General features: G+C 40.6%; 113 protein-coding genes, 1 tRNA gene and 2 pseudogenes (1 of these 116 cut by a window edge). 40 read left to right on the top strand and 76 right to left on the bottom strand.

Going from position 1 to position 115,343, the window contains the following annotated elements:
- The 7 genes in view from HMPREF1019_RS00595 to HMPREF1019_RS00565 are tightly spaced (at most 10 nt apart) and all read right to left on the bottom strand, a layout consistent with a single transcriptional unit that may run on beyond the window.
- Positions 1–1,632 carry the 5' portion of a proline--tRNA ligase gene (locus HMPREF1019_RS00595; RefSeq protein ID WP_009293732.1) on the bottom strand. The gene continues 69 nt to the left of window position 1, outside the view, so the window shows 1,632 of its 1,701 coding nt (coding positions 1–1,632); the start codon lies at positions 1,630–1,632; the stop codon falls past the left edge of the window.
- Entirely contained in the window at positions 1,622–2,905 is a 1,284-nt protein-coding gene (hemA, locus tag HMPREF1019_RS00590) for a glutamyl-tRNA reductase (RefSeq protein WP_009293731.1), read from the bottom strand. Before hemA ends, HMPREF1019_RS00595 begins: the two co-directional genes overlap by 11 nt.
- Positions 2,905–3,798 carry a polyprenyl synthetase family protein gene (locus tag HMPREF1019_RS00585; protein WP_009293730.1) on the bottom strand — a complete coding sequence of 298 codons (894 nt, stop codon included), beginning with the start codon at positions 3,796–3,798 and terminating at the stop codon, positions 2,905–2,907. The genes hemA and HMPREF1019_RS00585 overlap by 1 nt, the downstream gene beginning before the upstream one ends.
- Positions 3,799–3,808: 10 nt before the next feature.
- Positions 3,809–4,240, bottom strand: a complete 432-nt coding sequence (locus HMPREF1019_RS00580; RefSeq protein ID WP_009293728.1) for a hypothetical protein — start codon at positions 4,238–4,240, stop codon at positions 3,809–3,811.
- Positions 4,233–4,487 carry a DUF2018 family protein gene (locus tag HMPREF1019_RS00575; protein ID WP_009293726.1) on the bottom strand — a complete coding sequence of 85 codons (255 nt, stop codon included), beginning with the start codon at positions 4,485–4,487 and terminating at the stop codon, positions 4,233–4,235. The genes HMPREF1019_RS00580 and HMPREF1019_RS00575 overlap by 8 nt, the downstream gene beginning before the upstream one ends.
- On the bottom strand, positions 4,484–5,158 hold the full coding sequence (locus HMPREF1019_RS00570) for an HAD family hydrolase (RefSeq protein ID WP_009293724.1): 675 nt from the start codon (positions 5,156–5,158) through the stop codon (positions 4,484–4,486). The genes HMPREF1019_RS00575 and HMPREF1019_RS00570 overlap by 4 nt, the downstream gene beginning before the upstream one ends.
- Entirely contained in the window at positions 5,155–5,487 is a 333-nt protein-coding gene (locus HMPREF1019_RS00565) for a hypothetical protein (RefSeq protein ID WP_009293722.1), read from the bottom strand. The genes HMPREF1019_RS00570 and HMPREF1019_RS00565 overlap by 4 nt, the downstream gene beginning before the upstream one ends.
- A gap of 106 nt (positions 5,488–5,593) precedes the next feature.
- Between HMPREF1019_RS00565 and HMPREF1019_RS00560 the strand changes: the two genes are divergently transcribed.
- A complete protein-coding gene (locus HMPREF1019_RS00560; protein WP_009293720.1) occupies positions 5,594–6,865 on the top strand; it encodes an O-acetylhomoserine aminocarboxypropyltransferase/cysteine synthase family protein in 1,272 nt (423 codons plus the stop codon).
- 38 nt (positions 6,866–6,903) lie between these two features.
- Here HMPREF1019_RS00560 and HMPREF1019_RS00555 read toward each other — a convergent pair whose 3' ends face one another.
- The 6 genes from HMPREF1019_RS00555 to HMPREF1019_RS00530 all read right to left on the bottom strand — a co-directional run bounded on the left by HMPREF1019_RS00555 (position 6,904) and on the right by HMPREF1019_RS00530 (position 12,932).
- Entirely contained in the window at positions 6,904–7,095 is a 192-nt protein-coding gene (locus HMPREF1019_RS00555) for a hypothetical protein (RefSeq protein ID WP_187364898.1), read from the bottom strand.
- Positions 7,096–7,584: 489 nt separating this feature from the next.
- Positions 7,585–9,027, bottom strand: coding sequence for a potassium/proton antiporter (locus tag HMPREF1019_RS00550; RefSeq protein ID WP_009293716.1), 1,443 nt, complete (start codon positions 9,025–9,027; stop codon positions 7,585–7,587).
- Between the two features lie 20 nt (positions 9,028–9,047).
- Positions 9,048–9,485, bottom strand: a complete 438-nt coding sequence (locus HMPREF1019_RS00545) for a pyridoxal-5'-phosphate-dependent protein (RefSeq protein ID WP_009293714.1) — start codon at positions 9,483–9,485, stop codon at positions 9,048–9,050.
- Between the two features lie 27 nt (positions 9,486–9,512).
- Complete coding sequence (locus tag HMPREF1019_RS00540) at positions 9,513–10,754, bottom strand: ArsS family sensor histidine kinase (RefSeq protein ID WP_009293712.1); 1,242 nt, start codon at positions 10,752–10,754, stop codon at positions 9,513–9,515.
- Positions 10,754–11,431, bottom strand: a complete 678-nt coding sequence (locus HMPREF1019_RS00535; RefSeq protein ID WP_002940190.1) for a response regulator transcription factor — start codon at positions 11,429–11,431, stop codon at positions 10,754–10,756. The genes HMPREF1019_RS00540 and HMPREF1019_RS00535 overlap by 1 nt, the downstream gene beginning before the upstream one ends.
- Before the next feature lie 97 nt (positions 11,432–11,528).
- A complete protein-coding gene (locus tag HMPREF1019_RS00530) occupies positions 11,529–12,932 on the bottom strand; it encodes a Do family serine endopeptidase (RefSeq protein ID WP_009293709.1) in 1,404 nt (467 codons plus the stop codon).
- 155 nt (positions 12,933–13,087) lie between these two features.
- Between HMPREF1019_RS00530 and HMPREF1019_RS00525 the strand changes: the two genes are divergently transcribed.
- The 3 genes from HMPREF1019_RS00525 to HMPREF1019_RS00515 are packed head-to-tail and all read left to right on the top strand — an operon-like array spanning position 13,088 to position 15,991.
- Positions 13,088–13,984 (top strand): DnaJ family protein, encoded by an 897-nt coding sequence (locus HMPREF1019_RS00525; protein ID WP_009293707.1) that lies wholly within the window; start codon positions 13,088–13,090, stop codon positions 13,982–13,984.
- 3 nt (positions 13,985–13,987) lie between these two features.
- Complete coding sequence (locus HMPREF1019_RS00520) at positions 13,988–14,362, top strand: heat shock protein transcriptional repressor HspR (RefSeq protein ID WP_009293705.1); 375 nt, start codon at positions 13,988–13,990, stop codon at positions 14,360–14,362.
- Positions 14,363–14,365: 3 nt separating this feature from the next.
- Complete coding sequence (locus HMPREF1019_RS00515; RefSeq protein WP_009293703.1) at positions 14,366–15,991, top strand: cation:proton antiporter; 1,626 nt, start codon at positions 14,366–14,368, stop codon at positions 15,989–15,991.
- Positions 15,992–16,256: 265 nt separating this feature from the next.
- Here the strand turns inward: HMPREF1019_RS00515 and HMPREF1019_RS00510 are convergent, their stop codons facing one another.
- From HMPREF1019_RS00510 to secA, 3 genes and pseudogenes are all read right to left on the bottom strand, one after another.
- The gene (locus HMPREF1019_RS00510; protein ID WP_009293701.1) at positions 16,257–17,456 is read right to left on the bottom strand and encodes an ABC transporter permease; all 1,200 of its coding nucleotides are present in this window, start codon (positions 17,454–17,456) and stop codon (positions 16,257–16,259) included.
- 51 nt (positions 17,457–17,507) lie between these two features.
- Positions 17,508–17,609 (bottom strand): annotated as a pseudogene (locus HMPREF1019_RS10610) (SEC-C metal-binding domain-containing protein); the annotation flags it as partial.
- Positions 17,610–17,717: 108 nt separating this feature from the next.
- A pseudogene (gene secA, locus HMPREF1019_RS00505) lies at positions 17,718–20,114 on the bottom strand (preprotein translocase subunit SecA); the annotation flags it as partial.
- Positions 20,115–20,211: 97 nt separating this feature from the next.
- Between secA and lolA the strand changes: the two are divergent.
- Positions 20,212–20,724 (top strand): LolA-like outer membrane lipoprotein chaperone, encoded by a 513-nt coding sequence (lolA, locus tag HMPREF1019_RS00500; RefSeq protein WP_009293698.1) that lies wholly within the window; start codon positions 20,212–20,214, stop codon positions 20,722–20,724.
- 27 nt (positions 20,725–20,751) lie between these two features.
- Here lolA and HMPREF1019_RS00495 read toward each other — a convergent pair whose 3' ends face one another.
- Genes HMPREF1019_RS00495 through HMPREF1019_RS00470 form a run of 6 tightly spaced genes read right to left on the bottom strand, consistent with a single transcriptional unit; the run spans position 20,752 to position 26,413 of the window.
- Positions 20,752–21,291 carry a hypothetical protein gene (locus HMPREF1019_RS00495; RefSeq protein ID WP_009293697.1) on the bottom strand — a complete coding sequence of 180 codons (540 nt, stop codon included), beginning with the start codon at positions 21,289–21,291 and terminating at the stop codon, positions 20,752–20,754.
- On the bottom strand, positions 21,288–22,607 hold the full coding sequence (locus HMPREF1019_RS00490; protein ID WP_009293696.1) for an ATP-dependent DNA helicase: 1,320 nt from the start codon (positions 22,605–22,607) through the stop codon (positions 21,288–21,290). The genes HMPREF1019_RS00495 and HMPREF1019_RS00490 overlap by 4 nt, the downstream gene beginning before the upstream one ends.
- A complete protein-coding gene (locus HMPREF1019_RS00485) occupies positions 22,608–24,623 on the bottom strand; it encodes a bifunctional C40 family peptidase/M15 family metallopeptidase (protein WP_009293695.1) in 2,016 nt (671 codons plus the stop codon).
- Positions 24,620–25,114 carry a hypothetical protein gene (locus HMPREF1019_RS00480; protein ID WP_009293694.1) on the bottom strand — a complete coding sequence of 165 codons (495 nt, stop codon included), beginning with the start codon at positions 25,112–25,114 and terminating at the stop codon, positions 24,620–24,622. Before HMPREF1019_RS00480 ends, HMPREF1019_RS00485 begins: the two co-directional genes overlap by 4 nt.
- Complete coding sequence (locus tag HMPREF1019_RS00475; RefSeq protein ID WP_009293693.1) at positions 25,107–25,550, bottom strand: DUF523 domain-containing protein; 444 nt, start codon at positions 25,548–25,550, stop codon at positions 25,107–25,109. Before HMPREF1019_RS00475 ends, HMPREF1019_RS00480 begins: the two co-directional genes overlap by 8 nt.
- Positions 25,547–26,413 (bottom strand): D-amino acid aminotransferase, encoded by an 867-nt coding sequence (locus tag HMPREF1019_RS00470; protein WP_009293692.1) that lies wholly within the window; start codon positions 26,411–26,413, stop codon positions 25,547–25,549. Before HMPREF1019_RS00470 ends, HMPREF1019_RS00475 begins: the two co-directional genes overlap by 4 nt.
- 104 nt (positions 26,414–26,517) lie before the next feature.
- Between HMPREF1019_RS00470 and HMPREF1019_RS00465 the strand changes: the two genes are divergently transcribed.
- Positions 26,518–27,024: a hypothetical protein gene (locus tag HMPREF1019_RS00465; protein ID WP_009293691.1), complete on the top strand. Its 507-nt coding sequence runs from the start codon at positions 26,518–26,520 to the stop codon at positions 27,022–27,024.
- On the opposite strand, the gene HMPREF1019_RS00460 is transcribed toward HMPREF1019_RS00465, so the two are convergent.
- From HMPREF1019_RS00460 to rsmH, 3 genes are read right to left on the bottom strand one after another with little or no spacing between them, the layout of a single operon-like run.
- Positions 27,003–28,952, bottom strand: a complete 1,950-nt coding sequence (locus tag HMPREF1019_RS00460) for an FUSC family protein (RefSeq protein WP_009293690.1) — start codon at positions 28,950–28,952, stop codon at positions 27,003–27,005. The genes HMPREF1019_RS00465 and HMPREF1019_RS00460 overlap by 22 nt on opposite strands.
- Complete coding sequence (locus HMPREF1019_RS00455) at positions 28,943–29,236, bottom strand: hypothetical protein (RefSeq protein WP_002940285.1); 294 nt, start codon at positions 29,234–29,236, stop codon at positions 28,943–28,945. The genes HMPREF1019_RS00460 and HMPREF1019_RS00455 overlap by 10 nt, the downstream gene beginning before the upstream one ends.
- Positions 29,237–29,238: 2 nt before the next feature.
- Positions 29,239–30,162, bottom strand: a complete 924-nt coding sequence (gene rsmH / locus HMPREF1019_RS00450) for a 16S rRNA (cytosine(1402)-N(4))-methyltransferase RsmH (RefSeq protein ID WP_009293689.1) — start codon at positions 30,160–30,162, stop codon at positions 29,239–29,241.
- Positions 30,163–30,288: 126 nt separating this feature from the next.
- On the opposite strand from rsmH, the gene HMPREF1019_RS00445 reads away from it, so the two are divergent.
- The 4 genes from HMPREF1019_RS00445 to ftsZ all read left to right on the top strand — a co-directional run bounded on the left by HMPREF1019_RS00445 (position 30,289) and on the right by ftsZ (position 35,051).
- The gene (locus tag HMPREF1019_RS00445) at positions 30,289–30,876 is read left to right on the top strand and encodes a class II aldolase and adducin N-terminal domain-containing protein (RefSeq protein WP_002940326.1); all 588 of its coding nucleotides are present in this window, start codon (positions 30,289–30,291) and stop codon (positions 30,874–30,876) included.
- Positions 30,877–31,015: 139 nt separating this feature from the next.
- Positions 31,016–32,473: a peptidylprolyl isomerase gene (locus tag HMPREF1019_RS00440; protein WP_009293688.1), complete on the top strand. Its 1,458-nt coding sequence runs from the start codon at positions 31,016–31,018 to the stop codon at positions 32,471–32,473.
- Between the two features lie 5 nt (positions 32,474–32,478).
- Complete coding sequence (ftsA, locus tag HMPREF1019_RS00435; protein ID WP_009293687.1) at positions 32,479–33,897, top strand: cell division protein FtsA; 1,419 nt, start codon at positions 32,479–32,481, stop codon at positions 33,895–33,897.
- A gap of 14 nt (positions 33,898–33,911) precedes the next feature.
- Positions 33,912–35,051, top strand: a complete 1,140-nt coding sequence (gene ftsZ, locus HMPREF1019_RS00430) for a cell division protein FtsZ (protein ID WP_002940156.1) — start codon at positions 33,912–33,914, stop codon at positions 35,049–35,051.
- A gap of 287 nt (positions 35,052–35,338) precedes the next feature.
- On the opposite strand, the gene HMPREF1019_RS00425 is transcribed toward ftsZ, so the two are convergent.
- The 17 genes from HMPREF1019_RS00425 to rpmH form a co-directional block, all read right to left on the bottom strand.
- Positions 35,339–35,635, bottom strand: coding sequence for a metal-sulfur cluster assembly factor (locus HMPREF1019_RS00425; protein WP_009293686.1), 297 nt, complete (start codon positions 35,633–35,635; stop codon positions 35,339–35,341).
- A 3-nt stretch (positions 35,636–35,638) separates the two neighbouring features.
- Entirely contained in the window at positions 35,639–36,829 is a 1,191-nt protein-coding gene (locus HMPREF1019_RS00420) for a hypothetical protein (protein WP_009293685.1), read from the bottom strand.
- A gap of 1 nt (position 36,830) precedes the next feature.
- Positions 36,831–37,169 carry a hypothetical protein gene (locus HMPREF1019_RS00415; protein ID WP_009293684.1) on the bottom strand — a complete coding sequence of 113 codons (339 nt, stop codon included), beginning with the start codon at positions 37,167–37,169 and terminating at the stop codon, positions 36,831–36,833.
- 73 nt (positions 37,170–37,242) lie between these two features.
- Positions 37,243–38,283 carry a peptide-methionine (R)-S-oxide reductase MsrB gene (gene msrB / locus HMPREF1019_RS00410; RefSeq protein WP_009293683.1) on the bottom strand — a complete coding sequence of 347 codons (1,041 nt, stop codon included), beginning with the start codon at positions 38,281–38,283 and terminating at the stop codon, positions 37,243–37,245.
- A gap of 77 nt (positions 38,284–38,360) precedes the next feature.
- Positions 38,361–39,893: a bifunctional phosphoribosylaminoimidazolecarboxamide formyltransferase/IMP cyclohydrolase gene (purH, locus tag HMPREF1019_RS00405; RefSeq protein ID WP_009293682.1), complete on the bottom strand. Its 1,533-nt coding sequence runs from the start codon at positions 39,891–39,893 to the stop codon at positions 38,361–38,363.
- A 30-nt stretch (positions 39,894–39,923) separates the two neighbouring features.
- On the bottom strand, positions 39,924–40,490 hold the full coding sequence (locus HMPREF1019_RS00400; RefSeq protein WP_009293681.1) for a hypothetical protein: 567 nt from the start codon (positions 40,488–40,490) through the stop codon (positions 39,924–39,926).
- Complete coding sequence (locus HMPREF1019_RS00395) at positions 40,491–41,222, bottom strand: TerB family tellurite resistance protein (protein ID WP_009293680.1); 732 nt, start codon at positions 41,220–41,222, stop codon at positions 40,491–40,493.
- Between the two features lies 1 nt (position 41,223).
- Complete coding sequence (locus tag HMPREF1019_RS00390; RefSeq protein ID WP_009293679.1) at positions 41,224–42,273, bottom strand: SDH family Clp fold serine proteinase; 1,050 nt, start codon at positions 42,271–42,273, stop codon at positions 41,224–41,226.
- A 3-nt stretch (positions 42,274–42,276) separates the two neighbouring features.
- Entirely contained in the window at positions 42,277–44,466 is a 2,190-nt protein-coding gene (gene purL, locus HMPREF1019_RS00385; RefSeq protein WP_009293678.1) for a phosphoribosylformylglycinamidine synthase subunit PurL, read from the bottom strand.
- 56 nt (positions 44,467–44,522) lie between these two features.
- A complete protein-coding gene (locus tag HMPREF1019_RS00380) occupies positions 44,523–45,242 on the bottom strand; it encodes a hypothetical protein (protein WP_009293677.1) in 720 nt (239 codons plus the stop codon).
- Positions 45,243–45,314: 72 nt separating this feature from the next.
- Positions 45,315–45,896 (bottom strand): NAD(P)H-dependent oxidoreductase, encoded by a 582-nt coding sequence (locus HMPREF1019_RS00375; protein ID WP_009293676.1) that lies wholly within the window; start codon positions 45,894–45,896, stop codon positions 45,315–45,317.
- A gap of 41 nt (positions 45,897–45,937) precedes the next feature.
- On the bottom strand, positions 45,938–47,263 hold the full coding sequence (mnmE, locus tag HMPREF1019_RS00370) for a tRNA uridine-5-carboxymethylaminomethyl(34) synthesis GTPase MnmE (protein ID WP_009293675.1): 1,326 nt from the start codon (positions 47,261–47,263) through the stop codon (positions 45,938–45,940).
- Positions 47,260–48,351 (bottom strand): Jag N-terminal domain-containing protein, encoded by a 1,092-nt coding sequence (locus HMPREF1019_RS00365; RefSeq protein WP_009293674.1) that lies wholly within the window; start codon positions 48,349–48,351, stop codon positions 47,260–47,262. Before HMPREF1019_RS00365 ends, mnmE begins: the two co-directional genes overlap by 4 nt.
- A complete protein-coding gene (yidC, locus tag HMPREF1019_RS00360) occupies positions 48,348–49,904 on the bottom strand; it encodes a membrane protein insertase YidC (protein WP_009293673.1) in 1,557 nt (518 codons plus the stop codon). The genes HMPREF1019_RS00365 and yidC overlap by 4 nt, the downstream gene beginning before the upstream one ends.
- A complete protein-coding gene (yidD, locus tag HMPREF1019_RS00355; protein WP_009293672.1) occupies positions 49,905–50,246 on the bottom strand; it encodes a membrane protein insertion efficiency factor YidD in 342 nt (113 codons plus the stop codon).
- Positions 50,243–50,578 carry a ribonuclease P protein component gene (rnpA, locus tag HMPREF1019_RS09780; RefSeq protein ID WP_080658384.1) on the bottom strand — a complete coding sequence of 112 codons (336 nt, stop codon included), beginning with the start codon at positions 50,576–50,578 and terminating at the stop codon, positions 50,243–50,245. Before rnpA ends, yidD begins: the two co-directional genes overlap by 4 nt.
- On the bottom strand, positions 50,566–50,700 hold the full coding sequence (gene rpmH, locus HMPREF1019_RS00350; protein ID WP_002940373.1) for a 50S ribosomal protein L34: 135 nt from the start codon (positions 50,698–50,700) through the stop codon (positions 50,566–50,568). Before rpmH ends, rnpA begins: the two co-directional genes overlap by 13 nt.
- Before the next feature lie 285 nt (positions 50,701–50,985).
- Between rpmH and HMPREF1019_RS00345 the strand changes: the two genes are divergently transcribed.
- Both HMPREF1019_RS00345 and HMPREF1019_RS00340 read left to right on the top strand, forming a co-directional pair.
- Complete coding sequence (locus tag HMPREF1019_RS00345; RefSeq protein WP_232210154.1) at positions 50,986–51,477, top strand: uracil-DNA glycosylase family protein; 492 nt, start codon at positions 50,986–50,988, stop codon at positions 51,475–51,477.
- On the top strand, positions 51,474–52,754 hold the full coding sequence (locus tag HMPREF1019_RS00340; protein ID WP_009293670.1) for a hypothetical protein: 1,281 nt from the start codon (positions 51,474–51,476) through the stop codon (positions 52,752–52,754). The genes HMPREF1019_RS00345 and HMPREF1019_RS00340 overlap by 4 nt, the downstream gene beginning before the upstream one ends.
- 12 nt (positions 52,755–52,766) lie before the next feature.
- Here the strand turns inward: HMPREF1019_RS00340 and HMPREF1019_RS00335 are convergent, their stop codons facing one another.
- From HMPREF1019_RS00335 to abc-f, 13 genes are all read right to left on the bottom strand, one after another.
- The gene (locus tag HMPREF1019_RS00335; RefSeq protein WP_009293669.1) at positions 52,767–53,156 is read right to left on the bottom strand and encodes a YbgC/FadM family acyl-CoA thioesterase; all 390 of its coding nucleotides are present in this window, start codon (positions 53,154–53,156) and stop codon (positions 52,767–52,769) included.
- 19 nt (positions 53,157–53,175) lie between these two features.
- Positions 53,176–53,691, bottom strand: coding sequence for a threonine/serine exporter family protein (locus HMPREF1019_RS00330; RefSeq protein WP_009293668.1), 516 nt, complete (start codon positions 53,689–53,691; stop codon positions 53,176–53,178).
- A complete protein-coding gene (locus HMPREF1019_RS00325; RefSeq protein WP_009293667.1) occupies positions 53,684–54,466 on the bottom strand; it encodes a threonine/serine exporter family protein in 783 nt (260 codons plus the stop codon). The genes HMPREF1019_RS00330 and HMPREF1019_RS00325 overlap by 8 nt, the downstream gene beginning before the upstream one ends.
- A complete protein-coding gene (locus HMPREF1019_RS00320; RefSeq protein WP_009293666.1) occupies positions 54,450–54,929 on the bottom strand; it encodes a DUF4149 domain-containing protein in 480 nt (159 codons plus the stop codon). The genes HMPREF1019_RS00325 and HMPREF1019_RS00320 overlap by 17 nt, the downstream gene beginning before the upstream one ends.
- 10 nt (positions 54,930–54,939) lie before the next feature.
- Positions 54,940–55,752 carry a peptide chain release factor N(5)-glutamine methyltransferase gene (gene prmC, locus HMPREF1019_RS00315; RefSeq protein WP_009293665.1) on the bottom strand — a complete coding sequence of 271 codons (813 nt, stop codon included), beginning with the start codon at positions 55,750–55,752 and terminating at the stop codon, positions 54,940–54,942.
- Positions 55,742–56,944 carry a M48 family metallopeptidase gene (locus HMPREF1019_RS00310; protein WP_009293664.1) on the bottom strand — a complete coding sequence of 401 codons (1,203 nt, stop codon included), beginning with the start codon at positions 56,942–56,944 and terminating at the stop codon, positions 55,742–55,744. The genes prmC and HMPREF1019_RS00310 overlap by 11 nt, the downstream gene beginning before the upstream one ends.
- A gap of 8 nt (positions 56,945–56,952) precedes the next feature.
- On the bottom strand, positions 56,953–58,065 hold the full coding sequence (locus HMPREF1019_RS00305) for a hypothetical protein (RefSeq protein WP_009293663.1): 1,113 nt from the start codon (positions 58,063–58,065) through the stop codon (positions 56,953–56,955).
- A gap of 3 nt (positions 58,066–58,068) precedes the next feature.
- Positions 58,069–59,442: a sodium-dependent transporter gene (locus tag HMPREF1019_RS00300; protein WP_009293662.1), complete on the bottom strand. Its 1,374-nt coding sequence runs from the start codon at positions 59,440–59,442 to the stop codon at positions 58,069–58,071.
- A gap of 588 nt (positions 59,443–60,030) precedes the next feature.
- Complete coding sequence (locus tag HMPREF1019_RS00295) at positions 60,031–61,971, bottom strand: BCCT family transporter (RefSeq protein WP_009293661.1); 1,941 nt, start codon at positions 61,969–61,971, stop codon at positions 60,031–60,033.
- Positions 61,972–62,096: 125 nt separating this feature from the next.
- Positions 62,097–63,542 (bottom strand): DKNYY domain-containing protein, encoded by a 1,446-nt coding sequence (locus HMPREF1019_RS00290; protein ID WP_009293660.1) that lies wholly within the window; start codon positions 63,540–63,542, stop codon positions 62,097–62,099.
- Complete coding sequence (locus HMPREF1019_RS00285) at positions 63,542–65,053, bottom strand: DKNYY domain-containing protein (protein WP_009293659.1); 1,512 nt, start codon at positions 65,051–65,053, stop codon at positions 63,542–63,544. The genes HMPREF1019_RS00290 and HMPREF1019_RS00285 overlap by 1 nt, the downstream gene beginning before the upstream one ends.
- Positions 65,054–65,129: 76 nt before the next feature.
- Positions 65,130–65,564 carry a hypothetical protein gene (locus tag HMPREF1019_RS00280; RefSeq protein ID WP_009293658.1) on the bottom strand — a complete coding sequence of 145 codons (435 nt, stop codon included), beginning with the start codon at positions 65,562–65,564 and terminating at the stop codon, positions 65,130–65,132.
- A gap of 1 nt (position 65,565) precedes the next feature.
- On the bottom strand, positions 65,566–67,497 hold the full coding sequence (abc-f, locus tag HMPREF1019_RS00275) for a ribosomal protection-like ABC-F family protein (RefSeq protein ID WP_009293657.1): 1,932 nt from the start codon (positions 67,495–67,497) through the stop codon (positions 65,566–65,568).
- Between the two features lie 96 nt (positions 67,498–67,593).
- On the opposite strand from abc-f, the gene HMPREF1019_RS00270 reads away from it, so the two are divergent.
- The 3 genes from HMPREF1019_RS00270 (at position 67,594) to HMPREF1019_RS00260 (ending at position 70,107) form a co-directional block, all read left to right on the top strand.
- Entirely contained in the window at positions 67,594–68,913 is a 1,320-nt protein-coding gene (locus HMPREF1019_RS00270) for an MATE family efflux transporter (protein ID WP_009293656.1), read from the top strand.
- The gene (locus tag HMPREF1019_RS00265; protein WP_034901186.1) at positions 68,889–69,551 is read left to right on the top strand and encodes a M48 family metallopeptidase; all 663 of its coding nucleotides are present in this window, start codon (positions 68,889–68,891) and stop codon (positions 69,549–69,551) included. Before HMPREF1019_RS00270 ends, HMPREF1019_RS00265 begins: the two co-directional genes overlap by 25 nt.
- A 70-nt stretch (positions 69,552–69,621) precedes the next feature.
- On the top strand, positions 69,622–70,107 hold the full coding sequence (locus HMPREF1019_RS00260) for a tetratricopeptide repeat protein (RefSeq protein ID WP_009293654.1): 486 nt from the start codon (positions 69,622–69,624) through the stop codon (positions 70,105–70,107).
- Positions 70,108–70,205: 98 nt separating this feature from the next.
- Here the strand turns inward: HMPREF1019_RS00260 and HMPREF1019_RS00255 are convergent, their stop codons facing one another.
- The 6 genes from HMPREF1019_RS00255 to HMPREF1019_RS00230 all read right to left on the bottom strand — a co-directional run bounded on the left by HMPREF1019_RS00255 (position 70,206) and on the right by HMPREF1019_RS00230 (position 76,519).
- Positions 70,206–72,272, bottom strand: a complete 2,067-nt coding sequence (locus HMPREF1019_RS00255) for a TRAP transporter permease (protein ID WP_009293653.1) — start codon at positions 72,270–72,272, stop codon at positions 70,206–70,208.
- A gap of 87 nt (positions 72,273–72,359) precedes the next feature.
- Positions 72,360–73,301 carry a TAXI family TRAP transporter solute-binding subunit gene (locus HMPREF1019_RS00250; RefSeq protein WP_002940425.1) on the bottom strand — a complete coding sequence of 314 codons (942 nt, stop codon included), beginning with the start codon at positions 73,299–73,301 and terminating at the stop codon, positions 72,360–72,362.
- A 204-nt stretch (positions 73,302–73,505) separates the two neighbouring features.
- On the bottom strand, positions 73,506–74,378 hold the full coding sequence (locus HMPREF1019_RS00245; RefSeq protein ID WP_009293652.1) for a carbon-nitrogen hydrolase: 873 nt from the start codon (positions 74,376–74,378) through the stop codon (positions 73,506–73,508).
- A gap of 1 nt (position 74,379) precedes the next feature.
- On the bottom strand, positions 74,380–75,306 hold the full coding sequence (locus HMPREF1019_RS00240) for a cation diffusion facilitator family transporter (protein WP_009293651.1): 927 nt from the start codon (positions 75,304–75,306) through the stop codon (positions 74,380–74,382).
- A gap of 2 nt (positions 75,307–75,308) precedes the next feature.
- Positions 75,309–76,277 (bottom strand): agmatine deiminase family protein, encoded by a 969-nt coding sequence (locus HMPREF1019_RS00235; protein WP_009293650.1) that lies wholly within the window; start codon positions 76,275–76,277, stop codon positions 75,309–75,311.
- A complete protein-coding gene (locus tag HMPREF1019_RS00230; protein ID WP_009293649.1) occupies positions 76,274–76,519 on the bottom strand; it encodes a CBU_0592 family membrane protein in 246 nt (81 codons plus the stop codon). Before HMPREF1019_RS00230 ends, HMPREF1019_RS00235 begins: the two co-directional genes overlap by 4 nt.
- 109 nt (positions 76,520–76,628) lie before the next feature.
- Between HMPREF1019_RS00230 and HMPREF1019_RS00225 the strand changes: the two genes are divergently transcribed.
- The 5 genes from HMPREF1019_RS00225 (at position 76,629) to HMPREF1019_RS00205 (ending at position 79,960) form a co-directional block, all read left to right on the top strand.
- Positions 76,629–77,282 (top strand): amino acid ABC transporter permease, encoded by a 654-nt coding sequence (locus tag HMPREF1019_RS00225; protein WP_009293648.1) that lies wholly within the window; start codon positions 76,629–76,631, stop codon positions 77,280–77,282.
- Positions 77,269–77,937, top strand: a complete 669-nt coding sequence (locus tag HMPREF1019_RS00220; RefSeq protein ID WP_009293647.1) for an amino acid ABC transporter permease — start codon at positions 77,269–77,271, stop codon at positions 77,935–77,937. The genes HMPREF1019_RS00225 and HMPREF1019_RS00220 overlap by 14 nt, the downstream gene beginning before the upstream one ends.
- A gap of 1 nt (position 77,938) precedes the next feature.
- Positions 77,939–78,676, top strand: a complete 738-nt coding sequence (locus HMPREF1019_RS00215) for an amino acid ABC transporter ATP-binding protein (RefSeq protein ID WP_009293646.1) — start codon at positions 77,939–77,941, stop codon at positions 78,674–78,676.
- A gap of 91 nt (positions 78,677–78,767) precedes the next feature.
- A complete protein-coding gene (locus tag HMPREF1019_RS00210; RefSeq protein ID WP_009293645.1) occupies positions 78,768–79,625 on the top strand; it encodes a cysteine ABC transporter substrate-binding protein in 858 nt (285 codons plus the stop codon).
- A gap of 20 nt (positions 79,626–79,645) precedes the next feature.
- Complete coding sequence (locus tag HMPREF1019_RS00205; RefSeq protein ID WP_009293644.1) at positions 79,646–79,960, top strand: TfoX/Sxy family protein; 315 nt, start codon at positions 79,646–79,648, stop codon at positions 79,958–79,960.
- Between the two features lie 67 nt (positions 79,961–80,027).
- Here HMPREF1019_RS00205 and HMPREF1019_RS00200 read toward each other — a convergent pair whose 3' ends face one another.
- The 3 genes from HMPREF1019_RS00200 to groES all read right to left on the bottom strand — a co-directional run bounded on the left by HMPREF1019_RS00200 (position 80,028) and on the right by groES (position 83,438).
- Positions 80,028–81,395: a phosphomannomutase/phosphoglucomutase gene (locus HMPREF1019_RS00200; RefSeq protein WP_009293643.1), complete on the bottom strand. Its 1,368-nt coding sequence runs from the start codon at positions 81,393–81,395 to the stop codon at positions 80,028–80,030.
- A gap of 130 nt (positions 81,396–81,525) precedes the next feature.
- Entirely contained in the window at positions 81,526–83,160 is a 1,635-nt protein-coding gene (gene groL, locus HMPREF1019_RS00195) for a chaperonin GroEL (RefSeq protein ID WP_009293642.1), read from the bottom strand.
- A gap of 17 nt (positions 83,161–83,177) precedes the next feature.
- Complete coding sequence (groES, locus tag HMPREF1019_RS00190; protein WP_009293641.1) at positions 83,178–83,438, bottom strand: co-chaperone GroES; 261 nt, start codon at positions 83,436–83,438, stop codon at positions 83,178–83,180.
- Positions 83,439–83,606: 168 nt separating this feature from the next.
- Between groES and HMPREF1019_RS00185 the strand changes: the two genes are divergently transcribed.
- On the top strand, positions 83,607–86,147 hold the full coding sequence (locus HMPREF1019_RS00185) for a tryptophanyl-tRNA synthetase (protein WP_009293640.1): 2,541 nt from the start codon (positions 83,607–83,609) through the stop codon (positions 86,145–86,147).
- Positions 86,148–87,308 carry an MFS transporter gene (locus tag HMPREF1019_RS00180; protein ID WP_009293639.1) on the top strand — a complete coding sequence of 387 codons (1,161 nt, stop codon included), beginning with the start codon at positions 86,148–86,150 and terminating at the stop codon, positions 87,306–87,308.
- A 2-nt stretch (positions 87,309–87,310) separates the two neighbouring features.
- Here the strand turns inward: HMPREF1019_RS00180 and HMPREF1019_RS09920 are convergent, their stop codons facing one another.
- Both HMPREF1019_RS09920 and uvrB read right to left on the bottom strand, forming a co-directional pair.
- Positions 87,311–87,466 carry a hypothetical protein gene (locus tag HMPREF1019_RS09920; RefSeq protein ID WP_181002291.1) on the bottom strand — a complete coding sequence of 52 codons (156 nt, stop codon included), beginning with the start codon at positions 87,464–87,466 and terminating at the stop codon, positions 87,311–87,313.
- A gap of 356 nt (positions 87,467–87,822) precedes the next feature.
- Positions 87,823–89,799 carry an excinuclease ABC subunit UvrB gene (gene uvrB, locus HMPREF1019_RS00175; RefSeq protein ID WP_009293638.1) on the bottom strand — a complete coding sequence of 659 codons (1,977 nt, stop codon included), beginning with the start codon at positions 89,797–89,799 and terminating at the stop codon, positions 87,823–87,825.
- Between the two features lie 128 nt (positions 89,800–89,927).
- On the opposite strand from uvrB, the gene HMPREF1019_RS00170 reads away from it, so the two are divergent.
- The 9 genes from HMPREF1019_RS00170 to HMPREF1019_RS00135 all read left to right on the top strand — a co-directional run bounded on the left by HMPREF1019_RS00170 (position 89,928) and on the right by HMPREF1019_RS00135 (position 97,443).
- On the top strand, positions 89,928–90,161 hold the full coding sequence (locus HMPREF1019_RS00170) for a hypothetical protein (RefSeq protein WP_009293637.1): 234 nt from the start codon (positions 89,928–89,930) through the stop codon (positions 90,159–90,161).
- Positions 90,162–90,184: 23 nt separating this feature from the next.
- The gene (locus HMPREF1019_RS00165) at positions 90,185–90,421 is read left to right on the top strand and encodes a hypothetical protein (protein ID WP_009293636.1); all 237 of its coding nucleotides are present in this window, start codon (positions 90,185–90,187) and stop codon (positions 90,419–90,421) included.
- Complete coding sequence (locus HMPREF1019_RS00160) at positions 90,418–90,828, top strand: type II secretion system protein (protein ID WP_009293635.1); 411 nt, start codon at positions 90,418–90,420, stop codon at positions 90,826–90,828. The genes HMPREF1019_RS00165 and HMPREF1019_RS00160 overlap by 4 nt, the downstream gene beginning before the upstream one ends.
- A complete protein-coding gene (locus HMPREF1019_RS00155; protein WP_009293634.1) occupies positions 90,828–92,678 on the top strand; it encodes a primosomal protein N' in 1,851 nt (616 codons plus the stop codon). The genes HMPREF1019_RS00160 and HMPREF1019_RS00155 overlap by 1 nt, the downstream gene beginning before the upstream one ends.
- Before the next feature lie 381 nt (positions 92,679–93,059).
- Positions 93,060–93,248, top strand: coding sequence for a hypothetical protein (locus tag HMPREF1019_RS09775; protein ID WP_083827820.1), 189 nt, complete (start codon positions 93,060–93,062; stop codon positions 93,246–93,248).
- Positions 93,249–93,294: 46 nt separating this feature from the next.
- Positions 93,295–94,353: a flavodoxin-dependent (E)-4-hydroxy-3-methylbut-2-enyl-diphosphate synthase gene (gene ispG, locus HMPREF1019_RS00150; RefSeq protein WP_009293633.1), complete on the top strand. Its 1,059-nt coding sequence runs from the start codon at positions 93,295–93,297 to the stop codon at positions 94,351–94,353.
- Between the two features lie 4 nt (positions 94,354–94,357).
- Positions 94,358–95,770 carry a replicative DNA helicase gene (locus tag HMPREF1019_RS00145; protein ID WP_009293632.1) on the top strand — a complete coding sequence of 471 codons (1,413 nt, stop codon included), beginning with the start codon at positions 94,358–94,360 and terminating at the stop codon, positions 95,768–95,770.
- 2 nt (positions 95,771–95,772) lie between these two features.
- Positions 95,773–97,020 carry a ComEC/Rec2 family competence protein gene (locus HMPREF1019_RS00140; RefSeq protein WP_009293631.1) on the top strand — a complete coding sequence of 416 codons (1,248 nt, stop codon included), beginning with the start codon at positions 95,773–95,775 and terminating at the stop codon, positions 97,018–97,020.
- 51 nt (positions 97,021–97,071) lie between these two features.
- The gene (locus HMPREF1019_RS00135; protein ID WP_009293630.1) at positions 97,072–97,443 is read left to right on the top strand and encodes a hypothetical protein; all 372 of its coding nucleotides are present in this window, start codon (positions 97,072–97,074) and stop codon (positions 97,441–97,443) included.
- 29 nt (positions 97,444–97,472) lie between these two features.
- On the opposite strand, the gene HMPREF1019_RS00130 is transcribed toward HMPREF1019_RS00135, so the two are convergent.
- Genes HMPREF1019_RS00130 through HMPREF1019_RS00095 form a run of 8 tightly spaced genes read right to left on the bottom strand, consistent with a single transcriptional unit; the run spans position 97,473 to position 106,873 of the window.
- Positions 97,473–98,336: an EamA family transporter gene (locus tag HMPREF1019_RS00130; RefSeq protein ID WP_009293629.1), complete on the bottom strand. Its 864-nt coding sequence runs from the start codon at positions 98,334–98,336 to the stop codon at positions 97,473–97,475.
- Positions 98,333–99,568 (bottom strand): TolC family protein, encoded by a 1,236-nt coding sequence (locus HMPREF1019_RS00125; RefSeq protein ID WP_009293628.1) that lies wholly within the window; start codon positions 99,566–99,568, stop codon positions 98,333–98,335. The genes HMPREF1019_RS00130 and HMPREF1019_RS00125 overlap by 4 nt, the downstream gene beginning before the upstream one ends.
- A complete protein-coding gene (locus HMPREF1019_RS00120) occupies positions 99,565–102,591 on the bottom strand; it encodes an efflux RND transporter permease subunit (protein WP_009293627.1) in 3,027 nt (1,008 codons plus the stop codon). The genes HMPREF1019_RS00125 and HMPREF1019_RS00120 overlap by 4 nt, the downstream gene beginning before the upstream one ends.
- On the bottom strand, positions 102,588–103,331 hold the full coding sequence (locus HMPREF1019_RS00115; RefSeq protein WP_009293626.1) for an efflux RND transporter periplasmic adaptor subunit: 744 nt from the start codon (positions 103,329–103,331) through the stop codon (positions 102,588–102,590). The genes HMPREF1019_RS00120 and HMPREF1019_RS00115 overlap by 4 nt, the downstream gene beginning before the upstream one ends.
- Positions 103,328–104,593 carry a TolC family protein gene (locus HMPREF1019_RS00110; RefSeq protein WP_009293625.1) on the bottom strand — a complete coding sequence of 422 codons (1,266 nt, stop codon included), beginning with the start codon at positions 104,591–104,593 and terminating at the stop codon, positions 103,328–103,330. The genes HMPREF1019_RS00115 and HMPREF1019_RS00110 overlap by 4 nt, the downstream gene beginning before the upstream one ends.
- Entirely contained in the window at positions 104,593–105,315 is a 723-nt protein-coding gene (gene fliP, locus HMPREF1019_RS00105; RefSeq protein WP_410369107.1) for a flagellar type III secretion system pore protein FliP, read from the bottom strand. Before fliP ends, HMPREF1019_RS00110 begins: the two co-directional genes overlap by 1 nt.
- A gap of 11 nt (positions 105,316–105,326) precedes the next feature.
- Positions 105,327–106,106 (bottom strand): flagellar motor protein MotB, encoded by a 780-nt coding sequence (locus tag HMPREF1019_RS00100; RefSeq protein WP_009293623.1) that lies wholly within the window; start codon positions 106,104–106,106, stop codon positions 105,327–105,329.
- Complete coding sequence (locus HMPREF1019_RS00095; protein WP_004318159.1) at positions 106,106–106,873, bottom strand: motility protein A; 768 nt, start codon at positions 106,871–106,873, stop codon at positions 106,106–106,108. Before HMPREF1019_RS00095 ends, HMPREF1019_RS00100 begins: the two co-directional genes overlap by 1 nt.
- 136 nt (positions 106,874–107,009) lie before the next feature.
- On the opposite strand from HMPREF1019_RS00095, the gene glmU reads away from it, so the two are divergent.
- Genes glmU through truA form a run of 7 tightly spaced genes read left to right on the top strand, consistent with a single transcriptional unit; the run spans position 107,010 to position 113,385 of the window.
- Positions 107,010–108,320: a bifunctional UDP-N-acetylglucosamine diphosphorylase/glucosamine-1-phosphate N-acetyltransferase GlmU gene (gene glmU, locus HMPREF1019_RS00090; protein ID WP_009293622.1), complete on the top strand. Its 1,311-nt coding sequence runs from the start codon at positions 107,010–107,012 to the stop codon at positions 108,318–108,320.
- Positions 108,307–109,479, top strand: coding sequence for a bifunctional phosphopantothenoylcysteine decarboxylase/phosphopantothenate--cysteine ligase CoaBC (coaBC, locus tag HMPREF1019_RS00085; RefSeq protein ID WP_034901176.1), 1,173 nt, complete (start codon positions 108,307–108,309; stop codon positions 109,477–109,479). Before glmU ends, coaBC begins: the two co-directional genes overlap by 14 nt.
- On the top strand, positions 109,446–110,162 hold the full coding sequence (locus HMPREF1019_RS00080; protein WP_187364897.1) for a hypothetical protein: 717 nt from the start codon (positions 109,446–109,448) through the stop codon (positions 110,160–110,162). The genes coaBC and HMPREF1019_RS00080 overlap by 34 nt, the downstream gene beginning before the upstream one ends.
- A 3-nt stretch (positions 110,163–110,165) precedes the next feature.
- On the top strand, positions 110,166–110,837 hold the full coding sequence (gene uppS / locus HMPREF1019_RS00075) for a polyprenyl diphosphate synthase (protein ID WP_009293619.1): 672 nt from the start codon (positions 110,166–110,168) through the stop codon (positions 110,835–110,837).
- A gap of 7 nt (positions 110,838–110,844) precedes the next feature.
- Positions 110,845–111,633: a prepilin peptidase gene (locus tag HMPREF1019_RS00070; RefSeq protein WP_034900906.1), complete on the top strand. Its 789-nt coding sequence runs from the start codon at positions 110,845–110,847 to the stop codon at positions 111,631–111,633.
- Positions 111,626–112,654: an LptF/LptG family permease gene (locus tag HMPREF1019_RS00065; RefSeq protein ID WP_009293615.1), complete on the top strand. Its 1,029-nt coding sequence runs from the start codon at positions 111,626–111,628 to the stop codon at positions 112,652–112,654. Before HMPREF1019_RS00070 ends, HMPREF1019_RS00065 begins: the two co-directional genes overlap by 8 nt.
- Positions 112,654–113,385, top strand: a complete 732-nt coding sequence (truA, locus tag HMPREF1019_RS00060; protein WP_009293613.1) for a tRNA pseudouridine(38-40) synthase TruA — start codon at positions 112,654–112,656, stop codon at positions 113,383–113,385. The genes HMPREF1019_RS00065 and truA overlap by 1 nt, the downstream gene beginning before the upstream one ends.
- 41 nt (positions 113,386–113,426) lie before the next feature.
- Here truA and HMPREF1019_RS00055 read toward each other — a convergent pair.
- A tRNA-Arg gene (locus HMPREF1019_RS00055) sits at positions 113,427–113,503 on the bottom strand.
- A gap of 109 nt (positions 113,504–113,612) precedes the next feature.
- On the opposite strand from HMPREF1019_RS00055, the gene HMPREF1019_RS00050 reads away from it, so the two are divergent.
- Positions 113,613–113,798, top strand: a complete 186-nt coding sequence (locus HMPREF1019_RS00050; protein ID WP_009293610.1) for a hypothetical protein — start codon at positions 113,613–113,615, stop codon at positions 113,796–113,798.
- A 50-nt stretch (positions 113,799–113,848) separates the two neighbouring features.
- Positions 113,849–114,670: an adenylosuccinate lyase gene (locus HMPREF1019_RS00045; RefSeq protein ID WP_009293607.1), complete on the top strand. Its 822-nt coding sequence runs from the start codon at positions 113,849–113,851 to the stop codon at positions 114,668–114,670.
- A 73-nt stretch (positions 114,671–114,743) separates the two neighbouring features.
- On the opposite strand, the gene HMPREF1019_RS09770 is transcribed toward HMPREF1019_RS00045, so the two are convergent.
- The coding region (locus HMPREF1019_RS09770) for an SU10 major capsid protein (RefSeq protein ID WP_009293606.1) at positions 114,744–115,343 on the bottom strand (600 nt) is incomplete at its 5' end.

The raw sequence follows: 115,343 nt of genomic DNA, 5'->3' as shown, positions 1-115,343 counted from the left end.
TGTTATAAACTCAACCTTGCCATTTGCAAATTCTTTACCCACGAGCAGCGCGTAAGGAAAGCCTATAAGCTCAAAGTCATTCATCTTAACGCCAAATCTCTCGTTTCTATCATCGATGATGACGCTAACGCCAGCTTTTTTAAGGCTCTCGTAAAGCTCAAATGCAAATTTCACGCCTGCTTCATCTTTTAAATTTGAGATGATGATCTCCACGTCAAACGGCGCGCACTCTTTTTTCCAGATGCAGCCCTTCTCATCGTGGCTAGCCTCTATCATCACAGCGATAAGCCTGCTTATGCCAATGCCGTAGCAGCCCATCAAAAATGGCTTTGCCTTGCCGTTTTCATCAAGATATGTCGCGTTCATCGCAGCTGAATATTTATCGCCTAGCTGAAAGATATGACCGACTTCTATGCCTTTGCTAAGTTTTAAATTTCCGCCACAAACTGGGCATTTATCGCCCTCTTTTACCTTTACAAGGTCTTTAAATCTCTCTTCGTTAAATCCGCTAACACTAACGCCAACAAAGTGATAGTCTTTTTCGTTAGCGCCGCATATCATGTTGTTTGCGCCCCTTAGCTCGTTATCTATGAAAAATTTAACATCCTTTAGCCCAACTGGCCCACAAAATCCAGCCACAAGCCCAGCTTTCACCACGTCAGCCTCACTAGCATCGACAAGCTCTAGCGCCTTGCAAGCATTTTGCGCCTTTGTCTCCTGAAGCTCGTCATCGCCCCTTACAAAAAAGACCACAACCTCTTCTTTGTCCTCATAAATCGCCTTTTTCATAACAGCTTTTATACAGTAAAACTCGCTAACTTTAAAAAACTCCGCCACATCTTTTATAGTTTTTGCATTTGGCGTTAGAAATTTAGCCGCGTCTGCCTCTGGTGCTTCAGCCTCGCTAACTCTTGGTTTGCGTCTTGCAGCCTCGACGTTTGCAGCGTATCTGCAGGCCTCACAGCAAAGTATGTCGTCCTCGCCGTTACTTGCAAGCACCATAAATTCTTTACTACCACTACCGCCAATGGCTCCACTATCAGCCTCAACAGCTCTAAAATTTAGCCCCAAGCGGGTAAAAATCTTACTATAAGTTGCCTCCATAAGGTCAAACTCGCGCTTTAGATCCTCTTTGCTCGAGTGAAAGCTATAACCATCTTTCATCGTAAATTCGCGACCTCTTAGCAAGCCAAAGCGCGGTCTTGCCTCGTCACGAAATTTGGTGTTTATCTGGTATAAATTTAGTGGTAGCTGCTTGTAGCTAGTCACCTTGCCACGCACCAAAGCAACGGCTGCCTCTTCGTTTGTCGGGCTTATGACAAAGTCATTTTCTTTTCTATCTTTAAAGCGCAAAAGCTCCTTGCCAAAGACGTTGTAGCGGCCACTTTGCTTCCAAAGCTCGCCTGAAGTGACCACGCTAAAGCTCACCTCTAGCGCGCCAGCCTCGTTCATCTCCTCTTTTACTACGCGTGAAATTTTATCGTGCATGATCTTTCCAAGCGGCAGATAGTTATAAAGCCCAGAGCCGATCTGCTCGACAAAGCCACCTCTTATCAAAAACTGATGACTTGGCAAAGATGCATCTTTTGGCACTTCTTTGGTCGTTGGGGCGTAAAATTTACTAAATTTCATCTATATCTCCTGCTTGAAAATTTTGTTCATCTTTTATATCAAATAAAAATTTAACTCCGTTTGAAAGCTCACTAGCTCTCTCCTCGTATGCAAGCCCTTTTAGCTTCATCGTTGGCTGGTGCAAAAAGGCTTTAAAGACCTGATGGATGAGCTTTTGCGCCTCATCGTAATCGCTATGTTTTAAATAGCCCTTTTTTATCGCCTTTTCTAGCTCGTTTTTAGCGCAAATTTCAGCCTGCTTGCGGATAGATTTTATAAGAGGCACGCTCATATCTTCTTTTAAAGTCTTTAAAAACTCGCTCGTATCTTGCCCAACGATCGAATAGGCCTTTTGCGCCTGCTCCTCTCTTAGGGCTAAATTTTTACGCACGATCTCCTCCAGGCTATCGACCGTATAGACGCTAATAAGCTCTGTGTTTAAAAGATCGATATCTCTTGGCACGGCGATATCAAAAAAGTATCTGTGAAATTCTCTTGGCTCGATGATCTCGCCTGTGATGATGGCATGCGGGGCTGCAGTGCTTGAAAAGATAAGATCGTAGTTATTTACATACTCTTTTAGTTTTAATATGCTATCCCAACTCGCGTTATCGCCTAGGCTATCAACTAGCTGCTCGACGCGCTCAGAGCTTCTGTTTATAATGATCACTTCTGCGCCGCTTGATATGAGGTGCTTTGCTGCTAGCTCGCCCATCTCGCCAGCGCCCACGACGATAGCCGTTTTACCTTCAAGCGTGCCAAAAATTTCTTTTGCCTTTGCCACGGCGACGCTTGAGACTGAGATCGGGTTTTTAGAAATTTGAGTTTCGTTTCTAACCTTGGCAGCGCACTTACATGCGTAGTGGATGATCTTGCTGATATCTTCGCTACATGAGTTGTTATCATAGGCAAATTTAAAGGCATTTTTTAGCTGGCCAACGATCTGCGTTTCGCCAACGACTAGGCTATCAAGCGAGCTTGCCACGGCAAATAGGTGGTGTGCAGCACCGCTGTTTTCATAGATGTCAGCTCTCTCATAAAGCTCATCTTCAAAAACGCCTGAAAATATCGACATACACCTGATGATATGAGCAGTAGCGACCTTTACATCCTCTACGCTAGCTATGATCTCGACGCGGTTGCAGGTGTTTAGCACCATGCTCTCTTTTATGTTTTTGTTTGAGTTTATCAGCTTTAAAATTTGCTCTTTTTTCTCGTCACTATCAAATGCAAGCTTCTCTCTGACCGAAATATCAGTATTTTTATATGTAAAACTTATGTCTAAATAGTGCATCAAAATTCCCTATCTATCATGCTTTTTATGATCCCTTCAAGCTCGGCGTTTTTATACTCTTTTATCGCTTCTATTGCTTCAGCCCCAAGCCTTTTGGCTTCATTTATGGCTTTACTAAGCGAGCTAGTTTTATCAAAATTTTCTTTTAGCCACGAAATTTCGTCCGCGTTTAACTTCTTTGCCCAAAGCGATCTAAGCTTTGTTTTACCAGCCTCGTCCAGGCTCTTATAAAGATAAATGTAAGGAAGCGTTGTTTTGCCCTCGACAAAGTCGTTAAGCGCTGGTTTGCCAAGCGTTTTTTCATCTTGAGTGATGTCTAATATATCATCAACGATCTGAAATGCAAGACCTAAATTTTTGCCATAAATGCCAAATTTCTCGCTATCTTTGCCAGCTAGCTTTACCCCACAAATAGCCGTGGCTTCTATCAAAACAGCTGTTTTATAATAGATCATTTTTAAATATTCTTGCTCGTTTTCATTAAAATTTTCAGCCATTTTTACATCCATCATCTCGCCGATGCTTAGCTTACTGACCGCATCTGAGATGACAGCTGCGATGCTTGGATCAAATTTTGTAAGCTCGAAATAAGCCTTTGAGTAGAGGATGTCGCCTAGCATGACTGAGTTTTTACTGCCAAAAAGTGCGTTTATGCTTGGTTTGCCGCGTCTTATATTTGCTTCGTCTATGACGTCGTCGTGCAATAAGCTTGCAAGGTGGATGAGCTCGATGATAGCGCAAAGCTTAAGTGAAATTTCACTCTCACCTGCGATCTTTAAAAGAAGTTTTGAGCGCAGCTTTTTGCCAGAGCTTATCTTTACAAACATCTCACAGGCCTCTTCGTAGCCAAGCTCGCTTATAAATTTGCTCATTATTTCATCGATTTTATCCATTTTTATCCTTCTATTTATCCTCGTGCGGATCTCTAAAACCCACATCCACACGCTTGCTCTCATCTAGCAGCGCCACCCTAAAATGCGCCTTTTTATCCTTAAAATCAATAAATGATATATAAAGGCTCACACTCTCGTTTGGCGGCATCATAAAATCAGGCAAAACTCGCTGCATGTAGGTGTTTTGTCCTTGTCTTAGCGAAAAGACCATCTGCCTTGGATAGCGCCTAAAAAAGCTTTGCACAGTGATATTTGTGCTATCAAACAGCGTCCAGCGAAAGTCAAACGTCTCAACTCTTTGAGTTTTTTTCTCGGTTATAAAGACCCTCGCCCACTCATCTTTTTTAAGCTCAAATGTATGCACCGAATTTGGGTCAAAATTTGGCTCTTTTGCAAAGATAAGAGCGGCTAGCAAAGCAATGAGCGCAAAAATTCTACTCATTTTGGCTTAAAATTTCTCCGCTAAGCTCGATATATAGGTCATTTACTCCGTTATAAATTTTATCTTGCTCTGAGACTATAAAATTTCTGATCTCATCTTCGCCAACGCCATGCTTTTCGCAAAGCTCGCTCATAGCCACAAATTTTTCAAAAATTTTATCTATCTCGTTTTTAACCAAAACGGCATTTGCGTTAAACAAAATGTCATAAAATTTATCCCTCGCACTGCCCTCAAATATATCTATCATCGCTGTTTCTTTGAAAATTTCTTAAGATTATAGCCAATTAAAACTAAGTTAAAATTTAATATTATCTCCCACGCCTCGCTAACATTTTTGGCGTTATAAGTGGCTGTTTTGCTCTCCTCGCCAAATCCCCAGCAAACTTGCACGTAGGGCATATTTGCATTTTTAGCCGCCAGCTCGTCTTTTAGGCTATCTCCTACAAATATCGCCTTGTTAGCCCCAGTTTTACTAACAGCTAGATGAAGCATTGCAGGATCTGGCTTTTGTGGTATCTCCTTGCTAGCGCCGATGACCTCGTCAAATAGCTCAAAAATTTCATTTTTCTTTAAAATTTTCTCTAGCGTATCGTGCGGTGCGTTGCTTGCCAAAACGACCTTATAGTGAGCATCTTTGCACTTTTGCAAAAGCTCTTTTACGCCCTCATAGGTAGTCGCACACTCATCGTAAAATTTCTTAAATTTCTCTTCAAAACCCTCTTTTAAGCTCCTGCTTGGCGTGTCGATGCCGTAAAACTCAAGGGCTAAATTTCTACCTGGCTCGTTGATCGCTTTTATGATAAATTCCTTTTCAAGTGGCGGCAAATTTAGCTCATCTCTCACTTCATTTACCGTTTTATATATCGCCTCGCCGCTATCGATCACCGTGCCGTCCATATCGAAAATAACTACTTTCAATCCTCATCCTTAAATTTATTTTTATGTTTTTCTTTTTTATATGTCTTTTGATTTTTTAGCTTATCAAGTAGATTTGCCGCCTTTAAAAGCTCATCTTTTGGCGCATTTTTGATAAGCAAATTTATAAAATTTTCTAGCGCCTTTGAGTATGGCTGGTCAAGATAAACAGCCTCGACTTTTTCGATGACTTTCGCGTTTTTCTCAACTCTTTGGCGAAACTCAGTCTCGTCAAAGTCGTCTCTTTTTAACCCGTTTATCGCTGATTTTGCAAATTTTTCTAGCGCACGAAGATATTTTACACGCTTAAATTTGTCCGTGACTTGGTTCAAATTTTTCCTTTTTTTGGCAAATTATATCAAAATTTGATTTTATCCCCTAAATTTTGGCTTTGCTAATGTATAATTTACGCCAAAATTACTTAAACAAGGAGCAAAAATGAGGCAAGAAACCGCTGCGATCCACGTAGGCTACGACACTCAGGGGGGCTTTGGCACGATGGCTGTGCCTATTTTTCAAAGCACGGCTTATGACTTTGGAAGTGCCGAGACAGCAGCTGCTAGGTTTGATCTAAAAGATAGTGGCTACATCTACACAAGACTTAGCAACCCAACGACAGATATCTTTGAAAAAAGGGTCGCTGCACTTGAGGGCGGAGCCGCTGCGATAGCGACTGCAAGCGGTCAGGCAGCTTTGTTTTACAGCATCATAAATTTAGCCCAAGCAGGCGATAATATCATCATCGCTAAGAAAATTTATGGCGGCACGACGGTGCTTTTTACGCACACGCTGAAAAGATTTGGCATAGAAGCTAGAGTCTTTGACAGCGACACTGCTGATGATCTAGAGGGCTTGATAGACGAAAAAACTAGAGCTATATTTTTTGAAACGCTTTCAAATCCGCAAATTTCTATCCCAAATATCGAAAAAATCGTAGAAATCGCAAACAAATATGGCATTATCAGCATCACTGATAACACCGTGCCAACGCCTATCATCTTTCAGCCACTTCGCCACGGCGTCGATGTTTGTGTGCATAGCGCTAGCAAATATATGAGCGGTCAAGGTCTTAGCCTAGCAGGCGTGGTCGTCAGCGCAAATCACCTAAACGAGAAGCTAAAAGGCAACAAGAGATATGAGCACTTTAACGTGCCAGACGCGAGCTATCACGACATCGTCTATGCTGATATGACGGATCGTTTTGACATCTACACGCTAAGAATGAGGCTTGCCATCGTGCGCGACATCGGCGCTGTGATCTCTCCGTTTAACTCTTGGCAGCTCATACAAGGGCTTGAAACGCTTGCTGTTAGGGTTGAGAGACACTCGCAAAACGCGCTAAAAGTGGCTAAATTTCTAAACTCTCACAAACATATAAAAAGCGTAGCATACCCAGGACTTGCCGACAACGTAGATCACGCAAAAGCACAAAAATACTTTAAAGATGGCATGGCAAATGGGCTATTTTGCTTTGAGACTGATAGCTTTGAACGCGCAAAAAAGATGCTAGAGCGCGTAAAACTCTTTAAAATCGTAGTAAATATCGGCGATACAAAGTCGCTCATAACACACCCAGCCTCGACAACTCACCAGCAGCTAAGCAGCGAAGAACTTGTAAAAGCTGGCATCACAAAAGAGCTGATAAGAGTTAGTATAGGTCTTGAAAACGCCGAGGATCTGATAGCCGACCTAGCTCAAGCCTTAGAATAAACAAATTTCTAGCTCATTTTGGGCTAGAAATTTAAAATTTACTCAAGCTTGCCGTATATCCTCTCGCACTCTTTTGCTTGCCTTATAAATTTTATAACGATGTAGATGACAAGTAGCGGCACGCTTATATACCAAAATGCAAAAAAGGCGAGTATAAAAAACATAAATAAGAATGTTGCGAAATATACCAAGACCGCAAGGATGATATCATCAAGCATTTTACTTCCCATTTTGCTAGTGCTTTGGTGATTTTATAAAAAGCAAAATAAAATGAGACTGAACGGATTTGTTTTGGCTCTAAACATTTAAGCTAAGCGGTAAGCAAAGTCAAATTTTAGTAATCAACTATTGCGAGTGAATGGAATTTTAAAATTTATAAATTAAAGTTTTTAAAAATTTAAAGTTTCGTTTCTTTGTTAAGGTGGAATAGGCTTGAATTACGGTCTGCTTGCAGTTGCGAGCTTGCGAAGCAAAGAAGCTCCCCCCTTAACAATCCCCCAACCCCGACAACGTTAGATGTGCATGCAATAGTGCTTCACACTGCATGCGGTTTGTTTAAGCAATTTTGACAAATTTTAAAATTTCATGAGCGAGCATATCACGGCTCTAAATTTAGTGCTAAACGAAGTGTAGCCTAAATTTAGTAGCCTGTTAAGGCAAGCGAGTAAAGTTTTAAAATTTACAAAGAGAAATGAAATGTGGCAAGTTTTATCAAAATTTTAATAAGTCAAATACTTAATCGTATCTTGATAAAGCACTTGATTTTCGCATTGTATCAGTAATAGGTCATTTTCTTCAAAGATTGTTGAGCCAGTTGGCTTTTGATACTCGTTTTTACGCTTTATTAGGATTATTAAAAACTCAGTTGGAAGCTCAAGCTGAGCCAAATCTTTGCCAATTAGTTTTGAGCCATAGTGGATGGTATGCTGGTGAAGCGTGTAGCTTAAGATCGGAGAGTTTTCCACTGCCTTAACATCCTCTTGCTCGCTCTCTTTGACCTTAAATTTATCAGCTGCAAAGCCAAGCGACATGCCCTGTATCAAAATAGAAATCAAAACCATAAAAAATATAATGTTAAAAATCATATCCGCATCACGTACGCCATCGACATAAACATAGGTAGCTAGCACAACTGGCACGACGCCTCTTAGCCCAACCCAGGAGATAAAAATTTGCTCATTTATCTTAAATTTTGAAAATGCAAGCGATGCAAAAACACCAAGTGGTCTTGCAAAAAACATAAGCCATAAGGCCAAAACAAGCGCCATTAGTGCTGTTGCTGGAAGTTGTGATGGATTTACCAAAAGACCAAGCGTCAAAAAGACAACTATTTGCATAGTCCAAGCGATACCATCGTGAAAACCGACTAAATTTTTCTTATGAGAAAACTCTTTTTTGTTTATAAAAATTCCAGCTATATAGACAGCCAAATAGCCATTGCCACCGATTTTAAAGCAAAGCGTATATAAAAGTAATATCCAAGCGATAGAAAAAACCGGATAAAGGCCCCAGCTTTTTAGGCGAAGTCTATTAAAGATTGCTGGCAAAGAAACGCCAAATAAATAGCCCATAGCGATACCTATGCTAAACTGCTTAACAAGTGTGATCGCCCACTCTGACGCACTTGGAGTGCTATTTAGTGAGATCATTTGAACGATCGTCATAGTTAGAAATATCGCCATTGGATCGTTTGAGCCAGATTCAAGTTCAAGCAATGGCGCAATGCTATTTCTAAGTGAAATTTTCTTAGCTCTTAGTATGGCAAATACCGCTGCTGCGTCTGTTGAAGAGATAATGGAGCCTAGCAAAAAGGCCTCCGCCCAGGTAAAATCAAGCAGATATTTTGCAACTGGAGCGATGGCTAGCGCAGTTAAGAAAACACCAAGTGTAGCAAGTGCTAAACCTCTACCAAAGATAGGTTTAATCGCTGCAAAATCAGTATCTAGCCCACCAGCATAAAGTATAAAAATAAGTGCTAGCATGCCGACATTTTGAGCGATTACTTGATCATCAAAATTTACACCCAGCAAGCCATCTGAGCCAGCTAGCATGCCAACGCCTAAAAATATTATTAAAGATGGAATTCCAAATTTATCAGAGATCTTACTTAAAAGAATGCTAGTTATAAGCAAAACTGCAAAAAATAGTAGTAAATTTTCCAAATAAACTCCACAAAATTATATTAAATTATACTTTCAAAAACTTCAAATTTATCTTGATTTACGAGCATCTCAAGCAAGACACCATAGTTATCTTTTATCTCATCTTGAAGTTTTATAGCAAGCTCTTTTGCGTCTTTTCCATCTTTTGGATAGGTAACTACTAGATCGATCGGCTCAGCGTTTAAAAACTCTTGTATGCCAGTTAGTAGCTCGCTAGCGCCTCTTTCGTTTGTGCCGTGAAGTACTACTACATAGTGTTCATTTTCTCTTATGACAACGTCTGTTTGTCTTAGGATTTTTTCAAAAATTTCGCCATATTCTTTACTATTTGGCAAAGAAAAATATATCAAAGATAAATTTTTCGCATAGTCCTTTACGTTTTTGTATCGCTTTATAAAAGCTATCTCAAGATCGATTATTGACAAAATATCAACTGCCGAGAAGGTTTTCGCCGCCATTTTTACACTCTTTTTACTATTTTGATTTTACGCCACTATTATATCTTGTAAATTTTCAAAAATAAAGACATTCATTCCGTTTTTGTATTCATAGCTAAATTTTAGTCCATGAGCCTCAAGGATGTTGCTAACTATATATAAACCTAAGCCAAAGCTCTTTTGCGCATCCTCGCCTTTGATAAATGGCTGGATGTAAAAGTCAAGGTCATTTTTTAGCTTCTCGCCTTGAGTTATAAATTTCATATGATCCTTACTAACCATGATATTTACGTGTTTATCGGTTGAATATTTTATGCCATTATCTATCATATTTTTTATAGCGACTGAAAATAGCTTAAAATCAACCATCACTCTAACCTCATCAAGCTCGCTGATACCAACATGCTCCTTTTCAACCATCGCTATATCTATAGCCTCATCGATGAGATCTCTCATAAGGCAAGGCGTCTTATTTGTAAGGCCTATCTTTGAAGTGATCTGCTCGATCGCCGCAAGCTCGTTTATCAAATTTTCAAGCTTGTGAAAGACCGAGATTAGCCTCTCTTGATTTTTGCTTTTTTCTATCATTTGAGCGGCGATTAGCCCCTTTGTGATAGGCGTTTTTAGCTCGTGCATGATATTTCTTAAGAAAAGATGCCTTGAGTCATTTAGTGCCTTGATCTGACAAACCGCACCGTAAAATGCCTCTGAAACTTCAGAAATTTCATCCTTGCCGTTACCGACATTTTGCACGCCATCAAGCTCGCCATTTGCAAATTTCACGATCTGACGCTTTAGCTTTCTAAGCGGTTTTATCTTATAGATGACAAATATATAAGCAGCCAGCAAAATGACCGCAACTACGGCAAACACAGCCTTTATCACCTCATATCTATAAGGCTGAAATTCTTTATCCATCAAAAGCTTTAACTCATCTAAATGCTCGATCTTTAGGTAGTGATGCTTATTATAAAGTAAGATCGCACTTGATCCTAGATCACTTGAAATTTCTTCTAAAACGGCTGCATTTTTTAAAATTTCTTCTTTTTCATTTTTAGCTGTGATCTCTGGCATGTCGATGTTTGAGAGCTGGCGGTCGTACTGAGCTTTGTTTATGATGCCACCCATGTAGAGTAAATTTGTCCTAGCGACGTTTGAGTATTTGTTATTTAGCTCTCTTGTGTAGTTTTGTTTATCAAAACCCATGAGCCACAAAAAGGCTAGAAATATCGAAACGAGCGCAAGCCCAAAGATAAACGTTATCGTGATAAATATAGAAGATCGTGGCATCAAAGGACCAACTTGTAGCCGATGCCACGGATCGCGTGGATGTATTTTGGCTCTTTTGGATTTTCATTTAGTTTTTGGCGAATTCTGCCGATGATGACGTCGATACTTTTGTTTGAACTATCTTCATTTATGCTCTCACAGTTGTAGATGAGCTCCTCTCTAGTGACCGCCCCACCCTCTTTTTGAAGCAGATATTTTAAGATGTCATACTCCGCTGCGGTTAAATTTAAGACACTGCCTTTAAATAAAATTTCCCTCTCAAATTCTTTCAAAACCAAGTCTTTGTTTAAATTTCTTGCCTCATTAGCTGGAGCTATGCTCTGCCTTCTTAGATGGCTTTTTATACGAGCTAGCAGCTCTTGTGGGTCATAAGGCTTTGGCAAATAATCATCCGCGCCGTTATCTAGGGCATTTACTTTGTCCGTTATATCGTGCCTTGCGCTTGAGATGATTATAGGGATGTTGTGTTTTTTTCTTATCTCTTTGCACACCTCTAGTCCGTCCATGCCAGGGAGCGTAAGATCAAGGATAACTAGGTCAAATTCGCTTGTATTTAAAGTAGATAGTCCGATATATGGCTCCTCGGCCGTCGTTACTTTTATATCGTAGTTTTCTAGGTATTCAGTCAAAATTTCAGCAAGCTCCATATCATCTTCTATCATTAAAATTCTAGTCATGATCTTTCCTGATGTAAATTTATTTTTAAGGATTATAGCAGATAAAGGTTTTAAAAATTTAAAAGAGTTAAGAGCTGAAATTTCAGCTCTTAAGTAGTTATTTTATAACAAGGCCTTGCATGATGCCACCGCGGTTTATCCACACTAGCGTCTTTTTGCCTTTTGCGTTTTTAACTGTGCTTGCAAATGTTTGAATATCTTTTATGCTCTCTTCGCCAACTTGAACGATCACGTCGCCTCTTTCAAAGCCAAAGTCTTCAGCTTTTGAGCCAGATTTTACGTCAGTTACTAGCACGCCTTGAGTATCTGGGCTGATCTTATACTTAACTCTTATCTCATCGCTTAGATTACTAACGCTAAGACCATCGATGATGACGCTTTTTGTCGCATCTTTTGCGTTGTGATCCATATTTACAAGCTTGATTTTTGCATTCATTATTTTATTTGATCGCTCGTAAGTTATATCAACGCTGCTATTTGGAGTTAGTGAGCCGATGAAATTTTTAAGATCATTTGCGTTTTTGATAGCTTTGCCGTTTGCTGAGATAACCAAGTCGCCTCTTTTTAGCCCTGCTTCATCTGCTGGCATGCCCTGCTCTACGCCGCTTATTAGCGCACCCTCTTTATTTGTGTAAAGCTCTTTTTGCTCATCAGTTAAATTTGCTATCGTAACGCCGATAAATCCACGCTCGATCTTGCCGTCAGTTATCAGCTTTTTAGCGATATCTTTTACCATATTTGATGGGATCGCAAAGCCTATGCCGTTGTTGCCACCACTTTTTGAAAGTATGGCTGAGTTTATACCGACTAAATAGCCCCTACTATCAACCAAAGCGCCACCTGAGTTGCCAGGGTTTATAGAGGCGTCTGTTTGGATGAAATTTTCATATTGATTAAGTCCGATATCATCTTTATTTAGCCCTGAGACGATGCCTTGAGTGATGCTCTCACCTACGCCAAAAGGATTGCCTATAGCAAAGACGACATCTGCATCAAGCAGTTTTGATGAGTCGGCAAATGTTATCGCATTTAGCCCATTTGCATCTATCTTTATAACGGCTAGATCAGTCTTTGGATCGCTACCTATTAGCTTCGCTTTATACTCCTTGCCACCCTTTGCCAAGGTCACAACGATCTGGTCGCTATCTTCGATGACGTGGTTGTTTGTAACGATGTAGCCGTCATTTGAGATGATGACGCCAGAGCCTAAAGAGGTTGTCTTTTCTTTCTCTTTTGGCTTTGCAAAGTTAAATCCAAAAAATTCATTAAAAAACGGGTCGTTAAACATCTGCTCGATGCCTGCATTACTTACTGTTTTTGTAGTTGAGATATTTACAACTGAAAGCTTTGCCTGAGCGATAGAGTCATAGTATGAAAGCACACTATTTTTATCACTTAACGGCGAAACTCTAGTTACATCTTGGTTTGCTTCGTTAAATTTAATATCAGCTCCCATTAGCAAAGAAGCCGCTGCTAATGAAATTAGCATAAATTTTTTCATTTTTTTCCTTTAAATTGAAAATGTCTTGAAATTATAAATAGAGCTTAAAAATAAAATCTTAACGCTTTTTTCTCCTTTGTAAATAAAAATAAACTTGACTTGCATAGACTAAAGTTTTGTGATATAATCCGTGTCAAAAAACATAAGGAGAATATATGAGCGAAAGCTTATATGAAACTTTAGGAGTTTCAAAAGGCGCATCAAGCGACGAGATAAAAAAAGCTTATAGAAAACTTGCTAGAAAGTACCACCCAGACATCAACAAAGACCCTGGAGCAGAGGATAAATTTAAAGAGATAAACGCTGCTTATGAAATTTTAAGTGACGAGAAAAAACGTGCCCAATATGATCAATACGGCGATAATATGTTTGGCGGTCAAAATTTCCACGACTTTGCCAGAGGTTCAGCCGATATGGGCGATCTAAACGATATCTTGAAAAATATCTTCTCAGGCGGATTTGGTGGAGGCGGCGCTAAATTTAGCGGTGGCTTTGGTGGAGGTTTTGAGGGATTTGAAGGCTTTGGCGGAGGTGGATTTGGCTTTGGCGGAGCTGATCTAGACGTAAATGCCAAAATTTCTATACCATTTGACGTGGCTGTAACTGGCGGCGAGCATAAGATAAATTTTAATGGCGAAAGCATCAAGATAAAGATCCCAAGCGGTATAGAAGGCGGCGAAAAACTTCGCATAAAAGGCAAAGGCAAGAGTGCTGGCGGTCAAACTGGCGATCTTATACTTGCCATTAGCGTTGAGCCAAGTGACGAGTATGAAAGAGTCGGAGATGATCTATATAAAGATGTAGAAATTCCACTAAAAACTATGCTCTTTGGCGGCAAGATAAATGTGCATACATATAAAAAAGATGTAACCATTAAAATCGCTGAGAACTCAAAAACAGGCACGAAGATCCGATTAAAAGGATACGGCGTGCAAAACAGAAAGAGTGGAATTTATGGCGATCTTTACTTAAAAGCTAGAGTAAAGCTTCCAAATATCAGCGAGCTTGACGAGGGCTTAGTAAAAGAGTTAAAAGAAAAATTACCGGAGTAAAAAATGCAAAATTATGAAGAACCACTTTTTTTAATAAGCGTTGTAGCTAAGGTTTTAAGCATACATCCACAAACTTTAAGACAATACGAAAGAGAGGGACTTGTCGAGCCATCAAGAACAGATGGCAAGATGAGGCTCTACTCACAAAAAGACGTTGATCGTGTAAAAACGATACTAAATTTAACCCGTGAGCTTGGTGTAAATTTAGCAGGTGTTGATGTGATACTTCAGCTAAAAGAGAAAATTGACGATTTAGAAGCAACTATTGATGAGTTAAATAAAAAATTACACGAAGCTACCAGTCAAACTAGCACCAAAAGATCGCTAGTAAAGAGAAAAAGTAGCTTTGATCTTGTATTTTACGAAGGCAAAAAATAATATATGGAACAAATTTTAGAAGGCTTCTTGCTTGTCGCTGCGATCTCAGTCGCGTTAAATGTCATTTTTAAGAAATTTCAGATACCAACCATCATCGGCTACATCGTAACCGGCACGCTTATATCAGAATTTTTCAACCTAAAAAGCAACGATGAAATTTCTCATATCGCGGAATTTGGTATCGCATTTTTGATGTTTACGATCGGACTTGAGTTTAGCTTTAAGCACCTGATGAGCATGAAAAAAGAGGTCTTTCTAAATGGCGGTCTGCAAGTTTGTTTAAGTGGCTTTGTGATGGGCGTGATGCTTTACTACGCGCTTCATCTAAAGGACGAGACAGCGCTTATAGCAGGTCTTGCCTTTGCTCTATCTTCAACTGCGATCGTGCTAAAAACGCTAAATGACAACGGCGATGTGAGTAAAATTTATGGTAGAAAAGCACTTGGAATTTTACTATTTCAAGATATCGCCGTCATCCCGATCTTACTTATGATAGATATGTTTAGCTCGCAAGATGCCTCGATAAATGAGCTTTTGTTAAAGACATTTACGAGTGCGTTTATCCTTATCGTTGTGCTATTTTTGCTCGGCAAATACGTCATCAACTGGATATTTTACAAAGTCGTTCAGACAAACTCTCAAGAGGTCTTTATAGCTACGATCCTATTTTTAGTCGTTGGTGCCAGCACGCTAGCTCACTTCTTTGGCTTTTCATACTCGCTTGGCGCTTTTTTAGCTGGTATGATGATGGCAGAGACGCAGTATAAGCACCAGATCGAGGTAGACCTCATACCTTTTAGAGACTTGCTTCTTGGACTATTTTTTATAACCGTTGGTATGCAGATAAATTTCGGCGTCGTCATATCAAATATCTGGCTAGTTCTAGGCCTAGTCTTTAGCGTCATGGTAATAAAAGCGATCGTTGTCTTTGCTATCTTAAACATATATCTAAAGCGAAGAGTTGCCGCTAAAACCGCACTTAGCGTTTGTCAGATAGGCGAATTTGCACTGGCTGTCTTTGGTCTGATGACTACTAGAAACTTGCTTGACGTGCAAACAGCTCAAATTTTCATCGCAGCCTCTGTTATATCTATGTTTGCGACACCTTTTATACTTAAAAAACTTGACGTTATAGCTGATCTTGTCGAGCGTGAGATAGTCATCGAGTCAAATGACGCCCTAAAGCCACAAAAACTAAAAAATCACATCGTGGTCTTTGGCTACGACAGACTTGGTCAAGAGGTCGTTTTAAGGCTAAAAGAGACAAAGCTTTTATACCTAGTGCTTGACAACGACATTAGCCTAGTTGAGCTTGGCAGAAGCCGCGGGGAAAATGTATTTTTAGGAAACGTGCTTCAAAGCGACACTCTTGAAAATGCCTGCCTAAACGACGCAGCAGCCGTTATCATAACAGTTAGCAACGAGCAAAGAGTTGAGCTCATCGCTCAAAAGATAAAAGACTACGGCGCAAATATCCAGACGATCATCAAGGCAAATGGCGAGGGCAACAAAGAGATCTTTGGCGAGCTAGGTGCAAATTTCCACCTAATAAGCGAAGAGCGCGTCATGGCAAAAACCCTTGTTCATGAAGCCCTTCAGTGTAAGATCGACCACGACGTAAGAGCGTAGTAAATTTAGCTTCTTAAAACACGATTTTTTGTTAAGCTCGTTTAATAAATTGATAAAACTATTAGCAATATTGTTGATTATATAAGAAAAAAAGAAGCTAAAAATTTGTCTAGCCACAACATCAATGCTAGTCTTAATGAGAAAGAATTAAAAATTGATGAGCTATCAAAAGATAAAAAATAGAATTTATTGCAAATTAAAAAAAGCATATTAGCCAATAATATGCTTTTAAAAATTAAATTTAAAGCCTAGTTTTTCTAGGCTTTTACTCATTTCTTAAAGTTTGAAGGACATTTACCTCTGTGGCTTTTTTAGCTGGATAATAAGACGATATAGCCACGATAAATACAGCTCCAACTATAATAAGCACAAGATCGATGGTTGAAAGCTCGAGTGGTAGTTTGCTTGAGCCATAAACATCAGCTGGCAGGTCTATGATGTTGAAATTTCCAAGTAAAAATAGCCCCAAAAAGCCAAGCACTAGGCCAAATATAATGCCGCCTCCACCTATTACTAACCCTTGATAGAAAAAGCTTCTTTTTATCTCGCCTTTGCTAGCTCCAAGTGCTAGAAGCAAGGCGATCTCCTGCCTGCGGTTCATCACAGTCATTAGCAGTGAGCTTATGATATTTAGCGACGCCACAAGGATAATAAGCATCAAAACTATAAAAAGTGCTCTTTTTTCAAGTGCGAGCGCTGAGAAAAAGTTGCCATTTTGCTCCCACCAGCCAATGGCAACCGTGCCAGTTGGTAGGCCTTCGCGCACCCTTTTTATATCATCAAATGGCTTACTTGAAAAGATGTGAATTCCATCATAAACGCCCTTTGGATAGTCCAAAATTTTCCTTAAGGCATCAACTGAAGTATATGAAAATGCCTTATCGTAAGCGATTAGCCCAGATGTAAATGAGCCACCTATGTCAAAGCGCTTCATCTTTGGTGTTAGCGAAAAGCCGGCTGGATCGGCCTTTGTAAAGATAAGCGTTAGTTTTTCATCGTTTCTTAGTCTAAACTCACTCGTTATGCCACTTCCCACAAGTATCTCAAAGCCATCTAGCTCTTTATCTTTTAAAGCTTCATTTACGACTGAGTTTATCTGCTTTTCGTCTTTAAAATTTACGCCATAAATTAGCCCACCTTCAAGCGCGTTTGCCGAGCGGTAGATGACCTGCGTGCTGATATATGGACTAAATTTAAGGTCGCTAAATTTAGCCTTTAGCTCATCTACAAAGCTATCATCGATCGATCCTTTAAAAGCACTTTGAACGGTTATAGGATAGTTCATCGTAAAAAGTTTGCGCTCAAATTCTTTGTCAAATCCATTCATAATAGCCATCGCAACTATTAAAACCATAAGTCCGATGCTAACACCAAGAAAGGCGAGCAAGGCGCTTAGAGCGATAAATGGCTGAGTTTTATCAAATCTTAAATATTTAAAAAGTAGGTACTTTGGTAAACTTGTCATCAAATAGCCTTTAAAAGATTAAGGCGCTTTGGCGCCTTAAAAGTAGAAATTTTAAGCAAATATGCCTTTTTTAGGGCCACTTTTGCCGTGGCAATCTTTATATTTTTTACCGCTTCCGCAAGGGCATGGAGCGTTTCTTGGTATCTTTTTTTCTGGCGTGAAATTTTCATCTTCGCCTTGATTGTTGTAGTTTAGAGTCTCATTTTCAGCATTTTGACTAGCTTCAAGCATCATCCTAGCTTGCTCTTCTTGCTCCTCACGGCTCTTAAATCTAACGATTTGAAGCGTTTTAACGCTCTCAGTTTTTAGTCTGCCAACTAGCTCCATAAAGAGGTTGTAGCTCTCTTTTTTATATTCAACTAGCGGATCTTTTTGATTATACCCTCTTAGACCTATACCAGTTTTTAGGATATCCATCTGATAAAGGTGCTCTCTCCACGCATTATCAAGCACTTGAAGGTATAAAATTTTCTCTATATCTTTTCTTTGCTCTTCATTTAGCACGCTCATCTTTTCGTTGTATCTAACCTCTAAAATTTGCGCTATTTTTTCTACTAGTTCGTTATACTCTAGTCCTTTTAGTTCGCTTTCGTCGATCTCTTCGCCACAATCCGCAAGGATGATAGAGCATAAATTTTTAATGTCATAGTCATCTTTCAAGCCGCCATGGAAAATTTCAGCCGTATCAAGTAAATTTGTAGCATATTCAACTCTATTTTGAGCTATCTTCTCGCTCATATCATAGCTCTTGTCAAGTAGCTCGTCGCGGTATTTGTAGATAGTCTTTCTTTGTTCATTTGCCACATCGTCATATTCAAGCAAGTGTTTTCTAGCCTCAAAGTGCAAGCTCTCGACTTTCTTTTGAGCATTTTCAACAGCCCTTGTCACCATGCGGCTCTCGATGCTTTCGCCCTCGTCGATACCAAGCCTATCCATGATCGCTTTTATGCGGTCGCTACCAAAAATCCTTAAAAGATTATCCTCTAAACTTAGGTAAAATCTACTCATACCAGGATCGCCCTGACGTCCAGCACGGCCACGAAGCTGATTATCTATCCTTCTACTCTCATGCCTTTCGGTGCCGATGATATATAAACCGCCAAGGTCTCTCACCTCGTCATTTATCCTGATATCGACACCACGTCCAGCCATGTTTGTAGCGATAGTCACAGCGCCTTTTACGCCAGCTTGTGCGATGATCTCAGCCTCTTTTTCGTGGTTTTTAGCATTTAGCACAGAGTGTGGGATACCAGCTTTTTTAAGCATCTCATGAAGCACCTCACTGCGCTCGATACTTGCAGTTCCTACAAGCACTGGCTGACCTTTTTCGTGAGCTTTTTTGATCTCGTCGATGACAGCTTTAAATTTCTCGTTTTGAGTTTTATAGATAAGGTCGTTTTGATCGATCCTCTTAACTGGTACGTTTGTTGGGATCGAGATAACTTCAAGATTATAAATTTGAGAAAACTCAGTAGCCTCAGTCTGAGCCGTACCAGTCATACCTGCAAGCTTTTTATACATTCTAAAGTAGTTTTGGTATGTTGTGTCGGCAAGCGTTTGGCTCTCTTCTTGAATTTTCACGCCCTCTTTTGCCTCAAGCGCTTGGTGAAGCCCCTCGCTAAAGCGCCTGCCCTCGCTTAGACGTCCTGTAAATTCATCGACAATGACGACTTCGCCATCTTTAACAACATAATGAACGTCTTTTTCAAAGAGATTGTGCGCTTTTAGGGCTTGATCTAAGTGGTGGCTTAGCACGGCGTTTTCAAGGTTGTATAAATTTTCAACCCCAAAGAGCTTTTCAGCCTTGCTTATGCCAGCCTCTGTGATCATTATCGTTCTATTTTTTTCATCTACTATAAAGTCCCCCGTTGGCTTTGAGCCTGGCACGTTTGGATCGGCTGGAGTGCCTCTGGTAAGCTGTTTTGCGACTTGATCAGCTCTTATGTAACCATCAAGCGTGCGGTTTGTAGGACCAGAAATTATAAGCGGTGTTCTAGCCTCATCTATCAAGATACTATCGACCTCATCCACGATAACGAAGTTATGGCCTCTTTGCACCTTTTGACCAGCTTCAAATTTCATATTATCACGAAGGTAGTCAAAGCCAAATTCTGAGTTTGTGCCGTATGTTATGTCGGCGTTATAGGCAGCTTGTCTTACTTCATCGTCGTATCCGCCACTTAGTATCACATCTACGCTTAAGCCTAAAAAGTTATAAAGCTCGCCCATTTGCGTCGCGTCGCGCTTTGCAAGGTAGTCATTTACAGTTACAACGTGCACTCCCTTGCCGCTCATCGCGTTTAATATAACTGGCAAAGTCGCAACCAAGGTCTTACCCTCGCCTGTCTTCATCTCGGCGATCCTACCCTCGTTTAGCACCATGCCGCCTATTAGTTGCACGTCAAAATGGCGCATCTTAAGCACCCTTTTACTAGCCTCTCTAACTAACGCAAAGACATCATTTAAAATTTGATCTAAAGTGACTTTCTCTTCGACAACTTGGGCTTTTAGCTCGTTAAATTTGATCTTAAGCTCATCGTCGCTCATCTTCTCATATGTAGGCTCTAGCGCATTTATCTGCGCCACGCGTTTTATGTATTTTTTGACTTCTCTATCGTTTTTCGTGCCAAAAATCTTTCTAAATACAGATGAAATCATTACTTTACCTTCCTAAATTTTTAAACTTTGGATCTTAGCATAGTTTAACTATTTATTTAATTAAACTGGGCTAGAATACGCCAAAAAAGGATAAAAAATGAGAAAATTTTTGATAGCTTCTCTCGTTGTGGTTTGCTCATTTGGTGCTGGCTTAAATTTTAAAAGCTTGCAAAGTGACTTTACACAAACTGTCTTTAGTGAGGGCAAAAGTGTAAATTACAAGGGTAGATTTTACGCTAAAAGCGATAACACCGCACTTTGGATATATGAAAGCCCAACACCAAAGAGAATTTACTTTGACAAAGACAAGGTGGTCGTGATCGAGGATGAGCTTGAGCAAGCCATCATTTCAAGGCTAGATGATACGCCAAATTTGACGCAGGTTTTGGCTCACGCAGAGCAAATTCAACCAACACTTTATAAGGCGATATATGACGGGGTTGAGTACTTTATAACGATCAAAAACACGCTTCCAACGACGATTGACTATAAAGACAAGCTCTCAAATAAGATAAAAATCACTCTAAGCAACCCTGTAAAAGACGCGCTCATCCCAAAAGAGACGCTAACTCCAGTCATCCCACAAGGTTACGATATCGTAAATCAATAAATTTGGCTAGCTTTTAGCCAAATTTACTCACTTCTCTCCGAAGTCTTTCCCAAATTCTTGCACATTATTTAGATCGATCGGCTTTTGCACCACGTCATTTGGATCAGGTGCGACGATAATCTCGTTGCCTTTTTTCTTCTTTTCTGGCTTTGTCATCACATCTTCATTTACGCTTGGATCAGAGCATAAATTTTGGCTTTTTATCGCTTTTATGATCTCGCTTAGCTCTAGATTATTTATCACTTTGATATTTAAAATAAGCACGTCATCGATATCAAGCGAATGCTTTTTGGCTGCGTATTTCATAAAGAGCTCTTTAAATTTCTCTTTTCCCATTGAGGTGAGGATATCCTCCACGTAAAAGCTGCCAACCACGACGTTTAGCGCATCAAGCACGTATGCTTCATTCTCCTCCACGTCACGTCCGACAACTTCAAGGTTCATGCTTATCTTTTTTGTTAAATTTTGTCCAGCTTTTGAGTAGATATCTGTCTGAAAGTCACTCACTTTTAGCACGTCTGCAAATGCAAAAACGCCAAAAACAAGGCTTAAAAATAGCTTTTTCATAAACTCTCCTTAATATGCAAAAATACGTTTTCTTGGTAAAATTTCTTAACTTCGTCGTCAATTTTAACCACTTTTCTTAAATGCTGCCTAAAATCACTTTTTTTATCATAAAAAAGTTTTAAATTTTTAGGATTTACCGCGCGAGAAAGTGCGACGTAGAGCTGTCCTTTAGCAAAGATGTGGTTGATGTTGCAAATGAGCGAGTTTATGCTCATGCCTTGAGACTTGTGGATAGTTAGCGCATAGGCAAGCTTAAATGGAAACTGATAAAGCGAAGCTTGCACGTTCTCCTCGATCTCGTCTTCATTCAAATTTAGCGCGCAAAAGTTATAAGCGCACTTTTCTATCTCGCAAATCTCGCCGCTATCTTTTTGCACGATCACGCTTGATATGGCGCCATTTTCTTTTAAAATTTGCATGATCTTGCCTTGCTCGCCGTTATAGTACTCGCCCCATTTGTTTGAAGTAAAGATGATTTTTGCGCCTATCTTCATCTCTAAATTTCGCGAGATATTTAGAGTATTTGCCCACTTTTCAAACTCTTTTTTATCTAAATTTTCATCCATAACAAGCACGTCCGAGTTTGAAATTTCAAGTGGCGTATTAAGCGCAAGAAGTCTCTTTTGATTTAGCATCTCAGCCTCAGCGTTTCTGCCAAAAAGCACACTAGTCTCGCTATCTGGCTCGATAGCTCCCACTCGCAAGCTCTCGATGTAGGCAATCATCTCATCATCTAGCTCGCCAACTCTAAGGCGAGAGAGAATTTCATAAAATTTAAGATCATTTGTGCGTTTTGAGACGAGCAGCTCAACATTTGTAAATTTCATATCCTCCCACGCACTGGAGTTAAAAGCGTATAAAAAGTTAAAAAGTTTGCTCTCATTTTGCTCTTTTTGCACGGGTGGCAGCTGATAAAAGTCGCCCACTATAAGCACCCTGCCCTTAAATTTAGAGGTAAGCAAGCGGTATCTTATCATCTCCATCACATTTGAGCTAACCATCGAAATTTCATCTATTACAAGCAGATCGCAGGCATCTAGCATATTTCTTAGCTTGCTTAGCTTATCTTTTTGGCGGTAGTCAAGCCGTCTTAGCTCCTCGTAGTCCTTGCAGTAGCCAAATTTAAAAAAGCTATGCAAGCTCACGCCCCCAAGGCTAACAGCGCTTATGCCAGTTGAGCCAAGGATGACGACGTTTTTGAAATTTTCTTTGTAGTGTCTGATGATGGAGGCGGTTAGATAGCTCTTGCCAACACCGCCACCGCCTGTTAAAAAGACATTTGAGCGAGATAAAATTTCTAAAATTTGATCTTTCATCTACTCAAACATCTCTGGGCGATACTCAAAATGCATCGTATCAAAGTGCTTCCAGCGTCCGCCCCAGACAAATTTATGCTTTTCAAATACTCGCACTATCTTTTCAGGGATCAAGTTCTCATAGCCCTTGCTCCACTGCCAGTAGTGGCTCTTTTTTACATTTATATCGATCGCGATGCCGTAGCTGTGCGCGCTTAGGCGGTTTGTGCCAGCGATGATGCGCCACTTAAATGTCCCGCCTGGATCTTTTAGATATTCAAGTAAATTTGGATCGCTCTTTGCCATCTCATTTAGCTCGTTGCTCACATCCTGCAAAGCAGCTGCAGCGCCATTTTTAGAGTTAAATTTTAAAGGCAAATTTAAAAAATCCTTTAGCCAGATGACATCTACTAAATTTGCCTTTACCGCGCTCTCGCTTGAGCCATAAATTTTGCCTAAAAGCTCGTAGTTTCTGCATCTACCAGCATCACTTAGAGCCGCACTAAGTGGCGAAAATGCAGCGTAATCAAGTGCGTTCATATCCTCCACATCAGCCCCAGTGCTGCACTCTTCATCTTTTTGTTTAAAATCATCATAGACTAGGCTCGTGCCATCGCTAAATTTAACCAAATTTTCTTCGATCTTCACGCCATAAGCTCTCTGCAAAGCTGACATCTTTCTAGCCTTATCTAGCATCCCTTGCTCAGGCCTCATCACATTTATAGAATCAACCTTAGAAATTAGCAAATTTGCACTTTGTATGTCGCTTCTATTTTGTCCGATGTTTAGCGTAGTTATCGCAGTCGCTCCGATAAGCGCACGGCCATTATTTGTAGTCTTTAGCCCCCAAGCATCATGCACGACGTAGATATCATCGCCCTTGTATCCAGCGTAGAGCATGATGTGACCTGGCAGATGCACGAGCGTGAGATATGGCACGCCTTTTTCTTTTATCTCTTTGCTCTTTGCAGCGTTGCTAAGCCCTTTTAGATTGATCTTTTCTCCCATATTTGCCTGTGCCCTTGAGTTCCTAGGCAACCACACGCCAAAGCTTGCTAGCAAGTCTTTTGTAAAAAGCGAGCAGTCCCTTAGCTTATCCACACCGCCCCAGCCATAAGGCTGAGTAAGAAGCGAGCTAAGAATAGTTTTTAAATTTGAGTCGTTAAATTTAAGTGGAAAAAGGGCGCTAAAAGACTTTGGGAGGACAAACTCCCTAAGCATATTTCTTACATAAATTTTGCCGTAGTAGTTTTTGTCATCTTGCGCCAAAACTGGCAGTATCGCGCCTACACGTGAGTAAAATAAAAAGTTTCCGCCCTTGTCATAAACTGGCATCTTGTCGGTTTTTATCGTTACAAAGCTTGATTTTTGATAGGTAAGCGCCTCTTCGTCGCTTATAAATTTGATATCTTCAACCTTCACCCAGCCCCAAACCGCATCATCACTCACAAACGCCCACGCCCTATCCTTTGAGAGGTGCGATACAAAGAGCGGATGAGCGATGCTTAGGGTGGATTCTTGCAGATAGTCAAACGGATAGCCCTCGCCTGGAGTTTGCGGGTTTAAAAATATCGGCTCGTCGGTTGGAAAATTTCTTACAGCTGTGTTTGCTGAAGTTAGAGCGTAAGCTGAAATTTGCAAAAAGCCAGCAAAATTTGCATTCTCCTTTTGTGCGTCAAACCAGCTTTGAGGTATCTGCCTAAAATTTGAGCCAAAATACTTTCTCTTCTCGCTTGGTTTATATACATTAAACGCCCAAAAAGCGTCATTTGGGTTAAATTTCACGCCTCTTAAAGTAAAAACCTTAAATCTTCTTTTTAAAATTTCATCTTGAGCAAAGCTCGCACTTTGCATATTTTGAGGTAGCGACGAGGCGTCTTGTTTTACTTCAAATTCAAGCAGGCTGATGCGCTCATTTGGCTTATAGACATTTTCGTCTGGCAGGGCATTTTGCTGCTTGTTTGGCTCTGGTTTTGTTGTCTGCGAACAACCCAAAAACAAAGCAACACTAAGTGCTAAAAATATACCTTTTTTCAAATTTCTTCCTTATCCTTAAATATAGCCTCAACGATCAAAACAAAGATATAAAACATCTTTTCATCGTTGTTTTTGCAAATTTGCCTCATCGTCTCGTTTTGATCCTTGACCTTTATATCGTTTGATCTTAAAATTTCTGCAATGTCTGAGCCAAATCTCTTTGAAAGCTCACCCACTTTGACATCATTTAGCGCATTTAAAAACCTTGTCGTGTTGCAGTCCATCTGAACTGGCTTATGCTTTAAGATATTTTTAAACTCAAGGCTTAGCTTTTTTAGCTTTTTCTTCTTGACATAGCTGTGAATGATAGTTAAAACAACCAAGCTAAAGCCAAAGAAAATGTGCAAATTTAGCGAATTTTCGCTCATCTCTCCCTTTAAAAAGAGCACACCGCTTGCAAAAAGTCCCACCACGCAGGCAAAAAGTAGCAACAAGATGATGTATTTAAAGATCACCTCGAGCATGACGTTATCTTTTAGCCTCTCAAACATCAAGCCGCCCTATCTCATCTTCGCTAAAGACTAAAATATCATTTTCTTTTAGCAGTTTTGCCGCTACGCCATCGCCAAAGATTAACTTTTTAGTGAAGCTTCCATCATAAATTTGCCCGCTCCCACAGCTTGGACTTCTAGCTTTTAAAATAGCCTTTTTGCAGCCATTTAGCTTAGCTATCTTTAGGCAAATTTTAGCTCCATTTGTGAAATTTTCGCTCACATCTTTGGCGGTTTTTGTGACGACTAAGCCACCTTTCATCTCAGCTGGCTCTCTTGGCGTGCTAAGTCCGCCAAAAACCTCTGGGCAGACAAAAAGCAGATGATATTTTTTTGAAATTTCATCTAAAATGCCACTATCTAAAAGGTTGTTTTCGCCATTAAATTTGCAGTTTATGCCAGCCAGACAAGCGCTTATTAAGACCTTTTCTCTCAAAGCCCAGCTTCTTTTAAAAGCTCGCTAGCATAAATTTCACGAAGTTTGCTTGAGATTTCGCCCACTTTTGCGCCGTTTATCGCCTTACCGTCAGCATAGATGACTGGCAAAAGTATGAGCGTAGCAGCCGAGATAAAGACTTCATCAGCCGCGTAAACCTCATCCATGCTAAATTTACGCTCCTCTATCTTTAGTCCAATATCTTTAGCGATCCTTAAAAGCCTCATACGGCGGATCCCTGGCAAAATTTCATTTGAAAGTGGCTTGGTGATGAGAGTTTTATCTTTGATGATAAAAGCGCTTGAGCTACAGCCCTCCGTGACAAAGCCATTTTCTACCATAAAGCCCTCGTCCGCGCCCTTTTTGTGAGCCTCGTTTTTAGCGTAGCACTGAGCTAGAAGCGAGATTGATTTGATGTCGCGCCTCTTCCACCTTATGTCCTCGACGCTTGCCACTTTTATGCCAGTTTTTGCAGCTTGGTTGTTTAAAATTTCGCTCTCGTAGCAAAAGATAAAGACGCTTGGGGTTAAATTTTCCATAAAATAGAAATTTCTAAACGCCACGCCTCTTGTTACTTGCATGTAAATTCCGCCCTCTTTTAAGGCGTTTTTGGCGATCATCTCATTTAAGATCGCTTCAAATTTATCTTTTTCGTAAGGCAAGCTTATATCTATCTCGTTTAAGCTTCTCTCAAACCTCGCCCAAAAACCCTCTTTATCAACCATTTTTGAATTTATCACAGGCACCACTTCATAAATTCCATCGCCAAATATAAATCCTCTATCAAATGCGCTAACTTTTGCCTCATCTTTTGGCAAAAACTCGCCATTTAAAAAGACCGTTTCTAAAGCTTTATCTGCCATTTTTAGCTCCTTAAATTTTGTGCAAATTGTATCTAATTTTGTTTGAATTTATAGATTTTTAGATACAATGAGCTGAAATTTTTAAGGTAAAAAGTCTATAAAAAATGAAAGAAAATCTAAGAAACACTATCATTAAAAATATTTTTTTCGTCTCAAAACAGCCAGTTTTATTTAGAGATTTGCTTGAAGCAAATGCCCTTTTTAACGAAGGCATGCTAGTTGATGGCGCAAAGCTAAATTTTAAATTTAACCACGTCAGGCTATATCAAATTTACGCACTCATCTGCCTTGTCGTGCTGCTGCCACTACTTATAATCACACACCATTTTTTAGCAAACACCGACGCTCACATCTCGATCCTCTCAACCGCCCTTGTCACTTCGCTGGTCTTCATCGGATTTGATATGTTTAAGGTTTGGGCAAGAAGAGAGATAAGCTTGGAGCTTATAAAAAAGGCTTGGAGCGTGCATTTTCCATATTTTGCCTACGAAAAATACTCAAGTAAGGTCGAGGAAATTTACAACACCGCTCTTAAAAACGATATTTCTAAAAAAGATTTAGAACAATATATATATGAAAAGCTAATCTCTCAAAAAGAGAGCGCTGAGTAAATTTCATTTTGTTTTAAAGCAACTCGTAAAATTAGCTTTTTAACATTTTCGTCTTTGCAAAGCAGCTTCGCTTCTATCTCGCTTATGAAATAATATGGAAGCTTCCTCGTCTTTTTATCTAACATCAAAAACCTATCTGAGATGATTTTTATATCATTTTGCAAGGCGTTTTTCTCTTTTAACTCATCTAAATTTAGATAATTTCTAAGCTTAAACAGATCGCTATTTATATCATCAAGCTTGTTAGCTATAAATTTTGCATTTTTCATATTATCATCGTCTAAATTTTTACTAACTTTTATAGCGTAGTTTAGCTCATTTAGCGAGCCTAAAATCGCTTTTTCATCCGTGCTAAAAGCATCTTTGTTTGACTCATTTAGAGAAATTTGCACTAAATTTCTAAAACCTATCAAGGCACTGCTTAAGCTATCTTTTATCGCTGTATAGTCATTTTTCCTAGTTAGCAGATATGTAAGAAAAACTATCAAAAAGCCAGCTGCCACATCAAGCAATCTATCGACCATAAGGGCTAAAAAGTCTCTTTTTATAAGCGAAAAAATAGCTGTAAATTCAAACATAAAAGCCGTTGCAAAGACGATTTGTTTGTAAGATTTTAGATAATAAACCAAAAACATACCGATAAAGACAACCACGTAAAATGCGTATGATTCACCCATAAATTTCACAAAAGCAAGCGCGATAAAAAAGCCGATAACTCCGCCAAGAAGACTATCTCTGCCAGCATTTTTCAAAGCATCTTCGTCGTTTTTGTTTAGGCTCATCACTGCTATGGCTATCCAAATTCCGTGATTGATATGCGTGGCCTGCGAGATAAATATCGCCACAGCCATACAAATAGCAAGTCGCAAGGACTCTTTTAGCGTTTCGTTTTTAAAATTTAGCTTTAAAATGGCCTCTTTAAAACTGCTCTTTTTGGCGCTATTAAATGAAATTTTATCCTCGCCGCCCTCTTTTATAAGCAAAAATTTATCATAAAGCACGCCAAGCGAGCTTGCAAAAATTTTAAAATTTGAGTTTTTAGCTAAATTTAGCGCATCAAATTTTAGCTTTGGAGTTTGATTTTTAAAGATCTTTTTAAGCTCAAAAAGGTTGTAAGCGATCTCATTTTTTACCTCGTTTAAAAGCGCTTTGTCCTCGATCCTTTCAAACGAAGCGCCCAATGTTCGAAGCAAAAGAGCGATCTCTTCAACTTTATAAAAATAAAATAGCGCTTTAGCTTGATTTCTAACTAGCTTAACATCTTTTATCTTTAGGCTTTTGTTTGCAAAAATTTCTTTTGATTTATCAATCGAGCTCATCAAATCTGCAATGCTTGCGTAAAAATGGCTCGTGCCAAGCGCCTTGCTCGATAAGATAGCGCTGTCTAGTAAAAAGCTGATGCTTTTTTTAGTAAATTTGCCGTATTTGCCAAAATTTTCAAATTTTATGATGATGCTTAGCACGCCAGCAAGCACTAGACCGCCGATGCTTTCAACCACATTTAGCCCTACTGCGGCCTTTGTCACAAAAGCAACTAGCCCTGTTGCATTTACGGCGAGTAAAATTTTGTTTAAATTTGAGCTATAAATTTGGCTAATGCCTACCACAAATATCCAGACAAATACGATAAGTGAGAGCCAAACGCCAAGGCTCATAAGGGGTGCAACAAAGGGCATAAAAGCGCAAGAAAGCGCGATGTAAAGCAGCAAAAATGCAAATTTGCTCCTATCTTTGCACTCAAGCTCGCCAAGAAAGAAGATACCCATCGTAATATTTACAGCCATGATAGCGCCACTTAGATGAAAGAAGTAAAAGCACAAAAAGCAGTTAAAAGCGATGGTTGTAGCAGCTTTTAGCGAGTAGATGAGCTGAAAATTTGCAGGGTCGTAGTAGCGAGTAAAGCTTTTAAATTTCTTGATTATTTCCATTGACGCTCTTGCATATTGTTTAAAATTTGATTTTTATAACGCAAATTTTCAAGCTTTATGCTAAGAGCTCTGTTTTCTTCAAGGAGCATATCTCGTTTGCCGCTGATATCGGCGATATCTCTACTTATATAATAAATTTGATTTGCTATATAAATTTTTGGCAAAAATAGAGCCAGCGCTATAAAAACCGCCAGATAGACCATCACTAGCGTCTTAAAGCTTAAATTTACCTCACGTTTTTGCTCCTCGTCGTGAAGTGTTAGCAGCTCTTCTTTTTCTTGCATCTTTATCCTTTTATCTTAAAAACACGCAGTTTTGCGCTCTTGCTTCGTGAGTTTTGCGCTAGCTCACTTTGGCTTGCTGTTAGTGGTTTTTTGGTTAAAATTTCACCCAGTTCGTGGTTGTTTCCACACTCACATCGGTAGATGCCGGGCGGGCAGATACAGCTGTTTGCCCACTTTTTGAAGCGCTCTTTTACGATCCTATCTTCAAGCGAGTGAAATGTTATGATCGCCACCAAACAATCTTTAAAACCGTCCTTTTCTATGCTATCAAGCAAATTTGTTAGCTCATCTAGCTCGCCATTTACCTCTATCCTGATCGCCTGAAAAGCAAGGATCGCAGGGCTAACACCGCGCCCTTTTATCTGGGCTGTGCCTATTATGTTTGCAAGCTCTTTTGCGCTTGTTATCTCGCCTAAATTTCTAGCATTTATTATCTTATTTGCGATCCCAAAGGCATTTTTTAGCTCGCCGTAATCCCTAAAAATCCTAACTAACTCATCAAACGAGTAGCCATTTACCACGTCATAGGCGCTAAATCCTCGCTCTTTATCCATGCGCATATCAAGCGCGCTTGAGCCAATACTAAAGCCCCTATCATCCTTATCTATCTGCAAAGAGCTAACGCCGATGTCAGCTAAAATTCCTCTAACATTTGAAATTTCATCGCTGCTAAGTTTGCTAATAAGCTCAGAGAAATTGCTCTTATAAATTTTCACTCTACTGCCAAATGGCTCAAGTTTTTTGAGCGAGAAATTTATAGCTTCGATGTCTTTGTCGCAAGCGATCAAATTTAAATTTTCATTTTGAGACAAAATGGCACTAGAATGTCCAGCATATCCAAGTGTGCAATCTATAAAATTTCCACGCAGGTCTTTAAAAAATGATAAAACTTCGTCAAGTAAAACGCTAATATGCGGACTTTGCAACACTGCCTCTTTAATGAAATTAGTGTGAAAATTTATCGAAATTTTACTTAAAAAGCTATCATTACATAAAATTTTACACAAATTTTAAGATAGCTTAAATATAATCACCCAAACATAGGAGAAAAAATGGACTTATTGCACTCAACAAATGAGATAAAAAAGATATCTCTTTCGATGTTTAGAAAGAATTTTTTTGGTGTTTTTCATGGTTCTATCTCAGCAAGAGTAGAAAAAAATCAATTTATCATCAACAAGCAAAGTGCCATTTTTGACGACTTGCAAGATAGTGATCTAACGCTTCTTTCATCAAAAAAAGACTACCGATGGAATGATGCGAGCTTAGATGCCGATATACACTTAAATATCTACAAAAACATAAATGAAGCAAAATTTGTCTGCTACGCCATGCCTCCATACGTGACAGCTTATGCAATGAAACATGAAAAGATCGCACCAAAAGACTATTTTGGATGCATGAGATTTAATGAAATTTTAGTCTATGATCCAAAGCAGTTTGACGACTGGTATGAGCGTGCTGAGACAGAGATTTATAGAGCGATGATAGAGAAAAATACTAACGTTGTCGTGATCAAAGGATACGGTGTTTACGCGTATAGCAGGAGCCCTCAGCTACTTGCAAAAGATATAGCTTTGTTAGAAAATAGCTGCAAACTACTTCATTTTACTGGTGATTACAGCGATTTTAGCATTTAAATTTTTGCTAACAAAGATAAAAAATGTTAGTAAAAATTTAGCAAGAAACGTTTTTATAAAGCCCCATTTTAAGCTTATTTAAGCCAAATTTCTATAAAATATCGCACAAGCTTTGTTAGTATTTTAAAGGAAGAACTTAATGTTATCTTGGATGCAAAAACATAAAAAATACCTAGTCGTGACAATTTGGGTAAGCACGATAGCCTTTGTCGGTGCTGGTTTTGTCGGCTGGGGCGCATACGATCTAAACAGCAACAGAGCTACTTCAGTAGCCAAAGTAGGACATAGAAATATAAGCGTTCAAGAGTTGCAACAAAAATACGATAGGTTATATCAGTACTACAACAATGTATTTGAAGGCAAATTAACTCAAGAGAAAGCTGAAGAGTTAGGTTTAGAAAATGCTGCACTTCAAGCTGCTATTCAAGAAAATTTACTATTAAATTTTGCAGACGATATCGGTCTAAGCGTTAATAAAGACGATGTTTTAAAATATATAATCGTCGATCCAACATTTCAAAAAGACGGTGTTTTTGACAAAAATTTATACTACGACGTGCTAAGAAGAGCCAGGATAAACCCAACTGATTTTGAAGACAATCTAAAACTAACTATCTTACTAGATAAACTTAGAACTATTTTAAATTTGCCTGCTAGCAAAGAAGATATCGCCATGATGGAAGCTAGCTTTTTCATGCAAGATAAATTAGCTGTGCAAGTAGTAAATGCTGATCAAAACGAGATCAAAGTAGATGAGAAAGAGCTAAAAGATCTTTGGGAGATAAATAAAAATAACTATATGACAAAGACACTTTATGGTATAGATACATACTTTGTCGAATCAGAAAAAAGCGACGCAAACGAAAGCGTTTTAAAATCTTACTATAACGAGAACCAAGATAAATACAAGGGTTCTGATGACAAGATAAAACCTTTTAGCGAGGTAAAAGCTGAAGTTAATAAAGACTACAACATAGAGCAAAGCAAAACTAACGCTTTAGAAAAGTATGTCGCTGTTAAAAAAGCTGAACTTGCAACTAATGGTTTTATAAGTGTAAATGAGGACAACGCTACTTTTTTACTTGATGAAATAAAGGGTGCAAAAGTTGGCGAAGTGATAAAACCATTTATCTACAAAGATGGCTATTTGATAGCTAGAGTAAAAAGCATAACTCCTCCACAACCTATGAGCTTTGAACAAGCAAGAGCTAATGTGCTTGAAATTTATAAAAGTAAAAAAGAAAAAGAAATTTTAACAGCAAAAGCAAAAGATACTCTACAAAACTTCAAAGGCACAGATGTTGGCTTTGTTAGCAGAGAGGTAAATGGCTCTATTGCGGGCTTAAATGAGAGCGATACAAGAGCTTTTGTATCTCAACTTTTTGACACTAACAACACAAAAGGCTATGTTATATTAGATGACAAAGCCGTAGTGTACGATATTTTGGAACAAAGATTGCTTACTAACAATATAAATAACAACTATAAGCAAATAACACAACAAAATGTTGCAATGCTTAAAAACAACGAGTTGATAAAAGATTTAACAAACAAACTTCTAAAATATTATGAAGTTAAAGAATATGTCAAAAGGTAAAAATTTTGAGTACTAGAATTTTAGGCATAGATGTCGGATCATTTCAAATTTGCGCTGTTATAGCAGAGCAAAATGATGATGGCATAAAGATAATAGGAATAGGCACAGAAAAAGCACAAGGTATAAAAAAAGGTGCTATAAACAACATTGAACTAGCTGCAAAATCTATAAAAAACGCACTCATAGAAGCGCAAAAAGTTGCGGGCACACACTACGAAAGAGTAGTAGTTTCGATATCTGGCAAATATACTAAAAGCGTAAATAGCAGCGGCGTAGTAAATATACCAAATCATGAAATAGGCATAAAAGAGATAGAGCGTGCTATGCAGATGGCAGATCACAATGCCGAGACTTCCCCAGAATATGAAAAACTTCATGTCTTACCTTACAACTTTAAGGTGGATGGACAAGAATTTATAGAAGATCCTATTGGCATGAATGGCACTAGACTTGAAGTGCAAACACATATCATAAGTATCCAAAAATCACAACTAAGCAACCTAAGAAAGGCTGTAAATTTAGCAGGTGTGCAGGTTGATAATGTAGTTCTTTCTGGCTACGCTTCAGCCATAGCAACACTAACAAAAGATGAAAAAGAACTCGGTGTTGCGCTCATAGATATGGGCGGCGAGACATGTAATATGGTAGTGCACGCTGGAAATTCACTAAGATATAACTCATATCTACACGTTGGCTCTGCAAATATAACCATAGATCTTTCAATGGCGCTTCATACTCCTTTGCCAAAAGCTGAAGAGATAAAACTAGAATATGGCAAACTAGTAAATAAATCAGTTGATCTTATCGAGCTTCCAAGACTTGGTGATGAGCAAAAAACTCACGAAGTTTCACTTGATGTTATATCAAATGTCATCTCAGCTAGAGCAGAAGAGACTGTGATGGTGCTTGCAAACATGCTTGAAGATAGTGGATATAAAGACCTTGTTGGCGCTGGCATAGTACTAACTGGCGGCATGACAAAGCTTGATGGGCTAAAAGACCTAGCTTCTGCGATATTTGACAACATGCCAGTTAGGATCGCTAGACCAAAAGAGATGGATGGTTTATATGAGATTTTAAGAGATCCAGCAAATTCTTGTGCGATAGGACTTTGCATGTATGGAGCTGGTGAATTTACACCTTATGAGATAGACTCAGAAAAAAAGATGAGATATAAAGGTGAGTTAAGATCAAAGCCAAAAACAAATTTCAATATTTTTGAAGAAGAGAAAAAAGAGAAATTTGAAACAAAAAAACAGAATAAAGATGATTTTGAAGAGGGCATTGAGCTTGTAAATATGGATATAAATTTAGAGCAAACAAACAACAAAAACGAGCTTGCAAATATCGCTGATATAAGTAAGCAAGAAAAAAAACCAAGTGCTTTAAAGAAATTTTGGCACAGCATGACGCAACTATTTTGAGGAGAATTTTTACTATGAGCAACAGTTTCACAATCGAAGAGAACAAGAGCCTATATAGCGCAAAGATAAAGGTAGTAGGCGTAGGTGGTGGTGGTGGTAATATGATAAACCACATTATAAGAGAGAATCCAAATTTAGACATCGATCTAATGATAGCAAATACGGATGCTAAAGCACTTGACAATTCTCCTGCACACACAAAGATACAGCTTGGTGAGAAAAAGACAAAAGGTCTTGGCGCTGGCATGAGACCAGAAGTTGGCAAAGAGGCTGCACAAGAGAGCTACGAAGAGATAAAAAGTGCTCTTGAGACTTCTGATGTTGTGTTTATCGCTTCTGGTCTTGGCGGTGGTACAGGTACAGGCGCTGCTCCGGTTGTTGCACAAGCTGCAAAAGAGATAGGTGCGCTAACAGTTGCTGTTGTGACTATGCCTTTTTCATTTGAGGGTAAAAAGCGCAGCAAACTAGCTGATATCGGTCTAAGCGAGCTTAGAAAAGAGAGCGACTCTATCGTTATCATACCAAACGACAGACTTTTAACTTTGATAGATAAAAAATCAGGCATCAAAGAGAGCTTTAAAATGGTTGATGAAGTGCTTGCAAGAGCGGTAAATGGTATGTGCTCTATCGTGCTTGACTCTGGTGTCAGCGATATCAACCTTGACTTTGCTGACGTAAAAACAGTTATGAGTCACAGAGGTCATGCTTTAATGGGCGTTGGCGAGGCTTATGGCGAGGGTGCAGCTCAAGAAGCTATAAAAAATGCTATCCAATCACCACTACTTGATAACATGAACATAAACGGAGCGCTTGGCGTTTTAGTTCATTTTAAAATGCATCCAAACTGCTCACTTGATGACCTTCATAGTGCGATGTCAATGATCGAGGAAGCATCTGATGATGATGCTGATGTGATCTTTGGTACAACAACTGATGAAAACATAGAAGACAATAAAGTCGAAGTTACCATCATCGCAACTGGATTTAAAGGTACTGAAAAAGAAAACGAAGAAAAAAAAATAGCCCAAGAGCCTGAAAACGATCTTCTAAATAAAAATATCGTTTTAAAAAGAAGAGTAAGCGGTGGATATAACAGTGATGAGTATATCTCTCAGCTAGATATCCCATCATATCTTCGTCACCAAATGGACTAAGTCCTAACTAAAAATTCTCCTGTTAAATTGCAAGTTCATCTTGCAATTTACCTTTTTATATATTCAAATTTTAACCATTACCTAGCAAATTCCTAAAATTATATTCTATAACTCGCATTATATTTTTAGCTTTTACTTGCATAAATTTATTTGTAAATTTATTAAAGAGCTTAAGCAGCCCCGAACAAATTTAACCGAGCTTTTATGATAATTTTAAAATTTAAAGTAGAAGTTTAAGGAGAAAAGCTAGAAATTTGCTAACTAAGTTAAATTTCTAGCCAAATTTATTAATTCACTCCAAGTTGTACTTTTACAAAGTCACTTGCCATTTGGATATTCCACTCTGGCTCCCAAACTAGGTCGATCTCACACTCTTTTACACCCTCTACGCCAAGTACGGCAGTCTCTACCCAGCCAAGTATCATCTCATGAAGCGGACAAGACTTGGTTGAAAGCGTCATCGTCACCTTTGCTTTGCCGTTTTCATCGCAGCTTACGTCGTATATCAGTCCAAGCGAAACGATGTCAAAGCCAACCTCGGGATCGACGATATTTGATAGAGCATCATAAATTTTTTCTTTCATTTTTTATCCTTTAAAACCAGTAAATTTAAAAACATTTATCATATTTACAGCAAGCAAAATGATGCTTAAAGCCATAAAAATCATACTTGCATAGACTAAATTTCTCATCTCAAAGCTAACCGCCAAAGGATAGCACACAAGCGAAATGGTATTAAATGCTATGGCAAAATATGCAGCCTTTTTTAGTATCATCGCATCAAGCAGTGGCACTTTTGCCTTGCCGACAAATGGTGCTACGTAGTGATACCATATAAGAAATGGCGCGATCTTATAAAGATGAGCCACGATAAAAGCAAATAAAAAGCCATATATCATAAAAAACGCAGCCAAATTTAACTTTTCAAAAATCATAAATATAGCAGCCACAAACAAGGCAAGCAGCGAAAGAGCGATATTAACATTCCAGTAGTCATACGCCTTTCTCACGCGCTTTTTTAAGATATAAAATGCCTGAGCTATAAAAAGCAAAGCCGCCACAGCCACTGCAAAAATGGCTAAATTTTCATCGATTGCCAGCAAAACGCCAGCCAAAATATAAGAGACAAGAGAGGCTTTACTAAGCGTAAATTTAAGATCATGTGCCAGCGCAAACATCGGTAAAAGCACGCTTGCAGCTCCAAGTATCACGAAAAATACAAAACCCAGCACAAAATATACGTGAAATTTTAACGCCATAGCAAAATCAAGCATAAGCGTGCCACCAAGTATCATCACTAGGCAAAATCCAAGCGTTATACCAACTAGCAAAAATATCGCCGAGACAAAGAGCGCAAAGGCAGCGAAACTTCTTTTTTGATTATCCATAAAGCTTAGCGCATAGGTCGAGCCAAAAAAGAGAAGTGTGCCAAAGAGAAAAACTGCGCTGATTTGCAAAATCCTAGCTTCACCAAATATCATCGCATAGCTCATAGCAAGTAGCGACAGGCAAAAGATGGCTAAATTTAAAATAGCCCCTTTTACCGTGAAAAATGGCTTTTCTAAGATGACCGAGGTTAGCTGATAGAGCGCTCCGATGATGATGCTCATCACAAAGCCAACAAAAAATATATGCAAAAAGCCAGCCGTATTTAGCGAACTAATCGCCTCAAAATCAGCGTAAAAAAACGCCCCAAGGCTAAGCGCTAAGAAAAAAATGCCAGCGATAAAGTAGCCGCCAACTAGCTTAAATGGCGGCGCATAAGTGTTTAAAAGCATCTTAGTGGCAAAGGCTAGTGTCTATGTTTTCTATGCTCGCACCCTCTTTTAGGCTAAAAGTCATCTTCACAGCTCCGCCCTCAAGGTCCTCGCGCTTAATGTCAAAGCTCTTTTCTATCTTTGGGATGAGCCCAGCTGGAAATTTGTGATTTACCATCACGATCTTTGTGTTTTTATCAGCAAATTTTATAGCCAAAAGTGCGTTCATCATAGGCTCTGGCGGAACGCAAGGACGTGAGTCAAAGCCCACAAAATTTACCCCATTTTCACTAAATTTATAAAACGGCACCGTCGCACCATCGACGCTAAACTGCTCTGCATTTTTGAAAAATTCACTCATTTTTTCTCCTTTTGATTTTGGAGAATTATACTCTGATTAAACTTTTCAAACCATTGATTTGCTTCAACAAAAGCTACTTGACGTAGGGGATAAACTCCTCGTATCCAAGCCTAGCCATATCCTCAAGCGGTATAAATTTAAGGCTTGCGCCGTTTATACAATACCTTAGTCCGCCCTTGTCACTTGGTCCATCTTCAAAGACATGCCCAAGGTGCGCGTCGCTGTTTTGAGACCTCACCTCAACCCTTTTCATCATAAAAGAGTTGTCCTCACTATACGCAAGCGCCGTTGTCGTGATAGGCTTTGTAAAGCTTGGCCAGCCACACCCTGCGTCAAATTTATCAGCGCTTGAAAAGAGCGGCTTGCCACTGGTGATATCGACATAGATGCCCTTTTTGTCAAATTTATCATACTCACTGCTAAATGGCCTCTCAGTCGCCGCCTCCTGTGTCACGGCATACTGCTCGCTACTTAAATTTCTCTTTAGCTCCTCTTTGCTAAGCGGCTTAAATTTAGCCTCATCGTAAAGCGGCTTGCTCGCCAAATTTAGATCGATGTGGCAGTAACCAAAAGGGTTTTTATCTAGATAGTCTTGGTGATACTCCTCAGCAATGACAAAATTTTTAAGAGGTGCTACCTCAACTGCGATCTTATCTTTAAATTTCTTTTGCTCTATCTTTATAAAGCTCTCAATGACAGCCAGATCGTCCTTGCTAACATAGTAAATCCCGCTTCTATACTGCCTGCCGACGTCATTGCCTTGTTTGTTTAGCGAGGTCGGGTCGATCACTCTAAAAAAATGAGCCAAAATTTCAGCCAAAGCGACCCTGTTTTCGTCAAATTTCACATAAAGTGTCTCGGCGTGATCGCTCTCGTGCAGCTCACGGTAGCTCGTGCTCTCACTCTTGCCATTTGCGTAGCCCACCTTCGTATCCACCACGCCAAATATCTTTTTAAAATAGCCCTGCATGCCCCAAAAGCAGCCACCTGCTAAATAAATTTCTTTCAAATTTTGCCCTGCCATCGTCTGCTCCTTTAAAAACTCATCTTTTGCCATCAAATTTACACCCAAAAATACCGCCAAAACCAAGAGAAAATTTAATATCTTTTTCATGTGAGCTCCTTTTTTTGAAGGATTATATAAAATTTAAAGTTATAAAGTGTGAAGCAAGGGGCAAACGCCCCTAAATTTTAGTGTAAAAAGTGTCTAACGCCAGTGAAATATAGCGACATGCCGTGCTCATCGGCAGCCTCTATCACCTCATCATCTCTGATGCTACCGCCTGGCTCGATGACGCATTTTACGCCCACTTTGCTAGCGATGTCAATGCTATCTCTAAACGGAAAGAACGCCTCGCTTGCAAGCACGCAGCCATTTAGGTCGATCTTTAGCTCTTTTGCCTTTGCCACGGCCGCACGAGCAGCATCCACGCGGCTAGTCATACCCATGCCAATAGCCACCATCGCGCCATCTTTTACATAAACTACGCAGTTACTCTTCGTTAGTGCAGCCACTTTCCAAGCGATCTGAGCGTCTTTTAGCTCGCTGCCAGTTGCAAATTTCTTGCTCATTTGCTTCATATTTTCAAGCTCTTCGTCTTTTACGAAGTCTCTTTCTTGAAATACAAATCCACCATCGATGTGCTTAAAGTCAAATTTATCATTTGCGCGGACTAAAAATTTATTATCCTGAGTGAAAATTTTGATGCGCTTTTTGCTCTCAAACACCTTAAGCGCGGCATCATCGACATTTGCAGCGATGATTACTTCAACGTAAATTTCATTTATCTTTTTAGCAAGCTCCTCATCAAGTGTGCCATTTATCGCCACCACACCGCCGTATGCTGAGATCGGGTCGCACTTAAGCGCTGCTACGTAGCTCTCAAGCAACGTATCTTTTACCGCAAAACCGCAAGGATTAGCGTGCTTGATGATAGCCACTGCTGGCGCGTCATCAAAGCTAGTTGCAAGCATTAAAGCGCCATTTATATCGGTCATGTTATTGAAACTTGCCTCGCCTTTTAAGGCTCTAAAGTTGTTTGTGAAGAAATAATCAAACTCATAAAGCGCGCCTTTTTGGTGTGGATTTTCGCCGTATCTAGTGTCAAAAACCTTGCTTCCCACGATAAATCTAGCATCACCAAAACCGCCATTAAATCTATCATTCATATAGTTTGCTATCGTGCTGTCGTAGGCTGCTGTATGCTCGAACGCCTTTATCATCAGCGATCTTCTAAACTCATAATCATCGCTTTTCTCTTTTAGGCGCTTTAAAATTTCATCGTAGTCAAGCACGCTTGTGACTATGAGCACGTCTTTAAAGTTTTTAGCAGCGCTTCTTACCATGGCTGGGCCGCCGATGTCGATATTTTCGATGATCTCGGCAAAGTCATCGGTCCTGATGGTAGTCTCTTTAAAAGGATATAAATTTACGCAAACTAGGTCGATGCCCTCGATGCCATACTCCTTTGCCTGAGCCACGTGTGTAGCGTCATCGCGTTTGTGCAAGATGCCACCGTGTATCTTTGAATGAAGGGTCTTTACCCTGCCCTCAAACATCTCAGGCGACGCCGTAAATTCGCTAACCTCAGTGGCTTTGACGCCCTCGCTCTTTAAAAGTTTGTAGGTGCCACCAGTTGAAAGTATCTGCCAGCCAAGCTCTTCTAGCCCCTTTGCAAACTCTACAATGCCCTCTTTATCGCTAACGCTAAGCAACGCTCTCATTTTTTCTCCTTTAGATTGATTAAATTTATTTTATTTCTCCGCCAAACACATCGCTTTTTCAAGCACAAGTAGCCCCATGGCTGTGTCTTTTTTGATATTTTCTTCTGTTAAGTTTTCAAGCTTTTCTAAACTTTTTCCACTTGCATTTACTGCAAAGTGGCTCTTTTTAACTAAATTTTGAAACTCGCCACCTGCGATATCCACACTAAAGGCATAGTTTGAAATTTGCTTGCCACTAAAATAGCTTGAACTTAGCACGCTTAAATTTACAGCCTCTTTTTTATTAAATGCCTCGCAGATCGGGCTTTTAGCGCTAAATTTCACCACCTTTATGCCGCCCTCATCTGAAAATATATACTCTTTAAACTCATTTAAATTTTTAGCTCTAACTGCCTTAAAATCAGCCTCAACGCCATCACTGCCAGTTAGGATGATGCTAGCAGCGCTTGTCTTATTGTATTCGCCGATCTTTTTGCCATTTTCAAAAAGCGTGCTATCTTTTAGCTCAAATTTGATCTCATTTCCATCAAGATCGCTCACGTTTAGCTCTCTGCAAAAGCTAGCCACCGCTAACAGCAAAATCACAAATTTCTTCATCTAAACTCCAAATTTCTCTTTTAATCGCCCATAAGCCTCATTTATCTCCTGAAGCTTCTTAGTAGAGCGCTCTATCACCTCTTTACTCTCGCCTCTACCCATCAAAATGTCAGGGTGATACTGCCTCACAAGCTCTTTGTAGCGAGCCTTTACCTCATCAAGGCTTGCATTTTTGCTAAGTCCTAAAACCTCAAATGCATCGTTTTCTTGGCTCATCTCATCGTGATCCGCTCCAAACCTCGAGCCATAAAAGCTATCAAACTTAAAGATTATCTCATCAAGCGTCTCTTTGTCGATGCCAAATCCATAAGCGATATTTCTTATAACATCTTGCTCGCTTTTGTTAAATTCTCCGTCTATATAGGCTAAATTTAGAAAAAAAGTGAGCCTAGCCACACAGGTATCGTAGTTTAGATTAAACGTGCGCTTGTAGTTTCTGGCGGTTTCATAGGCGTTATCTACATTTTCTTTTTGGCTATTATAAACCTCTTTTAGATACTCACGCACGCCGCTAACACCGCTAACTTTCTGGCTTAGATCATCTAGCACTTGAGTGATCAGCCTAGCCTCTAGCTCGCTAACTCTGCCGTCACTTTTAGCGACTTTTGCAAGCAGTGAGACTAGAAATTTAGCCTCATCTACATTTGCTTGTTTCTTGCGGTTGCTACTTTGGACATTCATAAATAAAAATATCGCACCGCCTAATATCAGTAAAAACAGGACTCCAGACATATTACCACAAGTGATAGATCGTATTTTTTATCTTGCCATTTACCAGCTCATTTTTGCGCCATGAGCTCTCGTCATTCATCACGTTCCAGCGGCGCTCCTCAGGGCGATAAAACCAGTCTTTGTCGATCTGATAGTAAATTTGCTTGCCGTTTGTCTCGATGATGTTTGCGATGTTGTTATCATGATAGCTGTTCTCATCGTAGTCGGTAAAGGCTCGCTGTCCCATCTCCGAGTAAAGTAGCGTTAGCTCCTGAAGCATCTCGTTTAGATCATCGTCCATTTTCTTGACATGCAGACCGATCTCCTGCGCCTCACGAAAGAGTATCGGATACTCATGTGCTGGGTAGTCTGCGTTTAGCCTCTCAGAAATTTCAACGATCTTTTTATCATCATCTATGTGATATCTAAGCAGCTCAGTGCAAATTTTAAGAGAAAGCGAGCTAGCGCGATCAACCGCACCAAAAACTAGCGGATGGATATACTCATATAGCGAGTTATAGGGGTTTGTGTCGTTTGGTCTATCTTTGTCCTGCTCTTTCCAAAGCTTCACCACACGGCTAAGCTCGTCCATAGAGACGCTAACAAGCTCATTACCCTTGTTTGTAGGGCTTAGCTCGTGTTTGAGCGATGTATCAACTGGCGTTAGATAGGCAAGCGGACCCATCACGATCTCGTTTGCGCCAAGCGCCATCATCGTAGCTGCTGAGGCGCAGTTTGATGGGATCAGCGCTATTAAATTTTTGCAGTAGTTTCTAAGCGTGCTAATGATCCTAAGCGCGGCTATGCCGCTACCACCATCACTTTTTATAAAAAGATAGGCAGTATCTATCTTTTTACCCTTTAAAATTTCATACATCGCGCTTGCATCGTTGCCGCAGACATTACCAGCGTTTGAGTTATAGTAGGTTATCAAAGGGGCATTTAGCCTTTTTTCGATCGTACTTATCAAATTTTGAGTATCGCTAAAGAGCACTGGCGGCTTTGCCACGCCCTTTTTCTCGTTTTGCTCTACTTCCTTTTCCCCGCTTGCTTTTTCCTTTTTAGAAAACATCTCTTAGTCCTCCTTTTTTACGATTTTCGCAAACTCATTTAGATAAATTTCTCTTACATCCTCTAAGCTCTCATCTATCTCATTTAACTTAAATCTCTTGCCGCCACTAACACCGATCTTTTCAAATTTCACACCAAATTTAGCCGCAAGCGCTTCAAATTTAGCCTCGTCTTTCACGCCCACAACCGCTCTTGAAAAGCTCTCGTCAAAGATGAAATTTGGCTCTTTAAATTTAACTTCGCAGTTTGCGCCAATGTTTGAGATGCTAGCCATTTTTGCCAGCGTGATAGCAAGACCGCCTACGCCTACGCTATTTGCAAACTCTAAAATTTGCTCTTTATTTGCCTCTATCACTAGGTCCCAAAGGGCTCGTTCGGCTTTATAATCAACCTCTTTTAGCTTACCGCCAACCACGTTAAATAGCGACTTTGCGTAAAGCGAAGCTGCAAATTCGCCACTTGTCTCGCCAAGCAGATATATCGCCCTGCCCTCGCTTAAAAATGTGCTTTTTAGGTTTAAATTTGCATCTTCATTGACGCCAACTGTTACGATGGCTGGCGTTGGATAGACGCTAACGCCGTCAGTGTCGTTATAAAGGCTCACGTTGCCACTAACAACTGGCGTATTTAGCTCACGGCAAGCCTCTTTTATGCCTTCACATCCCTCTTTGAACTGCCATATAACCTCTGGATTTTGCGGGTTGCCATAGTTTAAGCAGTCAGTTATCGCAAGTGGCACAGCGCCGCTCATCGCTACCTTTCTACCAGCTGCAGCGACGGCTCTTGCAGCACCAATTTTAGGATCAACGAAATTTGCCCTAGGATCGCACTGAGCAGCCATAGAGACGACCTTTTTAGTGCCTTTTACTCTGATGCTTGCAGCGCCTAAGCAACCTGGCTGTTTTATGGTATTTGTCTGGATGTTTGCGTCGTATTGGTCATAGATGAAGCTTTTATTTAGCACTTCTGGCTCTTTTAAAAGCTTGAAAAATGCGCTTTTGTTATCAATATTATTTGGAATTTTTAAATTTGCTATCTCATCAAGGTATTTTGGACGTGCGACTGGACGATCAAGCACCGGAGCTGCCTCGCTAAGTGGGCCGATAGGGATTTCGCCTGCAAGCTCACCGTACCAGTAAAGCTGCATCACGCCGCTACTTGTGACCTCGCCGATGATCTCAGCGTCAAGGTCCCATTTTCTAAAAATTTCAAGCACCTTTTGTTCGTAACCTTTTTTGGCACATATTAGCATACGCTCTTGAGACTCGCTCAGCATTAGCTCATAAGGCGTCATGCCAACTTCGCGCATCGGCACGCGGTCTAAATACATCTTCATGCCGCTACCGCTTCTACCAGCCATCTCAAAGCTAGAGCTTGTAAGTCCTGCTGCGCCCATATCTTGGATACCGATGATATAGTCTTTTTTAAAGAGCTCTAAGCATGCCTCCATAAGCAGTTTCTCGGCAAATGGGTCGCCCACTTGCACCGTTGGGCGAAGTGATTTATTCTCATCGTTAAAGCTATCGCTCGCCATCACAGCGCCGCCAAGTCCGTCCCTGCCAGTCTTTGAGCCCACGTAAATGACTGGGTTGCCCACACCTTCAGCCTTGCCGTAGAAAATTTCATCACTTTTGCAAAGACCAAGCGCGAAGGCGTTGATTAGGATATTGCCATTAAAACTAGGATCAAATGTAGTCTCGCCGCCGATCGTTGGGATACCCATACAGTTGCCGTAGTGTCCTATGCCAGCGACACTTCCTTTTAGCAGATACCTATGCTTTTTAGCTAGCTCGCCCTCGCCTCTTATCTCGCCAAAACGAAGCGAGTTCATATTTGCAACAACTCTTGCGCCCATCGTAAAGACATCTCTTAAAATTCCACCAACACCAGTTGCAGCGCCCTGAAACGGCTCGATAAAGCTTGGGTGGTTGTGACTCTCCATCTTAAACACAGCCGCAACCCCGTCGCCAACGTCGATGACGCCAGCATTTTCACCAGGTCCTTGGATGACCCAAGGTGCCTTTGTTGGAAAGCCGTTTAGATATTTTTTGCTTGATTTGTAGCTGCAGTGCTCGCTCCACATCGCTGAAAATATGCCAAGCTCTAGTAAATTTGGCTCACGACCTAAAATTTTTAAGATCTCCTCATACTCTTCGTCGCTGATTTTATGTGCTTGTATGGTAGCTTTATCCATTGATGTAACCTTTTAAGAATTTTAAGCTATTTTACAACCTTGCTTATAAAAAGTTACTAAAAAGCCTTTTGGAATTTACTAAAACAAAGCACATTTGAGAGAATTTTGCCTTGATTTACAAGGTCACTTTCTATAAATGTTTTATAAAAATTTTGCGTTAGCGTCTCAGCCTTAATCTTCTCTTCATCTTCGCTTGAAAGGTTGAAATAATACCTCGTCTCTCTTAAAAAAAAGCCTTGATCATTAGATATATCTGAGTTTAAGATCACTGCAAAAAAGCCATTTTTCAAAGGGTGATTTGTCACACTTTTTACTTTTATCACCTCTTTGCCACCTGCAAAAGCTTCGCAAACTGACATGCTTTTTGTGCTATAAACCACGCTTTTTATAGCGCCATTTGAAATTTCATAAAATTTGATATTTTTTGCATTTACGAGCTCCTCTATGTCACTAGCATTTGACAAGATAAGCTCATGGTTGGTGCTTAAATTTTTAACAAGCACCATTTGATCTGCTTCGATGCCTTGCATGAGACCACCAAGAGCGCTAAATTCTGCATTTACACTGGCTACTTTGATATCAGCCTTGCCGACAATGTTTGCAAATTTATTAAAGTCATTTAGGCTGTTTTGAAGCTTATAAAATTTCATCTCGTGCAAGGTTTCGTTATTTTCAAGATAGAGTAAATTTACTTCATCGCTTGGCTTTAAAATTTGCTTGCTAGCGCACCCAGCAAAAAAGATAACAGCAGCTAAAAGTAGAAATTTTGCCCTCATTTTTCCCAACACAAGATAGATGTAAATTTAGATGCTCTTTAGCGCAAATGGCTAAAGAGCGGTAGAAATCTTTTACGCTTTGAAAACTTTTTCAAGATGCGCCTCATACTCTTTTAGGTATCTTGGCACGTCTGGCATCTTGATAACATCGCAGCAGATAAAGTGCGGAAGCGACTTCATGCCCAAAAACTCATTTGCCTTTCTAAAATGAAAATAAACTCCATCAACGCCGCGCGCCTCAAAAAACTCATTTGGATCGCTAAATGCCTCAGTTGGGGCATTCCAAGTAAGACTTAGCATAAATTTCTTGCCATTTAGTAAGCCGCCTTTGCCGTAGTTTTTAGTTGGATCAACCCTATGCCTGCCATCACTCGTATAAAGCTTGCCATGACCTTCGGTAAAGACCTCGTCGATATACTTTTTCACTATCCAAGGCTCGCCCATCCACCAAGCTGGCATCTGCCAAACTACCACGTCCATCCAGAGAAATTTCTCAACTTCAGCCTCGATATCATAGCCTTGATCTATCACGGTTTGCTTTACCTCATGACCCATTTTTGCTAGTTTTTCGCATGCAAGATCGTGAAGTGTTTGATTGAGCCTACCTTCTGAATGGCCAAATTTTTTGCCACCATTTATAAGTAAAATTTTCATATTCTCTCCTTTAAAAAACGCAGATTTTAACCAAAAAAGTATCATTTTCCTAAACAAAAATGGCTAAACATTTCGTCTAAAATTTCGCTTCTCTCAAATGGCTTTGTGATGCTTGCAAGTGCCTTTATCGCGGTATTTATCTCGTAAGCGAAAATTTCTAGCTCCTCTTCATTTAGCCGTAAAAATGCTCTTTTTAAAGCCTCACTCGCCTCTTTGCAGCTTAAAATTTGGCGGTTTGAGCTTAGCATGATCTCGTCAGTGTCTTGCGTCTTGAGATAGCTTTCAAGCTCTTTTAAAACTACGCTCGTATCAGCTTTTGCAGAAATTTTGATGGCGCCGTCCAAATTTATGTCAAATTTAAACGCAAGATCGCTTTTGTTTAGAATAAAAAAGGCTTTTTTGTTTGAGTTAGAAACGAGTCTTATTATCTCTTTATCTTGCTCGTCGCTTGCAGATGAGCCGTCAAAGACAGCTAGGATGATGTCGGCCTCGTTTATGGCTGAGATTGAGTAATTTATGCCGATTTGCTCGATCTTCCCAGCATCTTTTCTAATGCCTGCGGTGTCTATTATGCGAACTAGATGCGAGCCGATCTTGAAATTTTCTTCTATCCTATCTCTAGTCGTGCCCGCTTCGTCGCTAACGATCGCTCTTTCGTATGCCAAAAATGAATTTAAGATAGAACTTTTGCCCACATTTGGCTTGCCAACGATTGCGATCTTAAAGCCATCTATTAGCCCCCTTCTTTGCTCACTAAGAGTGGCTATGCGCTCTAATTTCTCGCTATTTTTTAAAAGCATCTGCTTAGTTTGCTCTAGTAAATTTGCGGGCAGATCATCATCAGCATAGTCAATCATCGTCTCAACAAAGGCAAGAGTTTTGACCACTTCACCCCTGATCTCGCCTACAAATTTACTAAGATCGCCTTGCATCTGACGGGTCAAAATTTTAGCAGCGATCTCGCTTTTTGAAGTGATGAGCCCTTGCATCGCCTCAGCCTTGGCTAGATCCATCTTGCCATTTAAAAATGCCCGCTTGCTAAACTCGCCAGGCATAGCAAGCCTAGCACCAGCCCTTATTAGCTCATTTAAAATTCTCTCGCTCACCATAACGCCACCATGAGTTTGAAACTCGACGATATCCTCGCCAGTAAAGCTTGCAGGAGCCTTAAAATATATAACGATGCCCTCGTCTAAAATTTCATCATCAAGGGAGTAAATTTTGGCTAGTTTTGCGTATCTTGGCTCTAAATTTGAAAGTTTAAGAAGTTTTAAAGAGGTGGCCAGGGCGTCCTTGCCGCTAAGCCTTACGATAGAAACTGAGCCGATGCCATAAGCTGTGGCAAGGGCTGCGATAGATTCACTCATTTTTTAAAAAAATCATTTACGACGACAAATTTGCCGTCATTGCCGCTTTTTATGCCGACATATTTATCTGGAAATTTCTCGCGAAGCTTCTCAAGTGCGATCTTCACCAAAACTCCGTCAAGTGGCTTAGTTTGGGCTCTACCGCTATTTTGCACGCGCTCGATCACGCCATTTAGATATTGATCCATCATCGCTTCTTGATTTTGCAAAAATTGCGCGATCTCAAGGCGAATAGCAAGGTTGTATTTTGAATTTAGCCAATTATAGAGCATATAAGAGATCGCTTTATATCTATAACCCTCTTTGCCAATAAGTAGTGCCGCATCAGCTCCGTCTAGCTCGATAAGCACGGTCTCATCGTTAAATTTACTAACTTCTACCTTGTCTATCTCAAAGCAGCTTGCTTTAAAAAGACGCGTCATGCCCTCTTTTATCTCAGGTAAAATTTTATCAAAGTCGATTACAACTTTCTCTTTTTTCTCTTTTGGTAAAGCTTGAGGCGCGCTCTCTTCATCAGTTTGGTTGAAATTTTCGATGATTGAAGTATCTAGGATATTTTTAGGAGCACTTTTACTAGCTTGTGGCTCTTTTGCCACTTTAGTCTCTTTTTGCTCTTTTGGTTCTTTTGGCTCATCAAGTCTTTTTATGACATATCCCGGCTCTTCAGCCTCTTTTTCACCCTTTTCAGCAAAGGCATCTTTAGCAAGAGCTGAGTTTTTCTCGCTTAAATTTGGCTTTTCATTTTTATGCTCTTTTTGCTCAGACTTAGCCTCATTTTTCTCATATTTATGCTTTTTAGGATTTCGCTTTTTATCATTATGATCGTGTTTTTTGCTCTGTTTTTTCTCTTCTTTTGCAGGCTCGTTTTCATCACTTTTTTTAGCAAAATTTCTATCATTTTTTGGTTTATGCTGTGGTTTTGGCTGATTTTCTAAATTTGCCTCAATGATCGCTGTCTTTTTAAAAAATCCAAAAATTCCGCTACTTGGATGTTGCAAGACCTTTATATCAAGCTCAGTGACTGAACAGTTAAGCTGCTCGGCTGCCTTTTGAAATGCCTCTTGGAGAGTATTTGCTTCTATTTTCATTGAGCTTTTACCTCCGCAGCTTTTTTATGTTTTTCAAAAAGTTTATTTACAAAGACTTGTTGAACGACTGAACAAACGTTATTTACAAACCAGTAAAGCGTAAGACCTGCTGGGAATGTCACAAAGAAAAACGTGAAGATCAAAGGCAAGAATTTCATAACCTTTTCTTGCATAGGATCAGTAAATGTCGTTGGTGTAAGTTTTTGTTGTAAAAACATCGTTAGACCCATCAAGATAGGTAGTACAAAGTATGGATCCATCACCGAAAGATCGTGTATCCAAAGTATCCAAGGAGCACCTTTTAGCTCGATCGCATTTAGTAAAACGCGGTAGATCGCAAAAAATACCGGAATTTGAAGCAAGATCGGCAAGCAGCCACCCATCGGGTTTGCACCATGTTTTTTGTATAGCTCCATCATATGGACTTGCATCTTTTGCTTATCGTCTTTATATTTTGTTTGGATCTCTTTTACCTTTGGAGCAAGCTCTTTTAGCTTATTCATCGATAGCATGCCCTTATATGTAAGCGGGAATAAAACTATCCTTATGACAAGCGTTAGCACAACTATCGCCCAACCCCAGTTGCCAATGTAGTTATGTAAGAAATTTAAGAATGCAAACATCGGCTTTGCTATAAATGTAAACCAACCATACTCGATAACGTCGTTTAGTCTCTCATCCATCGAGCTTAAAATTTTATGCTCTTTTGGTCCGATGTAAGCACCTAGTTTTAGACTATCGTTTGCCTTTACAAAGACGATAGGATTGTTATTTGCATCTTTATCCACAACAGCTTCAAATGGCTTGTTAAATGAGTAAAATAGCGCTGTGTAGTATCTATCAGATGCAGCTGCTATAGTTGTGTTTGCATAGTTTTTAACCTCTTTTGCATCGCCATCTTCTATAATATTTAGGCTATCGTCTGTATTTCTAAGCATGACACCATGAACTGTGTAGCTATCTATCGCGATATTTGGTCTAAAGCCAGGAGTGATGAAATAATCAACGCTTTTACTTAAATTTACTTCAACCTCGTAACGACCATTTGGGTAAAATTTGATATTTTTTGTAACTGTAACGCCGTCTAAATTTTGAGTGAGTTTTATAGTTTTAGGCTCGCTGCTAGCATCTATTTCGCTAGCGTCACTGCTATATGCAACCTTAAAAGCATCAGTATTTAAAGTGCTATCATTAAATCTAAGCTCTAGCGGCAGTGGATTTTGTGAGACAAGCTCAATTTTGTTGCCATCTTCTGTTTTGTACTTATCTTCGGTTAGATAAAACTTCGCAATCCTGCCTAGCTTATCTATCTTTGCTTCGTAGCTTTGACCTTTGATGGTAGCGATTATCTCGTTTGAAGCTAAATTTTCATTTGATTTTGGAGTATCGTTAGTAGAGGCTGGAGCTTTGCTTTGATCCATTGTTTGAGAGATCGTTGTCTGGTTTTGCTCTAGTGGAGCTCTTTTTGGCATAAAAAAGTCATATACTATGAAAAATACGATCGACAAAAGTGCTGCAAGAAGCAACCTTTTTTGCATAGACATCTGTTCCATTTAATTTTTTTCCTTTAATTTATCTAATACTTTTACGACATAAAATTTACTATTTTGGCAAGGGATAAACCAGAAATTTACATTTTTGGCATCGCTTTTTTGAAATATAAAACATGAGTTAAATTTTTTGCGGATGATTGGGTAGTTGATACCGCCTTTGAAAAGTTGATTGCATCTTAAAATTCGCATGAATGTTGCAAAAAAAGCAGAGAAAAAGCTGTTTGTTTGAAATTCCCAAATGGCGTATTGTGAGCAAGTCGGATAGTAGCGACAGCTTTTTGGCAGAAGTATGGAAATATATTTTTGATAAAAAGCGATAAATTTAATCGCATATTTTTTCATTTTAGACATCCCATTTTTTTTATAGACCAGCTCAAATTTTTACAAATTTTGTCAAATGAAATTTCTGTAATTCCATTTTTTGCGACCATAATGTAAGTGCCATCTTTTAGCTCGTTAGAAATAGAAAAAAAAGCAGCTCTTAAAAGTCTCTTTGCTCTATTTCTAACTACTGCTTTTCCTACTTTTTTGCTAGCAACAACTGCTAATTTTTTTTCAATTGTAGGTTTATAAAAAACTACGCAAGCGTCGCAGTGCCATTTACTGGCCTCTTTATAAACCTGAGAAAATTCTCTCGAGTCACTTAGTGACTCAAAACCAGCTAAGCAGCCAATCTTTTTCTACCTTTAGCACGTCTAGCGTTGATAACCTTACGGCCATTTTTAGTTTTCATTCTTAAACGAAAGCCGTGAGTGCGTTTTTTAGGGGTTTTATGAGGTTGATAAGTCCTTTTCATTTCTATCCTTAAAGTTAATATAAAAAGTGGGATTTTATCAAAGCAATACTTAAATTCCTTTGAATAAATCAGCCCGACAAAACTATAATTTAAACTTTAAGTAAATCAAGTTATAATCCAAAAATGAAATTTCATAAAAATAAAGATCTCTTAGAAAAATTACTTTTTTTAAAAGCGATCGGTTACAATTTTATAGATGAAAATTTTCTTAATTTAAGCAAATATCAAGATTATAACAGCATAGACGAGCTAAATAGTGAGATAAAAAAGTGCTCTCTTTGCTTTTTGAGAAATAGCTCAAAGTACGTTTTTACTGGCTTTGGCGATAAAAATAGCAAGATAATGTTCGTATCGCTTTGCAAAAAAGATGATTATTTTGAAGGCACAAGTGGCAAAATTTTAGAAAATGCTATAAACAATGGCTTAAATTTAGAAAAAGATAGTGTTTATATAAGCTTGCTTTTGCGCTGTGAAATTTCAAATAGTGACGCGAAAAATCCAGCGTTAAAGAGCTCGTTTGAGCTTTGTAGGCCATATCTTTTAGAAGAGATAAGACTTATTAAGCCAAAAATTATCATCACTTTAGGAGAGGAAGCTTTCATGCATCTTTATCCAAATTTGCTCTCAAAGGGCGGATTTTCAAGCATAAGAGGGAGCATTTTAAAAGATGATGATAGGTTTATAATGCCAACTTTTTCACCAGAGTGGATCAGCAAAAATCCAAGTTTTGAAGAAAATTTTATAGATGATTTGAAAAAAATCAAGGGAGTGATATGAAAAGAATTTTTCTTTTTTTAGTTATATTTGTAAGCCTTTTTGCAGCGCAAAATGAAGCCTTAAGTGAGATGCAAGACGAGATCACTGAGGCGAAAATTGAAAGCAACATCACTAAAAATCAAAGCCTCTCAAGCATACCGCCAGCAAAGATTACTTACATAAATTTAGAGCCAGAATTTTGTGATAGCTCTTGCCTAAATGAGCTTATTAAGAGCGATATGTTAGCTAGTTTTATGGCGAGATTTGAGCCAGCAAAGATAGATGATAAGGCACTTTTAGACCTTTATACTTCGCTTGGCGGCGAGATGGTTTTAAAGCTTGCGCAAAGTGATAAGATAGCAATCATCATCCCACAAAAGATCATAAAATCATACGCAAATGTCGTATCAAACGCTATTTTGAGCTACATCTTAAAGCAAGATGCAAATGTCGAAGTGAAATTTATAAATAGCAGCGACGAGAGTTTGCCTAGCCTTCAAAACGCGCTTCAAAACGCTAGAAACGAGGGCTTTATCTACTTCATAGCAGCCCTTACTCAAAATGGCGCAAATACAGTAAATTCTCTCATCTTGCCAAACGAACTCATCTACATCCCAAGCGTTCATAGCTCTTTTGTGGCAGCTCCAAAGCCAAATTTGATCTTTGGCGGAGTTGATTACAAAGCGCAAATTTCAGCCCTGCTCGCTTTTGCTAACGAAAAAATAGTCGCTTTTGACGATGGCAGCGCGCTAGCACAAAAGCTAAACGAGTATGTACGCATGCAAAGTAGCGACTACTACGAGAGCTCGATCACTGGCAAAGATATAAATTTAAACAACACTTTAAGCAAAAAGTCTAAATTTGATAACGCAAGCGTCTTTTTAAACATCCCTATAGTTAAAGCTTCTCTTGTAGCAACGCAGATGAGAGGCTTTGAGATAAAGCCTTACGCGCTTTTAAGCACGCAGATAAATTTCTTGCCAAATATCTTTAGCGCCATCACGCAAAGAGACAGGCAAAACCTCTTTGTGGCAAATTCGCTAAATTCGCTTGATGAGAGATTTTTAGGGCTTGGAGATCTTTTTGGAGTTGATTTTAGATACTCACAGATCGGCTACTCAAGTGCCTTGGGAGTGGAGTATATCTATACAAATTTTATAAACAAAAGTGCCAGCAAAATTTTCACAGAGAGGGTTGAAGGCTCGCAAGTTTTATATGATGTGAAAATTTATGATACAAAAAGCGATCACTTTAATGAGGCAAATTCGCAGGAGCAAAACAGCACAAGCGGGATTTAGCAGTTTTGCTTGCTAAAATTTAACCTCATTTATAAAAGTTTTCATGCTCTCATCTATCTTTGCTAGTCTGCCCTCTTTCATAAAAGCTAGCGTGATAGTCGCTTTAAAGAGCACTTTTTCGGCATCTTTTTCATCAAATTTATAAATTTCTTGCTCTAAAACAAGGCTTGCCTTTTTAAGCTCTATGAGCTTTGTTCTCACAACAACCTCATCGCCAAGCACGGCTGAAGCGAGAAATTTAGCCTCAAGAGCTGAAACGACAAAGTATCCGCCCTCTTTTGTGAAATTTAGCCCAGCCTCAAAAAACGCCTCGCTTCTGGCTCGCTCGCAATATTTAATATAGTTTGTATGATAGACAATACCGCCTGCATCGGTATCTTCGTAATAAATTCTTATCTTCACAGCAAAGCTCCTTTAAATTTTATTTGCTCTTACTAGGCTTGCCTTTAGCGCCTCTAGTTATCGTAAGCGACTGATCATAAAATAAAATAAGCACCACCGAAACGCCCACACCTAAGGCTAGTGAGACCGTCGTAGTCGTGATAGCGTTATCAAAAAATATGATTAGATATTCGTTTTTCTTAGCGATACTTGTCTCATTTAAAAATGAAAAAAGTGCCAATATCCCCTTATACGCAAAAACTCCTGGCACCATCGGCAAAAGCGCTGGAAATGCGATGATCTCAGCTGGCACCTTTAGCCGTTTGGCAAAGAGCATGCCTAAAATTCCGCTCATAAAAGAGACAATGAGCGTTGCGACACTGATGTTAAAAAATCCCATCTGCATGATCCAAAAGCGGCTAGCATGCGCAAATGCAGCAAGCAAAGCGCAAAAGATGAGAGTTCTTTTTGGAGGCGAGCTAGCATAGGCAAAGCCCAGCCCAGCCACCGCAGCAAAGCCAGCATCTACAAGCGTTTCACTTAAAAGCTCAAACATTTAATATCTCCGCGCTGCTAAGCGTTAGCGTGATATAGACGCCAACAGCCATGCAAAGTATGAGGATACCCGTGCTTATGGCTCTACTGATGCCAACAAGGGTGTTATCATTTAGGATGTCAAAGACTGAATTTATGAGAAAAACGCCAGGCATCATAAAGAGCACAGACGAGCCTATCGCCACGTCGCTTGTATGTGTAAGCCCGTAAGATACGCCAAGATAGGCGATAAATGAGACGACAAAGGATGTCAGGACGTATTGAATTTTTAAATTTACGCCCATTTTTGCAAGGGCAAATTTAAGAGTGTAGCCAACAAGCGTTGCAAAAAATATGCAAACAACCGAGCCAGCATCGCCTCCAAAAAGTCTGCAAAATGCCGCATTTGCAAGGCTTATCAAGATAAGTGAGCTAGCAAATTTATTTGCACTGACACTCATTACACTATCAAAGCTCTCTTTAGCTTCGTCTAAACTTAAACCCTCATCTAAAATTTGCCAGCTAAGTGAGGATAGCTCGGAAATTCTATTAAAGCTAACCTGCCCTAGAGGGATCTTTCTCACATAAGTTCGGCGCAAGGAGTTATCCTGTGAGTCCATCACGCTAATGGTAAAATACTTCACAAAAATGGTCACGCTAACGTCGTATCCGTAGTGCTTAGCTATGCGGTCGACGCACTTTTCTACGCGCGCAGTGTATGTGCCAGCGCTCACCATCGCTGTCGTGTATTCGGCGAGAAAATTTGTTAAGATTTGGATATCAGGCTTGGCGTTCATCTTGGCTGATCTTAAATTTCACAAAAAACAAAATGAGCTGCAAAACAAGCATCACTTTCATCACATATTCGCTTGCGCTATGCATCTTGGCAAACTCTGCTGTCTGCGTTGCTTCAGCACCAAGACTTTGAGCCTGCACGATAAAAGGCGTGAAGATAAAAACAAAGCTTAGCGCTAGGGCTAAATTTAAAAACGAGAGCATAAATGTGCTAAATTTTAGTGAAAATGCAAGCTTTTTTCTTAGATCAAAGAGCTCGCTAACTGCTACAAATGCGCTTACAAATAGCAAAACATAGTTAAATTTTAAAAATATCTTTGTCATCATCTGTCCGCTCATAAAATGCGTGAGCACCCCCTCGCCTATGATGCTTTGTGGGAAAAATATGACTGGCGCGACCAAAATTCCAAGCGTTAGCTCAGTGCCGATCACCGTTGCTAATAGTAAAAAATAGATACTTCTCAATCTCTCTCCTTTATAGTTTTAAACTCGCACAAAAGCCCCTGTCAAAGCCCGCTAAGTCCTTGTAAAAAGCGCTTTTAAAGCCATTAAATTTTAGTGCCATCTCCATGCTAGCTCTTTGATCATAGCTCATCTCGCAGGCGACATTTTTTATGCCGCGATTTCTAGCGATAAGTATGATATTTTTTAAAATTTCATCTCCGACCTCGCCGCCAAATAGCGCCTCATGCGGCTCATTTATAACAAATTTATCAAGCTTATAGTCTCGCGCGATATATGGCGGGTTTGAGACCAAGATGTCGATACCACCAGAAATTTCATCGATATATGAGCACTTTACAAAGTCGATCTTCTCGCTTACATTAAATTTAAGCGCATTTTTTTTAGCTAGTTTTAGAGCCTTTTCATTTATATCAGTGGCTACTATTTTAGCGTTTGTTTTAAGGGCTAGCATGACGCTTATTATCCCGCTGCCAGTGCCGATCTCAGCGATCTTTGGCGCTTTGTAGCTGCTTGCTATCTCTAGCACTTTATCAACTAAAATTTCAGTCTCAGGGCGCGGTATCAAAACGCCACTTTCTACCTCAAACTCCAGCCCATAAAAGCCAGCCTTGCCGGTTATATACTCAAGCGGCTCGTAGTTTTCATAGCGCTTTACAAGATCAAAGTAGCCGACATCGTCAAATTCGCTCTTTTGGTTTAAAAATATCCACTCAACTCTCACATCAAGGTAGCTCATGAGCAAAATTTTAGCCACCCTGCTTGGATTCTCGCAAAGTGGTTTTAGTCTTAAATTTGCCTCTTTAAGCGCCTCTTCAACTCTCATTTTCTAGCTCATTTATCCGCTCAAAAAGGCTTGGATGCGAGTGATAGACAAATGAGTAAAGCCAGTGCGACTTTGGAAATGCTTTGTTTTCGCTGCCAAGCTTGATTAGGGCGTTTATCATGTCAGTTTTGTTTGAAATTTCTTTTGAAAATCTATCTGCGCCAAATTCATTTTTACGGCTAAAGTGCGAGATGATCGGCGAGAAAAGAAAGCTAAAAATAGGCGAGAAAAGCACCAAAAAGATGATGATGCTAGCGCCATTTTGCCCTAGTCCTATTGCCTCGTATGCGCTTGCGCCAACGTTTCCAAAGATGAAAAATAGACAAAATAGCATAATGGCACTTAGCGCTATCATTTTTATGATGTCTTTATGCTTAAAGTGCCCAAGCTCGTGCCCCAAAACCGCCACGATCTCCTCGGTACTTAGCTTTTTTATCAGCGTGTCAAAAAGTACCACTCGCTTTGTCGCTCCAAGTCCGCCAAAATAGGCGTTTAAGCGGTTGTCGCGCTTGCTAGCATCGATAGTAAAAACGCCACTACTTTTAAAGCCACATTTTGTAAGTAAGCCCTCTATCTTGCCCTTTAGCTCGCCATCTTCAAGCGGCGACATCTTGTTAAAGATAGGCGCGATGAGCGTTGGGTATATTAAATTTATAATTATTGCGATGCCAAAACTTAGCAAAAATGCCCAAAACCACCAAAAATCCCCAAGAAAATTTATACATAAAAGCACAAGCCAAACGAAAGCTGAGCCAAAAATGAGCATTAGCGCTAGCGACTTTATGGTATCAACTAAAAATATCTTTGCGCTCATATTTGAAAAGCCAAGCTTTTTGTCTTTTACAAAGCTCTCATGGATATTTAGCGGCAGATCAAGCAGCGACGAGATCAGCAAAAAGCTCATCACAAAGATGATATTTTCAAGCGTAGTGCCATCTTTTAGGCAAGCATTTGAGAGCATTTTTAGCCCAAAGCTTATCCACGCAAAGAAGATAACGGCGTGATAGACGAGGCTAAAAATTTCAAATTTTAGATTTGTCACGGCGGCAACTGCGGCGTTTTTGTATTCGCTCTCTTCAAGCACGACTGGCTCTTTTTTGGCTTCAGCTCTTACAAAGCCGATCTGCAAATTCGCCAAAAAAAGCTTAAAAAGCACATAAAAAATATAAATAGATAAAAGTGTATAAAACATATTCTCCCTTAAATTTCATAAAGACTAAAGCAGCCATAGTCCGTTCTAACTGCGAGCTTGCCATCTATAAATTTAGCCTCACAGCTTTTCACGACGTGATCTAGCGTAAATTCCGCCATCGCGTTGCCACTTTTTAGATTGACAGCGTAGCCCCTGCTTTGATCTATCACCACAAGCTTGCCATCCTCCATGCAAAACTCGCTCACTCTTAGGTACTCATCCTTTATCCAAGGCTGCTTTGCCACCTTTGCGCTCTTGATATCAAGGCAAAATAGCTTGTTTTCAAGATACTGCCTAAGTAAAAGTGTGTTTTCGTCCAAAAAGCAAATTTTATCTAGCACGCCAAATTCTGCTCTTAGCTCGCTTAAAATTTCGCCATTTTTTGCATTTAAAATTTGCAGCTCGTTTTCTTTAGTGCAAAGCGCAAGCATGCTAGCATCCGCACTAAGAGCCGCGCAAAGTATCGGCACGTGGTTTTTTGTGCTGCATTTATACTCGCTAAGCTTTGAAATTTTACCTTCACAAAAGGTAAAAATCTGCCCAAACATGCCAAAGACGGCTACATCATTTGAAGCGCAGATAAAGCTCGCTATCTCGCTACTTTTCTTAATATTTTGCTCGGCTAAAATTTCACGAAATTTAGCCTCTTTTGGCTCAAAAATGTAAATTTCATGATCAAGGTCTAAAAGCAAATTTTCGCTTGCACACTGGGCGTCCCATGCAAGCGGCTTTGGCAAGGCGATCTGCTCTTTTATAGCGCCACTTCGATCAAGCCACACCAAAAGATCGCTAGGCTTGCCTCCATCTTTTTGACCACTACTTTTATAAACGTAAATTTCATCTCTTAAGCTGGCAAACGAGAGCGCTCCAGTGTATCCGCCACCGATATAAACGTGCAGGCTCGCTTCACCGGCTTTTGCCTCGCTATTTTGCATGACAAAGCCCTTTTTTAGGCTCTCCCACTCCTTTTTGACGCAGGCTTTTTTAGCCTCTGTCTCGCTTGCAAATTCTTTTTTACTCTGCTTTGTTTTAGCGCCTTTTTGGCTCACGCTCACTAAAGCATTACCCTCTACGTTAAGTCTTAGACGCTCACCGCTATCAAAATTTACAAGCTCACGCATATTTTACTTCAAAAAGTTGTCGTAAAAACTACTGATAAATAGCACCAAAATGACAAAAGGCACGATAAATTTGATATAAAAAAACCAAATATTTATAAGCTTTGCGTATTTTTCGCTGCCCTGCAAGATCTCTTTTTTCGCTTCGTCTTTTAGCACCCAGCCCACAAATATCGCACATCCAAGCGAAGTCAGCACGAAAAATATGGTCGCACTTATCGCGTCGTATGCGTCAAAGATATTTTTACCAAAAATGCTCACGTGGCTTAGTAAATTTGTAGCCATAAGTGAGGGCAAATTCCCAAGCACAAAGATGACACTAAGCACTAAAAATATCGCTTTTTTGCGTTTTATCTTAAATTTCTCTTGCAGCGTTGTAATGATCACTTCATATATCGGTAGCGACGTCGTAAGCGCAGCTATCATAAGAAGCGCGAAAAACGCAACCGCGAAAAATCCGCCAAAAGGCATGTGCGAAAAGACGATCGGAAGTGACTTGAAAACTAAGCTAGGACCGCTATCTGGCGAGACGCCATAGCTAAAGAGCGACGGAAATATCATAAAGCCAGCAAGCACGGCTATGACGGTGTTTAAGATGCCTGTGATGATAGAAATTTTAACTAAGCCTTCGTCTTTTTTAACAAAACTTGAGAGCGTTATCATCACGCCAAATCCAAGCGAAAGCGCAAAGAAAACCTGCCCCAAAACCTCGACAAAAAGCTTTAAGTTTATCTTTGAAAAATCAGGCGTTAAGTAAAATTTCACACCGCTCATCGCACCCCCAAGCGTGATGTTTTTAGCGATCATGACTAGCATTAGGATAAAAAGCAGTGGCATTAGATATTTTGCTGAGCGCTCGATGCCACCAACTGCGCCTTGCACCAAGATAGCGTAATTAACTAGCACAAAAACAAGGGTCGCAAAGCTGATGGCTAGTGGGTTGCTGACGATATTTTGCTCATAAAATGCGCTAGTTTGCTCAAAGCTCACGATGTGCGAGAGATCAAGCAAGCCAAATGAAATTTGAGCGATATAGTTTAAGACCCAGCCGCCGATAACCATATAATAAGCCATGATGCCAAATGCTCCAACAAGCCCCATCCAGCCCACTATCTGCCACTTTTTGCTGATCTTTTTGCCATTTATCGTGCCACCAAATGCATCAACGGCGTTGCACTTTAGGCGCCTGCCAATGGCGTTTTCAACCAAAATCATAGGAATACCAATGACTATCATCGCTATGCAAAATACCAAAACATAGGCCCCACCGCCGTTTTGACCGACCAAGTAAGGAAACCGCCACGTCGCGCCAAAGCCGACCGTAGCCCCTGCAACAGCTAAAATGTATGTAAGTCTTGAACTCCACGATTTTCTATCCATATTATCTACCTTTGTGAAAAATTTGGATTATATAAAAAAAATGATTAAATTTTGCTAGCAAAAGGCGATGCTTGCGTGTAAATTTGACTTTTTTGCTAAATTTTAGGACTTTTTTGGACGGAATTTATTTTATTTTTATGGGTAAAATTCTTTTTATTCAAAAGGGAGACAAGGGGACTTGAATTACGAAGCCGTCCCCTTATCTCCCTTTAGATCCCACAATCCCCTCGCACGTTAGAGGTGCATGCTCCAGCGCTTCGCACTGCATGTAGTTTAAAAACTACGATAAATTTTAAAATTTCATGAACGAGTAATTTCAGCTCCAAAATTTGAGCTAAGAGGTAAGTGAAGCCAAATTTTAGTAGTCAATTCTTGCGAGTGAATGGGATTTTAAAATTTGCAAAATAGTTTTTTTAGAAATTTAAAGTTTTGTTTCTTTCAAAAGGGAGACAAGGGGACTCGAGTTACGAGACCGTCCCCTTATCCCCCTTTTTAAATCCCCCAATCCCCTCGCACGTTAGAGGGGCATGCGATAGCACTATCGTGCCACATGCGTTTTGTTGAAAATCAATCAAATTTCACTAAAATTTACTCTCTAACGACGTGTAAAAACTGCATGTGTTTGCGGTATTGCTCAATGACGTCGTTTATCAGCGTAGCTTCGCTCCAGCCAAGCACGTCGTAGTCCTGACCACCCTCTTTTAGATAGACTTCAGCCCTGTAGTAAAGATCATCGCCGTCAAGCTCTCTGGTGTAGTCTGGACTATGGCTCTTGGTGAGATAGACGCCATATCTAAAGTCCATCTCGTCGCCAAGTCCGACATTTAAATTTACAAAATTCTCGCCATTTGTGACCTTTGCTTCAAGTCCGTTTTTGGCAAATTCCTCTTTTAGCTCGTTAAAAGCTTTTAGTGCAACCTCGTTTAAAAATTTCTTGCCATCTTTCTTGCCTGGCAGCGTGATGATCGCACTTAGACGTTCTTGCCACGGCTTTGAAAGATCACTAATAGGCATGTTACTAAAGTTATTTGTCTCTTTTTTGGTTAGATCCACACGTAACGCCTTAAATAGCCCATAAATGGCGCCAAGTAGCACTATGGAAAATGGCAGTGCTGTCGTGATCGTAAGTGCTTGAAGCGAGCCAAGACCACCAGCTAGCATCAAAAATGCCGCCACGACGCCCACCGTAACGCCCCAAAAGACCTTTTGCCAAACTGGTGTATCATCCTTGCCGTTTGAGCAAAGCATGTTCATAACGATCGCCGCAGAGTCGGCGGAAGTTACGAAAAATATTACGATCATAAAGACTGCGATCACGCTTAGCACGCCTGAGAAGCTAAATTTTTCTAAAAACATAAAAAGTGCTGAGGCTGAGTCGGAATTTACCGTGGTCGCTAGCTCGCTAAAGCCACTTTGAACAAGCGCAATCGCCGAGTTACCAAAAAAGCTCATCCAAGCAAAAGTAAAGCCAGTTGGCACGAGAAGCACGCCTATGACAAATTCTCTGATCGTTCTGCCCTTTGAAATTTTAGCTATAAAAAGCCCCACAAACGGCGACCAAGATAGCCACCAAGCCCAGTATAGCAGCGTCCAGCCACCAAGCCAGCTCTCGTTTTGCCTCTCATAGGCGTAGAGGTTAAAGGTGTTTGAGATGAGCGTAGAGATGTAGTCGCCGCTGTTTTGCACAAACGACTTTAAAAGCTGCGTCGTATCGCCTAAAAATAGTATCAAAAACATAAAACATATAGCTAGCGCGATGTTTGCGTTTGATAAGATTTTGATGCCCTTATCCACGCCACTTGCCGCTGAGATGGTAGCTGCAAAACAAAGCACTATTAGAAGCGTGATGTGCATGGTTGGCAGGCCAAAAACGTGCGTAAGGCCAGCATTTACCTGAAGTACGCCGTATCCTAGCGATGTCGCCACGCCAAAAAGGGTCGCTACGACGGCAAATGTATCGATGGCACTACCTATCTTGCCATAAATTTTATCTCCGATGATCGGATAAAACGCCGATCTAAGCGTGAGTGGCAAGCCGTGTCTATACGAGAAAAAGGCAAGGATAAGTGCCACAATGGCATAAACCGACCATGCGCTCATGCCCCAGTGAAAAAATGTGATATTCAACGCAAGCTTTTGCGCTGCGATAGTTTGCGCGTCGCCAACTGGTGGGTTTAGATAGTGCATGAGCGGCTCGGCCACACCAAAAAATACTAGACCTATGCCCATGCCAGCGGCAAAAAGCATAGAAAACCACGAGATATTTTTGTGCTCTGGCTTTACGTGATCAGCTCCAAGCTTGATCTCGCCAAGCTTACTAAAGCCAAGAATGATGACGCTTAGCAGTATGACGGCAACGACTAGGATATAAAACCAGCCAAATTTGGCTGCGATGTAGTTTTGCATACCCTTAAAAAACTCATTTGAGAAATTTGGAAATATCGCTGCAAATGCCGCTATTAAAAATATGACAATAAGCGATGGGATAAATACTGAATTATTAAATTTTGACCTTTGAAATTTAAACATTTTTCTCCTTTTTATAAATTTCAGTCTCGCTTTAAAATAACAAAAAAGAGTAAATAGGTCAAATTTTCTCTTTAAATTTTTATGAAATTTTAAGCTTTAGCTACCAAAAATAGCCACTTTGAAATTTATCTCAAGTCTCTTTCATCTCTCTTTGGTTTTGCAAGAGTTGTTAGCACTATGACGAAAAAAGCGATGCCAAATGTGATATACAAGATGATCTTTGGCGAGTCAAACTCTATCCTAGATCTAGCGACCTCTTCGCCGCTTGCCTCCACTAGCTCGCCGCGCTTTATCATCTCGCTGATATCTTTTGCGCTAAGCTCTTTAGACGGCCTTGTTAAAATTTCTATGACGCTAAGATCAGCCACCTCATAAACGCTATGTCTAATGCCATAAAATGGCTTTATCTTGCTAAAAAAATAGAGCTTATCGCCGTTTGCATAGACCGCGCCATACTCGCCATCTTTTACCAGCCCTATCTCACGCCAAGATGAGCTTGGGGCAAATTTATATAAAGAGACGGTTTGTGCCACTAAGTGCCTGCCGTGCTTTGAGCGCTGCCACTCTTCGCCTTGCTGTAAAAAATAAGCTGAAATTTCATCTACAAAAACGTCAGCATAGAGCCTTTTTAGCTCGCCTTTTAGCTGGTAGTCTGAAATTTTAGCCTGCTCGTTTTTACTGCCATCCCAAAAGTAAATTCCATCTTTGCTGGCAAAAAGAGGCCAAAAAGAGTGCACGTTATCCACGCTATAAATGGCGCTATAAGGCATATTTTGGGCGCTAAATTTATGCTCATTTGCAAACACCGCCCCACTTTTTGGCTCAAAAAGATATTCTATATCGTGCTTAGCATCGTAGCATATCCGGCGCGTCTCATCTGAGTAGCTTGCATCAAGCCTATAAAAGCCCATAAATAAGCTTTTGCCATCTGTGTAATATCCGCTAGCAGCGCCGCTTTCTGTCGTGATGTATCTTAGCTCGTTAGGATCTGCGTCAAGCTTTTCGCCCTTGTAGTAAAGCGTAGCTCCGTCTCTTGCAAAACCAGCGTCAAATATAGGCTCTAAATTTGTGCTTTCAACCCTTTTTGTCCTGTAAAAATAAGGGCTATCATCGTAGCTTTTTATAAAAACGTGAACAAGGTTTTTCATAATGGCGCCAAATTCGCTAAATCCCGCCTCTTTCTCGCTTCTAGTAGCGCAATAATAGCTTATCTTACCATCACTTATATAGCCATTGCCAAGCACTTTTGTGCTGTTTGGATCAAGTCCTGGCAAAATTTCTCTAGCGCAATAGACATGATTTTTATCAGCCGCCACGTTTGAGTAGTCATATGCGTGTTTTAGCTTTAAGACCCTAAAACTAGCCTCATCGACGCCTTTTAGCTCATACTTGCCACTGCCTGAAATTTGAACGTAAATTTTACCTTCAGGCGAGTGGTAAAACTCGCTATTATCGATGTTTGCAAAGCCTCTTTGATACTCGCCCTCATGCCATAGATAAAGCATCGCCAAAACAAAAAATAGCGTCAAGATGACTAAAAAATAAACAAATCTAATAGTAATTTTTCTCATTATCTATAATCATCCACCCTTTTTTTAAGCTCGCTTTTTTGATTTTTATTTTTAAAAATAGCGCCAACTACCGACATTATAAATGCAATGGCTAAAAATATCCAGTAGGCATATTTTTGCGAGTAATCATCAAAGTCGCTTATCGCATCGATCACCACCTCGCCCTCAGCTGGCACCATAGCGCCTTGATCTACCATTTTTACTATCTCATCAAGTTTTAAATTCTCAACATTTGAGTCATAAGGACGAGTGAGAATTTCAACCACGCCAAGGTCATTTATATCATAAATGCTGCTGTTAAAACGCCAGCCGTAGCCGACGTTATCAAAATAATAGGTCTTATCGCCGTTTGCATAGACCGCTCCGTAGCCATCGTTTCTTACAAAGCCGATCTTTCGCCACTGCTCTTTTGTATCAAGCCTAACGATAGACGTGTGGCGTGAGCTTAGGCTGTGGTTTTGTTTTGTGTTGTGCCAAATTTCATAGGTTTTTAAAAAATATGTCTTGCCATCACTTATCACCACGTCGCCATATAACGGCGTTATCTCGCCTTTAAACGGATCATCGCCGTCCCTTACAAACTCGCCCTCATCTATGCTGTTATACCACTGCCACTTTCGCTCCCAGTGATAGATACCGCCTTTGCCGCGAAAAAGAGCGTGATAGGCGTGCTCATCTTTTAGGTTAAAAAGTGGCTCGTATGGGGCAAATTTTGGGTCAAATTCATGATCATTTGCATAGACCATGCCAGAATTTGGCTCATAAAGGTAGTGAATGCGCCATATCTCGCCGATATCACGCATTTGTGGGCTAAATTTGATCCCTAGCTTTGTGCTGTCATAATAGACATTTTCCCCATCAGTCGTAAAACGCACGCTCTTTCTGCCAGATATTTGCTCTATATAACGCATCTTGCTAGCATTTGCGCCCTCTAGCTCTTTGCCCTCATGATAGACCTTTACTCCGTCGCTTGCGTAGCCAAAGCCCAATATCGCTGCTAAATTTGCGTTATCAACCTGCCTAAATTTATAGATATGAGTTTGCGCTTTTGGGGTTTTAAACATTTTATGTGAGAGGATATCCCAAAACTCTTTAAGTGCGGATATTTCAAGGTTTGTCTCGCTTTCGCTATCGCAAAAATATGTTACATTGCCATCGCCAAAGTAGCCATTGCCAAGCGCTCTAACGCTCTTAGGGCTAAGACCACTCATCACGAGATTACCGCAATACACCGCCTCATCGCTTGCGCCAACGTTTCTGTTGTCGTATTTGCCGGTATCAATGTATCTAAATTTGCTGGCCCTCACGCCTATTAGCTCAAATTTACCACCACTTGGCACCAAGGCATAGACCTTGTCGTCTTTGACGTAAAAAAAGCTATTATTTAGCTCTTTACTATCGTCAATGTCGTCATCTAAAATAGAAACTAACCCAAAGACAAAAAAGTAGGTAGCAAAAAATATCACAACAATGGCGATTATTACTGAGATTAGCGGATGTTTTTTTAGCATTTTAGCCTCGTTTCAAACAAATTTAGCGACCTCATCATGGCGCAAAAACCTTTCATAAATTTAAATTTTAAAGTACCTATCCAAATATAAAATATCTAAAAATCAAAAACTTAAGATATGCAAATTTACCCATCAAAAACAGAAAGCAAGCGGCTACTAATGTAATAATAAACCTAATAATATTAAATTCCAGCGTAACCCCATAATAAATAAAGACTGACGCAATAAAACATAAATAAAAATAACTAAGCATGAAGATCAAATTTTTAATCCTTGCAAAAAGTCCTGACTCTTCGCTGCTTTTTGCGATTAGCCTAATGGTCTCTATCTTATTTAAAAAACCAACCTTGTTATATTTTATCTCGACTAGATCACCCACTTCATATTTATATATTTCAGGTGAAAATATCTCACTAAACCTCATCTTATCAACGATAATGCTAAGGCTTACAAGAGAATTTTGCCTAACAACTCTCGTATTTAGCGCACTTATCCTACCGATCTTTTTCAAGCTACTCGAGCTCCTCGGCGATCTCTAGCACTTCAAAATACTCATTTTCTAGGCTTTCAAGCTCGGCTTTTGCACTTTCTAGCTCTTCATAAAGCTTAGTAAGCCCCACTTCTTGATAAATTTTAGGATCACTAAGCCCCTCGTTTAGCTCGGCTACTCTTGCTTCAAGAGCTGAAATTTTATCTGGATATGTGTTTAAAATTTGCGTTTGTTTGTAGCTTAGTTTTGCGCCAGATTTACTCTTTTGTTTGGCTTCATTTTGGCTATTTGAGAGCTCTTTTTCAAATTTATCAAGCTCTTTCATCTCATCTTCAAGCTCCAAATAGACGCTATACTCTTCATGCAAGACATTTATCTTTGTCCCCTCAAATGCCCAGAGCTTATTTGCCATCTTATCGACAAAATATCTATCGTGGCTAACTAGCAAGATAGCCCCCTCAAAGCTTTGCAAGTAGTCTTCTAAGATGTTGATAGTTGCGATGTCAAGGTCATTTGTCGGCTCGTCAAGCACCAGCACGTCGTAAGTTTTGGTAAAAAGCATCGCAAGTGCCACGCGGTTTTTCTCGCCACCACTTAAAACGCCTATCTTTTTATCTAGAAATTCCTTTGGAAAGAGGAAATTTTTAAGATAGCCATAGACGTGCATATTTCGCCCACGAACTAGCACGTGATCGCCACCATTTGGGCAAAATGTCTCTATAAGGCTCTTGTCATCATCAAGGACATTTCTAGCTTGATCAAAGTAGCCGATACTCACCTCGCCTCTTTTTATCTCGCCGCTACTTTGCTTTTCAAGTCCTAGCAAAATTTTAAGCAAAGTGCTTTTGCCACTGCCGTTTCGTCCGACTATGGCGATCCTCTCACCCTGCAAAACCCTTGCGTCAAATTTTTCAAAAAGCACCTTGCCATCTATACTTTTACTTAAATTTTTAAACTCAAAGAGCATTTTTTTGCGGTTTTGGCTCTGAACTTGGTTGAAATTTTTACTCGCACGCTCCAGCTCAAGCCTCACGCGCCTTATCACGCCTGGGTTTTTCTTGGCCTCCTCGCGCATAGCAAGCACCCGCTCTTTTCTGCCCTCGTTTCGCTTTAGTCTAGCTTTTACGCCGCGCCTTAGCCACTCTTCTTCGGCCTTTAGCTGTTTTAGTAGCGTCTCATGCGACTTTGCAAGGCTTGCTAAAATTTCCTCTTTTTTGGTTAGATAGTTTGCATATCCACCCTCAAAATTTTTTAAGCTTGCATCCTCAACCTCAACGCACCTAGTAGCGAGTGCATCGATAAAATACCTATCGTGGCTTATAAAAACTATGCTTTGATTTGAGCTTTTAAGCATATCTTCAAGAAATTTGACCATATAGACATCAAGATGGTTTGTAGGCTCATCAAGCAGCAGAACATCTGGCTTTTTAAGGATAAGAGCACCCAGTGCCACACGGCGTATCTCGCCACCGCTAAGCGAGCAAATGGGCCTGTTTTCATACTCTTTTAGCTTAAATTCTTGCAAAATTCGCTCGATCTTATGCTCGATATTCCAGCCGTCCTTTGCCTCTATAAATTTGATAAGCCTCTCTTGCTCTTTTAAAATTTCTTTGTTCTCTGGATCATTTGCTAGCAAGACGCCACTTTTTTCATACTCACTTATCGCGTCAAATATCTCTTTTAGCTCGTTATTTAGCGCATCTCTTACGCTAAATGTGGCGTTAAAATTTGGATTTTGCGCTAGCATCTCGACGCTTATCAAGCTCTGCACTATGCGTCTGCCGCTATCTGCTACCACCTCGCCAGAGATGATCTTCATAAGCGTGCTCTTGCCGCTGCCATTTTTGCCGATGATCGCTATCTTTTCATTTTCATTTACGCTAAGGCTTACGCTGTTTAAAATTTCATTTGCGCCAAATTTTTTACTTACGTCTATCAGGTCGATTAATGCCATTTTTCTCTCAAATTTTAAATTTTTTGGATTATATCAAAAGGGAGCTAAAACCTAATTTGGCTATAATCGCCCCAAAATTTAAAAAGGGAGAAATTTATGAACCTTTCTATGAAAAAACTGGTCGTCCCTATATTTTTAGATATGTTTTTGCACTTTATAACGCTCATCATCAACACCTACATGGTGACAAAAGTGAGCGTGCATCTAGTTGGCGCCATGGGTGCTGGCAATCAAGTGATGGATCTTTTTATGACCATTTTTAACTTTTTAAGCATGGGCTGCTCAGTCGTCGTCGCACAAGCTCTTGGAGCAAAGCAAAACGAGCTAGCCTCAAGCGTCATACACGCAAGCATCACGTCAAATACGGTCTTTGGCATCTTTTCAGCCATCATCATCTACGTCTTTGGCTACAACATCTTAAATTTACTAAACGTGCCAAATGATCTCATAAACGATAGCTTCTCATACCTTCACATCCTTGGCTTTGCATTGCTATTTGATGGCATCGGCATGGTGCTAGCTGCGGTGCTTCGCGTCTATAACCTAGCAACTGCTGTGATGCTAACTTCAGTTTTGATGAACATCATCACCATCTTTGGCAACGCCATCGCTCTTTTTGGCTGGTTTGATCTGCCAAATTTAGGCCTGCAAGGTGTTGCTATCTCGACATTTGTGGGCAGACTAATAGGCGTTTTTGTCCTACTTTACATGCTCATACGCGTGGCAAAAGTTAGAATTTATCTTAGCAAACTGCTTGTAGTGCCGTTTGGAATTTTAAAGAAAATACTCTCAGTTGGCTTGCCAAGTGCTGGCGAAAATTTACTCTGGATGGCGCAATACATGGTTGCATTTGGCTTTATCGCGAGCATGGGCGAGGCAACTCTTAGCGTGCAGACTATCTACTTTCAGATCACGCTTCTTATCTTGCTTTGTGGCGCAAGTATCAGCGTGGCAAACGAGGTCATCGTTGGGCATTTGGTTGGGGCAAGCGAGTTTAACGAGGCCTATACAAGGACTTTTAAAGCCTTGTGGCTTGGCATTTTTATAACGCTCGTCGTCGTTTTGATCGCCTACGCCTTAAAGTATAAGATCATGGACGCGCTAAATTTAGATGAGGGCTTGCGCAAGATAATGTTACCACTCTTTACCCTCTCGATCGTGCTAGAAGCTGGCAGAACCTTTAACATCGTCATCGTAAATGCCCTTCGTGCAAGTGGCGACGCGAAATTCCCGCTAGCGACTGGGCTTATCTTTATGTGGGGGCTTTCGCTGCCGCTTGGATATTTCTTAGGCATACACCTTGGCTGGGGCATCGTTGGCGTTTGGATAGGATTTTGCGCTGATGAGTGGCTAAGAGGCCTTGCAAATACATGGCGCTGGAGAAGCAAAAAGTGGCAAGAAAAACGCCTAGTTTGAGGCAAAAGAGCCTAAACTTAGACTTTTACGGCCTAAGCGTTTTAATAAATTTTAAAACAAATGTAAAGGCTATGCGATTAAGAGTTGGCAAGGACGCTAAGATCACGCTTTCTATGCCATTTTACAGCACGCAAAAGATGGCTCTTAGCTTTCTTGAGACGCACAGAATTTGGCTTGAAAACTCATATAAAAAAGCCCTTTTAAATTTGCCAAAAGATGATGAGATGAAATTTCTTGGGCAAATTTATAAGATCAAATTTGATGAGAGCGCAAAGGTGCCATTTTTTGAAGATAAATTTATCATAACGCCAAATTTAAAGGCACTTGAGCGATTTATAAAAACAAGGGCAAAAGAGCTATTTTTAGAGCTTGTAAGCTACTATCAGCCTCATATCAATAAGCCAGTTAGTCGCATCGTCATAAGAGATAGCAAAACTCGCTGGGGCAGTTGCAACCACAAAAAAGGCTATATAAACTTAAGCCTAAGGCTCATCGAAAAGCCGCTCTCTGCTGTGCGATACGTCGTGCTTCACGAGCTCACTCACCTGCTCTATCCGCATCATCAAAGCAGCTTTTATAAATTTATAGAAGCCATCATGCCTGATTACAAAGAGCAAGAGCAAATTTTAAAATCGTAATTATTTTTCATCAAGTAAGTGTAAATTTAATATGTTAAAATTGCATATTACTTTACAAAAGGAGAATTTAATGAAAAAAATGATTTTTATCTCACTTCTTGCAGCTTGCGCTCTAGCAGGCGACTTTGAAGATGGCTTGAAAGCTTATGCTGACTCAAATTTCACTGAGGCTTTATCTAAATTTGAAGCAGGTTGCGCAGCAAATGACGCAAGATCATGCGTAACAGCAGGTGCGATCTACCAGATTGGCAAAACTGACGTGCCAGATAGCAACAAAGCGTTAGAGTTTTACAACAAAGCTTGTCAAGGTGGCGAAAAAGAGGGTTGCTCAGCAGCTGGTGGAATTTATCTAGATAACGATCCACAAAAGGCAAGAGAGTTTTTTAACAAAGCTTGCGAGCAAAACGACGGCTACTCTTGTGGCATGATAGGCTCGATACTAATAGAAGCTAAGAAATTTAAAGAGGCTTACACATTTTTAGAAAAAGGTTGCAAGCTAAATGATAAGATGTCTTGCGAGTTTGCAGGCGATCTAAAACGCTCAAAACAACTTTGATCTTTAGGCTTTTAAAGCCTAAATTCTCACTTTTTACAAAATCAATGGAAATTTATAAATAAATTTAAAGGTTTAGGCAAGAGGGCTCTTGCCTAGTGTTAAATCGCTCTTATTTGATCAAGCGGTTTATCTTTTATGCCCCACTGGGTCATAAAGACAAAGCCATAAATGGCCGCTGCCACGATGTAGGCTGTGTATTCGTTTGGCATTAGTCCAAATTTCACGCAGATATTTGGCACAAGAGCTAGTGGCACGACAGGGATAAGTAGCAACCTCTCCCAAATCCTAAGCTTTGTGACGTAGTAGCCTTGCAGCAAGCTAGAAAAGGCGAACATCCCCACGATCGCCATACCAAAAACAAGTAAAATTTCAAGTGGGTTGCTCATCCAGACTATCCCTTTTGAATCAAGCGGATCGCTCGTGTTTATGCTATCAATGAGCATAAGTTTGTTGTTAAAGAAAAAGGCAAATGGCAAGATCGCCGTTCTTAGATCGTAAAAGAACCCTTGCACGCCAACGGTTATTGGATTTGCTTTAGCGATGCCCGCTGCTGCATAGGCTGCGATGCCAACTGGCGGCGTATCATCGGCTAAAATTCCAAAGTAAAATACAAAAAGATGCACGGCGATGGCAGGGATTAAGAAGCCATTTTTATGCGCTAAAAACAAGATAACTGGCGCAACAAGGCTTGAGACGACGATGTAGTTTGCTGTCGTTGGAAGACCCATGCCAAGGATAAGCGACATAAGAGCTGTTAAAACTAGGATCATCATGATGTTATCGCCTGCTAAAAGCTCGACTAGATCAGAGAGCACCTGACCAAGGCCAGTTAGCGAGATAGAGCCCACGATGATGCCAGCAAGTGCGGTTGCGATGGCTATTGTGGTCATGCTCTTTGCGGCTGCGACCATCGCCCAAAATATATCCTCAAAGCCAAGGAGCACGTCGCTTAGCCCTACTTTTTCACCACTTGCTAGCTTTTTAGTTGGCTCTTGAAAGATCATTATCAAAAATAAAAATCCAATAGCATTAAAAGCCGCTGATATGGCTGACTCTTTTGCGATTAAAAGCGTATAAAGCAAGATCAAAATAGGCGTTATATAGTGAAGGCCACTTACAAAAATTTTAAATCTTGAGTGAAATTCGCTCTGATTTATGCCTTTTAGTCCAAGCTTGACGCTCTCTAAATGCACGATAAAAAATAGCGACAAATAACAAGCAAATGCTGGGATAACCGCTGCCATCATCACGTTTGTATATGTCATGCCCAAAAACTCAGCGATGATAAAAGCAGCCGCACCCATGATCGGAGGCATGAGCTGTCCATTTACACCAGCTGCAACCTCGATGGCTCCAGCTTTTGTGCGTGAAAGACCAGCTTTTTTCATAAGCGGTATGGTAAATGTACCAACAGTTACGACGTTTGCTGTTGAGCTGCCTGAAACCATGCCTGTTAAGCCACTTGCGATGACTGAAGCCTTAGCTGGACCGCCTCTATATTTGCCAAGAAGCGAGAAGGCTAAATTTATGAAGTATTGTCCAGCGCCTGCTCGCTCTAGCAATGAACCAAAAAGAACAAAAAGGTAGATAAAACTAACACTAACACCAATAGGTACGCCAAAAACGCCCTCAGTCGTTAAAAACATGTGTCCTGCGATCTTTTCAAAGCTAGCGCCTTGGTGAGCGATGATATCTGGCATATAAGGGCCAAAGTGATCATATATCAAAAATAATATACAAATAATAGGAAGCGCTGGTCCCATGACACGCCTGCCAGCCTCAAGTAATACGATGATTGCCAAAAACGATATGACGATATCTTGAGTGATGTAGTCCCCTGTCCTATCAGCTAGCTCATAAAAATAAACCGCTGGATAAAGCACGGCAACAACGCCTACCACGTAAAAAACTAGGTCGTAAAATGGCAAACATGAGTGAGCCTTTTTATGAAAAGTGACTGGATAGAGCAAAAACACAAGCCCAACCGCAAAAGCTAGGTGCACTGAGCGTGAGATGTTAGTATTTAGCGGAAAATAAGCTATATAAAGCTGAAAAACTGACCAAGAGAAACACGCAAATGCGATGAAATAGTTGTAAAAATTGCTATTTATCTCTCTTGTCTTTACTTCGACAAATTGTTCTTCGTTGTCATTAACTTCGTTCATCTTTCTCCTTTAAAATTTAAATATATAAATTTAGAAGAAATTTGCATATTTAAATTTTATCCAGAGGCAAAAGCCCCTGGAAATGAATTATTTTAAGATACCAGCCTCTTTAAATGCAGCCTCTGCAGCTGGGTGAAGCGGAGCTGAAAGACCTTGAACAAGATCTTCTTTTTTAACTGATTTTAGCGCTGGGTGAAGAGTTTTATACTCATCAAAGTTATCTAAGATAGCTTTTATCACAGCTTTTACAGCCTCATCTTTTGTATCTTTGCTAGTTACTAAAACAGCTTTTACACCGATAGTATTTACATCGTGATCGACGCCATCATATGAGCCTTTTGGAATCACACCTTTTGCGAAGTATGGTTTTTCTTTAAGAAGATTATCGATCTCGCTGCCTTCGATGTTTAGGATATCAATAGGCAAAGATGTCGCAGCATCAGTGATGTTTGCAGTTGGGTGACCAACGACAAAGCTATATCCGTCTATCTTTTTATCTTTTAGTGCGTGTGGGCATTCGCCAACTGTTAAAACGCCGCGGTATCCTAGTTTTGAAACGTCAAAGCCTTTCGCCTTAAAGACTTCAAGTGTGCTCACTTCGTTGCCGCTGCCTGGGTTTCCGACGTTGTATTTTTTACCTGCAAAAGAAGAAAGATCACTTGTTAGACCGCTATCTTTTGCTACAACAAATGCAAGAAGCTCTGGATAGATCGCAACTACTGAGCGTAAATTTTCATCTTTTGCTCCGTCAAATTTGCCAGTGCCATTATATTTATCATAGACGACGTCACTTTGAACAAAGCCAAATGTAAGCTCTTTTTTAAGGACGTTATTTACGTTATAAACAGAGCCGCCAGTTGATTGAACAGAGCATTTTACATCTGTATTTTTATTTGCCAAGCGGCAGATCGCTCCACCTATCGGATAGTACGTACCTGTCATGCCACCAGTGCCGATACTGATAAATTCTTTTGCTGAAAGTGTTGTTGCCAAAAGCAATCCAGCAAGTGCTAAAGAAGTAGTTTTCATCTAAAATCCTTTCAAAAAATTTAAGGCTATTTTATTCTATAAATTTAGCTTTGTATCTTTTTGATATGATATTTTTATGCCATTTTGGTAAAGTTGCAACTATTCTACACAATCAAGGCTTAAAAAAATATTTTCTTAAGAATAAATTTATATTTCTTTTACGAGCATTCTAAATTTTAAGAGCTAGAAATTCTAGCTCTAAATTTAGTCGATAAATCTTTTTGTGATATTTGCGTAGGCATCGATCCTGCGGTCTCTTAAAAATGGCCAAATTCTGCGCACTTCTTCACTTCTTTTCATATCTATCTCAACGATCTTGCAAAGCTCATCTGTGTTATTTGCGCGGAAAAGCTGCTCGCCTTGTGGTCCGAAAACAAAGCTATTTCCCCAAAATTTTATCCCATCCATCACGCCGCTATCATCTTTTTCAAAGCCTACGCGATTTACTGCAACAACTGGCAGACCATTTGCCACGCTGTGACCTCTTTGCACTGCCACCCACGCTTCAAGCTGTCTTGACTTTTCATCCTCGCTATCGCCCTCAAACCAGCCAATAGCCGTTGGATAGATGAGAATTTTCGCCCCTTTTAGCGCCATTAGCCTTGCTGCCTCTGGATACCACTGATCCCAACACACCAAAACGCCAAGCTTGCCAAGGCTAGTTTCAATAGGCTCAAAGCCAATATCGCCAGGCGTAAAGTAAAATTTCTCGTAAAATCCAGGGTCATCAGGGATGTGCATTTTTCTGTATTTGCCAGCCACACTGCCGTCACGCTCGAAGACAAAGGCGGTGTTGTGATAAAGTCCGTCAGCTCTCTTTTCAAAAAGAGAAGTGACTAAAACCACGCCATTTTCTTTTGCCACCCTGCCCCAAAAAGCGACATCCTCTTGCCAGTCGTTTGCGTGATCAAAGAAATTTGTATCCTCGCTTTGGCAAAAGTACTGCGTCTGGTGTAGCTCTTGGCAGACAACTAGATTGGCGCCACCTTTTTTTGCCTCGGCGATTAGCTCAAGCGTCTTTGTGATGGTCGCCTCTTTTGTCCCTTTAAATTCTTGTTGAAGTAGTGCTACTTTCATCTCATTTCCCTTCTTTGTCGTTATATGGGTCTAAATGCGTGGTTATCTGCCACGAAAATTCCTTAAATTTCTCTCTTATCTCAGCTTCAAGCGAGTCGGCCACCTCGTGCGCGTCGTAAAGCGAGATATCTTTGTCAAAAACTAAATGCAGCGTTAAAAATATAGTATTTGCGCTCTGTCTTGTGTTTAGATAGTGAAAATCAGAAATTCTCTGCTTAGCCTTTATCATTTTGATGATCTCAGCTGTGACCTCAGGGCTTGCTGCGTGATCTAGCAAGACACCAAGGGCGTCTTTGCCAAGACTTATGGCGCTTTGAGCGATGTAGCCGCTTATCACGATACCAAAGATCGCATCTATCATCACAAATCCGCTAAATTTAATGATAAGTAGCGAGATGATGACTGCAAGGTTGCTAAAAAGGTCGATCTTATAGTGCAGCGCGTCTGCTTTGATGATAAGGTTGCCACTTTTTTTAGAAATTTGGTTTAAAAATAGCACCAAACATAGAGTCACCACGACCGAAAATACCATCACACCAAGGCTTAAGCCAAGATCTATCTCCAAATTTGGCTCGCTAAATTTCTTAACACTCTCATAAAATATATATCCAGCAGCCAGCACGATGATGACGCACTCAAATAGCGCTGCCAAGGCCTCTAGCTTTGTGTAGCCAAAGTTAAATCTCTCATCGGCTTGCTTTCTTGACTTTCTAAGCGCAAATAAATTTAAAAGTGAGACGATAAAATCAAGCATCGAATCAATCGCCGAGCCAAGCACAGCGACTGAGCCGCTAAAAAGTCCAGCTGCAAATTTCACAAGTGCGAGCAAAAAAGCGCATGCTCCAGCTGCGATAACGGCCTTATTTTCGCCCTGCGTGCACTCCTGCTTATTTATGCTGTTAAACTCATAATCAAACGGACTTGACAAGGCTAAGCCCTCTTGTATCTATTTTGGCTTGAGCAGTGAAGCGAGCCATTTTGACGGACAAAAACTAGCGAATTTACACCGATGATCTTTCTATCTGGCAGCGCCTTGGCTAGTAAATTTAACACCTTTTCATCGTTTTCGTCGTTATATGTTGGCACGATTAGCGCACCATTTATAAAGATAAAGTTTGCATAGGTGCAGCCAAGCCTTTTGCCATCATAAAATTTAGGTTTTGGTAGTGGCAGAGCAAGCAGCTTAAAGCCAGTTTTTTTAAGCTCATCCTCCATTTTTTTTAGCTCATCAAAGTGCTCATCGCTCCCATCTTCGCAAGTTGCGTAAGCTACCATATCAGGCGTGATAAAGCGCGCTAAAGTGTCGATGTGACTATCTGTGTCATCGCCTCTTATAAAGCCATTTTCAAGCCAGATGATACGTTTTAAGCCAAATAAATTTTTTAGTTTTTCTTCAATCTGCTCTTTACTAAGTGCTTTGTTTCTATTTTCATTTAGCAGACATTTTGTAGTGGTTAAAAGCACGCCATCTCCGTTAAACTCGACACTTCCGCCCTCTAGTATCATATCGACTGGCTCAAGCTTGGTTTTGTAAATTTTAGCCAGCTCTAAATTTATCGCATCATCTTTTGAACTCTTAAATTTACCGCCCCAAGCGTTAAATTTAAAGTCATAGCTCTTGACGCCATCTTCGGTGCAAACGTCGATCATACCGTAGTCTCTGATCCAAGTATCGTCAGTCTCAAGTTTAACAAACTCTACATTTTTAAATTTCTTAAATCTAGTGAAATTTGTCTCATCAGGGCAGATGAGCACCACCTTTTCATAGGGCGTAACAGCAGCCACAAGTTCCTCATAACCCGCCAAAATCTCCTCTAAATAAGGCTCCCAGTCGCTCTTACTATGTGGCAGCGATAAAAACAAAAGCTCCTGCTCTTCCCACTCTGCGTACGCTCTCACGCTCTCTCCTTGTAAATTTTATAAATTCCATAAATCGTAATGATTATCCAAAAGACCTCTATCAAAAATGAGCCGAGGTTAAAGTGCACAAAAAGCGAGATTATAAGTAGCACCGCACCTACTAAATTTATTATCTGATAGGCTAGATCGCGGCTATTTAGACGGCCGATCTGAAGTAAAAAGTAGCCCATCACGATGCAAATCATCCCTAAAAAGCCGATGATCTGAAAAAGATCGATCAAATTTTATCCTTTTTGTAAGCTTAAATTTAAAGCGTGATCATATCTAATTAGTTTTAAATTTATGATTATGGGATAAAATAACTCCATTTTTCAGATTGGATTAATGTTTATGGATTTTGAGTTTATTGAGAAATTTTACCCCCTTTTTGTAAAGGCTGGGATTCTCACCTGCCAGATCGCCTTTTTGGGGATTGTTTTTTCTATTTTGATAGGAATTTTTTGCATGGCTGTGAAATTTTACAAGCTAAAATTTCTCTCAAAACTAGTTGATTGCTACGTTGAGCTTTCAAGAAACACACCGCTTCTTATCCAGCTCTTCTTTTTATACTACGGCTTGCCAAAGCTTGGAGTGTCGATGAGTGGCTTTACCTGTGCGGTCGCTGGACTTAGCTTTCTTGGTGGCAGCTACATGAGCGAGAGCTTTAGACTTGGTTTTGAGGCGGTTAGAAAGTCGCAGATAGAAGCAGGTCTTAGCATCGCACTTAGTAAAAATCAGCTCCTAAGATATGTCATCTTGCCACAAGCCTTTAGCGTGGCACTTCCGAGCATCAGCGCAAACGTCATATTTTTACTAAAAGAGACAAGTATAGTTAGTATCGTAGCGCTTGCCGATCTAGTCTATGTTGCAAAGGATCTCATCGGACTTTACTACAAGACAGATGAGGCGCTTTTTATGCTGGTTATTAGCTATCTTGTCATCATCTTGCCAGTCTCGCTGGCGCTTAGCTACGTCGAAAAAAGGGTGAGAAATGCAAGGAGTTAGTATATTATTTGACACGCAAAATTTACTAAGACTACTTGAAGGTCTTGTAGTAAGCACTGAAATTTCACTCATCTCTATCATCATCTCCGTCATCGGTGGCCTCATACTTGGCGTTTTGATGAGCATGAAAAACAAATTTATCTATTTTGTTTTAAAAATTTGTCTCGAGATCGTTCGTATCATGCCTCAGATCGTCTGGCTATTTTTATTTTACTTTGGCGTTAGCAAGGCTTTTGATATCCACATCTCGGCATTTACCGCCTCGCTCATAGTCTTTAGTCTTTGGGGCGTTTTTGAGATGATGGATATCGTACGAGGAGCGATCACCTCGATACCAAAGCACCAGTTTGAGTCAGCCGCCTCACTAGGACTTAGCAAATTTCAAATTTACTTTTATGTCATCATCCCACTTGCTACTAGAAGGCTGGTGCCTGGAGCTGTAAATTTACTAAGCCGTATGATAAAAACGACCTCTATCGTCGTGCTAATCGGCGTTGTAGAGGTGGTCAAAGTCGGTCAGCAGATCATCGAGCGAAATGTATTTACAAATCCTATGGCGCCATTTTGGATTTACACGCTCATATTCTTTTTATATTTTGCGATCTGCTATCCAGTCTCAAAACTATCGAAAAAACTAGAAGAAAAATGGAGCTAAAATGAGCGAAAATATCTTAGAGCTTAAAAAAATAAACAAATTTTATGGAGAGCTTCACGCCTTAAAAGATATAAGCTTAGAGGTTAAAAGTGGTGAAGTAGTCGTGCTTCTTGGGCCATCTGGCTGTGGCAAAAGCACAACTCTTAGATGCATAAACGGCCTTGAGAGCATTGCAAGCGGCGAGATCGTCATAGACGGCGAAGTGATAGATGCTAAATTTAAAGAGTGGCAAAGGATCCGCCAAAAAGTCGGTATGGTCTTTCAAAGCTACGAGCTCTTTGATCATATGAACGTCATAGATAACGTCCTTCTTGGGCCTTTAAAAGTGCAAAAAAGAGATAGAGCCGAGGCTGAAAAGACTGCTGATATGTGGCTAAGCAAGGTTGGGCTACTTGATAAGAAATGTGCCTATCCAAAGGAGCTAAGCGGCGGTCAAAAGCAGCGCATAGCCATTGTTAGAAGCCTTTGCTTGAACCCTGAGATCATGCTATTTGACGAGGTTACAGCTGCGCTTGATCCTGAGATCGTTAGAGAAGTGCTTGATGTGATACTAAATTTAGCCAAAGATGGCATGACGATGCTAATAGTCACGCACGAGATGAGCTTTGCAAGAGCGGTTGCAAACAAGATCGTATTTATGGACGCTGGAGCGATCGTGGAGATCAGCGAGCCAGAGGAATTTTTTACTAATCCAAAGAGCGAGCGAGCGAAGAAATTTCTAAATTTATTCTCGTTTTAGAAAAAATAAGAGATAATTTGCCGTTTTTTCAAAATGCGTTTAGAGCGAGACTTGGTCGCTCTTATTTACTAAATTTTTCAAAGGAGAAAGAGTGAGAAAATTTAAATTTTTCTTATTAGCATTAGTCGCTACCGTCTTTCTAACGGGTTGTGGTGATGACAAAGGTGCGGACAAAGCAGCCGCTTCAAATCAAGCTGACACGATCGCAAAGATCAAAGAGCGTGGATATATAAGGATAGGCGTTTTCAGTGACAAACCGCCATTTGGCTACGTCGATAAAGACGGCAAAAACCAAGGCTATGACATCTATTTTGCAAAACGTATCGCAAAAGACTTGCTTGGCGATGAGAGCAAGGTTAAATTTGAGCTAGTAGAAGCTGCTGGCAGGGTCGAAGTGCTCACAGCTGACAAGGTCGATATCACGCTTGCAAATTTCACAAAGACGCCTGAGCGAGCACAAGTTGTTGATTTTGCGCTTCCATATATGAAGGTCTCTCTTGGCATCGTTAGCCCAGAAGGTGCTGTGATAAAGAGCGTCGATGAGCTAAAAGATAAAACTTTAATCGTCAATAAAGGCACAACAGCAGACGCATTTTTTACAAAAAATTATCCTGATATCAAGCTTTTAAAGTATGATCAAAACACCGAAACTTTCGCAGCTTTGGTTGATAAAAGGGGTGCAGCTCTAGCGCATGATAACGCCCTACTTTTTGCCTGGGCGAAAGAGACTCCTGGCTTTGTCGTTGGCGTTGAGGCGCTTGGCGACGTGGACGTGATAGCTCCAGCTGTCAAAAAAGGCAACAAAGCCTTACTTGAGTGGCTAAATAACGAGATCATCGAGCTTGGAAAAGAAAATTTCTTCCACAAAGACTATGACGCAACGCTAAAACCAATCTATGGCGATAGTGTCAATCCAGAATCACTTGTCGTCGAAGGCGGCAAACTCTAAATTCAAAGTGAGTGATCATAGTGAATGAATTTAATGAATATGTTCGCGATAGATTTTCTGAATTCGGCGATATTGTCATAAAATCCATGATGGGTGGATACCTTGTATATTTTAACGGTAAACTGATAGGTGACATTTGTAATAATGAACTGTTTTTAAAGAGAACGCCGACATCGGACAGACTTCTTGCAGACTCAGAACTACGTTATCCTTATAATGGCTCAAAGACGTTAATGCATGTATTCGAGAAATTTGAGGATGCGAATTTGATTGGAGAATTGTTGCGCGGCATGTATTTGGAACTGCCCGAAAAGAAACCAGCAAAAGCCAGATAAGTTGGATGTTTAAATAAAAATTTGAAAAGCATTTTGGAGTAAATTTAACCCAAAATGCTTTTATTGGCTACATCAAGCTCTTTAGTAAATTTGTCACTTTTTGCTCGATCTCTGCAAGAAATTCCTTGCTCTTTGCTTCAAATCTAGTGACGATAACCGGCGTTGTATTTGACGCACGCACCAGTGCCCAGCCATTTTCAAACTGAATTCTAATACCATCAATGTCGATGATATTTTTTATCTTTGGCAGGTCGCAACCCTCGTTTTTCACGCACTCTTTTAACTTAGCAACTATCTTAAATTTAGCCTCATCAGTCGTCTTTATCTTGATCTCATCGGTGCTAAAGACAAGCGGCATCTTATCAAGCTCGCCGTCAAGGTCAAAGCCCTTATGAACTAGCTCAAGCACCCTCATCATCGCATAAAGCGCATCGTCAAAGCCAAAATATCGCTCTTTAAAGAAGATATGACCGCTCACTTCAGCCGCGAGATCTACGTTTAGCTCTTTCATCATCTTTTTTATATTACTGTGTCCAGTCTTACCCATAAAAACTTCGCCGATTTTTGCGATCTCATCATACATATTTTGTGAGCATTTTACCTCGCCAAGCACTTTTGGATGTTTCATATTTAGCGCATAAAGATATGCTAGTTCATCGCCTTTTATATCTCTTTTTGGCGTTATAACTGCGATCCTGTCGCCATCTCCGTCAAAGCCAAATCCAAGGTCAAATTCCTTCTTTTCGATGAGCGAAAATATCTCTTTTAAATTCTCTTTTTCGCTTGGGTCTGGATGGTGATTTGGGAAATTTCCGTCTGGATCTTCATATAAAATTTTAGCATTTAGTCCAAGTGCCTTGACGATAGGCACCAAGCTCACGCCAACAGCGCCATTTGCGCAGTCGATGACAAAAGGCTTTTTGAAATTTTTAAGCTCGCTAAATTCTTTTACAAAAAACTCAACGTATTTTTCTAAGATATTAAATTTCTCACAGCTCTCATCGTCTGCGATCTCTAAATTTGAGGCGATTATCTCGTTCACCTTATCTTTTAAAATTTGCAGATCTTTGCCAAAGAAGCTATCTTTTTTAATGGTAATCTTAAAGCCGTTATAATCTTTTGGGTTGTGAGAGCCCGTGATCATGATGTTTGCGTCAAAATAATCAGCATAAACGCTAAAGTAGCCAACAGGAGTTGGTAGCAAGCCGATGTTATAAATTTTAAAGCCACCAGCCTTGTTTAGACCGCTTAGCAGGTACCTAAAAAGTGTGCTAGCACTTAGTCTTGCATCAAAACCAACGCTTAAAGTTTTCACGCCAAATTCGTTAAATTTCTTACCCAAAGCAAGTCCTATAGCCTTGACGCTGTCCTCTGTCAAGTCCTTTTCAAAAATGCCGCGGATGTCGTATTCTCTAAAAATTTCATCATATTTCATTGTAAATTCTCCCTAAAAGAATGCAAAAATGATACAAGAATAAATTTAAAAAGGAGTAAATAATTTTATAAATTTAGTGAGGTTAAAATTTAAATTCGAGCTAGAAAAGGCTCTAGCTCGAAAAGGGCTGCTACATCATGCCGCCCATGCCACCCATTCCGCCCATGTCAGGCATTGCAGGCATTGCTTTTTCTTCTTTTATCTCGCTGATAGTTGCTTCAGTTGTTAGTAGCAAGCTAGCCACGCTAACAGCGTTTTGAAGCGCAACTCTCTCAACTTTAACTGGGTCGATGATGCCAGCTTCAAACATATTTACATATTCGCCAGTTGCAGCGTTAAAGCCAAAATTTGCATCTTTGCTTGTCTCAACAGCATTTGCTACCACACCTGCGTCAAAACCAGCGTTCTCAGCGATTTGGCGAAGTGGAGCACGAAGCGCTCTTCTAACGATCTCAGCGCCGATTGCCTCGTCACCTTGTAAATTTAAATTTACACTCTTTGAAGCAAGGATAAGAGCTGAGCCACCACCCACAACGATGCCCTCTTCAACAGCTGCACGAGTAGCGCTTAGAGCGTCATCTACGCGGTCTTTTTTCTCTTTCATCTCAGTCTCAGTCGCAGCACCTACTTTGATAACTGCCACGCCGCCACTTAGTTTTGCAAGGCGCTCTTGAAGTTTTTCTTTGTCGTAGTCGCTTGTAGTCTCGGCGATTTGCGCTTTGATCTGAGTTATTCTAGCGTCTATTGTTGACTTCTCGCCTGCGCCATTTACGATAGTAGTGTTATCTTTGTCGATAACTACGCTTGAAGCTTGTCCAAGGTCGTTTATAGTGGCACTCTCTAGTGTTCTGCCTAGCTCTTCGCTGATAACTTCGCCACCTGTTAAGATAGCGATATCTTCAAGCATCGCTTTTCTTCTATCGCCAAAGCCAGGAGCTTTAACAGCTGAGATGTTTAGCACGCCACGAAGTTTATTTACAACAAGCGTTGCAAGTGCCTCACCCTCGATATCTTCAGCGATGATTAGAAGTGGTTTGCCACTCTTTTGTACTTGCTCAAGCACTGGAAGCAGGTCTTTTAAATTTGTGATCTTCTTGTCAAATAGCAATATAAATGGATTGCTTAGCTCAACTTGCATCTTTTCAGGGTTTGTGATGAAGTATGGGCTTAAATATCCGCGGTCAAACTGCATACCCTCAACAACGCTTAGCTCATCTTGGATAGACTTTGCCTCTTCTACTGTTATGACGCCATCTTTGCCGACTTTTTCCATCGCATCAGCGATAAGTTTGCCGATACTTTCGTCTGAGTTTGCAGAGATAGTAGCGATCTGAGCGATCTCTTTTGAGCCAGAAACTTTTTTAGAGATGTTTTTTAGTGCATCTATAAGAGCTGCTACTTCTTTATCCATACCACGTTTTACTTCGATAGGATTTGCGCCAGCAGTTACGTTTCTAAGACCCTCTTTAAATATCGCGTGAGCTAACACAGTCGCTGTTGTAGTGCCATCACCTGCTTGGTCATTTGTCTTACTTGCTACTTCTCTAACTAGGCTTGCACCCATGTTTTCGATAGTATCTTTTAGCTCAACTTCTTTAGCCACGCTAACGCCGTCTTTTGTGATGTTTGGAGCGCCAAAGCTCTTTTGGATAAGGACATTTCTGCCTCTTGGTCCCATTGTCACTTTTACAGCGTCATTTAGTTTTTTTACGCCCTCATATAGGCGATTTCTTGCATCATCAGAGTAAAAAATTTCTTTTGCCATTGTCTTTCCTTTTTAAATTATTTAATCACACCTAAAATGTCGTCGATGTTTAAAACAAGATATGTTTTATCATCTAAATTTACCTCAGTGCCAGCGTATTTAGCAAATACTACTTTTTCGCCAACTTTTACGCCCTCAGCTTCAGCGCCAACTGCTTTTACCTCGCCGCTTAAAGGTTTTTCTTTTGCGTTATCAGGTATAATTATGCCCGAAGCTGTCGTCTTTGTCTCTTCTACGCGTTCGACTAGGACACGCTTGCCTAATGGTTGAAAGTTCATTGTTCATCCTTTTAGTTTAATTGTCTTTTTTAGCACTCTTTATTTTTGAGTGATGAAATGCTAGCATTTTTTTCTGAAAAAGTCAATAATTTATAGTGAATTTTATTAAAAACTTTAGTCTAAGTGACTAAAGTTTTATGATATGTAAAACTAATATAAAGGAATTTTATGAAAAAAGTAGCTTACATAGTTGGCGCGCTTGTGCTCATAGTAGCTTGCGTTTTTGGCTTTATCTTTAGCTCAATTGGTAATAAATTTATAGCCAGTAAAATAGAAAAAGAGGCGCTAGCTCGTGGTATCGATATCAAATTTAAAGATTTTAACCTTGGGCTTAGCACGCTAAATTTAGAAGCGACCGTGATGGATGCCATAAATTTAAAGGCAAATGGCGAGCTTTCCTTGCTTGCTCAAAGTATGAACTTAAACATAGATATAAACGCCGACAAGGCAAAGGCTAGCGAGCTTGGGCTAAAAAAGGATGTCGCGCTTAAAGCAAACGTGGCTGGTAAATTTAGCGACTTCAAGCTAACAGCAACTGGCACGGCGCTTGGCTCAAACATAAATTTAAATGCAAATTTAAAAGACTACCTGCCAAAAGCTCTAAATCTTGACGCTAAAAATATCGAGCTTTCTGAGATCTCAGCTCTGGCGCAAAAGCCAAATTTAGCTAGCGGTAAGCTTGATCTAACAAGCAATATGCAAGGCTTTGATGAGAAAAATGAGCCCATCATAAATGCTCAAATTTTAGCAAGCGATGCGGCGATAAACAAAGAAATTCTTAAAAATGAATTTGGGCTAAATTTAGCAAAAGATATAAACTTTAAAGGCGGCATAAATGCTAAATTTGCAAATGAAAAAGTGAGCGCAAAAACCATTATCATCGCACCTGAAGCCACTTTAAAAGCAAACGAGACGACTTATGATCTAGCTAGCAAAAATTTAAAGAGCGACTTTTCACTAAATGTGCCTGATCTTGCCCTTTTTGGCAAGCTCTTAGGCGAGCAACTAAGCGGCGCAGTGGAGGCAAACGGCGAAATTACAATGCAAGAAAATACCCTTCAAAACTTAAAATCTGAGATAAACGGGCTTGGTGGCAAGATAAATGCAAATTTTGATAGCAAAAACTTAGCACTAAATGCAACTAACATCAAGCTAAAAGAGCTTCTAGCGCTTGCTTTGCAGCCTAGCTACGCAGATGGGCAGATAAATTTAAACGCAAATTTTAGTGGCTTTGACGAGCTAAAAAAGCTTGCAGGCGAGGCCAAATTTGAGATAAAAAACGGCCTTATAAATAATGGTCTTGCAAAGCTTAAAAACGCAGCTAAATTTGAGCTAAAAGGCGGTGCCACCGCAAAAGGTGAGCTTGTAAATTTTGACGCAAACGTGCTTAGCGACCTTGGTGAGCTAAAGGATGTAAAGGGCGTTTTTGACCTAAAAAATAGCCAAATTTTTAGCAAATTTGCCCTGCTCATTAGCGACCCTGAGAAATTTAAGGCAGTTAGCGGCTTTGAGGTGGGCTCAAAGATGGCGCTTGTGGGCGATGTGAAGGTTAAAGAGAGCAAGATAGATGAGCTAAATTTAGGCGGCGATGCCTTTGCTGGCAAGCTAAACGCCACCATAAAAAATGAAAATCTTGATCTTAACCTAAAAGAGGCGCAGTTAGGAGAAATTTTAGCACTTAGCGGCAACGACAGACTGGCAAACGCTAAGACAAATGTCCAAGCAAAGGGGCAAAATATCTTTAGCAAAAGCCCAAGCGTCGCTGCAACGATCACTTTAAATGAGGGTAAATTTAACGCCGCAGCGCTTAGTAAAATGCTTGATAAAAAATTCCCTGAAAACGAGAAATTTAGCTCAAATTTGAGCCTAGATTACAAAGGCGACATGGCAAAATTTAGTGGCGACTTTCTTAGCTCGCTAGCTGATATAAAGGGCATAGATGGCAGTTTTGACGTGGACAAAAGCACGCTAAACTTAAAGCTTCAAGCGGTAGTTTCAGAGCTAAATAAGCTTGCATTTTTAGCTGGTCGCGAGCTTCACGGTAAATTTGCAGCCCTAGTAACAGCAAATGGCAAAGTGGATGATCTAAGCGTGAAAGCCACTTCAGATGATCTATTTAAGGGCAAGTTAGAGGCAAACTACAAAGGTGGCGCACTTGATGCGGTGCTAAAAAACTTTGAGGTCAAAGGGCTAACGCAGACTTTGGGGCTAGAGCATCTTTATGATGGCTGCGGCGATGCTAAATTTGACTACGAGACGAAGCAAAAGCTCGGTAAATTTGACATCTTGCTAAAAGAGGGTCACCTAGCCAGCACAAATCTCACAAACAATATAAAAACCTTCACCGGCAAGGACATCACAAAAGAAATTTACAAAGACGGCAAAATTTACGGCTATATAAAGGGTGACAACGTCATCTTTAACGTAAATTTAAGCTCACCAAAGAGCGATATAAAGGTTTCAAACGGCACTTACAATACCGCTACAAAAATGCTTAACGCGCCGCTTGTTTGCAGGCTAGAAAAGACCGATCTAAACGTGCAAATCTCAGGCACGACAGACAAGCTAAAATACGACGTCAGATCGCAATATCTCGAAAATAAGGTCAAAAAAGAGATAGGTAGATTTTTAGACAAAAAGCTGGGCAAAGATGATGACGCAAGCGGCGAAAAACAAAATTTAAAGGGGCTTTTAAAAGGGCTATTTTAGATGAAAAAGGCGGAAAATTTAAAGTATCTAATGGGGCTTGGGCACTTTTGTAGCGACATAAACCAAAGTGCGCTTGGTGCGATGCTGCCCTTTTTCATCGCGAGCTACCACTACGACTACGCCACAGCCGCCTCGCTCGTGACCGCCACAAATTTAGCAAGCTCGCTCATCCAGCCACTTATCGGCCGCCTAAGCGACAAAAAAGAGCTGCCCTACATCATCCCGCTTGGGCTACTGCTTGCAGGCGGAGGCATGAGCCTCACTGGCTTTGTGACAAACTACTACCTCATCTTGCTTTGCGTGATGATAAGCGGTATCGGTGCCGCACTCTTTCACCCAAGCGCCGCAAGGATCGTAAACTACGCCTCAAACGCCAAAAATAGAGCCAAAAGTATAAGTATATTTTCTTTTGGTGGTAATGTCGGCTTTGCAGTTGGACCCATTTTAGTCGCCGTTTTTGTGGGGAATTTTGGCCTAAAAGGGACGCTAGTCTTTATAATCCCTCAAATTTTGCTAACACTTTTATACCTTAAAAAAGGCAAATTTATAAAAGCGCTAGAAGGCAATCACAAAAAGCAAATTTCACAAAAAACAAGCGCCATAAAAGACGATCTAGGCGCATTTTTAAGGCTTTGTCTGTGTATATTTTCACGCTCTATCGTCGCATTTGGCTTTGCGGCATTTTTTAGCATCTACCTCATCAAAATTTTTGGTCTTAGCAAAGAAGCTGCAAATGTAAATTTAAGTATGTTTTTTGCTGCAGGTGCGATCTCTACACTATTTGGCGGAGCGCTAGCGGATAGATACGGCCTAGTTAGGCTCATCAAAATAAGCCTAAGCATCGCCGCGCCGCTAGTCGTGCTAATGCTCTTTATCGACAGCTACGCGCTATTTCTCGTGGCCTCCATGTGCGTGAGTGCCTGCATCAGCCTATCTTTTAGCCCATCAATCGCCCTTGCACAGCTTTATCTGCCAAATCAAATCGGCCTAGCCTCTGGCGTAACGCTTGGGCTTAGCATAACAATCGGCGGTATATTCGCAACGGTCATCGGCAAGATCGCTGACATCTTTAGCCTAACGCACTCATTTTACTTTATCGCCGCAGTTTCGCTCATCTGCGCGGTTTCTAGCTACTTTTTAAAGCCGGTTAGCAGAACTTAATTCTATACAAATAGCTCGCTAACAGCGTATAGAACAGACTTGCTGTCGTCTCTGATGTTGCAAGCGATCTTGTCACCTCTTTTTGATGCCTCAAATGCTGCGGCTTTCTCCAAGCTCTTTTGCCCAAAATGGCACCAGATGACAATGCCTTGAGCCACAGACCAGATCCTTTGCACGTCTAACTTTGATGCAAAGCTACGAGAGATACAGTCAAATTTCTCGCCCCTAGAGCTGATTTTAGAATTTTACTTTTTGGGCTTTAAATTTGCTTGGTAGATGAAATTTGATGTGAGTTGAAATTTAGACAAACATTGTCAGAGAGAATAAAATTTTTGCTCCTCTATAAAGGCAAGGCAAACTTAAAGATGTAAAAGAAACGAACCATGGAGCTTAGGGTGGCAGTATTTTGTGATAGATTTAAATGTTGCGCGGTTTAAAATTTGCGCAGACTAGACACATAGTCTGTCGAGCAAAATTTTAGCAAGCTAATTTAAAGATAGACAAAAGACAACGCTTATAATTTTCTCATCTTTGCTATCTCATCACGTAGCGCCGCCGCCTTCTCAAACTCCAGCTGCGCCGCCGCTTCAAGCATCTGTTTTCTTAGCTCTTTTACGATCGCGGCTCGCTCGCTAGCTGGCATCTTCTCTAAATTTTTACCACGCTTATAAATTTCACCATCATCTTCGACATGCAGGCTCTCTTCGATATTTCTGCTGGCAGAGTGCGGTGTGATGCCGTGAGCTTTGTTGTATTCATCTTGAAATTTACGCCTAGCTGTCGTCGTATCGATCGCCTCTTTCATCGATTTTGTGATCTTTTTGGCAAACATTATCACCTTGCCATTTACATTTCTAGCCGCACGCCCCATCGTCTGTATAAGGCTCGTTGTCGAGCGTAAAAAGCCCTCTTTATCGGCATCCATTATGGCTATCAGGCTCACTTCAGGCAGGTCCAGCCCCTCACGAAGCAAATTTATACCTATTAGCATGTCAAATTCGCCGCTTCTAAGCCCCCTAATGATCTCATTTCGCTCGATCGCGTCGATGTCTGAGTGCATATACTTGACCTTTATGCCAAGCTCGATGTAGTAGCGGCTTAGCTCCTCGGCCATCTTTTTAGTTAGCACCGTAACTAGCACGCGCTCACCTCTTGCAATCACAGCCTTTGCCTCGTCAAATAGCGCCTCGACCTGGTTATCGCTATCTTTTATCTCGATAAGCGGATCAAGCAGCCCAGTAGGTCGCAAAATCTGCTCATAGACGTGCCCCTGGCTGATGCCAAGCTCGTATTCGTTTGGCGTGGCTGAGACAAAGAGAAATTTCGCCTTTTTACTTATAAACTCATCAAATTTAAGTGGCCTGTTATCAAGCGCTGATGGCAAACGAAATCCATACTCCACAAGCACCTCTTTACGGCTCCTGTCACCCGCATACATGCCCCTAAACTGTGGCAAACTGACGTGGCTCTCATCGACGATGACCAGATAGTCTTTGCCGCTTATCTCAAAGTAGTCAAACATCGAGTACGGCGTCTCTCCGGGCTTTTGTCCAGTTAGGTGGCGCGCGTAGTTTTCGATGCCTTTACACATGCCAGTGCTCGCCATCATCTCAAGGTCAAACTCCACCCTTTGCTTTAGTCTTTGCGCCTCGACTAGCTTGCCCTGCTCGTTAAATTCTTTCAAACGCGCATCAAGCTCCTCTTCGATCTCTTTCATCGCGATCTTTAGCCTATCAGCGCCTACGATAAACTGGCTAGTGGCATAAAGCGTAAATTTAGAGATATCCTTTAGCCTTTTGTTATCAAGCACGTCAAAATGATACATCGCATCGATCTCATCGCCGAAAAACTCGACTCTTAGGGCTTCGTCGTTATAGTAAGCTGGATAAATATCCACCACATCGCCATTTACACGAAAATCCCCCCTGTCAAAGTAGTTGTCATTACGCTTATAGCCCATATCCACGAGCTGCTCTAAAAGCTTTCTTTGGCTTATCTTCTCGCCCACGCTAAGATATGCCACCATCCCCTTATACTCGCTTGGATTACCAAGGCCGTAGTTTGCAGAGACTGAGGCGACACAGATGACGTCGTCAAAGCTTAGCAAGCTAGCCGTCGCAGAGAGGCGCAGGCGCTCAAGCTCCTCATTTACCGAGCTATCCTTTTCTATATATAGGTCGCTTCTTGGGATGTATGCCTCTGGCTGGTAGTAGTCGTAGTAGCTTATGAAGTACTCGACGTGATTTTTTGGAAAAAAGCCCTTAAATTCGCTATAAAGCTGAGCGGCTAAGGATTTGTTATGCGTCATGATAAGAGTTGGCATGTTTAGCTCTCGTATGACGTTTGCCATGGTAAAGGTCTTGCCAGATCCTGTCACGCCTAGAAGAGTTTGGTATTTATTGCCTGATTTTATACTTTTTACTATCTCTTTTATCGCTCTTGCTTGGTCACTGCTTGGGCTAAATTTAGATGAAATTTCAAATTTACTCATTAACTACCACCTTTAAATTTGGGCGAATTTTATAGCAAAGATAGTGCTTTGTCAAATGAGAATTTTAAAAAGAATTTAGCCTCTGCGTGTTAGAATACGGCATTAATTATTATTTTAAAGGAACCTTTATGTTTGAAGATAATGCGATCTTAACCACACTAAGCGATAAAGTAAATGACCTCATCACAAAATACGATGAAGTCTGCAGAGTAAATGAAGAGCTACGTAACGAGATCGTAACATTAAAAGCACAAAATGAGGCAAAGAGCAATCAGATCATGCGCTTAGAAGAGGATCTTGACAAGAAAAATAGCGAAGCTGATGATGTAATGAAAAAGATCGAAGCTGTCCTTGGTAGATAAGCTAGGCATTTTTGGCATAAAAGATGAAACAGATCACGCTCACCGTATCATCTCGCGACTATACGATAACGCTTGATGATGATTTTGCTGAAGTTTTTGAGCGTGACTGGCAAAAATTTATGGGGGGAAAGAAATTTATAGAGCCTCGTGAGCTTATAAACGCCTTTGTCGAAAAGAGCTACGAGAGCTACACAAATTTACGCGTCGTAAAGGACGTCACAAAAGAGATAGAAGAGATACTAAAACCGGAAAATAAATGAAAAAAAGAGCTTTTACCCTAATAGAAATTATATTTGTCATCGTCATACTTGGCGTCTTGAGCGCTATTGCTATACCAAAGCTTTTCTTTACTAGAAGCGACGCCATAGTCGCAAATGCAAAAACGCAAATCGCTGCCATAAAAAGCGGCATCTCACTAAAATACAACGATAGCGTCCTAAAAGGCACTCCAGCATATCCAGACGCACTTGATGATGGGAATAAACTTTTCAACAAAGTAATAAGCGTAAATATCGCAGACAGCGGCACAAAAAACGGCTGGCACAAAACTGGAGCAAACACTTATACCTTCAAACTAGACGGACAAACAGCAAATTTCACTTATAACAAAACCACTGGCGAATTTGACTGCGAGAGCAGCGACGGACTTTGCAGTGCCCTTGAGTGATGAGATACTACGAGATCGTATTTAGCGGGGTAAATTTAGCTGCGCTCACATATAAAAGCGAGCTAGATATCGCGCCATTTCGCGCCGTCACTGCAAAGCTTAGGGGTAAAAGTCTAACTGGCTTTATCCTGCGCGAAGTGGGCGAGCCAAGCTTTAAAACAAGCCTCATTGATGAAATTTTACCCATTAAGCTAAACGATATCCAAGCAACTTTAGCTAAATTTATCGCCTACTACTACACCTGCGAGCTTGGCGTTGCTATAAATTTATTTGAACCACAAAGCCTTGTGGATGATGAAATTTACAAAGGCAAAACCGACTTTAAATCGCCAAATTTAAGCCCAAAGCAGCTTGAAGCGCTAAATTTTATAAACGAGCGAAAAAGCTCGCTCATCTTTGGCGACACGGGAAGTGGCAAAAGTGAAATTTATATAGCAAAGATCAGAGAAATTTTAAACGAAGGCGCTCAAGCACTATTTTTGATGCCTGAAATTTCACTCACCCCGCAGATGCAAAAGCGCTTAGAGAGCTTCTTTGGTGAGGCGGTGGCTGTGTGGCACTCAAAGATCACGCCAAAGAAAAAAGAGCAAATTTTAAAAGACATCAAAAGCGGCAAGGCAAGGCTTATAGCTGGAGCTAGATCTGCCCTATTTTTGCCACTTGAGAGGCTAAAACTCATCATCATCGACGAAGAGCACGACGATAGCTACAAAAACACAGGCTCAAAGCCCCACTACAACGCAAGAGACCTAGCCCTCTTTTTAACTAGCAAATTTGACCTGCAAGTAGTTCTGGGTAGTGCCACGCCAAGCCTTACTAGCTTTTATAAGCAAGAATGTTTTCGCCTAAAAGGGACATATTTTGCGTCGCAAAAGAGCTATATATTTGATGAGAGCGAGACTGGCATAAGTGAAATTTTAAAAGAGCAGATCGCAAAGACGCTTGAGAATAAAAAGCAAGCCGTCATCTGCCTGCCAACAAGGGCAAATTTCAAATATCTTGTCTGCAAAAACTGCGGCGAGACGGTGAAGTGTCCATTTTGTAGCATCGGTATGAGCTACTATAAAAAGCAAAACGTACTAAAGTGCCAATACTGCGAGCACAAAATGGCCGTGCCAAAGACCTGCCACCAGTGCGGCAGTGAGATGATAGAGGCTAAAAAGATCGGCACGAGTGAGCTTTTGGAGAGGCTGCAAGCTGAGTTTGCAAACGCTAGGATCGCTAAATTTGATAGAGATGAGATCACGACGCAAAACAAGCTTGTAAAGGCTTTAAAGGAATTTAACGATGGCAAAATCGACATCCTGCTTGGCACGCAGATGCTAAGCAAGGGGCATGACTATCACAACGTCGAGCTTGCCGTAATCATGGGCTTTGACGAGCTTTTGAATTTTCCTGATTTTAGAGCTAGAGAGCGGACGCTTGCCCTTGCCATGCAAGCAGCTGGCAGAGCCGGTAGAAACGGAGCTGGCAGGGTCATCATCCAAAGCAAACAAAGGGAGTTTTTTGAGAGTTATATCAGCGACTACGATGCGTTTTTAAAGGAGGAGATCAGCTACCGAGAGGGGCTGTATCCGCCATTTACGAGGCTGCTTCGCGTGGTCGTTTCGCACAAAGATGAGAGCACGGCAAAGGGCGCAATGAACGAATTTGTGCAAAGGCTAGAGCCACTAAAAAGCGATAAACTAGAGATCGTGGGATATGGCAAGTGCCAGGCTGAGTATCTTGTGGGTAAATTTAGATATGAAATTCTGCTTCGCTCAAACTCGCACACCATGCTTTTAAGGGCGGCAAACCTATGCAAAAGCGAACTTAGCGATATCGATATAGATCCGGTGAATTTTAGTTAGAAGAAGAATTTAATAAAGCAAATTTTAAATTTAGCAAGTTGCTAAGGCGAGAGAGAAAATTTTAAAATTTCATGAACGAGTAATTTCGGCTCTAAAATTTGAGCTAAGCTGTAAGCGAAGCCAAATTTTAGTAGTCAATTCTTGCGAGTGAGTGGAATTTTAAAATTTGCAAAATGGATTTTTAAAATTTAAAGCTTTATTTCTTTGTTAAGGGGGAAGAGGCTTGAATTACGGTCTGCTTGCAGTTGCGAGCTCGCGAAGCAAAGAAGCTCCCTTCCCCCCCCCTTTTTTTACAATCCCCTGTCTGCTCGCAGTTACGAGACGAAGCCTGAGTAAAGCCCCTACAACGTTAGAGGTGCATGCAATTGTGCTGGGCACTGCATGCGGTTAGAACTCGAGCAAATTTTAAAATTTATGAACGAGCATATCACGGCTCTAAATTTAGTGCTAAACGAAGTGCAGCCTAAATTTAGTAGTCTGCTAAGGCGAGTGAGTAAGATTTTAAATTTTGCATTTACAATAACAAACTGCCTGTATTTAAAAACTTTATTAATTTTTCAAGCCTTTTAAAAGCCATTTTTTTTTATAATCCCCAATAAAATTTAAAGGCAAAATTTTGCAACGATACCCGACAAAACAGATAAAAATTCGCGATGTTTTAATAGGCGGTGACGCACCGATCTCCGTGCAGTCGATGACATTTTCAAAGACAAAGGACGTAAAAGGCACGCTAGAGCAGATACAAAGGCTATATTTTGCAGGCTGTGACATCGTGCGCTGCGCAGTTTTTGACAAAGAGGACGCCAGCGCGCTAAAGCAAATCGTCGCTGGCTCACCCATCCCAGTCGTTGCAGACATACATTTTAACCACACCTACGCGCTCATCGTTAGCGAATTTGTCGATGCTATCCGCATAAACCCCGGCAACATCGGCTCAGCTAAAAACATAAAAGCAGTCGTTGATGCCTGCAAGCAGAGAAATTTACCTATCCGCATAGGCGTAAATTCTGGCTCGCTTGAAAAGCAGTTTGAGGACCGCTACGGCCGCACGGTGGAGGCTATGGTGGAGAGTGCCTTATACAACATCAAGCTTCTTGAGGATTTTGACTTTACGGACATTAAAATTTCGCTCAAATCAAGCGACGTCGAGCGCACTATGCAAGCTTATAGAGCGCTTCGCCCAAAGACAAACTACCCATTTCATCTAGGCGTAACAGAGGCAGGCACTACTTTTCACGCCACTATCAAGTCCGCGATCGCGCTTGGCGGACTGCTGCTTGAGGGCATAGGCGATACGATTAGAGTTAGCATCACGGGCGAGCTTGAAGAGGAGATCAAAGTCGCAAAGGCGATCTTAAAAGATAGCGGCCGCCAAAAAGAGGGGCTAAACATCATCTCATGCCCAACTTGTGGGCGTTTGCAAGCTGACCTCATGGCTGCAGTAAAGCTCGTAGAAGAAAAGACAAAAGGGATAAAAGAGCCGCTAAATGTCTCAGTGATGGGCTGCGTGGTAAATGCAATCGGCGAGGCAAAAGGCGCGGACGTAGCCATAGCATTTGGCAAGGGAAATGGCATGATCATGCGCCACGGCGAAGTGATCGCAAGGCTGCCTGAGAGCGAGCTTGTGGATAGATTTTTACAAGAGATCGACGACGAGATAAAGAGCAGAGGATAAAATAGTGGCAAAAGAGAGACTTAACGAGATAGAATTTAGCAACCTTTACGACCTTGATATGGAGCGAGCCATACTAAGCTCTATCATCGCAAACAACGACGCTTTGGGCGAAATTTTTGACACGATCAAGGCTGGGGACTTTTACCTAAAGGCTCACGCGCAAATTTACAAAGCGATGGTTGATTGTCTAAACGGCGACGTGCCTATCGCATCGACATTTATCAAAAACAAGCTTGGCGAAAACTATGATGACAACGTCATGGCGAGCATTTTGGCCACAAACTCGATCATCGATATCCAAAGATACGCTAACGAGCTAAAAGAAAAATCGATCAAACGCAGTCTAGTAAAGATCGCTCACGACATCCCAAGCAAGGTAAATGAGGACAAAGCTAGCCGCGATATGGTCGATGAGCTAAGTCAGGAGTTTTACTCTCTTGTCGATGGTAGCGGCACTGGTAGTATCAGAGATAGTGAAGATATCATAAAAAGCTTGATCGTGCACATGCAAAAGCAAGCAGCCCTAAATGAGCGAGATATCATCGGACTAAACACCGGCTTTAAAAAGCTAAATGAGATGATAAAAGGCTTTAAAAATGGCGATCTCATCATCATCGCAGCACGCCCTGGCATGGGTAAAACGACGCTTTGTCTAAATTTCATGGGGCACGTTTTAAAAAGTGGCGCTGGCGTCGTCTTTTTCTCACTTGAGATGCCAGCAGAGCAGATCATGATGAGGATGCTAGCCGACAAGACCTCGATCCCACTTCAAGAGATAATGACAGCAACCTTGGACGACGAGAAGCTCGCTCACTTTAGCCACGCATGCAGCGAATTTTCACACGCCAAGCTCTTTGTGCACGACAGCGGCTACGTAAATATCCACCAAGTAAGGACGCAGCTTCGCAAGCTAAAGTCGGCTCACCCTGAAATTTCACTCTGCGTCATCGACTACATCGGCCTTATGATGAGCACAAACAACTACGCCGATCGCCACATACAAATAGCTGAAATTTCTCGTGGCTTAAAGCTTCTAGCGCGCGAACTGGATATGCCTATCATCGCACTTTCACAGCTAAACCGCGGCCTTGAAGCACGCGCGAACAAGCGCCCTATGCTAAGTGACCTAAGAGAGTCAGGCGCGATCGAGCAAGACGCCGACATCATCCTTTTTGTCTATAGGCACGAGGTCTATCTGGAGCAAGAGGAGAACGAGAAAAAGAGCAAGGCAGCGGCTGAAGGCAAAGAGTATAAAAGCGAGCACGTTTTTAACAAGCTTCAAGAAAACGCCGAGATCATCGTTGGCAAAAACAGAAACGGCGAGGTCGGATCTATCGACGTGCTCTTTCAAAAGCAGTACTCACGCTTTTGCGATATCGCCACCACACCGGTGCAATCAACTGAATTTAAAGAGTAAATTTGCCAAAAAGCAGGCGTGTATTTTATTTTCTCCTGCTTTGCCTTTTGCTTTTTTGTCTAAATTTAGTGCTTAAATTTCACGAATATAACGCTTTTATGGAGCTTGGCGAGCAAGACATCGTTGGCAAAGTAAGCGTAAATTTTACCAAAGAAAAAAACGGCAAAAAGCGCCAAATCATCAGGATCGACACTTTAAATTTTAGCTTTTACACAACCGCTTCTAAAAAAGATAAGATCAGCCTTTATGACGTCGTGGCGCTTAGCGTTCAGCCAATAGACGTTAGTTTCAAAGAGTATCTTTCTGGCTCATTTTACATGCCAAGCTACGATAGAGCCGTCATCAAAAGAGATGATAACCTAAGGCAAAGAGCTATAAATTTCATCTCCGACCAGCACGAAGACGCTAAAATTTCGCAGCTTTTCTCAGCGCTCTTTCTTGGTACAAATGTCTTTGGCGAGCTAAGAGATGACGTCTCAAACTGGGGTGTGGCGCACCTCATCGCCATTAGCGGCTATCACCTTGGCGTTATAAGCGCGGTTTGTTTTTTTCTTTTAAAGCTCGTTTTTAAGCCCGTCTACGCAAGATATATGCCTTACCGCTCATATATTTTTGACTTTACGATCGCCGTATTTTTGGTGCTTTGCTTTTACTTTTACATGATCGGCTTTATAGCAAGCTTTTTGCGGGCATTTTTGATGAGCGTGGCTGGCTTTTACATGATCTGCAAAGAGATAAAGATCTTAAATTTCTACACGCTCTTTGGCGTTATCTTATTTAGCGTCGCCCTATTTCCGCAGCTTCTTTTTAGTGTTGGCTTTTATTTTTCATGTCTTGGCGTCTTTTATATCTTCGTATATCTTTTCTATTTTGCGCCCAAATTTAACCTGCTAGCAAACTCGCTACTTTTAAATTTATATGTCTTTTTTGCTATGGAGGTTGCCGTGCTTTACTTTTTCCCGCTCATTAGCCTCTTGCAGCTTAGCGTGCTAGCCCTAAACTACCTATTTGGCATATTTTATCCGCTAAGTTTTTTACTTCATCTTTTTGGATATGGCAGCATTTTTGATGAAATTTTAAGCAAGATGCTAGCTTTTAGACTAAGCTCTGGTAGTCTTCACATAAGCACATTTACCTTTTTACTCTATAACGCCATCACGCTTTTATGCGTTAAATTTAAGCCAGCAGCATTTTTACCACCGCTCTTTGGTGTGGTAGCCTTTTTAATTTTCTTGCTAAATTTTTCGTAGTCAAAATTTATTTAAATTTGCCGATATGCTTTTAAATTTAAAGGCGAGGCGATGCAGATAAACTCAAATTTTATAAATTTAAACAAAAGCACTCCCAAAAGTGGGCTAAATTTAAAGGCTGATGAAGTAAATTTAAAAAGCCAAAATTCACAAAATAGCGACAAAAGCGCTATCTTGCATGACGCTTCAAATTTAGTTAGCGAAACAAATAACGAGAGCGAGAGTAGCGCCGATATCATAAAAAAGCAGTTAGAAAAACTGCAAAAACAGCTAAAAGAGATTGAAGCTGCGATAAAGCAAGCAAGTGCGAGCAAAAATCCATACGCAAAAGAGCTAGTTGCTTCTCTCCAGAGCAAAAAAGGGGCTATCTTTGCTCAGATAATGCAGCTAAACGCCCAGCTTGTAAAGATGCAAGGCGCTTAAATAGCTCAAATTTAACCCTAAATTTAACCTCACGCGGTCTTTACGCCGTAAAATTTCATCACTCTATTATGAATTAACAGCGAGATATACATTATCACAGCGCCCAAAATAAGCCTTGTTAGGTTGGTATCCTTTTGCCAAAAAACCAAATTTACGATGATAGCAGCTGGTATGAGGGCGTTGTTCATGATGGCAAGCACACCGCTATCGACCTCGCAAGCGCCTTTGTTCCACATAAAATAGCCAACCCCGCTAGCAACCGCTCCAAGCCACAAAAGTACCAAAGTTTGGGTTAGATCAACGTGAAATTTAGCTGGATTGCCAAGTGTTGCGAGCGCGATCACTGCCACAAAAAACGCTCCAAAGTGAAAGTAGCCAAAGACCTTTTTTTGATCCACTTCAAACCTCTCCAAAAGCGCCTTATACGCACTCTGCCCTGCTCCAAAGCAGATGTTTGCTCCTTGCACCAGTAAAAAGCCCTTTATCGCCCCTTCGTTTATCGCGCCATACTTGATGATAAGCGCGCCAAAGACCGCCACACCAACGCTAAAGAGATAAAGCGGTCTAAATTTAAAGCTAAACGCATCGTAGATCAGCGTGACGTAAAACGGCGTAAAAATGGTAAAAAGCGCGACTTCAGGCACGCTTAGATACAAAAACGAGTTGTAGTAGCAAAGATACATTAGCCCTATTTGCACCGCTCCTATGCCCATTATGCCAAGGGCTAGCTTTGGACTAACGCCTCGAAATTTCGTAAATGGCAAAAAAACTAGGCTTGCAAGCGCCACACGCACAAAAACAGCCAGATAGCTATCGACCTTGCCAGCTAAAAACTCGCCTATCAAACTAAAGCTAAACGCCCATAAAATGGTCACAAAGATCAATTTATTCATTCTATCACCACCTCATTTATATTTCTTGCGCATTCAAAAAAGTATTCAAGCTTGTTTAGCTCGAGCAAATCGCCATTTAGGATAAAATTTGCCCTGTCGCTAAAATTTTTCTCACTCACAAACAAAAACTGCTCAAATTTTACCTTGCCGCTAAGATAGCAATTTAGCAGGTCATTAAAGTCGCTATCAAGGCTATCTTGCTTTAGCGAGTCTAAATTTAACCTAGCACTTAAGCCCTCTATCACGCCTCTTAGATCCTTTAGCCTAGCTATTATCCTGTTTTCTTCGTCGCTTAGATCAAGTGCGGCCTTTTGCTCCTCTATGCGTTTAGTTTGGCTTTGCTTGCTAAGGCTTAGGCTATCTGGCAGCTTCCACTCAAACTCCACTCTAGGCTTGTTCGCATCAGCATATGCATCAACCATCTGCGAAGTCGTCCTCTCACCTTTTTTAAAGCTGTTATTATTCACACTTTGCGTATCTTTTAAGTAAATTTTTGGAGCAAATTTGCTCTTTTGCTTCTCATTTTCTTGCTCTTTTATATATTTTTCTTGCTCCATAGCCCCAAGTTTGGCGCTTAGATCATCTTTGCTAAAATCAGGCATCACTATCTTTGAGCCAGCATTAAAGCCGATCTCGCCGTTTGAAAGCAAATTTATCCTTGAGTTTAGCTCGGCTAGCTTAAGTCCAAGCTCGTCAAGCTCGGCTCTTTTTTTATTTAAGGTGAAATTTATCGCATCAAATTCGCTCTTATCTATCTCGCCATACTCAAACCAAAACTCATTTTCAGCCGCAGCCTTGGCAAAGCTATCTACAAATTTTGTCTCTAAATTTATCAGCGAATTTAGCGCAACGGCGTTGAAATAAACCTTTGCGACCTGAAAAGCAGTGAGATTCATCAGCTCTTCATCTTTGTAAATTTTCTCCACACCCTTGTGGTCTAAAATCTTATCCGAAGCCTCGCTAGCACCACCGTCAAAGATGAGATACTCGACCTTTGCCGTGATCGATCCAGCCTTTGTCATATATCCGCCCTTTAGCTCGTCAGGCACAAAGGTATATCTGCCATCAAGGGATAAATTTAGCTTGTTGCTCTTGTTTTTATTTATATATTCATTTTTATTAAATTCTTTCAAACTCTCAAGCTTCGCACTTTGCGCCAGAGCGATGATCTCTAGTAAATTTCCAGCCCAAAGAGGCAAAGTAAAGAGCAAAACCGCCAAAATCTTCTTCAAATTCTCTCCCTTTCATAAAATTTTCTTATAAATTTATCAAGATTATAGACCCATGCAAAAAGCACTGGCACGACAAGCAAGCTTAGCAAAGTCGAGCTAATGAGCCCAAAGATGATGCTTATAGCCATAGGCGAGTTGGCCTCATAGCCAGCACCCCTGCTAAGAGCAAGAGGCAGCATGGCAAATATCATCGCAAAAGTGGTCATCAAAACAGCCCTTAGACGCTTCTTAGCAGCCATTTTCACAGCTTCGTTTGCCTCTATGCCGCTATTTGCAAAGTGGTTTGCAAAATCAACTACCAAAATGGCGTTTTTGCCGACCATGCCAAAGAGCAATATGACGCCAACCATGACAAATAGGCTAAATGGATTGCCGCTTATAAAAAGTCCGATCACGACGCCACAAAAGGCAAGCGGCATGGCTAGCATGATGAGAAATGGCAGCAAAAAGCTCTCATAAAGTGCCGCTAGCACCATGTAAATAAGCACCGCGCTAGCACTCACCGTAAAGATAAACGAAGCGTTTGTATCATCCATGAGCTCGACAAATCCAAGAAATTTATACTTGAAATTTGCTGGCAAAATTTCATCAAGCTTCTTTGAAATTTCATTTGCCACGCTATTTAGCGGAGCGTTGTTTTTAGTATTTGCTAAAAATTTGATCTCATCGGCTCTATTAAACCTTGAAATACTAGCTGGCTTTTGCTCAAAACTAATCGTCGCCACATCGCCAAGTGTGACAAAAAAGCCCTCATTGCTTCTTATCTTGGTCTTTAAGATATCATTTGTATCGCTTCTAAATTTATCATCAAGGCGCATGTAAAGCTCATACTCTTTGCCATTTTCGTTTTCAAAAACAGAGACCTCGTTCTGGCTAAATGCGCTATAAACGGCACTTGCAACGCTGGCTTTGTCTAAATTTAGCCTCTTAGCCTTATCTTCATCGATAGAAATTTGCACACGCTTTAGCAGATCTTCTTCGGGCGAATTTACGTCCGTTGCGTCATTTATCTCTTTTAGCATCTTGCTGATCTTTGGCACAAATTTCTCTAGCTCTTTGCCATTTTCAGATGTGATAGTAAGCTTAACTGGCTGCACATCGCCACCTTCAACCACCGGAAGATCAGCCACGATGACGCTCATATCATCACTTTTTAGCTTGTCGCGAAACCTCTGCATGATAGCGTTTTGCCGCTCGTGATTAGCTCTATCTTTTAGCTCCTTTAGCCTAACGTAAGCCTTTACAAGATAAGGCTGCTTGGCGTCTGTGTAGCCAAGGATGAAGTAGGCGTAAGCGACCTGAGGGTCGGCGTTTATGAGTGAAATTTTATCTTTTAGCCTCTCTTTGCTAGCTTGCAGGCTAAGCGAAGGATCAAGCTTAAAGTAGATATTAAACTCCGAGTTATCCTCGCTTGGCATAAAGTCACCGCCTACAAATTTAGCCAGAGCAAATGAGCAAACAACGACCACAATCGTTATAGCTAAAAATATGAGCTTAAATTTAAGCGCTAAGGCTAAAATTTTCTCGTAGCCATTTTCAAGCGCTTCAAAAAAGGGCTCACTTTTTAGAAAAAAGCTGCTTTCTTTGGCATTTACAAACCTAGCACTAAGCGTTGGCACAAGAAATATGCTCACAAAAAACGAGATGACGATGCCAGCTGCTACGCTCATCGCAAAGGAGTTAAAGTATTTGCCAACGATGCCACTCATAAAGGCTATTGGCACAAAGACGCAAAGCAGCACGAGCGAGATCGCAAAGACGCTAAATGCTATCTCTTTTATGCCTGCAAAGCTTGCTTTTAGGGCATTTGGCTCATCTTTTAGCTTGCTAGCGATGTTTTCAGTGACGACTATCGCATCATCGATGAAGATACCGATACCAAGGGTCAGCGCTATGAGGCTTAGGCGGTTTATGTCGTAGCCTAGGGCATTTATGATGAAAAATGTCACTACGATGCTAGTTGGTATCGCTACGACTGAGATGATGGTGATCGAGAAATTTCTTAAAAAAAGATAGACGATCACGATGGTTAGCAAGACGCCAAGGATCATATCAAAGGCGGTTTGATCGATGTGCTTTTGTATCACTTCGCTCTTATCGTAGGCTATTTTTACGTCGTATTCGCTGCCAAGCAGGCTTTTAAACTGATCTAGCTTTACTTTAGCTAGGGCGATCACGGTTAGAGCGTTTGCATCTGGGGCTAGCTCAAGGCCAAGCAAGACGCCACTTTTTTTATCCATTATCGCTGCTTCGTTTGCGTCTTTGTAAGCAAGATCAACACTTGCGATATCTTTTAAAAAGACCCCTTGTTTGATCGTTAAATTTCTTATCTCATCTATGCTTTTGGCACTGAAATTTGACTTGATCGCCATTTGGATTTTTTCATTTTCTATCTTGCCAAGAGGTGCTTTTAAATTTTCAACCTTTATCAAATTTGCCACTTCGTTTGCGCTAAGAGCGTTTTTATCAAGCTTAAATCTATCTAGTAAAACTTTCACCGCTGGCTCTAAAAAGCCATTTGTCTTAACCTTTGAAACGCCGCTAATGCGCTCCAAAAATGGCTTTGCCACGTCATCGATCTCTTGCATGAGCTTAGTTTCGTTGCCATCAAGCCTTGTGATAAAGAGGCTAAACACCGAAGAAGAAAGCCCATTTAGCTTTTCTATCTCGTAGTTTGCGTTTAACCTTGCCTTTTGCATCTTGTCGCGAACGTCGTTTGTAGCGCTCTCTAGGTCTTTGTTTAGCTCAAATTCGATGCTTACCACGCTTAGGTTATCAAAGCTAGTTGAGTAAAGCTTTTTTATCCCCTCGATGCTTGAGACCTCGTCCTCGATCTTTTGCGTGATCTTTGTCTTGATGTAGTTCATGTCGCCGTTTGCGTAGGTCGTGATCTTAACGATTGGGATATTTACTTGCGGGTATAAATTTACATTCATCGTCTTTAGCGAGTAGATGCCAAAGACAACGAGGCTTAAAAATATCATAAGCGTAGTTATGGGGCGGTTTATGGCTGTTTTTATCATTTATTTTCGCCGATTATCACTTTTCCTTGACCAAACATGCCTGGCTTTAGCCCGCCATCATAAGCCTGGGCGTAAAATTTCCTGGTCTCTCGCTTAATCTCTGGGTAAATTAGCGCGATTTTTACCTCTTTTTCCTCGCTTGTTGCGTCAAGCTTAAATTTAAATATGTCGCCAACTTTTACTAAATTTGCATATTTTTCATCGATCGCTATTAAAATTTTAGCCTCCTCGGAGTTTAAGACAAAGGCTGGCTGAAGTGGCGAAGCACTCTCGCCAAGCTCGACATTTTTACTAGCTATGACGCCATCAAACGGAGCTTTTAAAACGGCCTTTTTAAGATGATCATCTGCGTTTAAAATAGCTATCTCAGCCGCTTGCACCCTAAGAACTGCCTCGTCAAATTTATACTTTACCTCATCAAATTCTTGCTTTGAAGTGACGTCCTTTACTTGGCTAAATTTATTAAAGGTGCTTTTAGCAAATTCTTTGGCATTTTTGGCAAGCGCTAGGTCGTTTTTTGCCTTTTTTAGAGCGATCTCAAGGCTTGTTTGATCAAGGCTAGCTAAAGTGTCGCCCTTTTTAACGTGGCTTGAAACATCTACAAAAATTTTATCCACCTTGCCGTTGCTCTCAAATGCAAGCTTTGAGCTTTGCTTGGCATAGACTTCAAAATCAGCAAAAATCTCCTCTGCTGCAAATGAAAAAATGCAAAATATCATTAAAATTATCAGCTTTTTCAATCCCTAATCCTCTCTAAAATGCTCTCGCCACTCTCAAAAAAATACTCCGCTTTTTTGATCTCTAGCTCGTCTTTCGCCCCTTCAAAAAGGCTAATGGCGTCAAATTTCTGAGAGAGTGCTTCAAGCAGGTCGCTATACCCTAAAAGCCCAGAGTTATACTTCTCAAAGCTCGCTCTAAGCGCAAGATCGCTTGCTTTTACATACTCATTTAGTGAAGCGATCTTTGAGCTAAGAGTTGCGATCTCGTTTTGTAAATTTTTAAGTTTGGTATCGTTTTCACGCTTTTTATACTCTAAATTTAGCCTCGCTTCATCAAGCGCGATCTTGCTAGCTTGGCTCATCTTGCTAGTGGCAAAAAAGTCAAAAATTTTCCACCTAAAGCTAACGCCAAATTTATTGCCGTGTGTGTCCTCTTTTAGATATTTATCAAGATATGGGCGGTAAGCGCTATATTTGCCAAGGTCGATGTCGTAGTTATTTTTGTAAAATCCATAGGTGTCATAAAGCATGATTTGGGGCAAAAAGCCAGCTCTTGTCTCGCTAAGCTTAGCCTCGCTTAAAGATATATCTTGACTTAGCCTGTCAAGCTCGGCATTTTTTGAAGCTAAATTTGAGCTAATCTCAGCCATTTTTGCCCCGCTAAGTGGCGCGATTTGCTCGCCTGTTAGCAAATTTATCTCATTTAAAATTTGCTCCATTTTATTTTTGTATTCAAGCTGCGTGCTGTTTGCTAGGTGGTATTTTGCTCGCACGTTTTCTAGCTCATCTTTTGGGGCAAGCCCTGCTTTATTTGCCTTTTCAAGCTTGTCTAAAACGCCTTTTAAGAAATTTGCCTGAGCGTTTTTGGCGGCTACTATATTTTCAAGTGTGCAGGCGTTAAAGTATAAATTTACAGCCTTAAAGGCAAGGTAGTTTTTGGCTTCATCGTTTGCGATGGCAGCTTTGTTTTTTAAAAGCTGGCTCATCTTTAGCCTAGCCTCTCTAGCTCCACCATCATATAGTAAAAAATCAATCCTAGCTAGCACGCCAGCTGACTCTTTGGCGACTATGCTTGGGAAGGTGCTTGCGTTTTTGCCGTATGAGCCCTCTAGGCTGAGGCTTGGCAAATAAGCGCTTGATGTTGCTTCATCACTTAAATTTGCTCTTTTTAGTTCAAGCTCTTTGATCTTTGAAATTTCGTTTTGAGTGGCCTTGTTTGCTATCTCGCTTAAATTTGATCCAAATAGCGCCAAAGGCAAAAGTGCTAATAAAATTTTTTTCATCAGTGAAAGCTCTTTACGAGGTTTCCTATTAGCAAATTCCAGCCATCAACTAGCACAAAGATGAGTAGTTTAAATGGCAGCGAGATCATGACAGGAGGTAGCATCATCATACCCATCGCCATCAAAACGGAGCTTACGACCATGTCGATAACAAGAAATGGCAGATAGAGCAAAAATGCTATCTCAAAAGATGTCTTTAGCTCGCTTATCATAAAGGCTGACATCGCGATGCTTAGCGGGATATCCTCGATATTTGCTGGATTTTGCAAATTTCTTATCCTAAAAAATAGCGCAAGATCTTTTTCTCTAGTGTTTTTCACCATAAATTCTTTAAACGGCTTTAAACTCTTATCAAGCATGTCCTCATAGCCTATCTGCTCGGCTATATAAGGCTTTATACCCTCATCGTAGCTTCTTTGACCAACCGGCTCCATGATGAAAAATGTAAGTACCATCGCAAGCGAGATAAGCACCGTTGAAGGTGGCACTTGTTGCGTGCCCATCGCTTGACGCAAAAATGAAAATACAATGACAAGGCGCAAAAAGCTCGTCATCATAAAGATGAGTGAAGGAGCGAGTGCTAGTGCGGTGAGGACTAGTAAAACATTTAGTGAATTTACAAGCTGCTCGGCATTTTGCGGTGAATTTAGGCTTAAATTTATAGTTGGTAGCGCAGGATCAGCGCCAAAAACCACACAAAACAAAACCGCTAAACTAAGCAGTGCTTTCACGACTAATTCCTCGTATCAAGGATACTTTTCTTAGTAGCCTCTTTATTTTTTGGCTCGAGCGAGACGAAGTGAATTTCCACTCTATTGTTTTTAGCTCTGCCCTCCTCTGTGCTGTTGCTAGCGATCGGATCAAAAGAGGCTCTGCCAGAAGTGATAAGCCTCTCTTGTGGCACGCCATCGCTAACTAGCTCTTCAAGCACACTTAGCGCTCTTGCGGTAGAGAGCTGCCAGTTGTTTTTGTATATAGAGTCTTTGCTTGGATTTGTATTATCAGTGTATCCGATGATATCTGTTTTTACCTCATTTGGCATTTTGGCTATGATCATGCCTATTCGCTTTAAAAAGAGCTTCGCATCCTCGCCAGAAATTTCAGCACTATCTTTGTCAAAAAGCATCGCAGCTGGAAGCCTAACGATAAAGCCATCCTCGCTCTCCTCCATCGTGATCTCAGGTGCCCCGCTAGCCGTTAGTAGCTCATTTATCTTTTTAACAGTCGAAGTGACCTCATTTTGAGCGCCTTTTTGAGCTTTTGGCTTTGGAGTGCGTCTGCTTTCAGGATCTGTCTCTTTTTCTACCTGACTATCTGGTCTTGCGCCACCCTCTAGCACGCTTAGCGCACCAGCTAGTGAGCCAACAGCAGCCTCCATCTTTTTAGCATCCATTGTCGCCATAGAAAGGAGCAAAACGAAAAAGCAAAGCAGGAGCGACATAAGGTCACCAAAGGCAGCCAGCCACTCAGGCATACACTTTGGGCACTCTTCTGGTTTTATTAATTTACCCATTATTCAAACTGACTTTTTCTATCTTTTGGAGGTAAAAATGCTAAAAGCTTAGCCTCAAGCGTTCTTGGGTTATCTCCTGCTTGTATCGCCATGATACCCTCTAAAATAACTTGCTTCTCAAGCGCCTCATCAGCATCGCGGATTGAGAGGATATTTGCAACAGGTGAGCCGATGATGTTACCTATCATCGCACCATAAAGTGTCGTAAGCAAAGCAACCGCCATAGATGGACCGATCGCACTAGGATCTGACATGTTAAGAAGCATCGCAACAAGACCGATAAGCGTACCGATCATACCCATCGCACCCGCAAAACCACCAACTTGCTCGAAAATTTTGATGTTATTTGCATGTCTTGTGCTAGTCTGATCGATATCGATCTCTAAAAGCGCTCTGATCGCATCTGGCTCATTGCCATCGACCGCCATTGAAAGACCTTTTTTTAAAAACTGATTTGATTCGTTATTTACCTCGCTCTCAAGTGCTAAGATGCCATCTCGCCTAGCTTTGGTTGAGTAATCAACTACTTTTTTTATAGTCTCAGGTAAATTTACAACGACTGATGGCTTAACAGCAACACCATAAAATTTACCAACACCTTTAAGCGTCTCCATCTTGAAGCCAACCATCATAACGCCGATAGTACCACCAAAAACGATCATCACAGAAGGGATATCGATGTATGGTCCTATACCAACGCCTATCGCCATTGATCCAAACAAAAGCACGAGGGTCAAAACCCAGCCGACGACGGTTCCTAAATCCATTTAAACTCGCTTTATTTATAAATTCTTAAGAATTGCTATTTTATTAGCTTTTTGTTGAAACAATCGTTAAATTAAAAAAAATGTTTGCCATTTTTTGCTACAATCTGCGAAATTTTTAACGTTAAAAGGCTTAAAAATGAACAACAATACCTCAATCATAATCCTAGCTGCTGGTCTTGGTACCAGGATGAAATCAAAACACCCAAAGGTCCTATTTGAACTATGTGGCGAGCCGATGATCATTCACATCTTAAAGCAAGCTTATGCGATCACAAATGATGTTAGCGTCGTGCTTCACTACGAAAAAGAGTTAATTAGCAAAAAAATAAAAGAAATTTTCCCTCAAACTAAAATTTTCGAGCAAGATCTAGCAAATTTCCCAGGCACAGCAGGCGCGATAAAGGGCGTAAATTTAAGCGGCGAAAAGGTGCTTGTCACTTGCGGCGACATGCCACTTGTTAGATCAACTGATCTTATGCGCCTAGCAAACGCTGAAGCAGACGTGGTTATGAGCTCATTTGAAGCGGCAAATCCTTTTGGCTACGGCAGAGTTATCATAAAAAACGGCAAAGTTGAGGCCATCGTCGAGCAAAAAGATGCGAGCGAAGCGCAACTTGCCATAAAAAGCGTAAATGCTGGCTGCTACTGCTTTAAACGCGAGGCGCTAGAGCAAATTTTACCGCTCATAAGCAATCAAAACGCACAAAAAGAGTACTACCTAACTGACGCCATAAAAATAGCAAACGAAAAGGGCTTAAAGTGCGTTGCAGTAAATGTTAATGAGCAAAATTTCATGGGCATAAATGATAAATTTCAGCTAAGCATCGCTGAAAAAATCATGCAAGATGAGATCAAGCAAAATTTGATGAAAGCTGGCGTTTTGATGCGCATGCCTGAGAGCATTTTCATAGACAGCAGGGCTAAATTTGAAGGCGAGTGTGTATTAGAAGAAAACGTAAGCATACTTGGCGAGTGCGTTATCTCTGAGAGCATCATCAAAAGCTCATCAGTGATCGAAAGTAGCGTCATCAAAAACTCAGACATCGGCCCGCTAGCTCACATAAGACCAAATTCTGAAATTTCTGACACGCACATAGGAAATTTCGTCGAGGTTAAAAAAGGCGTTCTTAGCGGCGTAAAAGCTGGACATTTGAGCTATCTTGGCGACTGCGAGATAGAAAGTGGCACAAACATCGGTTGTGGCACGATCACATGCAACTACGACGGCAAGGCAAAATACAAAACCAAGATCGGCAAAAACGTCTTTGTTGGCTCAGATACACAGCTAGTTGCCCCTGTAAATATCGCTGATAACGTCATCATCGCAGCTGGTAGCACCATCACAAAAGACGTTGAGAGTGGAGCTCTAGCTATCAGCAGAGGTCGCCAAGAGAATAAAAGCGGCTTTTTTGAGAAATTCTTTGGCAAAGACGATGTTAAAAAATAAGAAAATTTTACTTGCCGTTTGCGGCAGTATCGCCTTTTATAAGGCATTCGAAATTTTATCACTGCTTAAAAAGCAAGGCGCAGATGTTTATGTGGCTTTAAGCGACGGAGCGCTTGAATTTTGCAGTGTAAGCGGCTTTGAGGCGCTAAGCGAGCATAAAATTTTAAGCTCACAAACGCAAAACTGGCAAGATGGCGTAAATCACATAGCCTACTCTAAAATGGATCTAGTCCTCATCGCACCTGCATCGGTAAATACGATAAATAAGCTAACAGCTGGCATCTGCGACAATGTCTTTATGCAAACGCTAATCGCTGCCTCACACGTGCCTTTAGTCGTTGCCCCAGCTGCAAATAACAATATGATCGAGCATTTTGCGACACAAAATTCACTTGAAATTTTAAATAAAAACGGCGCTTTAGTGGTTGAGCCAGTGCTTAAAACTCTAGCTTGTGGTGACATTGGCAAGGGTGCTTTAGCAAGTCCTGAAGTGATAGTAGAAGCTGCCATTAAAAGGCTTAGCAGGCCACTTTTTGCAGGCAAAAAAGTGGTGATAACTGGTGGCGCAACAGCCGAAAAGATAGATGATGTTAGAGCCATTACAAATTTCTCAAGCGGAAAGATGGCAAGAGCCTTGGCTAGAGCCTTTTACTACGCAGGTGCAGAGGTAAAACTGCTTGCTAGCTTTGAAACTAGTAGCGAACCATTTGAGTGTCTTAAATTTAGCTCAAGTAGCGAGCTTTTAGAGCTTTGCAAGAGCGAGTGCGAGGAGGCAAATTTACTTGTAATGTGCGCTGCGGTGAGCGATTTTGTACCGACAAAGATAGATGGCAAGATAAAAAAAGAGGACGTTAAAGAGAGCTTAAATTTAAGCCTAAAGAGAAATGTCGATATTTTGCAAAGCTTAAAAGAGCTTAAATGTAAAAAGATCGGCTTTAAGCTTGAAATCTCAAACGAAAGTGCTCTAAAAAGCGCTAGATCAATGCTAGAGAAAAAAGGGCTTGATGCAGTTTGTCTAAATATCTTGGGCGAGAAAAATGGCTTTGCAAGCGAGCAAAACGAGGTAAATTTCATCACAAAAAATAACGAGATTTTACTACCGCTTGCCTCAAAAGATGAGATCGCATGGCGCATCGTGGAGCTAGCAGCAAATTTATGATAGAGCAGATCTCATGCGTCCAAAAGATTGCAAAAAATAGCCAAGCTCCGCTAGTAGCGATAAATTCATCCTTGCCGCTTAGTATTTTGGTGAGCCAAAAGGTCGGCTTTAACAGATATATCTTAAATTTCGCAAATAGAAATTTAAACACAAAAAGCGTAAAAGAGCTAAACGTGGGCTCTAGATACTGGGGCGAGGTGCATAGTCAGGGCGAAAACATCGTCATAAAAAATTTATACGAAAAACCAAAAATTTTAGATGAGGACGTTTTGGCTGATGGGCTAAATTTGATAGAAAATTTAGTAAAAAATGAGAATTTATCGTGGCTTTACAGCTATTTATTTAAAAACTTAAGCGAAGTTAAAACAAAAGATGAGATGAGAGTGCTAGCAAAAATGCTCTTTGCTCTGCAAGAAAATGTCGTGCATATACCATTTGCGTATAGCGGTACAAACGGCATTTTCCAGCTTAAAAAAGAGGCAAATGAGATGAGAGTTTTTCTTGTTTTTTCAAATTTTGCGCCACTTATTTTTAAATTTAAAGATGAAAATTTATATGAGATCGCAACTCCATTTAGCAACGTCGCAAGCTTGCTAAAAAGCGAATTCAGCGCCGCAGTTATGGTGCAAAACGTAAGCGCTCTTTGGAGCAAAAAAGAGCAGATAATTGACTTTAAAGGCTAGATATTGAACAAACTTAACCACCTCGCTATCATCATGGACGGCAACGGACGCTGGGCGAAAAAGCGTGGATTTTTGCGGACAAATGGGCACGAGACAGGAGCAAATGTGGTGAGCGATATGTGCGAATTTTGTATCGATAATGGGGTGAAAATTTTAAGCCTTTACGCATTTAGCACCGAAAACTGGAAAAGACCGCAAAAAGAGGTTGATTTTTTGATGAATTTGCTTAAGAAATTTCTTCTTTTAAAGCGTAATGATTTTATAAAAAATGGGATCAAATTTAACACGATCGGCAACATCTCGCCGTTTAGTGACGAGCTAAAAAATGAGATAGAGATCACCAAAGATGCGACAAGGGAAAATACAAATTTGCTTTTAAATTTAGCAATAAACTACGGCTCAAAAGATGAGATCATAAGAGCTGTGCGAAAACTAAATTTAAAAGGCTACGAGATAAATGAAGCGAGCCTAAATGCGGCACTTGATGAGAGTGAGCCGGTGGATCTTCTCATTAGAACTGGCGGCGAGAGCAGGCTTTCAAATTTCATGCTCTGGCAGGCAAGCTACGCGGAGCTATTTTTCACGCCGACACTTTGGCCTGACTTTAGCAAGGATGAGCTTATGGGGATCGTTACTAAATTTAAAGATATAGAGCGAAGATTTGGCGGGGTTTAGTGAGATAATGGATATTTTGGTCATCTTTTTTGCCGTTTTTGCTTTTGTTTTTGGCATCTGCGTGGGGTCATTTTCAAATGTGCTAATCTACCGCTTGCCACGAAATGAAAGTATAAATTTCCCAGCCTCGCACTGTCCAAAATGCTCTCACAAGCTAAATTTTTATCACAATATCCCGCTTTTTTCATGGCTATTTTTAGGCGGCAAATGCGCCTTTTGCAAGCAAAAGATAAGCCTTGTCTATCCGCTGGTTGAGCTAGCCTCTGGGCTACTTTTTCTGATCTGTTTTTTTAAAGAGTGCGGCGAAATTTTAAGCGTAGAAACTCTGCTTTATGCGCTATTTTTAGGGCTTTGCTTTATCATGCTACTAGCCCTTAGTGTCATAGACATAAGGTATAAAGCCGTGCCAGATCCTCTTCTTTTTGCGGCGCTATTTTTTGCATTTGCCTACGCCTTGCTACTTTTTATCTTTAAAGGAAATTTTGCTCAAATTTTAAATTTAATTCTTTTTGGCTTTATATTTTGGGCGCTGAGATTTGTCGTGAGCTATGCGATGAAGCGCGAAGCCATGGGCAGTGCTGACATATTTATCGCAGCGATCATCGGAGCCATTTTACCAGCCAAGCTAGCCCTTGTGGCGATCTATCTAGCTGCACTTCTTACGCTTCCAGTCTATGCGATCGTTCGTAAAAAAGGCTATGAGCTAGCCTTTGTGCCATTTTTAAGCCTGGGACTGCTTGTCACCTACGCTTTTGACGGGCAAATTTTAGAAATTTTAAGGTTCATTTATGAGTAGAGTAAATAAATATCTTTTGTTTAACTTTTTAGGCACGTTTGCATCGCTATTTAGTACGCTTTTTTTGATCATGTCGATCGTATTTTTCATCCAGATCGCGCGTATCACCTCATACATCGAGATCAGCTTTGGTGAGCTCTTCAAACTCTACTCATTTATGCTCCCACGCGTACTGCTCTTTGTTGTGCCTATCGCGTTTTTCGTCTCGCTTGCGATGACGCTTTTTCGGCTATCAAAAGAGAATGAAAGCATCGTTATCTTCACACTTGGTGGCTCGCCAAATAAGATCGCAAGATTTTTCTTAGCTTTTTCAGCCCTTTTAAGCGCTGCCTTGCTGGTAGTTGCCATCGTCATGATACCAATAGCCGCCCAGCTAAATGCAAATTTCATCGACTACAAAAAGACGGTTGCAAAGCTAAATTTAAAGCCGACCCAGTTTGGACAAAAATTCTCCGACTGGATGGTCTATGTGGGCAGCGAAAGCGAAGACAAAAATGGCACAACCTACAAAGATATCGTGATGTTTAACCCCTTTGTCAAAGACTCACAGCGCCTAATAACCGCCAAAAACGCAAAGATCATAAACGTGGGTCAAAGCGTAGAACTCTCTTTAAACGAGGGCAAAATGTATGACATCAGAGATGAAATTTATCACCAAAGCAACTTCAAATCAATGAAGATAAGAACCGCCCAAAGCGAGGAGATAAGCGACGTTGGCAGCATCAAAGAGTACTGGTTGGATGCAGCTAGCAGCGATAAACGCCGAAAAGACCTTAGCACCTACGTCCTAGTGGCTCTTTTCCCGCTTGCTAGCACGCTCTTTGCGATCAGTCTTGGCATCGTCACATATAGATACGAAAAGGGCATGGTCTATGTGGGCACTTTTGGCGTTTTGTTTGGATATTTTACGCTCATAATGCTCTTTTCATCAAAGCCAGCGCTTGCGATACCGCTCATATTTTTCGTATTTTTACTAGCTGGTGTCTTGCTTTATAAAGCCAAGATCACACGAAGATACTGATGAAAATTCAGCTAATCTACAGCTACGATGGCTCGAAATTTCAAGGCTCACAGACCCAGCCGCACGAAAACGGCGTAGAGGATGAGCTTGCGCGCGCCCTAGCTCACGTTGGCATTTTCAAAAGAGTTATCTCTAGCTCGCGCACCGATAAAAGCGTGCACGCAAACAACCAAAGCTCAAGCGTCGTTTGCGGCGATCACTTTAAAGATTTAAATCGCCTAAAAGATCTTATAAACCGCCACGCACACCCAAGCATACACATAAAACGCATAAATTTGGTGGATGATAGCTTTCAAGCAAGATTTGACGCGGTCGCAAGGTCTTATAGATATGTGATAGATCACGGTAAATTTGATGTTTTTAGCTCAAACTACAAGGTGTTTTTGCCTAAATTTGATATCAAAAAGGCAAATGAAATTTTGCGTAATTTTATCGGCGAGCATGATTTTAGCGCATATATGAAAACTGGGAGCGACACAAAAAGCCCAGTGCGCGAAATTTACAAAGCATTTTGCTACGCATACAAAGAGCAAACTATCATCGTTTTTAAGGCAAATGGCTTTTTGCGCGGCCAAGTGCGCCTCATGGTTGCAAATTTACTAAAAGCGCTAAAGCAAAAAGACGGCAGCGAGCTCATCAAAGCTTCGCTAAATGGACGTCCTGCTTTAACTCGCATACCAGCGCCTGCTGAAGGGCTATATCTAAATAGAGTTTTTTATAAATTTAACTAATCTCAAAAGTGGTCTGAAAATAAAATTTGGGGAGAAAAGGATGGTGCGCCCGAGAGAATTCGAATCTCTGACCTTTTGAACCGCAATCAAATGCTCTATCCAGCTGAGCTACGAGCGCACATGAAAAATTAAGTTGTGATATTAACTAAACTTTCCTTAAAAAGAGATTGTATTCATTTTAAATTTATAACCTTTTTAGTAAAATCCTTTGAGCAAAAGGAGCAAAAATGAACGATTTTTTCGATAGTCTAAAAGAGATCAAAAAAGAGCTTACAAAAGAGCAAGGCGTGGCAAAAAAGCCCCAAAAAGAGGTCGCTTCTCACACAAAAGAGGAGGCGATCTTACACAAAGAACAAAAACTAAGAGATGAGTTTTTGACATATACAAAAGATAGCAATATCAGAAAAATTTAACTTTGGAACGCTAGTTGCTTTAAATAGGGATATTTTGAATGGAGAAACCCATGAATATAACCCAAACTTTAGAATCTTTAAGCATTTTAACCGATAGCGACGCTCTTTTTTGCGAGCTTCGCGCACTGATAAGTAAAAATTTCACAAAAACCCTAGCAAACAAAGACAAGATTATCTCTTTTTACGAAGAGAGCGAGATTCCACAGCGAAAATGCTTTTTAAAATTTATAAAAAAACTCTATGAAAAACAGGGCAACGAGCTTGATGTGACTTTTGCAAAATACAAAACTATAAAACTATCTTTAGTGCAAAGAAATGCTCTAACAAACATCTACAACATCGACATCGACTTTCTTAACGATGAGATGATCTTTACGCTAAACAACACTCCAAGAGCTTTTGCTAGCTACATTTTGCAAAATTTCAAAGGCAATGAGTCTAAATTTGATGAGAAAAATCATAAATTTAGCCTAAAAATAAAAAAAAGTGACTTTGGCTTGATCGAAGAGATCATTTCAAGACGCGAGCATCTAAAATTTATAGTAAATTTTAACTACAATGAAGTCAAATTTCAAGAGTTTAAGAGAAATTACAAGATCCAAAACTCGGCCAAATTTAAAAGTCGTTTCAGCGCTTTGGCAAATTTACTAGAAGAAAATTTTGAAATTTTAGGCTGCTCAAATAAAGACAGCTTCGAAACCGTAAGAGATAGCTACCTAGCCCTTGCTAAAATTTATCACCCAGACAGACACTCAAACAAGAGTGAAAGCATCAAAAACGAGTATAACGCTAAATTTAAAAAGATCCAAGCAGCCTACGAGGCACTAAAACCGTTCTTTAAAAACCAAGAGAATTTTATAAAGGTAGGCTAGTAGTTTAATGCATATATAAACCTATATATCATGAAATAATAGTTTTGCTATTTTGCTAGAAATTGCTGCATCATTATAAAATTCTTTTTATTTCTAATTTTTTTGCTGTTATTTTAAAAATATCTTCGTTTAGCTTTACAACAATTATATTATATATTTCTCTTTTAGCATCTTTAGCAGTATACGACTCCGCACCTTTAGCCAAGAAGTAAAATAAGCCTGCCATTTCACCCGCTGTTGCGTCAGTTCTAACAGTTGGTGCTTTAAACACACTCTTTTTAACATCAGCATCACGACCAAGACCAAAAATAGCATACTCCATATCTAGCTTATGTTCTTTTGCTCTTTTAGCTGTCTCACGCTCTAACTCTTTACCGCCGTAAGTAGCCACTGCTTGCATACTTCTTGAAACACTAACGTTTGAAGTAAAAATTTGCACTGCATTTGAAGTCTTTTGCACACTTGATTTGATCTGATCGTCAAAGTCAGAAATCTCTAGCTGTGCGTTTTTCTTTGGGGCAGCTAAGCTGTCAGTTAGCCAAGAGTGCTCTATACCTTTAACACTTGAAGTGCCAATAAGTTTAAGTATAGGCGTCTCGTCAGCACCTATTAAGATTATGTTTTCATAGACTGAGGGCTTTAAGCCTTCACGTTTTGTAGCTGGGGCTTGAAA

Origin of the sequence: Campylobacter sp. 10_1_50, assembly GCF_000238755.1 — a bacterium.
Classification (GTDB): Bacteria; Campylobacterota; Campylobacteria; order Campylobacterales; family Campylobacteraceae; genus Campylobacter_A; species Campylobacter_A concisus_R.
Note: the sequence above shows the minus strand (reverse complement) of the source record. Positions and strands in the feature narration are given on the sequence as shown.

Bases quoted from the DNA above. Each gene is read 5' to 3' on its own strand.
- hemA (WP_009293731.1), bottom strand. From the start codon at position 2,905: ATGCACTATTTAGACATAAGTTTTACATATAAAAATACTGATATTTCG.
- HMPREF1019_RS00585 (WP_009293730.1), bottom strand. From the start codon at position 3,798: ATGGATAAAATCGATGAAATAATGAGCAAATTTATAAGCGAGCTTGGC.
- HMPREF1019_RS00580 (WP_009293728.1), bottom strand. From the start codon at position 4,240: ATGAGTAGAATTTTTGCGCTCATTGCTTTGCTAGCCGCTCTTATCTTT.
- HMPREF1019_RS00575 (WP_009293726.1), bottom strand. From the start codon at position 4,487: ATGATAGATATATTTGAGGGCAGTGCGAGGGATAAATTTTATGACATT.
- HMPREF1019_RS00560 (WP_009293720.1), top strand. From the start codon at position 5,594: ATGAGGCAAGAAACCGCTGCGATCCACGTAGGCTACGACACTCAGGGG.
- HMPREF1019_RS00555 (WP_187364898.1), bottom strand. From the start codon at position 7,095: ATGGGAAGTAAAATGCTTGATGATATCATCCTTGCGGTCTTGGTATAT.
- HMPREF1019_RS00545 (WP_009293714.1), bottom strand. From the start codon at position 9,485: ATGGCGGCGAAAACCTTCTCGGCAGTTGATATTTTGTCAATAATCGAT.
- HMPREF1019_RS00540 (WP_009293712.1), bottom strand. From the start codon at position 10,754: ATGCCACGATCTTCTATATTTATCACGATAACGTTTATCTTTGGGCTT.
- HMPREF1019_RS00535 (WP_002940190.1), bottom strand. From the start codon at position 11,431: ATGACTAGAATTTTAATGATAGAAGATGATATGGAGCTTGCTGAAATT.
- HMPREF1019_RS00530 (WP_009293709.1), bottom strand. From the start codon at position 12,932: ATGAAAAAATTTATGCTAATTTCATTAGCAGCGGCTTCTTTGCTAATG.
- HMPREF1019_RS00525 (WP_009293707.1), top strand. From the start codon at position 13,088: ATGAGCGAAAGCTTATATGAAACTTTAGGAGTTTCAAAAGGCGCATCA.
- HMPREF1019_RS00520 (WP_009293705.1), top strand. From the start codon at position 13,988: ATGCAAAATTATGAAGAACCACTTTTTTTAATAAGCGTTGTAGCTAAG.
- HMPREF1019_RS00515 (WP_009293703.1), top strand. From the start codon at position 14,366: ATGGAACAAATTTTAGAAGGCTTCTTGCTTGTCGCTGCGATCTCAGTC.
- HMPREF1019_RS00510 (WP_009293701.1), bottom strand. From the start codon at position 17,456: ATGACAAGTTTACCAAAGTACCTACTTTTTAAATATTTAAGATTTGAT.
- lolA (WP_009293698.1), top strand. From the start codon at position 20,212: ATGAGAAAATTTTTGATAGCTTCTCTCGTTGTGGTTTGCTCATTTGGT.
- HMPREF1019_RS00495 (WP_009293697.1), bottom strand. From the start codon at position 21,291: ATGAAAAAGCTATTTTTAAGCCTTGTTTTTGGCGTTTTTGCATTTGCA.
- HMPREF1019_RS00490 (WP_009293696.1), bottom strand. From the start codon at position 22,607: ATGAAAGATCAAATTTTAGAAATTTTATCTCGCTCAAATGTCTTTTTA.
- HMPREF1019_RS00480 (WP_009293694.1), bottom strand. From the start codon at position 25,114: ATGTTTGAGAGGCTAAAAGATAACGTCATGCTCGAGGTGATCTTTAAA.
- HMPREF1019_RS00470 (WP_009293692.1), bottom strand. From the start codon at position 26,413: ATGGCAGATAAAGCTTTAGAAACGGTCTTTTTAAATGGCGAGTTTTTG.
- HMPREF1019_RS00465 (WP_009293691.1), top strand. From the start codon at position 26,518: ATGAAAGAAAATCTAAGAAACACTATCATTAAAAATATTTTTTTCGTC.
- HMPREF1019_RS00460 (WP_009293690.1), bottom strand. From the start codon at position 28,952: ATGGAAATAATCAAGAAATTTAAAAGCTTTACTCGCTACTACGACCCT.
- HMPREF1019_RS00455 (WP_002940285.1), bottom strand. From the start codon at position 29,236: ATGCAAGAAAAAGAAGAGCTGCTAACACTTCACGACGAGGAGCAAAAA.
- HMPREF1019_RS00445 (WP_002940326.1), top strand. From the start codon at position 30,289: ATGGACTTATTGCACTCAACAAATGAGATAAAAAAGATATCTCTTTCG.
- HMPREF1019_RS00440 (WP_009293688.1), top strand. From the start codon at position 31,016: ATGTTATCTTGGATGCAAAAACATAAAAAATACCTAGTCGTGACAATT.
- ftsZ (WP_002940156.1), top strand. From the start codon at position 33,912: ATGAGCAACAGTTTCACAATCGAAGAGAACAAGAGCCTATATAGCGCA.
- HMPREF1019_RS00425 (WP_009293686.1), bottom strand. From the start codon at position 35,635: ATGAAAGAAAAAATTTATGATGCTCTATCAAATATCGTCGATCCCGAG.
- HMPREF1019_RS00420 (WP_009293685.1), bottom strand. From the start codon at position 36,829: ATGCTTTTAAACACTTATGCGCCGCCATTTAAGCTAGTTGGCGGCTAC.
- HMPREF1019_RS00415 (WP_009293684.1), bottom strand. From the start codon at position 37,169: ATGAGTGAATTTTTCAAAAATGCAGAGCAGTTTAGCGTCGATGGTGCG.
- msrB (WP_009293683.1), bottom strand. From the start codon at position 38,283: ATGAAAAAGATATTAAATTTTCTCTTGGTTTTGGCGGTATTTTTGGGT.
- purH (WP_009293682.1), bottom strand. From the start codon at position 39,893: ATGAGAGCGTTGCTTAGCGTTAGCGATAAAGAGGGCATTGTAGAGTTT.
- HMPREF1019_RS00400 (WP_009293681.1), bottom strand. From the start codon at position 40,490: ATGAAGAAATTTGTGATTTTGCTGTTAGCGGTGGCTAGCTTTTGCAGA.
- HMPREF1019_RS00395 (WP_009293680.1), bottom strand. From the start codon at position 41,222: ATGTCTGGAGTCCTGTTTTTACTGATATTAGGCGGTGCGATATTTTTA.
- HMPREF1019_RS00390 (WP_009293679.1), bottom strand. From the start codon at position 42,273: ATGTTTTCTAAAAAGGAAAAAGCAAGCGGGGAAAAGGAAGTAGAGCAA.
- purL (WP_009293678.1), bottom strand. From the start codon at position 44,466: ATGGATAAAGCTACCATACAAGCACATAAAATCAGCGACGAAGAGTAT.
- HMPREF1019_RS00380 (WP_009293677.1), bottom strand. From the start codon at position 45,242: ATGAGGGCAAAATTTCTACTTTTAGCTGCTGTTATCTTTTTTGCTGGG.
- HMPREF1019_RS00375 (WP_009293676.1), bottom strand. From the start codon at position 45,896: ATGAAAATTTTACTTATAAATGGTGGCAAAAAATTTGGCCATTCAGAA.
- mnmE (WP_009293675.1), bottom strand. From the start codon at position 47,263: ATGAGTGAATCTATCGCAGCCCTTGCCACAGCTTATGGCATCGGCTCA.
- HMPREF1019_RS00365 (WP_009293674.1), bottom strand. From the start codon at position 48,351: ATGAAAATAGAAGCAAATACTCTCCAAGAGGCATTTCAAAAGGCAGCC.
- yidC (WP_009293673.1), bottom strand. From the start codon at position 49,904: ATGGAACAGATGTCTATGCAAAAAAGGTTGCTTCTTGCAGCACTTTTG.
- yidD (WP_009293672.1), bottom strand. From the start codon at position 50,246: ATGAAAAAATATGCGATTAAATTTATCGCTTTTTATCAAAAATATATT.
- rpmH (WP_002940373.1), bottom strand. From the start codon at position 50,700: ATGAAAAGGACTTATCAACCTCATAAAACCCCTAAAAAACGCACTCAC.
- HMPREF1019_RS00340 (WP_009293670.1), top strand. From the start codon at position 51,474: ATGAAAAGAATTTTTCTTTTTTTAGTTATATTTGTAAGCCTTTTTGCA.
- HMPREF1019_RS00330 (WP_009293668.1), bottom strand. From the start codon at position 53,691: ATGTTTGAGCTTTTAAGTGAAACGCTTGTAGATGCTGGCTTTGCTGCG.
- HMPREF1019_RS00325 (WP_009293667.1), bottom strand. From the start codon at position 54,466: ATGAACGCCAAGCCTGATATCCAAATCTTAACAAATTTTCTCGCCGAA.
- prmC (WP_009293665.1), bottom strand. From the start codon at position 55,752: ATGAGAGTTGAAGAGGCGCTTAAAGAGGCAAATTTAAGACTAAAACCA.
- HMPREF1019_RS00310 (WP_009293664.1), bottom strand. From the start codon at position 56,944: ATGTTTTATACACTTTTATCTATTTATATTTTTTATGTGCTTTTTAAG.
- HMPREF1019_RS00305 (WP_009293663.1), bottom strand. From the start codon at position 58,065: ATGCGTGAGCTTGTAAATTTTGATAGCGGTGAGCGTCTAAGACTTAAC.
- HMPREF1019_RS00300 (WP_009293662.1), bottom strand. From the start codon at position 59,442: ATGGATAGAAAATCGTGGAGTTCAAGACTTACATACATTTTAGCTGTT.
- HMPREF1019_RS00295 (WP_009293661.1), bottom strand. From the start codon at position 61,971: ATGTTTAAATTTCAAAGGTCAAAATTTAATAATTCAGTATTTATCCCA.
- HMPREF1019_RS00290 (WP_009293660.1), bottom strand. From the start codon at position 63,542: ATGAGAAAAATTACTATTAGATTTGTTTATTTTTTAGTCATCTTGACG.
- HMPREF1019_RS00285 (WP_009293659.1), bottom strand. From the start codon at position 65,053: ATGCTAAAAAAACATCCGCTAATCTCAGTAATAATCGCCATTGTTGTG.
- abc-f (WP_009293657.1), bottom strand. From the start codon at position 67,497: ATGGCATTAATCGACCTGATAGACGTAAGTAAAAAATTTGGCGCAAAT.
- HMPREF1019_RS00270 (WP_009293656.1), top strand. From the start codon at position 67,594: ATGAACCTTTCTATGAAAAAACTGGTCGTCCCTATATTTTTAGATATG.
- HMPREF1019_RS00260 (WP_009293654.1), top strand. From the start codon at position 69,622: ATGAAAAAAATGATTTTTATCTCACTTCTTGCAGCTTGCGCTCTAGCA.
- HMPREF1019_RS00255 (WP_009293653.1), bottom strand. From the start codon at position 72,272: ATGAACGAAGTTAATGACAACGAAGAACAATTTGTCGAAGTAAAGACA.
- HMPREF1019_RS00250 (WP_002940425.1), bottom strand. From the start codon at position 73,301: ATGAAAACTACTTCTTTAGCACTTGCTGGATTGCTTTTGGCAACAACA.
- HMPREF1019_RS00245 (WP_009293652.1), bottom strand. From the start codon at position 74,378: ATGAAAGTAGCACTACTTCAACAAGAATTTAAAGGGACAAAAGAGGCG.
- HMPREF1019_RS00225 (WP_009293648.1), top strand. From the start codon at position 76,629: ATGGATTTTGAGTTTATTGAGAAATTTTACCCCCTTTTTGTAAAGGCT.
- HMPREF1019_RS00220 (WP_009293647.1), top strand. From the start codon at position 77,269: ATGCAAGGAGTTAGTATATTATTTGACACGCAAAATTTACTAAGACTA.
- HMPREF1019_RS00215 (WP_009293646.1), top strand. From the start codon at position 77,939: ATGAGCGAAAATATCTTAGAGCTTAAAAAAATAAACAAATTTTATGGA.
- HMPREF1019_RS00200 (WP_009293643.1), bottom strand. From the start codon at position 81,395: ATGAAATATGATGAAATTTTTAGAGAATACGACATCCGCGGCATTTTT.
- groL (WP_009293642.1), bottom strand. From the start codon at position 83,160: ATGGCAAAAGAAATTTTTTACTCTGATGATGCAAGAAATCGCCTATAT.
- groES (WP_009293641.1), bottom strand. From the start codon at position 83,438: ATGAACTTTCAACCATTAGGCAAGCGTGTCCTAGTCGAACGCGTAGAA.
- HMPREF1019_RS00185 (WP_009293640.1), top strand. From the start codon at position 83,607: ATGAAAAAAGTAGCTTACATAGTTGGCGCGCTTGTGCTCATAGTAGCT.
- HMPREF1019_RS00180 (WP_009293639.1), top strand. From the start codon at position 86,148: ATGAAAAAGGCGGAAAATTTAAAGTATCTAATGGGGCTTGGGCACTTT.
- uvrB (WP_009293638.1), bottom strand. From the start codon at position 89,799: ATGAGTAAATTTGAAATTTCATCTAAATTTAGCCCAAGCAGTGACCAA.
- HMPREF1019_RS00170 (WP_009293637.1), top strand. From the start codon at position 89,928: ATGTTTGAAGATAATGCGATCTTAACCACACTAAGCGATAAAGTAAAT.
- HMPREF1019_RS00165 (WP_009293636.1), top strand. From the start codon at position 90,185: ATGAAACAGATCACGCTCACCGTATCATCTCGCGACTATACGATAACG.
- HMPREF1019_RS00160 (WP_009293635.1), top strand. From the start codon at position 90,418: ATGAAAAAAAGAGCTTTTACCCTAATAGAAATTATATTTGTCATCGTC.
- HMPREF1019_RS00155 (WP_009293634.1), top strand. From the start codon at position 90,828: ATGAGATACTACGAGATCGTATTTAGCGGGGTAAATTTAGCTGCGCTC.
- HMPREF1019_RS09775 (WP_083827820.1), top strand. From the start codon at position 93,060: ATGCGGTTAGAACTCGAGCAAATTTTAAAATTTATGAACGAGCATATC.
- HMPREF1019_RS00135 (WP_009293630.1), top strand. From the start codon at position 97,072: ATGCAGATAAACTCAAATTTTATAAATTTAAACAAAAGCACTCCCAAA.
- HMPREF1019_RS00130 (WP_009293629.1), bottom strand. From the start codon at position 98,336: ATGAATAAATTGATCTTTGTGACCATTTTATGGGCGTTTAGCTTTAGT.
- HMPREF1019_RS00120 (WP_009293627.1), bottom strand. From the start codon at position 102,591: ATGATAAAAACAGCCATAAACCGCCCCATAACTACGCTTATGATATTT.
- HMPREF1019_RS00110 (WP_009293625.1), bottom strand. From the start codon at position 104,593: ATGAAAAAAATTTTATTAGCACTTTTGCCTTTGGCGCTATTTGGATCA.
- HMPREF1019_RS00100 (WP_009293623.1), bottom strand. From the start codon at position 106,106: ATGGGTAAATTAATAAAACCAGAAGAGTGCCCAAAGTGTATGCCTGAG.
- HMPREF1019_RS00095 (WP_004318159.1), bottom strand. From the start codon at position 106,873: ATGGATTTAGGAACCGTCGTCGGCTGGGTTTTGACCCTCGTGCTTTTG.
- glmU (WP_009293622.1), top strand. From the start codon at position 107,010: ATGAACAACAATACCTCAATCATAATCCTAGCTGCTGGTCTTGGTACC.
- coaBC (WP_034901176.1), top strand. From the start codon at position 108,307: ATGTTAAAAAATAAGAAAATTTTACTTGCCGTTTGCGGCAGTATCGCC.
- HMPREF1019_RS00080 (WP_187364897.1), top strand. From the start codon at position 109,446: ATGGCGCATCGTGGAGCTAGCAGCAAATTTATGATAGAGCAGATCTCA.
- HMPREF1019_RS00070 (WP_034900906.1), top strand. From the start codon at position 110,845: ATGGATATTTTGGTCATCTTTTTTGCCGTTTTTGCTTTTGTTTTTGGC.
- HMPREF1019_RS00065 (WP_009293615.1), top strand. From the start codon at position 111,626: ATGAGTAGAGTAAATAAATATCTTTTGTTTAACTTTTTAGGCACGTTT.
- truA (WP_009293613.1), top strand. From the start codon at position 112,654: ATGAAAATTCAGCTAATCTACAGCTACGATGGCTCGAAATTTCAAGGC.
- HMPREF1019_RS00050 (WP_009293610.1), top strand. From the start codon at position 113,613: ATGAACGATTTTTTCGATAGTCTAAAAGAGATCAAAAAAGAGCTTACA.
- HMPREF1019_RS00045 (WP_009293607.1), top strand. From the start codon at position 113,849: ATGAATATAACCCAAACTTTAGAATCTTTAAGCATTTTAACCGATAGC.